This window comes from Galbibacter pacificus, from assembly GCF_029603165.1.
GTDB classification, from domain to species: domain Bacteria; phylum Bacteroidota; class Bacteroidia; order Flavobacteriales; family Flavobacteriaceae; genus Galbibacter; species Galbibacter pacificus.
This window is the reverse complement of the sequence record NZ_JAQSVC010000002.1, coordinates 173,015-288,357: the sequence shown is the minus strand read 5'-3', so window position 1 is coordinate 288,357 and position 115,343 is coordinate 173,015. Positions and strand designations below refer to the sequence as shown.

The 115,343-nt window shown below is 38.5% G+C and carries 84 protein-coding genes, 1 tRNA gene and 4 pseudogenes (2 of these 89 running past the window's edge); 31 read left to right on the top strand and 58 right to left on the bottom strand.

The genetic code is table 11. The features are described from left to right. Positions 1-94, top strand: the 3' portion of a protein-coding gene (locus PSF86_RS05715; protein WP_277899095.1) for a substrate-binding domain-containing protein. 758 nt of this gene lie to the left of the window's left edge; 94 of the gene's 852 nt are visible here — the last part of the coding sequence; its start codon lies off the left edge, out of view; its stop codon occupies positions 92-94. Here the strand turns inward: PSF86_RS05715 and ung are convergent. Then, entirely contained in the window at positions 81-746 is a 666-nt protein-coding gene (gene ung, locus PSF86_RS05710; protein ID WP_277899094.1) for a uracil-DNA glycosylase, read from the bottom strand. The two genes, PSF86_RS05715 and ung, sit on opposite strands and share 14 nt — an antisense overlap. Before the next feature lie 239 nt (positions 747-985). Between ung and PSF86_RS05705 the strand changes: the two genes are divergently transcribed. After that, positions 986-3,157 carry an endonuclease MutS2 gene (locus tag PSF86_RS05705; protein ID WP_277899093.1) on the top strand — a complete coding sequence of 724 codons (2,172 nt, stop codon included), beginning with the start codon at positions 986-988 and terminating at the stop codon, positions 3,155-3,157. 209 nt (positions 3,158-3,366) lie between these two features. Then, positions 3,367-4,248 (top strand): sugar phosphate isomerase/epimerase family protein, encoded by an 882-nt coding sequence (locus PSF86_RS05700; RefSeq protein ID WP_277899092.1) that lies wholly within the window; start codon positions 3,367-3,369, stop codon positions 4,246-4,248. A 91-nt stretch (positions 4,249-4,339) separates the two neighbouring features. Here the strand turns inward: PSF86_RS05700 and PSF86_RS05695 are convergent, their stop codons facing one another. The 7 genes and pseudogenes from PSF86_RS05695 to PSF86_RS05670 form a co-directional block, all read right to left on the bottom strand. Beyond that, positions 4,340-4,483 (bottom strand): hypothetical protein, encoded by a 144-nt coding sequence (locus PSF86_RS05695; protein ID WP_277899091.1) that lies wholly within the window; start codon positions 4,481-4,483, stop codon positions 4,340-4,342. Position 4,484: 1 nt separating this feature from the next. Beyond that, positions 4,485-4,571: pseudogene (locus PSF86_RS17790) on the bottom strand (type II toxin-antitoxin system RelE/ParE family toxin); the annotation flags it as partial. Between the two features lie 6 nt (positions 4,572-4,577). Continuing rightward, positions 4,578-6,869, bottom strand: a complete 2,292-nt coding sequence (gene tamL / locus PSF86_RS05690) for a translocation and assembly module lipoprotein TamL (protein ID WP_435369340.1) — start codon at positions 6,867-6,869, stop codon at positions 4,578-4,580. Positions 6,870-6,953: 84 nt separating this feature from the next. Next, positions 6,954-11,903 carry a translocation/assembly module TamB domain-containing protein gene (locus tag PSF86_RS05685; protein ID WP_277899090.1) on the bottom strand — a complete coding sequence of 1,650 codons (4,950 nt, stop codon included), beginning with the start codon at positions 11,901-11,903 and terminating at the stop codon, positions 6,954-6,956. Positions 11,904-12,079: 176 nt separating this feature from the next. Continuing rightward, positions 12,080-13,963 (bottom strand): OmpA family protein, encoded by a 1,884-nt coding sequence (locus PSF86_RS05680; RefSeq protein ID WP_277899089.1) that lies wholly within the window; start codon positions 13,961-13,963, stop codon positions 12,080-12,082. 100 nt (positions 13,964-14,063) lie between these two features. Continuing rightward, positions 14,064-14,981 (bottom strand): PorP/SprF family type IX secretion system membrane protein, encoded by a 918-nt coding sequence (locus tag PSF86_RS05675; RefSeq protein WP_277899088.1) that lies wholly within the window; start codon positions 14,979-14,981, stop codon positions 14,064-14,066. A gap of 34 nt (positions 14,982-15,015) precedes the next feature. Continuing rightward, positions 15,016-25,908, bottom strand: coding sequence for a PKD domain-containing protein (locus PSF86_RS05670; RefSeq protein ID WP_277899087.1), 10,893 nt, complete (start codon positions 25,906-25,908; stop codon positions 15,016-15,018). A 314-nt stretch (positions 25,909-26,222) separates the two neighbouring features. On the opposite strand from PSF86_RS05670, the gene PSF86_RS05665 reads away from it, so the two are divergent. Then, a complete protein-coding gene (locus tag PSF86_RS05665; RefSeq protein WP_277899086.1) occupies positions 26,223-27,791 on the top strand; it encodes a M28 family metallopeptidase in 1,569 nt (522 codons plus the stop codon). 214 nt (positions 27,792-28,005) lie between these two features. Here the strand turns inward: PSF86_RS05665 and PSF86_RS05660 are convergent. The 4 genes from PSF86_RS05660 to PSF86_RS05645 all read right to left on the bottom strand — a co-directional run bounded on the left by PSF86_RS05660 (position 28,006) and on the right by PSF86_RS05645 (position 33,390). Then, positions 28,006-28,081: transfer RNA gene (locus PSF86_RS05660), tRNA-His, on the bottom strand. Between the two features lie 63 nt (positions 28,082-28,144). After that, positions 28,145-28,861, bottom strand: a complete 717-nt coding sequence (bshB1, locus tag PSF86_RS05655) for a bacillithiol biosynthesis deacetylase BshB1 (RefSeq protein WP_277899085.1) — start codon at positions 28,859-28,861, stop codon at positions 28,145-28,147. A 44-nt stretch (positions 28,862-28,905) separates the two neighbouring features. Next, positions 28,906-30,069 carry a trans-sulfuration enzyme family protein gene (locus PSF86_RS05650; RefSeq protein ID WP_277899084.1) on the bottom strand — a complete coding sequence of 388 codons (1,164 nt, stop codon included), beginning with the start codon at positions 30,067-30,069 and terminating at the stop codon, positions 28,906-28,908. Between the two features lie 117 nt (positions 30,070-30,186). After that, positions 30,187-33,390, bottom strand: coding sequence for a cytochrome c biogenesis protein (locus tag PSF86_RS05645; RefSeq protein WP_277899602.1), 3,204 nt, complete (start codon positions 33,388-33,390; stop codon positions 30,187-30,189). Positions 33,391-33,694: 304 nt separating this feature from the next. Here PSF86_RS05645 and PSF86_RS05640 point away from each other — a divergent pair, with 304 nt between their 5' ends. The 11 genes from PSF86_RS05640 (at position 33,695) to PSF86_RS17845 (ending at position 45,693) form a co-directional block, all read left to right on the top strand. Further along, a complete protein-coding gene (locus tag PSF86_RS05640) occupies positions 33,695-34,462 on the top strand; it encodes a Rossmann-like and DUF2520 domain-containing protein (protein ID WP_277899083.1) in 768 nt (255 codons plus the stop codon). Further along, entirely contained in the window at positions 34,443-34,973 is a 531-nt protein-coding gene (locus PSF86_RS05635) for a KdsC family phosphatase (RefSeq protein WP_277899082.1), read from the top strand. Before PSF86_RS05640 ends, PSF86_RS05635 begins: the two co-directional genes overlap by 20 nt. A gap of 240 nt (positions 34,974-35,213) precedes the next feature. Beyond that, entirely contained in the window at positions 35,214-35,804 is a 591-nt protein-coding gene (locus PSF86_RS05630; RefSeq protein WP_277899081.1) for a Maf family nucleotide pyrophosphatase, read from the top strand. 63 nt (positions 35,805-35,867) lie between these two features. Continuing rightward, entirely contained in the window at positions 35,868-36,791 is a 924-nt protein-coding gene (locus tag PSF86_RS05625; RefSeq protein WP_277899080.1) for a septum formation inhibitor Maf, read from the top strand. Between the two features lie 102 nt (positions 36,792-36,893). Beyond that, positions 36,894-37,337 carry a mechanosensitive ion channel domain-containing protein gene (locus PSF86_RS05620; protein ID WP_338424017.1) on the top strand — a complete coding sequence of 148 codons (444 nt, stop codon included), beginning with the start codon at positions 36,894-36,896 and terminating at the stop codon, positions 37,335-37,337. A gap of 180 nt (positions 37,338-37,517) precedes the next feature. Further along, positions 37,518-39,887 carry a prolyl oligopeptidase family serine peptidase gene (locus PSF86_RS05615; protein ID WP_277899078.1) on the top strand — a complete coding sequence of 790 codons (2,370 nt, stop codon included), beginning with the start codon at positions 37,518-37,520 and terminating at the stop codon, positions 39,885-39,887. A 65-nt stretch (positions 39,888-39,952) separates the two neighbouring features. Next, complete coding sequence (locus tag PSF86_RS05610; RefSeq protein WP_277899077.1) at positions 39,953-42,481, top strand: PIG-L family deacetylase; 2,529 nt, start codon at positions 39,953-39,955, stop codon at positions 42,479-42,481. A 115-nt stretch (positions 42,482-42,596) separates the two neighbouring features. After that, the gene (locus tag PSF86_RS05605; protein WP_277899076.1) at positions 42,597-44,324 is read left to right on the top strand and encodes a sodium:solute symporter family protein; all 1,728 of its coding nucleotides are present in this window, start codon (positions 42,597-42,599) and stop codon (positions 44,322-44,324) included. Then, positions 44,308-45,297 carry a Gfo/Idh/MocA family protein gene (locus PSF86_RS05600; RefSeq protein ID WP_277899075.1) on the top strand — a complete coding sequence of 330 codons (990 nt, stop codon included), beginning with the start codon at positions 44,308-44,310 and terminating at the stop codon, positions 45,295-45,297. Before PSF86_RS05605 ends, PSF86_RS05600 begins: the two co-directional genes overlap by 17 nt. Before the next feature lie 26 nt (positions 45,298-45,323). After that, positions 45,324-45,587, top strand: a complete 264-nt coding sequence (locus PSF86_RS05595; RefSeq protein ID WP_277899074.1) for a hypothetical protein — start codon at positions 45,324-45,326, stop codon at positions 45,585-45,587. A gap of 19 nt (positions 45,588-45,606) precedes the next feature. Continuing rightward, the gene (locus PSF86_RS17845) at positions 45,607-45,693 is read left to right on the top strand and encodes a hypothetical protein (protein WP_407933316.1); all 87 of its coding nucleotides are present in this window, start codon (positions 45,607-45,609) and stop codon (positions 45,691-45,693) included. A gap of 319 nt (positions 45,694-46,012) precedes the next feature. Here PSF86_RS17845 and PSF86_RS05590 read toward each other — a convergent pair whose 3' ends face one another. From PSF86_RS05590 to PSF86_RS05580, 3 genes are all read right to left on the bottom strand, one after another. Continuing rightward, entirely contained in the window at positions 46,013-46,399 is a 387-nt protein-coding gene (locus PSF86_RS05590) for a putative toxin-antitoxin system toxin component, PIN family (RefSeq protein ID WP_277899073.1), read from the bottom strand. Then, positions 46,389-46,601, bottom strand: coding sequence for a hypothetical protein (locus PSF86_RS05585; RefSeq protein WP_277899072.1), 213 nt, complete (start codon positions 46,599-46,601; stop codon positions 46,389-46,391). Before PSF86_RS05585 ends, PSF86_RS05590 begins: the two co-directional genes overlap by 11 nt. 118 nt (positions 46,602-46,719) lie before the next feature. Then, positions 46,720-47,676, bottom strand: coding sequence for a PhoH family protein (locus PSF86_RS05580; protein ID WP_277899071.1), 957 nt, complete (start codon positions 47,674-47,676; stop codon positions 46,720-46,722). A gap of 190 nt (positions 47,677-47,866) precedes the next feature. Here PSF86_RS05580 and PSF86_RS05575 point away from each other — a divergent pair, with 190 nt between their 5' ends. The 4 genes from PSF86_RS05575 (at position 47,867) to dnaN (ending at position 52,378) form a co-directional block, all read left to right on the top strand. Beyond that, entirely contained in the window at positions 47,867-48,694 is an 828-nt protein-coding gene (locus PSF86_RS05575) for an SAM hydrolase/SAM-dependent halogenase family protein (protein ID WP_277899070.1), read from the top strand. Positions 48,695-48,809: 115 nt separating this feature from the next. Then, positions 48,810-49,517 carry a gliding motility-associated ABC transporter permease subunit GldF gene (gldF, locus tag PSF86_RS05570; RefSeq protein WP_277899069.1) on the top strand — a complete coding sequence of 236 codons (708 nt, stop codon included), beginning with the start codon at positions 48,810-48,812 and terminating at the stop codon, positions 49,515-49,517. A 5-nt stretch (positions 49,518-49,522) separates the two neighbouring features. Further along, positions 49,523-51,187 (top strand): gliding motility-associated ABC transporter substrate-binding protein GldG, encoded by a 1,665-nt coding sequence (gene gldG / locus PSF86_RS05565; RefSeq protein WP_277899068.1) that lies wholly within the window; start codon positions 49,523-49,525, stop codon positions 51,185-51,187. Positions 51,188-51,259: 72 nt separating this feature from the next. Next, positions 51,260-52,378 carry a DNA polymerase III subunit beta gene (gene dnaN, locus PSF86_RS05560; RefSeq protein ID WP_277899067.1) on the top strand — a complete coding sequence of 373 codons (1,119 nt, stop codon included), beginning with the start codon at positions 51,260-51,262 and terminating at the stop codon, positions 52,376-52,378. 105 nt (positions 52,379-52,483) lie between these two features. Here the strand turns inward: dnaN and PSF86_RS05555 are convergent, their stop codons facing one another. Next, positions 52,484-52,825, bottom strand: coding sequence for a DUF4870 domain-containing protein (locus PSF86_RS05555; protein ID WP_277899066.1), 342 nt, complete (start codon positions 52,823-52,825; stop codon positions 52,484-52,486). 189 nt (positions 52,826-53,014) lie between these two features. Further along, complete coding sequence (locus PSF86_RS05550; RefSeq protein WP_277899065.1) at positions 53,015-53,509, bottom strand: Dps family protein; 495 nt, start codon at positions 53,507-53,509, stop codon at positions 53,015-53,017. A 159-nt stretch (positions 53,510-53,668) separates the two neighbouring features. On the opposite strand from PSF86_RS05550, the gene mnmE reads away from it, so the two are divergent. The 3 genes from mnmE to PSF86_RS05535 all read left to right on the top strand — a co-directional run bounded on the left by mnmE (position 53,669) and on the right by PSF86_RS05535 (position 56,962). Beyond that, positions 53,669-55,093: a tRNA uridine-5-carboxymethylaminomethyl(34) synthesis GTPase MnmE gene (gene mnmE, locus PSF86_RS05545; RefSeq protein WP_277899064.1), complete on the top strand. Its 1,425-nt coding sequence runs from the start codon at positions 53,669-53,671 to the stop codon at positions 55,091-55,093. A 184-nt stretch (positions 55,094-55,277) separates the two neighbouring features. Next, positions 55,278-56,401 (top strand): IS3 family transposase gene (locus PSF86_RS05540; RefSeq protein ID WP_407933309.1). Its coding sequence is split into 2 segments (ribosomal slippage): positions 55,278-55,530 and positions 55,530-56,401, totalling 1,125 coding nucleotides; the frame shifts between segments, so codons are not numbered across the junction. Next, positions 56,402-56,962, top strand: coding sequence for a porin family protein (locus PSF86_RS05535; protein WP_338424024.1), 561 nt, complete (start codon positions 56,402-56,404; stop codon positions 56,960-56,962). Positions 56,963-57,503: 541 nt separating this feature from the next. On the opposite strand, the gene PSF86_RS05530 is transcribed toward PSF86_RS05535, so the two are convergent. The 31 genes and pseudogenes from PSF86_RS05530 to PSF86_RS05385 all read right to left on the bottom strand — a co-directional run bounded on the left by PSF86_RS05530 (position 57,504) and on the right by PSF86_RS05385 (position 86,559). Then, positions 57,504-58,022, bottom strand: coding sequence for a DUF1772 domain-containing protein (locus tag PSF86_RS05530; protein WP_277899062.1), 519 nt, complete (start codon positions 58,020-58,022; stop codon positions 57,504-57,506). Further along, positions 58,019-58,264, bottom strand: a complete 246-nt coding sequence (locus PSF86_RS05525; RefSeq protein ID WP_277899061.1) for a hypothetical protein — start codon at positions 58,262-58,264, stop codon at positions 58,019-58,021. The genes PSF86_RS05530 and PSF86_RS05525 overlap by 4 nt, the downstream gene beginning before the upstream one ends. A gap of 234 nt (positions 58,265-58,498) precedes the next feature. Continuing rightward, on the bottom strand, positions 58,499-59,158 hold the full coding sequence (locus PSF86_RS05520; protein WP_277899060.1) for a hypothetical protein: 660 nt from the start codon (positions 59,156-59,158) through the stop codon (positions 58,499-58,501). Between the two features lie 37 nt (positions 59,159-59,195). After that, complete coding sequence (locus PSF86_RS05515; RefSeq protein ID WP_277899059.1) at positions 59,196-61,553, bottom strand: TonB-dependent receptor; 2,358 nt, start codon at positions 61,551-61,553, stop codon at positions 59,196-59,198. 5 nt (positions 61,554-61,558) lie between these two features. Further along, positions 61,559-61,792: a hypothetical protein gene (locus PSF86_RS05510; protein WP_277899058.1), complete on the bottom strand. Its 234-nt coding sequence runs from the start codon at positions 61,790-61,792 to the stop codon at positions 61,559-61,561. Between the two features lie 215 nt (positions 61,793-62,007). Then, positions 62,008-62,916 (bottom strand): TolB-like translocation protein, encoded by a 909-nt coding sequence (locus PSF86_RS05505; protein ID WP_277899057.1) that lies wholly within the window; start codon positions 62,914-62,916, stop codon positions 62,008-62,010. A gap of 100 nt (positions 62,917-63,016) precedes the next feature. Continuing rightward, positions 63,017-63,403 (bottom strand): hypothetical protein, encoded by a 387-nt coding sequence (locus PSF86_RS05500; protein ID WP_277899056.1) that lies wholly within the window; start codon positions 63,401-63,403, stop codon positions 63,017-63,019. A 649-nt stretch (positions 63,404-64,052) separates the two neighbouring features. Further along, on the bottom strand, positions 64,053-64,217 hold the full coding sequence (locus PSF86_RS05495; RefSeq protein WP_277899055.1) for a hypothetical protein: 165 nt from the start codon (positions 64,215-64,217) through the stop codon (positions 64,053-64,055). Positions 64,218-64,239: 22 nt separating this feature from the next. Then, on the bottom strand, positions 64,240-64,995 hold the full coding sequence (locus tag PSF86_RS05490) for a hypothetical protein (protein WP_277899054.1): 756 nt from the start codon (positions 64,993-64,995) through the stop codon (positions 64,240-64,242). Between the two features lie 101 nt (positions 64,996-65,096). Then, positions 65,097-66,269, bottom strand: coding sequence for a M23 family metallopeptidase (locus PSF86_RS05485; protein WP_277899053.1), 1,173 nt, complete (start codon positions 66,267-66,269; stop codon positions 65,097-65,099). Positions 66,270-66,325: 56 nt separating this feature from the next. Further along, the gene (locus tag PSF86_RS05480) at positions 66,326-67,150 is read right to left on the bottom strand and encodes a DUF3108 domain-containing protein (protein WP_277899052.1); all 825 of its coding nucleotides are present in this window, start codon (positions 67,148-67,150) and stop codon (positions 66,326-66,328) included. 111 nt (positions 67,151-67,261) lie between these two features. Further along, positions 67,262-67,489 (bottom strand): methyltransferase type 11, encoded by a 228-nt coding sequence (locus tag PSF86_RS05475; RefSeq protein ID WP_277899051.1) that lies wholly within the window; start codon positions 67,487-67,489, stop codon positions 67,262-67,264. A gap of 125 nt (positions 67,490-67,614) precedes the next feature. Then, positions 67,615-67,833: a VOC family protein gene (locus PSF86_RS05470; RefSeq protein WP_277899050.1), complete on the bottom strand. Its 219-nt coding sequence runs from the start codon at positions 67,831-67,833 to the stop codon at positions 67,615-67,617. Positions 67,834-67,872: 39 nt separating this feature from the next. Then, positions 67,873-68,220: pseudogene (locus tag PSF86_RS05465) on the bottom strand (NAD(+)--rifampin ADP-ribosyltransferase). Between the two features lie 399 nt (positions 68,221-68,619). After that, positions 68,620-69,576: a S41 family peptidase gene (locus PSF86_RS05460; RefSeq protein WP_277899049.1), complete on the bottom strand. Its 957-nt coding sequence runs from the start codon at positions 69,574-69,576 to the stop codon at positions 68,620-68,622. Positions 69,577-70,327: 751 nt separating this feature from the next. Next, entirely contained in the window at positions 70,328-70,873 is a 546-nt protein-coding gene (locus PSF86_RS05455) for a dihydrofolate reductase family protein (protein WP_277899048.1), read from the bottom strand. A gap of 22 nt (positions 70,874-70,895) precedes the next feature. Beyond that, entirely contained in the window at positions 70,896-71,765 is an 870-nt protein-coding gene (locus tag PSF86_RS05450) for an MBL fold metallo-hydrolase (RefSeq protein ID WP_277899047.1), read from the bottom strand. Positions 71,766-71,887: 122 nt separating this feature from the next. Beyond that, a complete protein-coding gene (locus PSF86_RS05445; protein WP_277899046.1) occupies positions 71,888-72,844 on the bottom strand; it encodes an alpha/beta fold hydrolase in 957 nt (318 codons plus the stop codon). A gap of 2 nt (positions 72,845-72,846) precedes the next feature. Next, complete coding sequence (locus tag PSF86_RS05440) at positions 72,847-73,656, bottom strand: alpha/beta hydrolase (protein WP_277899045.1); 810 nt, start codon at positions 73,654-73,656, stop codon at positions 72,847-72,849. A 121-nt stretch (positions 73,657-73,777) separates the two neighbouring features. After that, positions 73,778-74,491 carry a LytR/AlgR family response regulator transcription factor gene (locus PSF86_RS05435; protein WP_277899044.1) on the bottom strand — a complete coding sequence of 238 codons (714 nt, stop codon included), beginning with the start codon at positions 74,489-74,491 and terminating at the stop codon, positions 73,778-73,780. After that, a complete protein-coding gene (locus PSF86_RS05430) occupies positions 74,488-75,495 on the bottom strand; it encodes a sensor histidine kinase (protein WP_277899043.1) in 1,008 nt (335 codons plus the stop codon). Before PSF86_RS05430 ends, PSF86_RS05435 begins: the two co-directional genes overlap by 4 nt. A 207-nt stretch (positions 75,496-75,702) precedes the next feature. Further along, entirely contained in the window at positions 75,703-76,194 is a 492-nt protein-coding gene (locus PSF86_RS05425) for a hypothetical protein (RefSeq protein WP_277899042.1), read from the bottom strand. 129 nt (positions 76,195-76,323) lie between these two features. Further along, entirely contained in the window at positions 76,324-76,956 is a 633-nt protein-coding gene (gene msrA / locus PSF86_RS05420) for a peptide-methionine (S)-S-oxide reductase MsrA (protein WP_277899041.1), read from the bottom strand. 146 nt (positions 76,957-77,102) lie between these two features. After that, positions 77,103-78,533 carry a SusD/RagB family nutrient-binding outer membrane lipoprotein gene (locus PSF86_RS05415; RefSeq protein ID WP_277899040.1) on the bottom strand — a complete coding sequence of 477 codons (1,431 nt, stop codon included), beginning with the start codon at positions 78,531-78,533 and terminating at the stop codon, positions 77,103-77,105. Positions 78,534-78,543: 10 nt separating this feature from the next. Then, positions 78,544-81,765, bottom strand: coding sequence for a SusC/RagA family TonB-linked outer membrane protein (locus PSF86_RS05410; RefSeq protein ID WP_277899039.1), 3,222 nt, complete (start codon positions 81,763-81,765; stop codon positions 78,544-78,546). Between the two features lie 873 nt (positions 81,766-82,638). Beyond that, the gene (locus PSF86_RS05405) at positions 82,639-82,908 is read right to left on the bottom strand and encodes a VOC family protein (protein WP_277899038.1); all 270 of its coding nucleotides are present in this window, start codon (positions 82,906-82,908) and stop codon (positions 82,639-82,641) included. Positions 82,909-83,013: 105 nt separating this feature from the next. Then, a pseudogene (locus tag PSF86_RS17840) lies at positions 83,014-83,271 on the bottom strand (hypothetical protein); the annotation flags it as partial. A gap of 49 nt (positions 83,272-83,320) precedes the next feature. Beyond that, positions 83,321-83,869, bottom strand: a complete 549-nt coding sequence (locus PSF86_RS05400) for a DUF6597 domain-containing transcriptional factor (RefSeq protein WP_277899037.1) — start codon at positions 83,867-83,869, stop codon at positions 83,321-83,323. A 194-nt stretch (positions 83,870-84,063) separates the two neighbouring features. Next, a complete protein-coding gene (locus tag PSF86_RS05395; protein WP_277899036.1) occupies positions 84,064-84,489 on the bottom strand; it encodes a VOC family protein in 426 nt (141 codons plus the stop codon). Between the two features lie 80 nt (positions 84,490-84,569). Continuing rightward, positions 84,570-85,346: a helix-turn-helix domain-containing protein gene (locus tag PSF86_RS05390; protein ID WP_277899035.1), complete on the bottom strand. Its 777-nt coding sequence runs from the start codon at positions 85,344-85,346 to the stop codon at positions 84,570-84,572. 115 nt (positions 85,347-85,461) lie between these two features. Further along, positions 85,462-86,559 (bottom strand): helix-turn-helix domain-containing protein, encoded by a 1,098-nt coding sequence (locus PSF86_RS05385; protein ID WP_277899034.1) that lies wholly within the window; start codon positions 86,557-86,559, stop codon positions 85,462-85,464. Between the two features lie 495 nt (positions 86,560-87,054). On the opposite strand from PSF86_RS05385, the gene PSF86_RS05380 reads away from it, so the two are divergent. The 6 genes and pseudogenes from PSF86_RS05380 (at position 87,055) to PSF86_RS05355 (ending at position 90,322) form a co-directional block, all read left to right on the top strand. After that, a complete protein-coding gene (locus tag PSF86_RS05380) occupies positions 87,055-87,375 on the top strand; it encodes an ArsR/SmtB family transcription factor (protein WP_277899033.1) in 321 nt (106 codons plus the stop codon). Beyond that, positions 87,372-87,656, top strand: a complete 285-nt coding sequence (locus PSF86_RS05375; RefSeq protein WP_277899032.1) for an SRPBCC domain-containing protein — start codon at positions 87,372-87,374, stop codon at positions 87,654-87,656. The genes PSF86_RS05380 and PSF86_RS05375 overlap by 4 nt, the downstream gene beginning before the upstream one ends. 223 nt (positions 87,657-87,879) lie before the next feature. After that, positions 87,880-88,377, top strand: a complete 498-nt coding sequence (locus PSF86_RS05370; RefSeq protein WP_277899031.1) for an SRPBCC family protein — start codon at positions 87,880-87,882, stop codon at positions 88,375-88,377. A 46-nt stretch (positions 88,378-88,423) separates the two neighbouring features. Then, a pseudogene (locus PSF86_RS17935) lies at positions 88,424-89,168 on the top strand (Fic family protein); the annotation flags it as partial. 330 nt (positions 89,169-89,498) lie between these two features. Beyond that, the gene (locus tag PSF86_RS05360; RefSeq protein WP_277899030.1) at positions 89,499-90,098 is read left to right on the top strand and encodes an arginase family protein; all 600 of its coding nucleotides are present in this window, start codon (positions 89,499-89,501) and stop codon (positions 90,096-90,098) included. Positions 90,099-90,124: 26 nt separating this feature from the next. Continuing rightward, the gene (locus PSF86_RS05355) at positions 90,125-90,322 is read left to right on the top strand and encodes an arginase family protein (RefSeq protein WP_277899029.1); all 198 of its coding nucleotides are present in this window, start codon (positions 90,125-90,127) and stop codon (positions 90,320-90,322) included. A gap of 774 nt (positions 90,323-91,096) precedes the next feature. On the opposite strand, the gene PSF86_RS05350 is transcribed toward PSF86_RS05355, so the two are convergent. The 3 genes from PSF86_RS05350 to PSF86_RS05340 are packed head-to-tail and all read right to left on the bottom strand — an operon-like array spanning position 91,097 to position 99,172. After that, positions 91,097-93,796 carry a DUF5695 domain-containing protein gene (locus PSF86_RS05350; RefSeq protein ID WP_277899028.1) on the bottom strand — a complete coding sequence of 900 codons (2,700 nt, stop codon included), beginning with the start codon at positions 93,794-93,796 and terminating at the stop codon, positions 91,097-91,099. Between the two features lie 33 nt (positions 93,797-93,829). After that, a complete protein-coding gene (locus PSF86_RS05345; RefSeq protein ID WP_277899027.1) occupies positions 93,830-96,871 on the bottom strand; it encodes a beta-L-arabinofuranosidase domain-containing protein in 3,042 nt (1,013 codons plus the stop codon). 45 nt (positions 96,872-96,916) lie between these two features. Further along, on the bottom strand, positions 96,917-99,172 hold the full coding sequence (locus PSF86_RS05340; protein WP_277899026.1) for a S9 family peptidase: 2,256 nt from the start codon (positions 99,170-99,172) through the stop codon (positions 96,917-96,919). A gap of 243 nt (positions 99,173-99,415) precedes the next feature. Here PSF86_RS05340 and PSF86_RS05335 point away from each other — a divergent pair, with 243 nt between their 5' ends. Further along, positions 99,416-100,258, top strand: a complete 843-nt coding sequence (locus PSF86_RS05335; protein WP_277899025.1) for an AraC family transcriptional regulator — start codon at positions 99,416-99,418, stop codon at positions 100,256-100,258. Between the two features lie 84 nt (positions 100,259-100,342). Here the strand turns inward: PSF86_RS05335 and PSF86_RS05330 are convergent, their stop codons facing one another. Beyond that, positions 100,343-101,941, bottom strand: a complete 1,599-nt coding sequence (locus tag PSF86_RS05330; protein ID WP_277899024.1) for a RagB/SusD family nutrient uptake outer membrane protein — start codon at positions 101,939-101,941, stop codon at positions 100,343-100,345. 11 nt (positions 101,942-101,952) lie between these two features. Next, positions 101,953-104,949, bottom strand: a complete 2,997-nt coding sequence (locus PSF86_RS05325) for a SusC/RagA family TonB-linked outer membrane protein (protein ID WP_277899023.1) — start codon at positions 104,947-104,949, stop codon at positions 101,953-101,955. Between the two features lie 354 nt (positions 104,950-105,303). Between PSF86_RS05325 and PSF86_RS05320 the strand changes: the two genes are divergently transcribed. Next, positions 105,304-106,857, top strand: coding sequence for a M61 family metallopeptidase (locus PSF86_RS05320; RefSeq protein WP_277899022.1), 1,554 nt, complete (start codon positions 105,304-105,306; stop codon positions 106,855-106,857). Between the two features lie 47 nt (positions 106,858-106,904). Here PSF86_RS05320 and PSF86_RS05315 read toward each other — a convergent pair whose 3' ends face one another. Both PSF86_RS05315 and katG read right to left on the bottom strand, forming a co-directional pair. Then, the gene (locus PSF86_RS05315; protein ID WP_277899021.1) at positions 106,905-108,857 is read right to left on the bottom strand and encodes a glycoside hydrolase family 97 protein; all 1,953 of its coding nucleotides are present in this window, start codon (positions 108,855-108,857) and stop codon (positions 106,905-106,907) included. Between the two features lie 355 nt (positions 108,858-109,212). Then, positions 109,213-111,441 (bottom strand): catalase/peroxidase HPI, encoded by a 2,229-nt coding sequence (gene katG / locus PSF86_RS05310; RefSeq protein WP_277899020.1) that lies wholly within the window; start codon positions 111,439-111,441, stop codon positions 109,213-109,215. A 275-nt stretch (positions 111,442-111,716) separates the two neighbouring features. Between katG and PSF86_RS05305 the strand changes: the two genes are divergently transcribed. Then, a complete protein-coding gene (locus PSF86_RS05305; protein WP_277899019.1) occupies positions 111,717-112,850 on the top strand; it encodes a PepSY-associated TM helix domain-containing protein in 1,134 nt (377 codons plus the stop codon). 160 nt (positions 112,851-113,010) lie between these two features. Here the strand turns inward: PSF86_RS05305 and PSF86_RS05300 are convergent, their stop codons facing one another. The 3 genes in view from PSF86_RS05300 to PSF86_RS05290 are tightly spaced (at most 16 nt apart) and all read right to left on the bottom strand, a layout consistent with a single transcriptional unit that may run on beyond the window. Then, a complete protein-coding gene (locus PSF86_RS05300; protein ID WP_277899018.1) occupies positions 113,011-113,457 on the bottom strand; it encodes a Fur family transcriptional regulator in 447 nt (148 codons plus the stop codon). Positions 113,458-113,466: 9 nt separating this feature from the next. After that, a complete protein-coding gene (locus tag PSF86_RS05295; RefSeq protein ID WP_277899017.1) occupies positions 113,467-114,672 on the bottom strand; it encodes an efflux RND transporter periplasmic adaptor subunit in 1,206 nt (401 codons plus the stop codon). A 16-nt stretch (positions 114,673-114,688) separates the two neighbouring features. Next, a protein-coding gene (locus PSF86_RS05290; RefSeq protein WP_277899016.1) for a CusA/CzcA family heavy metal efflux RND transporter crosses the window boundary here: on the bottom strand, positions 114,689-115,343 show its final stretch. It continues 3,731 nt past the right edge of the window; only the last 655 of its 4,386 coding nucleotides appear in the window; its start codon lies beyond the right edge, outside the window; its stop codon occupies positions 114,689-114,691.

Genomic DNA, 115,343 nt, shown 5'->3' with positions numbered 1-115,343 from the left:
GCCCATAACGGTTAAAAATATCCAAGAACAGCTGGTAAAGCTCAATATTATTGAAAAATCGGTTCCCTATTCAGAAATCGTTACCAAATTATAGGCTCCTTTTTGCTGTCCAGTAAAATAGTATTGCATTTGCTAAAATGATTGTTGCCAAACCAATAACCCCTATTGGCACTTAACGGCGATGGATGCCCCGATGTTAGCACATAATGTTTGTTGGTATCTATTAACCTTGTTTTTTGTTTGGCATAGCCGCCCCAAAGCAAAAAAACAACCCCTTGCTTATTGTTCGAAATGGTTTTAATAACGGCATCTGTAAATGTTTCCCAACCTTTTTTCTGGTGGCTCCCGGCCTGATGCGCCCTTACCGTTAATGTTGCATTTAGCAACAAGACCCCTTGTTTTGCCCAAGGCTCAAGGTTCCCACTTTTTGGATACGCCTTGCCAACATCGTTTTCTTGTTCCTTAAAAATATTTATAAGCGATGGCGGGTGTGCAATGCCATCGTTTACGGAAAAACACAGCCCGTTTGCCTGATTCGGCCCATGGTAAGGGTCCTGCCCTATTATAACCACTTTTACTTCATCAAAGGAGCAATAATCAAAAGCAGCAAACACCTGTTTCCCGGGAGGATAGCACGTGTGTGCGGTATACTCTTGCTTTACAAAAGCTGCAAGCTGTTCAAAATAAGGCTTTTCAAATTCATTTTGCAGTTGTGCTTTCCAGCTTTCGGCAATTTCGACATTCATGTGCATCCGTTTTTAAATGTAAATATAGTAGTTTACATTTTTTCAACTTACTTCTTCTATCAGAAATGTTTAGCAGCACTATTATAGATAAAATTTAATTGACTTTTTAAACTTTTTCACCATTCCTTCCTATAACTTAACAACTTCATAACCCGATAGCTTTATAACCTGAGTTCGATTATTATAACTCCAAATTAGTATGTAAATTTGCCTGCTTTAAGTATCGGTTAGGATTAATTATGAATAAAATACACGAAAAAACTTTACAGGACCTGGAATTTTCTAAAGTACTCCAACAAGTATCGGCTTTATGCAGTACGGAAATAGGAAAAGAAAGCGCCTTGAAAATAACTCCGTACAGAAAAAAAGGCGACTTATTGGCTTCATTGGCCTTGACGAACGAATATCTGGCCTCTTTTGATAATGAAAACACCATTCCTAATCATTATTTCGAACCCATTTCAAAAGAAATCCAACTATTGGGAATCGAAAATACCCTTGTGGAAATAGAAGGATTTAGAAAAATTGCTTCCATGTCGGCCACTACAAACAGCCACATTCTTTTTTACAAAAAATTTCATGAATATTATCCAACCTTGCACGAAAAGGCACAAGAGATTGAATATACAAAGGAGATTATTCAAAAAATAGATGAAGTAATAGACCGCTTTGGAGAAATTAAAGACGATGCATCTGATGCCCTGTACAAAATACGAAAGGAAATGGGATCGGTCCGTGCAAAAATCAATCAAAGTTTTGCAGGTGCCTTAAGCACATATTCCTCGGCCGGATTGCTAGACGACATACGGGAAACGGTTATAGACAACCGCCGGGTGCTGGCCGTAAAAGCCATGTACCGAAAACGTGTAAAAGGTGGCATTATGGGAAATTCCAAGACCGGGAGTATTGTATACATTGAGCCTGAAGCCACAAAAGAATACAACCGCGAACTGAACAACCTGGAATACGAAGAGAAAGAAGAAGTTCAAAAAATATTAAAAGAACTTACCAATTTTTTAAGGCCCTACAAACCCCTACTAATTGATTATCAGCTATTTTTAACATTAATAGACACGGTTTCGGCCAAGGCAAAATATGCCAATAAAATGGGCGGCCTATTGCCAAAAATAAATAACGATAAGCGTTTTAACATTATAGATGCCTACCATCCGCTTTTATATTTAACCAACAAAGCCAAAGGGGAAAAAACATATCCGCAGACCATAGAATTGCATCAGGAAAACAGGATTATCGTTATAAGCGGTCCCAATGCAGGTGGTAAAAGTATTACGCTCAAAACAGTTGGCTTATTGCAGGTAATGCTACAAAGTGGTATGCTCGTCCCGGTACACGAACGGAGCGAAATGTGCCTTTTCGACAGAGTCCTTACCGATATTGGCGATAACCAGTCCATAGAAAACCATTTGAGCACATATAGTTACCGTTTAAAAAACATGAATTTTTTCCTTCGGAAATGCAATAGCGAGACCTTATTCTTAATTGATGAATTTGGTACCGGAAGCGATCCCGAACTTGGTGGAGCCCTAGCTGAAACTTTTTTGGAGGTTTTTTATGAGCGGGAAGCCTTTGGCATCATTACAACGCATTATGCAAATCTTAAAATGTTGGCAAACGAGTTACCTCATGCCATTAACGCAAATATGCGATTTGATAGCCGCACGCTGGAACCCGTATTTAAGCTGGTATTGGGCGAGGCCGGAAGCTCCTTTACTTTTGAGGTTGCACAAAAAAACGGTATTCCCTACAGCCTTATTAACCGTGCAAAAAAGAAAATTGAACGCGGAAAAGTACGCTTTGATGCCACCATTGCCAAACTGCAAAAACAACGTAGCAAGATGGAAAAAACTTCTTCGCAGTTAAAAGAGGAGGAAGTAAAAGCACGGGACGAAGCAAAACGTATGGAAGAACTTAATACAAGGCTAAAAACAAAATTGGAAAGTTACCAGCAGTTGTACGACCATAATCAACGGATGATTTATTTGGGAAATAAGGTCAACGATATTGCAGAAACTTATTTTATCGACAAAAAAAGGCGCCCGTTAATCTCAGAATTCCTCCGGATTGTTGAAACTGAAAATTCCAAGCGCAAAAAGGAATCGGCCGCAAAGAAAAAAGCAGCACGTGCCAAGAAAAAAGAAATCGAAGCCGAAGTGCAAAAAGAAGTGAAAATTATCCGCCAGAAAAAGAAAAAGGAGAAAACCGAAAAAAGCAAACAGCCCGAAAAACCAAAACCTGTATTAAAAATTGGCGACCGTGTACGGTTAACCGACAGTAAATCGGTTGGCAGCATCGATTCCATTGAAAAAAACAAGGCCATTGTAAATTATGGCATATTTACCACCAGTATAAGTTTGGACCAACTAGAATTGGTAGAAGCCAAAAAGAAGTAACCACATTCTATTAATTCCAAGAAGTTATACTCTGACTTAAATAAAACTTGGTGTGGAAACCTTTGCTGGGCAATTTCATTTTTTGATTGAAGTATTGATTTTTGTGCAAAAACTTAAATGAATACCAATTATTATAAAAAAATGCTAAAAATCCTATCCAATTTTTCTACATTTGATAGTTATAAATTACTAACTATTTACGCATCACTATGAAATTTACACACTTAAAACGTGCCATAAAAACGTTTATGGCCTTCTCGTTCATTCTATTATCTGCTTGTGGAAACAATGCGTTTCAAGACAAATTTGGCGGTCTTGCACTGTATACCGTAAGAGACGATATGGGAAAAAACACAGAAGTAACTTTAGACTCTGTCGCAAATGCAGGTTACAAATATGTGGAAGCTGCCGGGTACAACAACGGTAAATTCTATAATATGACGCCTGAGGCCTTTAAAAATTTATTAGCTGAAAAAGGTTTAACCCCCATAAGCACACATCAGGGAAGCGCTACTTTGGATAATATCGACCAAGAAATTGCCGATGTTAAAGCTGCTGGGTTTACCTATTTTGTAATCCCTGTTCCGCCAATGGGGCATTTTAAATACAATGCCGAGACAAAAACAATGGGCATGGATCCAGATTTGGATTTTATGGTTAACTTCTTAACTACCGTAGGCAAAAAATGTAAGGAAGCCGGTTTGCAACTATTGTACCATAATCACGATTTTGAATATAAAAAGAATGAAAACGGAATTGTTCCCATTGAGTACTTTTTGGAAAATACCGATCCGGAATACGTGAATTTTCAAATGGATATTTTTTGGGTAACAAAAGCCGGGGCCGATCCCGTAAAATATTTTGAAAAATATCCGGGAAGGTTTAAACTATGGCATGTTAAGGACATGAGCAAAGACGGTAAATTTGCCCCCGTTGGGGAAGGCACCATCGATTTTGGTAAAATCCTGGCCAAAAAAGAACTTTCCGGAATGGAATATTACCTGGTAGAGCAGGATCAAACTTTTTACCATACTCCGTTGGAAGCCATTAAAATAAGCCATAACGGACTTAAAGAGTTTGGATTTGAATAAAAATCGTTTCAAACTCATTTAAATATTAAGAAGGTGTCTAAAAAAATGAAACTTCTTTATCTCACTAATATTTAGTGCTGAAAAAGATATTTTAGACACCTTCTTTTCGTACTCCTTTGAGCATGATCCCAAGCCGGAAAGCAAGAGAATCGGCATCATATTTGTCACGCATTTCAGTTCCTTTCTTTCCGTATTTTTCAATAAGGATATCTTCAAAATTTGTTAAACTATTCATATCAACTATTTTTTTCTTTTAAATATTCTTTTTTTAATTTCTCAGCAAGTTTGATTTCTCTTTTTGGTGTCTTTTGAGTTTTCTTTACAAAACATCAAAAAGGATACCCGAATGCAAAGTTGAGAATAGGATGGCTTAAATCGAAATTATAGCGTTTTTCGTAGGGCTTGTGTATGGGAGCAGCCAGATCGAAACGAATTACAAAACTTTGGATATCCACACGCAATCCAGCGCCCACGCCCACGCCCAGCTCTTTTAAAAACCCGGATGAAATTTCGCCACCGGGTATTGCAGGATTTTCTTTAAGCAACCAAACATTCCCGGCATCGGCAAACAAGGCACCTTTTACATAAGAAAATATTGGAAACCTATATTCCAAATTGGCCTCTAAGCGTATGTCTCCAGTTTGGTCGAGGTACGATCCGCTCGAATCTGTATCGTCGTCATCATTATTATCATCATCAATTCTGTATGTTCCGGGCCCCAATGATCGAATTCTAAAAGCCCTAACGCTAAAAGGGCCTCCAGCATAATATTGCTCCGAATAAGGCATACTGATGGAGTTTCCATAGGCATACCCAATCCCCCCAAAAATACGGGCTACAAGAGCCTGCTCGCTGTCAATTCTATATTGATATCTAAAATCGACATCAGTTTTAACAAATTGAGCATATTCGAGCCCGAATATCTTTTTTTTACCTTCTTCATCTGGTTTCCCGGCCATTAAATTCAGCAGGTTTCCGGCTATTTTAAAATTGGTAGAAAAATAAATGGGGTTCCGTTTTTTGGTATTCGATATTTCGTTGTACACAAAATTATAACTGAGACCCGCTATAAATTTTTGTTCAAAACTGTTCTCTAAAAAAGGATTATCTATTAAAAGCTGGTCAAATTCTTCCGAAGTATTGTACAAACTGCTATAATTAAGCCCAATGGGAATTAATTCATGATATACATACCGATTGGCATTCCATGTATACCCAAAATTGGTAATAAAAGATGTTGATGTATAAAATTCTTCCCTGTTTAGATATTCCACGCCAACGGTAATTTTGGTTTTTGGTACCTCGTAATCAAAGCCAAGGTCAAACTTGAGCGGAAATAAAATACGGGGAAAAATAAGATCGGTCCTAAACCCCAATTGCGTACTGGTAAGGCCAGCATCGTCTGTTCCTCCGGCAATTTGCTTTTCGTACCCAAAGCTTATGGTGGTATTAAATATTTCGCCACCCTTAAATAGGTTCCTGTTGGAATAACTTAGCGCCAAGGCGGGACCAACGTAATTATTCGACTTTGAATTGGCCTGTACCTCTGCCCGCAACGAATGTTTGTTCATTGGCGATAAATATATTTTGGCATCCAATAAACCTAAAGAATCCCCTTCCTGAAACGGTTTTGCATCTTCAAAACGTATGGTGGTGTATTTATATGTGCCTATTTTAGACAAGCGGTTACTTGTGTATTTAGAACGTGTTGGGTTATAATATTGCCCTTTCTCAAACAAAACAAAAGGTGCCAGACGCTTGGGCTTGAAAAAATTGGTGCGCTGTATGTAATCAATTCCATTATAATGAATGGTATCCTTTGGAAGCGAATCGTTGTTCACCGAATAATCGGTGTAGACCTCAACGGAGTTTAACTTATATGGAATTTTTGACTTTCCCGGAACCTCATCCTTCATCTTTAAAAACAAATCGAATTTTTTTTGCTCGTATTGATTGGTGTCGGCTTCAAAAATCAAGAAATCATCATTAAAATTGTAATATCCCTTGTCCTTTAAATAATCGTCTATGCGCTCGCGTTCATCTTTAAGCAAGTCCAGGTCAAACCGTGTTTTTTTATCCAATAAAGTCTCGCTCAGGGAAGTTTGAATACTGTCGTAAATTGCCATACTATCGCTTTCAATAGTATAGGTCTCCAATCGGTATGGCTCGCTAACGCTTACATTATATTTTGCCGTAGCCCTTTTCTTTTTTTTATTTACTTCGGAAGTAATACTGTTTTTGTAAAAACCACGGTTCTCGAGACGGTTGTTGATAAGGTCTTCGGTTTTTTGAACGTCCACATCTGATAAATACACGGGCTCCTCCCCTATTTTTTTATTGAAAAACCTATTGATAAACCCCGGATTTTCCTTTTGAGATTTATAATGTGAAAGCAAACCCCACCGAACCCCCAAAAACTTAGAGTTGGGCTCGGGACGTAACAAGCCGTTTAATTCTTCTTCAATTTCCTTTTTGTCTTTTATTTTTGTTTCGGTCTCCAAATCTATTTCCCCACCGGTATAAAGTGCCTCATCTTCGGGAATGTATTTGTTTACACTGCAAGAAACCCCTAAAAAAATAGCCAAAAAACAGAAAAATAGCTGTATATGCCTTTTGTTTATCCTTTTTATAATGAAACAATAAAGCAATCCTGTTGCAATAAACAATTGCTTAAAATATTTATATGCATGAAAAATCTTTTCCAACTATTCTTTTTTATTTTTTTCTGATTTGGTGCCGCCTTTGTCTTTTATGTCTTCTTCCTTATTTTCCTGCTTGGCCATTTCTTCTTTTATGCTGCGCTCCCAAAGTTCTTTAAACTTATTAAATTCCTTATTGAAGATAAAGGATATTCCGGTAACTATAAGCTCCCCGTCAATAATACTTTCAAATTCGTTCTTGCGGTAGCCCCGCAACCTGAAGCGTCCGTCTTGAGTAATTAAATACTCCAGGCCTACATTCCCGATAACGGGTGCATTTCCATCGGCGCGCTGGCTGCTTCCCTGAATGTCTACTTCGCTTCCTACTTGGACCACCAGCCTGTCGTTAAACAGGCTTTTGCTGGCATTTACGTCTAATTCGGTGACGCCTTGTGGGGACGACGATTGATAATTGGTGTAACTATCTAGTCCAAAGTCAAGCTGAATGCCCGAATTTCCCATTATTTTATCAGAAAAGGTATTAAGCTGGTCCGACAAGACTTCGTTTACATTATCTCTGGCAATCGAAGCCGGCCCGCCTGCACTTCCATCGCTTCCCGAAGTGGGGAAAAACCTGTTTAGTACCAATAACGAGAATACCTGCTTGTTAAGTTCTTCTTCCCTGCCATTTAATTCCTGAATATAGCTATAAACACTACCGCTAAGTGCTCCTTGCTCGTTTTCCGGCATATCCAGCTGAAACGAAAGTTCGGGGGTCAACAGTTCGCCGTCTACGTTTAAGTATACAAGAAATGGCAATTTTTGGCGGTATGCGTTTATTACTTCCTGACTTTGTCCCGTGGTCTGGGTCGTCATCAAGGCAGATGCCGAGGTTTCTACCTTGTAAATAGCCTTGATATCGAGCTGTGCATTGTATGGATCGCCGTTCCATGTAATGGTGCTCCCGGGAGAAATATCAAACTTACGCTTAACAATGTTGTAAAGACTAGCTTCATAATGGCCGTCGGCTACTTCATAAATACCCGAAAGTGTTATTCTTCCGTTGGTTTCCATGATGAAGTTGAAATCCCCTTTCCCGGATATTTGCAGGTTATCGCTGGTTCTTTCATCCACAACAATACGGAAAACCGAGCTTTTATCAACAGCAATTGAAGCATCTATGTTTAAACCCTTTAAAATGGCAATGGCATTTTCCTTTTCGGTTTTACGGGTCAGTATATCGTTTTCATTTTTCTTGTTCACAAAAATTACCACGCCTTCGCGCTCGGTAATGTCCAGTTGAGATTCGGGAACAATAAAGGTAAAAGTAGAACCGTCGTTAATTTTTAAATCTCCTGTAATTTCTGGAGTTTCCAAGTTTCCTTTTATGGCAATATTGGTGTTCAGGCTAACTTTTCCATAAAAAAGGTCGTTATCTTCACGGGTAGAATTAAGTACTCTAAATTTATCGGCTTTTAACGATAAATCAAAGCCCGGATTGGTAATTTCTTCTGTTTCTATGGAGCCGTCGAGGGTAAAAGGATTGTTGGCTTCATCCTTAATTTCTATATTATCCATGTAAAAGCCTGCATTATCAAATGTAACAGACTCATTGTCAATGCTAAAAGACGAATTTAATTGGGTAACCAACATTTCTATTCCTTCAAAATTTAAAGATCCTTTATATATTGGTTCTGCCGTGGTTCCCGTAAGTTTAATATCGCCGGTAATACTGCCTTTGGCATTGGTGATGTCTCCGCTGGAAAAACCTTCAATTGCCTTCATTTTTATATCATTCAAGGCCAAGTCCATATTTAATTGAGCTCCGGTTTTTGCAGCTTTGTATGCCCCTTGTAGATCTAAGTCTATGTTCCCTTCCTTTAGGGCTAAATTAAAATTGTATTCGTTGTAATTAATAGACGAAGCAACCAACGATAACCTTCCCAAAGGTACCGATAATACTTCGAGATCCTGTATTTCCATATCTGCCTGAATTCCGGCATCGGCAAAAGGGTCTTCAATGTTAAAATTGCCTTTCATGATTCCCTTTGCAACGGGTTCTTCGGGATTTAAAATGCTTAAAATTGTATTCAACCTAAAGTTTTCAAACAAAGTCCCAATGGTTTCTTTGTTGTTTTTTGATGTTTTTTTTGATAGACTTACCCGCTGCCCTTGATTGTTTAACACAAAATCTTGTATATCGATGTAATTATTGGCATAGACAATTAAATTGTCCTCTGGAATATTCCAAAATTGCCTGTTTAAAATTAACGCTTTCGGGTCTATGTGCAATTGAAGCGTGTCATTTTTAAAAGAGGCTTCAGAATTTATGTAAGCCAATGTTTCTTCGTTGCTCGTGCTGTTGAAATTAAGTAGCAGTTTTCTATTGTTGAAAGTTCCTTTGAGCAAGGTTTCATCAACCGAAATAGAACCCGAAGCTATTTTTTGCCATCCAAAATCAAATTTTAAACTATCCTGAGCCCCATCCAAGGTAAAATTTAAACTATCAATTTCGCTTTCATTGTATTTCATGTAAGGAGCATTCAAATTAGCTTTCAATAATTTACGGCGTTGATTAAAAGCAATATCCATACTAATAGAATCCAAGGCTTCCAGGCCGGGCAAATATACTTCGCTTAAAATGGGAGTTTGCTTTATGTTTACCTTCATGTTCAATGCAACATTCCCCTTTTTTTGAAGGCTGTCGGTGTATATACTGTCTTTCCAATAACCGTTTATTTGCCGTTTCAAAGCCTCGGCAATTACATCTGGTGCGGCATTTGCTTGCAGTTTTGCCAATAGCATTTTACTATTTACCTCCAAAAAGGTGCTGTCTTGCTTGGCAAGGGCGTTTAAATTTATGTCGCCCATATTGTAAGTTTGGTTTTTATAAACCGTAATTCCATTGGTTATGGCGGCATCCAGAGTAAAGTCTGAAGGATTCCCAACTATATCGGCATTAAGCTTGAAACCGGTGCGCATATCGCTTTTGGTAATGCCCAATTTATAAAGATCGGCTCCCTTTAAATCCAGCAATACATTTATTTTAGAATGTACGCTGTCTAAGTCCATTTTGGTATTCATGTCCAAATCCAAGTTTTCATCACTAAAAATCAAATGTATGTTTCCAGTGCCATTTTTCATTTCGCCGTTAAGTTTTAAGTTGGAAAGGTCGTAACCTGCATAAGTAAGAGAATCGAAATTAGACTCCAGAACGGCATCCAAAGAATTTAAGCTTTTGCCGCTCCCATTGGCCGTTATGTTAATGGACAGCTGACCTATTTTTTCGTTTTGAATTATTTTGGCCAAGTTTAAGTTTTCTGTTTCCAACTTCATATCAAAACCAATGGAGCCTTCATCAAAATATTTGGCGTTTACATCAATATTTCCGTCAGAGGTTTGCAACAAAGCATTTGCGGTAACCGCATTAAAACCGCCGGACAGCATTCCCGTTAAATTTAACGTATCGGGGAGCACCACGCCCAATTCTTCATCGGTAAAAAAAGTATTGATATCTTTCTTTATCGTATTTGCCTTAATAACCGGAATATCGAGCAAAAGGCTATCTGTTTCGGTTACATTTTTTATGTTTCCAGAAAAAGAAATTGCCGTGCTTGGGCCCCATTTTAAATTGGTCTTGGCAATATCCATATTGCCAAGTGTTCCCGTCATGCCCAAAGCCCCGTCTATTTTCTGGGTGGCCAACGAATATATTATCCTGTTTTTTGAAAGTTCCTGCTGAAAGTAATACGCATCCTTTAGGTCCAAATGAAGCATTGGCAGTTGTAGATTGAGCCTTGTAGCTTCAAAATTGTCCATTAACTGATGCATAGAAGCATATTTCATGGCAAATTGGCCTTCAAAATTACTTCTTCCCGTTGCTACTTCTATTTCTTTTAAAGACAAATTCTCATCGGTCATATCCAATTGGAAAGCCGTTTTTAACAATTCAAAACCATTGTGCTCCGTAAAAGAAAGTGTATGAAGGTCCATGCCGGCCTTTGACGGCCGGTAAGAAATAGCTTCGGCCAGAAAATTAAATTTTTTGAGTTGAATATCAGACGGATTAAACCCTTTAACGGTATCTGTTGCCGATTGGGTTACGTAATTTAAACTGTTATTCACCAAGTCTATATTATCAATTTTAATATCCCATTCCGGCCATTTAAATGCATTGTTTTTTTTCTTCTGAAGAGTATCTGTAGTAATTTCTGCCTCAGATTGGTAGGCTATTTGGCTGTTGCTAAGTATAAATTCTTCCAGCAAAAGGGAATTGGTACTTAAATCTAGTTTTGGCATTGTAATGGCCAAATCTCCAATTACAACAGTTGTAGAAATTTTATCGGGTAGAGATTGGTACCTTACCTGTATATTTTTAAACTGAAAATCGTTCAGTTTGATAAAAGGAAACACTGTTGAAGCAGTATCTTCGGTTTTTTCTGCAAAAGGTTTTGTTTGTACATAACTTACATTGGCATTTTCAAATTGAAGCGCATCCACATCGAACTTCATTGCTTCCAAGTCGAAAATGTTTATTTCGGTTTCCAGAAATCCAATATTTATCTTGGAGTCAATGCCCGTAAATTGGTCGTCGTACAGGGCATTGATATTTTTCAATTGAATATTCCCCAATTTTATTTCTGGCGATTGGGAAGTAGTATCAACCGATGCCGTGTCGGCCGGGGAAAATGCATCAGTTATAAAATCGAAATTAAAAGTACCTGCGGAATCCCTTTTAATATTGGCTTTTAAGCCATCCCAATTTACCGATTTTATATTGATTTCGGTTCCCCTTATCAATGGAAGGAATGCAAGCGAGGCTTCCAAATCCTTAGAAAAAACCAATGTATCGCCTTTTTGGTCTTCTACATAAAACCCTTCTAAAGAAATATTCCCACCAAAGGTTATAAACAGCCTGTCTATGGTTACTTTTGTGCCTATTTTATCGGATAAATAAGTAACGGCCTTGCCAACAATTATATTTTGTCCCCAAGGGCTTCTAATAAAAAGAACCAATGCACAAAAAAGTAATAATAATACCGTTAGAATTCTTAGAAGGATCCTTAAAATTCTAGACTTTATAAATTTTTGTTTTTTTGGCATATAAATTCATCCTTACTAAATATAAGGTTCTAAACAAATATACATCGCTTAAAAACATTATGAAAGAGAATTAAAATAACTATAACAGTCTATTTCATTTTAACAATAATAAATTCGGAGCGTCTGTTTACATCGTGTTGTGCTTCGGTACATGGCACATTATTAGCGCATTCGTTCAAGAGTCTTGATTCTCCATAACCAATGGCGCTTTCTATGCGTTCGGGCTCTATTCCACGGGAAAGAATATAATCGCGCGTAGATTTGGCACGCTTGTCGGATAATTGCATGTTGTAGGCATCGTTACCACGGGAGTCGGTATGCGACTCTATTTTAATAACCATGCCGGGGTATTCTTTCATAACGTTTACTATGGTATCCAGCGATTCTATTGCGCGTGGCGTAATGTTCCATTTGTCGAAATCGAAATAAATAAGTCCGATTTTTATTTTTAAATCATCCCCTTCCCTCACAATAAGCTTATGATTTATCTCTAGCGGAACTTCGTTTACAAAATTGGGTTCCAATGAAGTTTCCACACTTTTTTCGGCAGTATCAAAACTTTCCTTTGCAGCTATTACATTGTATGTATGTCCACAATTAACAGGCATATCAAATCGATATTCGCCAACATTGCTCGTTAAGGTACTGTCCAAGACCTTTTCGCCGTCATAAAGTTTAACCGTTACATTTGGTTCTGGGTATTTAGTATCTGAATTTACCACGGTACCCTCTATACTCTGCATGCACTTTTCATCGCTTCGCTGAAAGGAATAAATATCGTCATCGCCAACGCCACCGGGCCTGTTAGACGAAACATACCCCCTTTGTGTATTTTCATCGACCATGTAAGCAAAATCGTCCAGTTGACTGTTAAGTGGGAGTCCCAAATTTTTAGGTTTGGAAAAACCTTCTTCTGTAACGGTTGCCTCAAAAACGTCCAGTCCGCCATACCCCAAATGTCCTTCAGAAGCAAAATACAGCTTCTTGTCGGTAATAAACGGGAACATTTCCCTGCCACTTGTGTTTATATTTTCTCCAAGGTTTCTTGGTTCAGAAAAATTCCCTTCTGAAAGGATATCTACCACATAAATATCCGATCCCCCTATTGTTCCAGGCATATCAGACGTAAAATATAGTTTCTTTCCATCCGGACTTAATGAAGGATGCCCAACCGAATACTCATCACTACTGAAGGGAAGCTCTGTTATATCTTTCCAATTATTGTTTCTAAGTACCGCCCTGTATATTTTTAAATTGTTGGCCCCTTGCGCATCCCTTTTCAACTTACTGTTGGTGTAATTGTTTCTGGTAAAATAAATAGTATCGAATCCTTTTGTAAAGGCCACACTAGCCTCATGGTATTTACTGTTGATGGATTTTGAAAACGAATGAACATTTTTTAGGTCGCCTCCGTTTGAAGTAGTATCGGCAATAAACAGGTTAAGAAAAGGTTGCTCGTTCCAATGGTATTTTCGCGATGTAAACACACTGGAATCCCTTGCAGATGCAAAAACCACATGGTTGCCATAACGAATGGCACCGAAATCGGAAACGGGCGTATTAATGGAAAGCGGGGTTATGTAAAATTGCGGTTGCGTATTTCGTAAAGCGTCTATAAGCTTATCGTTGTTTTTTAGTTGATCGACATTAAATGTAGAATCGTTTAGTTTTTCTGAATAAATCTTCATCAACCCTTTTGCCAAATGATAATCTCCGGTGCCTTCCAGCGACTGTATATACCTAAATGCGTATATGGGTTCAAGTTCGTTTTCATATTTAGAAAACAGTTCTCCATACCATTTTGCCGCATTTTCCATATCCAAATTAAAATAATAGGCATCGCCCAGTCTTTGCAACGTTTCTTTGGAAGTATCGCCTTTTTTTACGGCACTTTCATATTGTTGAGCCGCCCTTTTATACCAAAACCTGTCAAAATTCTTATCGGTATTCCTTTCGTCATCAGTTTGAGCCATAACACTTATACTGAATAAAGAAAAGCATACTAAAATTATGTTGTTGATATATTTCATCTTTCTGTATTTCATTTTATTGTTGGTGAGATATTATGCTGATTTAAAAAAATCTGGGCGACCTTAACTTTTTCTTATTCGATATAAATTCAAACCTTAAAAATATCTCGTGCGTTCCCGAACTGTAATTTTTCAAATTGGTGGTGGTGGCATCGTAGGCATACCCCAAACTTAAGCCGTCGGTAATCTGGATACCAAACAGTGCGCTAAAAGAATCGCCCCAACGGTATGCAGCACCCAATGTCAACCTGTCGTAAAACATAAAATTGGCAGAAAAATCGGCTATTACTGGAGCGGCAGGCACAAATTTCACCATAAACGCGGGCTTGAACTTTACATTGTAGCTCAAATCAAACACCCTTCCACCAATAAAATAGAAATGCATCCGTTCGGTCCCGATTTTTTCTTCAACATTATCATAATGGTCTTCAGCAAAAAAATTGGGCACCGAAAGTCCTATATATGCTTTTTGTGTATGGTAATAAACCCCGGCGCCAATAGTTGGATAAAATCTGTTGATCTCTCCCTGAAAGCTCACGTCCGGGTCCTGATAGTTCCCTTTGCTAAAATCGGCATCAAAAAAACGGCCGCCTCCTTTTAATCCAAACGACAAAAGCTTGTCGTTTTCGTCCAAACGAATGGTATAAGAGAAATTTGCATCAATATACAGTTCGTTGGTGGGACCAAGGGCATCGTTTACAATATTAAGGCCCAAACCTACGTTTTTCCCCACCGGGGAATCTATCCCGAAAGTTTGTGTTTCTGGTGCCCCATCTAAGCCAACCCATTGTGTGCGATATAGGCCAACCATGGACAAATGCCCTCTTGAGCCCGTATAACCCGGGTTTAAACTCATGGTATTGTACATATATTGTGTATACTGCGGATATTGCTGAGCAAACGAAACCGTACTACAGATAAAAGCTACCACAATTATTATATTTCTATATGTATTTCTCATGCGAATGCTGCTTCTTTTTTGCATTTAATTTTTCTTATTTATTGATGTATAACCATCCGGTTTTTGGTTCAGATCCATCACCGAGATCCAAAATGTAATAATAGGTACCTGTCGGTAATACTTTATCGGTAGTTTTTCCATCGGTTGTACCGTCCCAATCGTTATTATAGCCATCTTCGGCATGGACTAAGCTTCCCCAGCGATTGTATACTTCCAACCGGTTATTGGGATATTGCGAGATACAATCGATATGGAAAAATTCGTTTATGTTGTCTCCGTTAGGCGAAAACTCATTGAAAATTGTTAAACAACCGGGATCTATGGTCGCTTCTGCCCTGTCGTTATCGGGGTTTATGTCCATTTGATCGACATAAGCAAGTGAAGCAACGTTTACATAATCGTTTACATCGAGCACCTTAACGGTTATTTGTAAGGTTGCCGAGCTATTTCCTGCAATAGATGGAATGGTCCAAATATCGTTCGCCTCATCATAAATTCCAGAAGAAGGTATATTGCTTACATATTCGTATCCCGCCGGCAAGGCATCTTCTATACCTATATTGGTTGCTTCTGTTGTGCTGTTGTTAGTTGCGGTAACCGTAAAGACCACCTGTTCGCCAATGCTTGGTGTTTCGTTGTCAACTGTTTTTTCCATTCCGATATCAACCGAAAGCGGACCAACAACCACACTTGCTTCATCATCATCGGGGATTCCATCATTAAAATCATCAACATCAAAACCAGTATTCGGGTCACTATCTGGGTCGTCAACATCGCTGGCTGTTATTTCTACCCTGTTGGTAAAATCTTCTACGTTTCCGGTGGGGGCTCCAACCGTTGCGGTAATGTTGAGCGTCTCTGTTTCTCCTTTGGAAATAATATTGTTTAAACGCCAAACACCAGTAGAAGGGTTATAAACTCCCGCAGTGGTAAAATACGATTTGTACGTAAATCCGGCAGGCAACAAATCTGTTACCTCAACTCCGGTTGCATCGCTGTCGCCACTATTTAAAAGATGAATTACAAATTGAACATCATCACCTATATTCGGACTCTCATTGTCAACTTCTTTGGTTATCGATAAATCGGCCAATCCAGAAGGGAACGGGCTCACGGTAGATTGGTCGTCTTCGTCTTCTACATTGTTGTTCGGTGTAGAATCAGAATCGGTTTGATCCAGGGCAACCAATTCGGCTGTATTTGCATATTGACCACTTTCTAAAACAGTAGCGGTAATCTCCAGAGTAACCAAATCGTTTTCTGCTAAACTACCAATATTCCAACCTCCCGTAACTTCATCATACGTTCCGGCTATAGTTACTGCACTAACAAACTCGTACCCCGACGGAAGCAAGTCGTTTACAACTACCCCTGTAGCATCACTCGGGCCATTATTCAAGGTTACAATGGTAAATACAATTTCATCGCCTGTTTGTGGTTCCTGGATATTGACCGTTTTTTCAACTTCAATATCAACGGTAACACGTGGCAAGGTTTGTGCCTGGTCTTGATCGTCTTCATCGGCATCGCCATTGGCAGGGGTAGAATCGGCATCCGTTTCGTTGACAGCGGTTACCTCGGCAATGTTTACATAAGTTCCCGTAGAATTAACACTTACCGTAATATTCATAATCATAGATGTCCCGCTGGTTAATGTGCCCACATCCCAAATTCCGGTCGTAGAATCGTATAGGCCTGCGCTATCGTCAGACACATACGTATATCCATCCGGTATCAAATCGGTTACCTGAACTCCGGTTGCAGTACTTGGACCGGCATTTTCTATGGTTAATGTGAATATAATTTCATCACCCGTATCGGGGCGTAAAACATTCACTTCCTTTTCTACGGAAAGGTCTATTACCGAAGCCGGGGTTACCAATACTTCGGCATAATCATCTTCTGAAGTATCTCCATTATTCGGTGTAGAATCGGGGTCGGTATTATCAGAAGCCGTTATTTCTGAAGTATTTAAATATTCATTTGCAGTTCCAGCTGAAGCATTTACACTTGCCACAATGGTAAGTGTTTGGCTACCACCCGAAAGTATTGGGGTGCTTATATCCCAAACGCCCGTTCCGGAATTGTAAGTCCCGTTGGTGGCAGTACTTCCAATATATGTAAACCCAACAGGCAAAACATCGGTAACGCTAACGCCTGTTGCAATTCCAGGGCCTTGATTTTCAACCGTTAAAATAAACTGGATATTATCTCCAACATTCGGAGTTGAATTTCCAACTGTTTTGGTTAGCATTAAATCGGCATTATCTACCGGAGTTATTATTACGGTAGATTGATCATCTTCGGCTTCAACCCCATTGCCGGGCGTAGAATCAGGATCGGACGCATCGGCGGCTATTAACTCGGCCGTATTTGTATAATTTCCAAGAGCCCTTACACGTGCTGTAATTGTTAAGGTAACAGTAGCACCATTGGCAAGGTTGTCTATGTTCCATGTTCCCACCGCATCATCATAATCCCCAACGGAAGCACTTGCGCTTACAAAACTCAGTCCAGAAGGAAGGATATCCCTTACGCTTACCCCAGTAGCATCGCTAATATTAGCCCCACCATTTGGATTGTTATAAACTGTTATTGTATAATTTATCTCATCGCCTATTCCCGGGGTATCGTCGTCTACGGTTTTTACAACTTCAATATCGGTAGGCATACGCGGAACAACAGCCATTTGGGCAAAATCGTCTCCTGTTCCATCGGCAGGTTGAGAATCAACATCTTGTTGGTCGGCAGCAGTTACTTCAGCAGTATTTAAATAAGTCCCCGCTGTATTTACCGTTACATTAAGTTGAAGGAAAACCGTTTCCCCGGCCCCAAGACTTGGCAAGCTCCATATTCCGGTGCCATCGGTATATGTACCATCGCCCGAAGAAGAAACAAAGGTATATCCATCTGGAAGAAGATCTGTAACTTCAACATTGGTTGCTTCATTGGGTCCATCGTTGGTCAAGGCCAAGCTGAATGTAATTTCTTCGCCAACATCTGGCAATAACTTACTTACCAATTTATTTAAGGAAAGGTCGATTAATGTATTTGGAGTTACTTCAGCATCATCAGAATTATTTGTTGTATCGGGATCGGTTTGATCCGCAGCGGTAATCTCGGCTGTATTCAGATAGTCACCAGTGGCATTTACCCTAGCTACAATTATTCCATTGACCGTGGCTCCTACCGGGATATCTTGACCTATAGACCAAACACCCGTTGTTCCATTAAAAGTTCCCGGACCGTTGGCCCCTACAAATGTGTAACCGCTGGGCAGTAAGTCGGTTACCTCTACCCCACTGGCTATAGCCGGCCCGTTGTTGGTAATAGTAACCGTAAAACTTACCAGTGCGCCCACATCTTGTGTGGTAACATTCACCGATTTTGTCAATGCCAGATCTGCCGGGAATTGAGGAGTTACTACAATGGTAGCATAATCATCTTCTGTATCATCATTATTTGATGGTTCAGAATCTAAATCAGGTTGATCTTGATCTGTTACTTGTGCTGTATTTGCATAATTTCCGGTAGCGTTAACTGTGACAACTATATTTAAAGTCTCTGTTCCTCCGGCTGCCAAATCTCCAATTACCCAAGAACCAGAATTTTCTGTATATGTTCCTGTTGAGGCATTGGCACTAACAAATGTATAACCTGTGCTTAATTTATCGGAAACTACCACACTTGTTGCACCAACTATTGTTTCGGGCGGATTATTATCGTTATTTGTTATTGTTACCGTAAAAGTTACATTCTCTCCTACAACTGGAGTTAAATTGTCTACAGCTTTAGTTACTTCTAAATCGACCAATGTTGGGTTGGGTGTTATTTGCACTTCTGCTTGATCGTCTTCACTATCATCGGCATTGTTTGGTGTAGAATCGGTATCTTCTTCATCAGCGCTAAAAACTTCGGCAATGTTTAAATAATCTGCCGTTGGAAGTGGGTCTTCATACAATAAAACTTCGGCAGTTATTTCAATAGTTGAAGTTGCGCCTAACGGAATACTTCCCACGGTCCAAATACCTGTTGTTTCATCGTAAGCACCACCGCTATTATCTGAAACATATTCCAAACCAGCCGGTAATAAATCTTTTACTTCAACATTGGTAGCATCGCTTGGGCCATCGTTGGTAACATTTAAGGTGAAAATAACATCATCGCCTATGTTCGGAGTAAGATTATCAACACTTTTTGTTAAAGAAAGGTCTATTAACGGAATCGGGGTTACAGATGCTTCGGCATAATCGTCTTCATCTATATCTCCATTTGCGGGCGTGGAATCTGCATCTGGAAAGTCTGATGCTGTTACTTCAGCTGTATTCAAATAATCGCCCGTTACATTAACCGTTGCTTCAATTTGTAAAGTTTCCGTTTTATTAACGCCCAAATTATTAGAAAGCGTCCAAACTCCGGTTCCATCATCATATGTTCCATCTGTCGTTGTAGCATTCACAAAAGTATATCCCGAAGGAAGTATATCGGTAATTTCTACACCGGGCGCTGTTGTAACACCTTCATTTAAAATTGTTAAGGTAAAAATTACATCAGTATTTACTTCCGGGTCGGGAATATTAACTGTTTTTGATAGGTTTAAATCAACCAATGGCTCTACGGAAGGATTCACTTGATCTTGATCGTCTTCAGTTGGATCGTTATTGGAAGGCGTGGAATCGATATCATTTTCATTTAAACCCGTTACTTGTGCAATATTGATATATTGTTCTGGATCGGGATTTGCTATTACATTAACGGTTATTGTCAAAGTTTCACTTTGTCCTGCGATTAAATTTCCTATATCCCAAGCACCATTACCTGTATTATATGTTCCTACACTTGGATTGGTTCCTGTAATTGTATACCCAGCTCTAACCAAATCTGTTACAACCACCCCCGTAGCATCGTTTGTACTTGTATTTGCTGCTGTTATGGTAAATGTTATTGTAGATCCCGGGTTTGCAATACCGGTAGGACTGTATTCTTTGGTAACTTCAATATCTACAAAAGTACCTGCCAATGTTACATTTACAAGTGCTTGGTCGTCTTCTGTTGGTTTGTTATTGTTCGGCGTAGAGTCGGGATCAAATTGGTCACTGGCCGTTATCTGTACGGTATTGGTATGATCCAGCAAACCTCCCATTCCAGAGTTTACCGTAGCCGTATAATTTAAGGTTAATGTTCCTCCACTTGCAATAGATTGATTTAGCCAAGTTGCCGTATTCCCGCTAGCTGTTCCTCCAGTTACTGTTTCCAGAGTGTAACCTACCGGTAATACGTCTACTATTTCAACTCCAGTGGCATTGCTCGATCCATCATTGGTTACCACAACGGTAAAAGTTACTATATCACCTACTTCAGGGTTATTGTCATTTACATCTTTTGTAATGCTTAAATCGGCTGCCTGTGGCGTTACAAGGGCATTGTCTTCATCATCTTCACTTTGGTCGCCATCATCGTTATTTGGTGTACTATCGCTATCTACTTGATCCATAGCGGTAATTTGCGCTGTGTTTAAATATTCGTTCACAGTTCCTTGCGGAGCTAAAACTTCTGCCGTAAACGAACCGCTAACCGTTCCTCCTGCCGGTACCGTAAAGCCTGTCCAAGTAACCGTTTTCCCTATAAACGAAGCATTGGCATCTACCGAAACAATATTGAACCCATTGGGTACATAATCCTGTACGGCAACATTGGTGGCATCGGTAGTGCTTTCATTGGTAACGGATAAATTGAAAGTAACGGTTTCTCCTATGTTCGGACTGGCGTTGCTTACCGTTTTAGAAAGTGATAAGTCGGTTTGTGTAATGGGCACGGTCAATTCTGTTTCGTCATCATCGGCAATACCATCGTTTAGGTCGTCTACATCCGTGCTCGAATTTGGATCACTGTCGGGATCGTTGTTACTCGAATTTGTTATTTCGGCTACGTTGGTATAATTTGTACCTGTAGTGTTTGGCGTTGCCCTGTACAACAATGCTTGTGTGTAGCCACTATTTAATGAAATATTACTCCATGTTATAGAGTTATCTCCTGTATTGTAAATTCCACCATTGGAAGCAGAACCTGTTACAAATGTATAACCATCGGGAATGGTATCTTTTACGCTAATTTCTGATGCACTTCCGGAACCATTATTTAATAAGTCCAAACGGAAAGTTACTTCTTCTCCAATATTGGCTTCAGAAACATTGGCAGATTTTGTCAATTCTAAATCAGCCGATTCTACTGTAACTGTTACACTATCCTCATCATCATCGGTTATACCATCACTTAAATCGTCTGTATCAAATCCAGTTGCAGAGTCGCTGTCTGGATCTATTTGATCTGAGGCTGTTATTAAAGCCCTATTTTCATAATCTCCTGTTTTATTTACAGTTGCTTGAAATTGTAAAGTTAATGTCTCGCCCAAAGCGACTTCAAGATCTTCCCAAAGTATTGCTAAATTTCCTGAATAGTAAACACCTCCATTTGTTATAGTATTTGGCACCAAAGTATATCCGTTAGGAATTAAATCTCCTACTGAAACCCCTGTTGCATCAGAAGTTCCAGAAACATTATTATTAAAAACATCTATCGTAAAAGTAACAACATCTCCCGGAGAAGCTGTGCCCGGGGAAACAGATTTGGTCAATTCCAAGTCGGCACTTCCAATTATATCCACTCTAACAACATCTGAAGAACTGGCACAAACTCCATTGGTAATTGTCCAGGTAAAATAATAAGTTCCTTTTGTAAGATTTGCAACAGAAGACGAAGGGTTTCCTGGATTTGTAAATACAGCTACTGTTGGACCTTCTAACATAGACCATAATCCTACACCAACTGTTGGCGAATTTGCTGCCATTATTAAAGGTGTAAACTCTGCTATCGTTTGGTTAGGTCCTGCATCTGCAGTTGTTGGGCTGTTATATACTGTAATTGTCATGGTGTCTTGATCGCTACACCCACCCTTTTCGGTAGTCCACATCAATTCATATTCACCGGCAATCAAATCCAAAACAGACGTATTAGCATTGTTTACATTTCCAAAGGTGGGGGTATTAGGACCACTTACTACTGTCCATGTTCCTACAGTAGTATCATCTGTGGGTATATCGCCTGCATCGAGTATAGTTGTTGTACTTGTAGCCGGAGCTATTAAACATATTTCTTGGTCATCACCTGCATCGGCTACAATGGGAGGATCGTCTGTAAATGTTATGTCCACAGTATCTTCTGTCGGCGCACAATTTGAAGGAGCATGGAAAGGCCCTGTAACCACTGTCCATTTTAATGTATAAGTACCTAATGCAGTTATGTTTGATATGGTTGTTGTTGGAGAATTCGGACTATCAATTATTGCATCACCTCCTGAAGGATCTGACTCGAAACTCCATTCTCCAACCCCTGCCGTTGGTGCTACAGCATTCATTTGAGCAGTTAGTATACAAGCATTTGATTGATTGGGACCGGCATCTGCCTGCGATGGTGATGGAAAAACTGTTAATCGAACAACATCTGATTCTGTTGTACAATTTCCAGCACTAAAGTTCCATTCAAGTATATAAAATCCAGGCACGTCTAGTCCTGTTATGGATGTATTGGGTATAGATGGATCGGTAATTGTAGCAACTCCCCCTTCAGGTTGAAAAGCAATTCGCCATTCTGCGGTAACACCACTTGGTGGTAGGTTTGCTCCTAAAATATAGGTGTTGGTAGGTATTAAATCACCTTGACACAAATTTTGATCATCTCCTGCAATAGGTGAATAAGCCGGAGGTCCTGTATTAACAACTGTCATATCATCTGAAGTAACACATCCCGGTGTGTCTGTAGTAAACCTAAATACATAATCAGTACCGGGTTCTATCTGAGCATTGGCAATGTAACTATTTTCGGGACTCTGAACAATAACAGCATTACTTCCTGTTGTTGATACTTGTGTCCATGTTCCAGTTGATCCCTCTTCGGCCTTTAAAAACACATTGGTAGCATTACATAGGTTTTGATCGGCGCCTGCATTGGCTGGTGTCCCTATAGTAACTTGAACTTCATCACTACTTTCTTCGCAATTAGGGTCTCTTTTTATAGACCATATAAATGTATATGTTCCGGTTATTAGTCCAGTTACAGTTGTATTTGGGTCTGTAGGATCTGTTATTGTAGGTGTATTTGTAGCCCCTTCTCCAATGATCCATGTTCCAGTTTCTGTATCACCATCATAAGCATTGGCGGCTAATGTTACTGTATTACTTCCGTTACAAATAGACTGATCGGGACCTGCATCGGCTTGTGTAGGAGGTAGACCAACATTTAATTCTACTTGATCTGAAGCCAAAGAACATTCTCCGGCACTTACCGTCCATTCAAAAATATAAGTTCCTGAATAAGTAAAAGTAATATCGGTTGTGGGATTAGTTGAATCGGCAATGGTATACCCTCCGGGCCCTACTACTTGTGTCCACTCCCCTTCGCCATTTGAGGAGGATGCAGCCATAGTAAAAGTACTTGCACAAGATGTTTGGTCGGGGCCGGCATCAGCGGTCGCTTCACCATCAATCACTATTAGCACATCATCTTCAGTAGGAATACACCCTCCAATTCTCGGACTTATTATCCATGTAAAAGTATATTCCCCATCATTGGAAATGGCTACTGTAGTGTTAGGGTCGGTAGCATCTGCAAATGTTGGTCCAGCAGGCGATACCGTCCATAGCCCTGTTTCCCTTAGTATTTCAGGTGTATTTCCTTCTAAAGAAATTTCAGAGGTACCGGAAGAATAACATCTATCAGGTCCGGCATCTGCTTGTGTTGGACCTGCTGTATCAGATGTGGTTATTTGTACTTCATCACTTCCTGTAGTAGTACAGTCTGAAGCAGAGTTTTCTACTGTCCATAATAATGTATAGGTAGTATTATTATCGTCAAAACCTGTTGCAATGGTATTTGGATCATTTACATTTTCAAAAACTATGGTTTGCGGGGCTGCATCGGCAACCTGAGTCCATGTTCCGGTTTGTCCATCCAATGGTGTCGCTGCTTCCATCTGTACTTCAATTCCTGTACATATACCTGTTTGATCGGGTCCTGCGTCTACGTCATCATCTATAATTTCATCAGAAACAGTTACTGTAACATCCGATTGCACAGAAGTATCAGAATTACAAACACCACCAGCAGTATTAACAGTATAACGAAAAACATAGATTCCGGGTATTAACCCTGTTACCCCGGTTATTCGTTGAAAGGGATTGACAATATTTGCTTGATTAGGTCCTATAAGTTGTGTCCATACCGATTTACCAGAATCTACATTATTCCCCGTAAGCTCTGTAAATACTACACCACAGGCCAATACTTGATTGGTTCCTCCATTTGCTGGTGTTGGTGCCTTAGAAATGGTTATATTTAATTGATCGGTAGCAATATCACATTCAGAAAGTATATCGCCGGTAACCCTTCTTCTAAAAGAGACTTTATATGTTCCTGATTGTTCGAAAGTCAGTTCTAATGGTGATGAGTTTGGAAAACTTTGATAGTCGGATGGGTATGAATACGCTAAGGGAGGACCACTTATAATACTATATTCGTTTACTCCTTCGCCGGTAGTAGAAAATGGAATACTGATAACTTCTTGACCACATTCACCTATAATATCCATTCCATTATTTACATCAATAGATAAATTATTATCGCTATAACTTACTGTTACATTGGTTGCTGTTGAACAGCCTGTAGTTTCATTTATTATTGTGTAGTTAAATTGATACGTATTGTTATATGATAAACCTGTTACTGCTGTGGTAGGACTCGTAGGATTGGTAATAGTGGCAGGCGGACCACTTGTTTGCCTCCATAGCACTGTTTCGCCGGCATAATCAGGTTCGTTACCTATCAAAGTGGTTTGTGTTACACTTGGGTCACAAAACACCTGATTTCTGTTTTGTACTGTTGCTTGGGTCACATCCTGAGAAGCTCCATCTACAGTTACAGTAACTGTATCTGATCCATTTACACATGGCCCCGAAACAGTCCATCGGAAAACATACGTTCCTTCAAACAAACCTGTAACTTGAGTATTATTATCGTTCGGGCTTACAATTGTGGGTTCTCGTGTACCACTTACAAACGTCCATGTTCCTTGTTGCCCTCCGGTGCCATTTCCTGCAAAACTTCCATTTAATGTAGTAGATTGTGATACTGTATAACAACTATTTAATACTTGATCGGGTCCTGCATCTACCGGCTCAACACCCCCATAATTTGTTATGGTAATTTCATCATAGGTTTCGCAACGTACCCCAAGTGCATATTCAGGTCCGGTTATTGTCCATCGTAAAGTAGTAGTTCCCGCCGATCCTTGGGCTAAACTTAATGCCGTATTTGGTGCAGTAGCGTTATTAATAGTAACGCCTGCTCCATTATTCCCAACAATACTCCACGTACCGGTTTCTCCCGGGTTTGCTGGAGTGTTTCCTGTAATTATTACACCTCCTGAATTATCCGGACATGAAGTTACATCTGTTCCGGCATTAGCTATAGTGATTTCTTCAACAGAAATATTAACTGTTTGAGAAACTGTAACACCATCTCCACAAATAGCAGACAGCTGAAATGTATATGTGTTTCCACCCAACATTCCGGTTATTACAGTTTCCATATCATTTGGATCGCCAATATTAACTGCCGGTCCGGCTATTTGGCTCCATACAGTAGATGAACTTATATCTCCCGAGGAAGAACCAGATAAATTATATGAAGTAACATCTCCACATATAGTTTCGTCTATACCTGCATTGACACTACAGTTTTGAGAATGAATATTGTAAATCCCCATAAATAGAAAGAACAGCAACCATAGTTTTTTCTTCAAATATGAAAGAATTGCAAAAAATGACGTACCCGCCTTTATACCCATAAACAAAGAAGCGTTGTTTTCAGCCATGTAAATTCAAGTTGATTGGTTAATCAATTTTAATTTCGGCAGGGGGAATAAAAATGTATATTTATTGGGGGATACTAATGTAAATTTATGAAAAAAAAAATCTTTTCCCCATAGAAATAAGGAAATGAAACTTTATTTACTTAGAAAAAAATGTGCAACATAAGCACAAACCATCTATCTTTCAGTTATAAACAAGAAATAATAAAAAGAGATTTTTTTTAAATTTTAACAAGTAATTATGCCCTTTCTTTAAATTTATATCGGATAGTCACCTTATATTTGAAAAATTCAACGCTAAACAATAATTTAAAAACATGAAAAAAATTTTATTCGCAGGGTTATTCTTTGCGGTTGCCTGTAATAGTGCACAACAAAACGTTAGCGCTACTGCAGAAAGCACTACAAAAGAATTAGACCGTGTTGGTTATGCCAATACCATTACCGAAGGTGAGCTCAAAGAACATCTTTACACATATGCCTCTGATGAATTTGAAGGAAGGGAAACCGGGGAGCCCGGACAAAAAAAGGCAGTAGAATACCTTAAAAAGCAATACGAAGACCTTGGAATCCCGGCCGCAAAGGGTGGCGATGATTACTTTCAAACTGTACCGCTAGTAATAAACGGCATTCCTACCGGAGATATTAAAATAGGAGAAAACGATTACACCCTGGGTGATGGCATTATAACATTTTCTGCTGTGCCGAATAAAACTTTCGGTATTGTTTATGCGGGCTATGGAATCGATACTGGTAATTATTCGGATTATGAAAACATAGACGTAAGCGGAAAATATGTGCTTGTTAAAATAGGCGAACCCAAAAATGATGATGGAAAATACACGGTTAGCGGAACTACAGAACCAAGTGTTTGGTCCAACTGGAGGGAAACATTGGCAAAACGGGTAGCTATAGCCATGGACAAAGGTGCCGAAGGGATAATTTATTACGATAATGCATTTTTTGACAGGGTTTCACGGAGGTACCAACATTATTCTGAAGCCGGGACAGGCGGACAAATGGTTCTGAAAAGCGATAAAAAAGAATTGTCGACCCTGTTTGTCAATAAAGAAATGGCTTCAAAATTATATCCCGAAATCGATACCGACGAAACCGCCAAACCCATAGACCAAAAAATTACGCTCAACCTTACCAGCACTTCAAAAGATGTTAACTCTGAAAATGTAGTTGCCTATATTAAAGGAAAGAGCAAACCAAACGAATATGTGGTCGTGTCTGCCCATTTGGATCATGTTGGAATGGATGCAGACGGAAATGTTTTTAATGGTGCCGATGATGACGGAAGCGGTACCGTTGCCGTTTTGGAAATTGCAGAAGCGTTTAAAAAAGCCGTAGACGATGGAAACGGGCCCAAAAGGTCTATTGTTTTTCTTCATGTAACCGGTGAAGAAAAAGGCCTTTTCGGATCGGAATATTATACCGATCATCCCATTTTTCCATTAGAAAATACCGTTGCCGACCTAAATATCGATATGATTGGCCGTATCGACCCTAAAAGGGATGGCAATAGAAACTATGTATATTTAATAGGCTCTGATAAATTGAGTACCGAACTCCATGAGCTTTCTGAAGAAGTAAATAATAAGTACGCACATATTGAGTTGGATTATACTTATAACGACGATAATGACCCGAACCGTTTTTATTACAGAAGCGATCATTACAATTTTGCAAAGCACAATGTTCCAATTATATTCTATTTTAATGGGACACATGCCGATTACCATAAAATGACGGATACCCCGGATAAAATTAATTACGATTTATTGACCAACAGGACCAAATTGGTTTTTCAAACCGCTTGGGAAGTTGCCAATAGGCCGAAAAGAATTGTTGTTGATAAGGCAGAACCCATAGAAAAATAACAAAAAAACTATTTATAGAAGAAGTGCTTTTTCAATAAAATGGAAAAGCACTTTTTTATTTCAAAAGAGGCAGTCATATCGACCGCAGGGAGATATCTCATCCCCCAAAATCCATCAGACAAAAAAGACCAGAGTTTTGGGATTAGCTTGAATAAAAATACATCCCAGAAAAGATACAAAAAAAAGCCCCTTTTTCAAGGAGCTTTGTATTTTTGGGTGGAAGACCGGTTTCGAACCGGCGACCTCTAGAACCACAATCTAGCGCTCTAACCAGCTGAGCTACAACCACCGTTTAATTGCGGATGCAAATGTAATCGATTTTGTTTCTTTTGCAAAGAAAAAAATAATCTTTTTTAAATCAAATTATCTAACTCGTTCACCCCCAATAATCTTTCAACCGTAAATCCCTCAGCATGGTCTACATTTATTAACCTACCAAGGTCTCTGGCCCTATAATCCAGACTGTCAAAAAAGTTTTTGCTGGTTATGGGCGTTTCGGGTTCCTTGCTGTTTGGATCAAAAAATTGTGAGGAATATGCCTGTATGGCCGTTATTTTTTTATCGATAAAACCACTAACGTTTACAACAAAATCGGGTTCGATATTCTTCCATTGAATGTAATGATATACATACTTTGGACGCCATTTTTCCTGCTTTTCTCCATCAATGGAAGTTTCAATCTTTAACAAACCGCTTAAAAAGCAGGCATCGCTTACCAATTTGCTTGCCCTTCCATGGTCTATATGCCTATCGTCTATGGAATTGCAGAGTACAATTTCGGGCTTGTATTTTCTTATCATTTTAATTACTTCCAGTTGATGCTGCTTGTCGTTTAGAAAGAAACCATCGGCAAAGCCCAAGTTTTCACGCGTTTTTACACCTAATATCTTGGCAGCTTTTGCCGCTTCCATGGCTCTTATTTCGGCAGATCCACGCGTACCTAATTCTCCTTGTGTCAAATCTATTATCCCAACTGTTTTTCCAAGTGTAATCTCTTTGGCAAGGGTAGCTCCACAGCCCAGTTCAACATCATCTGGATGTGCTCCAAATGCAAGTATATCTAGTTTCATGTATTCTATCAGTTATTTTATTTCGTCCTTCAAAAATACATCAATTATATTTGTTTTGCCCTTACTTTTGAGATTGCCTGTTCAAAGTCGGCTATCAGATCCCTTTTGTCTTCTATCCCAACCGACAACCTAAGCAACCTATCGCTTATTCCCTGCGTTTTTCTTTCTTCTTCTGAAAGCAGGGCATGCGAAGTCCTGACCGAAACAGATATCGTGCTTTCTACCCCGGCAAGGCTCATGGAAGGTTTTATCAAGGACAGAGAAGTTAAAAAATGGTCCATATCGATGCCCGGTTGTAATTCCAGCGAAAGCATCCCGCCATACCCTTTCATTTGGGTACTGGCCAATTCATGACCGGGATGCGATTTTAGGCCCGGGTAATACACTTTTGATACAGCCTCGTTTTTACTAAAATATTTAGCTAGTTTTCTTGCATTTCTGTTTTGCGCCTTTACCCTTAATCCCAACGTTTTGATACTCCGTTCCAATAACCAAACAGTATAATCGCTTAAATTACCCCCGAGGTTTATGCCCAAGGAGGCTATTTTTTCTATATGTTCCTTTTTAGCGCAAACCGCACCGGCCAAAATATCGCTGTGACCACCCAAATATTTGGTGGCACTGTGCGCTACAATGTCTATTCCGTAAGCTATTGGGTTTTGGTTTACCGGAGAGGCAAAGGTGTTGTCTATTACAGAAATTATATTGTTTGCCCTTGCGAGCGCTGCCACCATTTTTATATCGGTGATATGCAAAAGCGGATTGGAAGGCGTTTCTATAAAAATAAGTTTGGTATTTTCTTTTATGGCCGCTTCAAAATCTTTCTTTTCAAGCCCTTTTGTAAAAGAATATTCAATTCCGAACCTTTTAAATTCATTCACTACAAAATTATGGGTTCCTCCATATAATGCTTTTTGCAAAACCACGTGATCTCCATGTTGTAAAAATGCCAATACGGAAGTACAAATGGCCGCCATCCCGCTACTAAAAATCAATGCCGCTTCGGCATGTTCCAAGGCGGCCAACTTTCTTGTCAATGCTTGTTGGTTGGGCGTATTAAAGTAGCGTGGATATCTTTTTTCGTCCACGCCTTCAAAATTGTATGAAGTAGCCGGATAAATAGGCGAAACAGCACCTTTAAATTGCCTGTCCGCTACTTCGCCAACATGCGTACAAATGGTGTTTAATTTTAAATTTTCTGGGTTCATAATGTAAATGGTTGTATGGTTCAAAATTCAATATAAAAAGACAAAAGCTTCAACTTACTAAGTTAAAGCTTTTGTTATATTTTTTATATGTAATGTTAATCTTATCAGTAAAGAATGTTATGCTTTTTTATAATGCTTTTTATACCTCCAGTAACTTATGCTCCCCAAAACAAGGACAAAAACAACCGAATAATAAATAAAATTAGGGGTTATTACTTTATCTCCGCTTGCATAAGAATGCAACCCAGACAAGTAAAAATTTACCCCGAAATAAGTCATCATAATGCTGGCATAGGCAACAATGCTTGCAAAATTAAAACTCCACCTGCCGCGAAGCCCGGGTACCAAACGCATATGAATAACAAAAGCGTAGACCATAACGCTAATGAGCGCCCAAGTTTCTTTTGGATCCCAGCCCCAATAGCGCCCCCAACTTTCATTTGCCCATTGTCCGCCCAAAAAGGTTCCAATAGCCAGCATAACAATTCCAACGGTTAAAGCAAGTTCGTTTATAATGGTTAGTTCTTGAATTACCAAATCCATTTTTACTTTATTCTTTTTGGAGGTAAAAACCATAAGGAACAAGGTAACAATACCAAGGATCATCCCTAAGGTAAACGGCCCGTAACTTCCCACAATAACCGCTACATGGATCATGAGCCAATAACTGTCCAAAACAGGTTGTAAATTGGCAATTGCCGGGTCTAGCCAGTTTAAATGTGCCCCAAAAAGTATAATAGCCGTTACAAAAGCGGTAGACGCAACCGTAAGCCCGCTTTTTCTGGCAAACAACAAGCCCAGCCCCATGGTGCTCCATGCTACATAAAGTACACTTTCGTAAGCATCGCTCCAAGGAGCATGGCCGCTTATGTACCACCGGGTAATAAGCCCCAATGTATGCAACCCAAAAAGTATAAAAATACCAATGCTGCATACTTTTATTAACGAGCGCAGTACTTTGTTGTTCTGGAAAAGCTGTACAATTATTAAAGTAAACATCAAGAAACCAAACAGCATGTACCATTTAAGCAGTTCTTGAAATATATTTATTTTATTATACCAAATCTCGGCTTTAACCTTTGTGTCTGAAGGCATTACCTCTTCACCATAATTTTTTTGATTTTGTTTGAAAGCTTCCAGTATTTTATCGGCTTGGGTATAATCTCCGGTAGCTTTGGCCTGTTGTAAAGCCATTACATAAAAAGAAAGCGACCTGTTAACGAAATTTGCATATAAGGAATCTTTTATTTCAAACTTCTCCTTTTGAAGCTCTGCCGAAGCTATCCACTTATGGTTTTCGTCATCCGGCAACGGATAAATGCGAAGGATATCGCCGCCCAAAGCTTGGTTTAACAACCCAAGTTTTAAGTCGAAGTTCCTAAAGTCTTTTTGAAACTGATTTGGGACATTGGTAGCATATGCTTGTTCCAGATATGGTGAAAGTTTGTAATTTGTTCCTTCAAAAAAATCGACAGCCTTTACATATTTTTGTCCTTTGGGAACATTTATAACCGTTCGTATACTATCATTTTTCCAGGTAACGTGTATAAAATCTACATTATACCACAACGGAGGGTTTTGCAACATGGAAAGCAACACTTGGTTGGCATCCATGCCCTTAAACGTTTCAGAAGTATGGAGCTTTCTCATTAATTCGGAAGCAAAGGTATTAATTGGTTTCATACGTCCTTTGCTATCCTGCATTACCAACGACCCAAATTTGGCCGCATGCGCTTTATCTACCACCGTTGTGGCCAAAATAGAATCTATTTGATGCTGTGTTGGAGCCGCCACGTGCTCATGTTCCTCCTCGGTTACCTGTTGGTCTTCGGGATGCTCCATAGTACCGTGCATTGGTATGTTTTGGGACATTCCGCCAAAAACTGTAAACAAAATTGCTACCGCAGTTAAAGATGCCTTTTTTGCTTTTACTTTTTCCAGCATATCTCCTAAACTTCTAAAACGGGTTTTACCAAAGAACATAATGCCCATAAGTCCTGCATACAGCAAAAAGTAGCCCAAATAGGTAATTCTTGTTCCCCATTGGTCGTGGTTTACAGATAAAATGGTTCCTCTTTCGTCGGGATCAAACCCTGACTGGAAGAAACGGTAGCCTTTATGGTCCAGAATATGGTTCATATAAATATCGTAATCAAAAGAACGTTCATCTTCCACGGTAACTTTGCTCATAAACGAAGAATATCCTTTTTCGGTTCCGGGATATTTTTCAGCAATAAAATCATTCAACTTAATACTAAAGGGCAATTCCTTTTTAATGGATCCAAAAGACAAATGAAAATCGAGTCCGCCCACTTTTACAGTCTTGGGATCGTTTAAATGTCCCGTTCCGCCCAACAGTTTTACTTGTTTGGTCTCTCCGTTGGAAGTAATATCCAGGATAAGTGCATCTTGTTGTTCTTTAGTTTTTGTTTTGGTTTCTACAACGCCATATTTCCCTTTCACCACGGGGTCTGGAAACACAAACTGCATTCCAGCCACATTGTATAGGGACCGGTACATTAGCTGTTGAAGGCTGTCTTGGACGACCGTTCCCCGAAATTGATCGGCCATGCGCATAAACGTTCCCTCAAAAGGAGATTGGATGGAGCTTACAGAATCGTTTATGGTGATATTGACAGCTCCTTCTGTTGGTTTGTTAAAAGCAAACAATATATTGTGAATGCTGGATACTTCGCCTTTCTTTAAATAATGATCATGCCTGCTCCCGCCCCCGGCTTCAACTATTTTTAGGTAATCGTCACCGTTTTCGTCTTCAATTAACCCTTCTTCTGCTCCTTCAATAAAACCGGCATAAGCTATGGTAAAAGGCTGTCCGTTAAAATCGGATTTCCATGGCAAGGAAGATTTTAAAGCTTTTTTGGTAACCATAATCTCATCTTGTAGGGCTTTACGCCTGGGTTCGCCGTTAATCTCCCCATCTACAAATGCCGAAACATATTTTTTTTGGGTCAGAATATAATCAACCGAAGTGTCTTCGCGAATGGGCATTGCCCCTTCATAACCAATATAGCGGGTAACAAAAGCCCCAAGGATAATAAATATGAAAGATATATGCAGCAATAAAACGGGCCACTGCTCTTTTCTAAAAAGACGGTAACGCTTTATATTCCCGAGGAAGTTTACCATAAAAAAGAGCATGATAAGCTCGAACCACCAGGTATTGTATATCCAAATTTTTGAGGTTTCGGTATTGTACCAGTTTTCTATAAAGGTACCAAAGGCCATAGCGGTTGCAAAAAGAACAAAAAGAATGGCCATTAAACGGGTAGAAAATATAATTTTCTTTAGGGAATCTAACATCAGTATCGTTGAATTTACCAATTGAATTTCAGTTGGCAAAAATAAGGCGTTTTTATCATTTAAAACGTTAAATTGGGATATTAATTCTTAAGGGATCACGATGACTGGCGACAAGTTTTTAGTTTTTGGTTTCTGGTTTTTGGTTTTTGGTTTCAAGGAGCAAGAACCTTGAACCGTATATCAGCTTGAATTGCACATTGTAAACAAGAAAGCAATTCGGTTGTATGGCAGTTCAACAATAAGCGGCAATAACTTTTAACTGTATAACCCTATATAAATCATCTTCATTCCGTAATTTAGCGTCATGTTAAAAGTTGTTTTATTAGGAGGGGGAAATATTGCATACCATTTGTTTACGGCCTTTGGTAAGTTATCGTCTGTAAACTTGATACAATGTTACAACAGGAACATCCATTCTATTGAGGAGTTTGGAAAGTTTACCCAAATTACCGATGATATCAATAGTCTTGAAAAAGCCGATATTTATATCATCGCCGTTACAGATGATGCCATTGGCCAGGTTTCGGACATGCTCCCGTTTTCGGACAACTTTGTGGTACATACCTCGGGCAATGTTTCCATGTATTCAATGAACGCTAAAAACCGGCGTGGCGTTTTATATCCTTTACAAACATTTTCAAAAGAAAAGCTGGTGGATTTTGGCACTTTGCCTATTTGTATTGAAGCTGAAGATGAAAAAGATTTTAATTTTTTAAAGGCGTTTTCATCAGAATTATCCACACATGTTTACGAGATAAATTCAGAACAGCGCAAAGTAATCCACTTAGCAGCCGTATTTGTAAATAATTTTGTAAACCACCTCTATTATATTGGCCATGAACTCTGCGAAAAAAACAATGTCCCTTTTAATATTTTACACCCGCTTATTGAGGAAACCACTCATAAAATCATGGATCTCGCTCCAAAAGAAGCACAAACCGGACCCGCAAAAAGAAACGACCAAAGTACTATTAATGCACATCTAGAACAATTGCCAAACAAAAATTACAAAGAAATATACAAACTGTTAACAGCATCTATACAAAACACTTATGGAAGAAAAAAACTATAAAGAATACCTACAGGACATTACTACTTTTATTTTTGACGTTGATGGTGTTTTAACCGACGGAACCATTGCAATTACCACCGATGGACAAATGCTCAGGAACATGAACATAAAAGATGGCTATGCCATGAAAACGGCCCTAAACAAAGGATATAACATATGTATTATTTCGGGCGGTAACAACGAAGGCGTACGCACGCGTTTACGGGGCCTTGGCATTACAGACATTCATTTGGGCATAAGCGATAAGGTTGCCGCACTGGATGAATATTTTGATATCTATAATATTAAGCCCGAAAATGCCCTGTATATGGGCGACGACATCCCCGATTACCATGTCATGAAAATGGTGGGAATGCCTTGCTGTCCCAATGATGCAGTGGCCGAAATAAAGGAAATCTCTAAATATGTTTCGCACAAACAAGGTGGGAAAGGTTGTGTAAGGGATGTAATCGAGCAGGTTTTAAAAGTACAAGGAAAATGGAAAGATAATTTTGATGCGAAATATGATTAAGGATAAATGGTGTTGATAGTTGATAGTTGATAGTTGATAGTTGATAGTTGATAGTTGATAGTGAATTATACTAATTATTAGTTGAACTCTAAACTCTGAACTTGAAAAACCCCTTTCCCCTTTAACTCATTAACTCATTGACTTATGAATAATATGCGACTTCTCCTTCGTCGGAGTGACTAGAAAAAACAAGCAACTTCAGCAGCAAAAGGCGAATGGAAAACAAACAACAAAGAAAAAATGCTTATAAACAAAAAACTTAAAGACTACCACATAATCCTTGCTTCGGGATCGCCCAGGAGGCAAAAATTCTTTAAAGATTTAGGATTGGATTTTGAAATCCGACTTAAAAAAGTAGACGAAGTTTACCCGGAACGTTTGTATAAATTTGAAATCCCGGACTATCTGGCGCAATTAAAAGCCCTACCCCATAAAGAAGGGTTAAAAGAAAACGATATATTAATAACTTCCGATACCATTGTCTGGCATAACAACCAAGCGCTGGGAAAACCCAAAAGCAAGGACGAGGCCACAGCCATGCTTACTTCGCAATCGGGCACCATGCACGAAGTTATAACCTCGGTATGTTTTACCACTACCAAGCTTGAAAAAACCGTTAACCATACTACAAAAGTCTATTTTAAACAGCTTACCGACGAAGAAATAGAATATTACGTAACCCATTACCAGCCATACGATAAGGCAGGCGCATACGGAATTCAGGAATGGATCGGGCAAATAGGTATTGAAAAAATAGAAGGTTCTTACTTTAACGTGGTTGGCCTCCCCGTTTTTGAAGTATACAAAACACTTAACAGCTTAATTGATTAATTTTTTTTAAATTCAGCTTATAGAACATTATTTTATTTAATTAACGTAAATATTTTGTATATTATGGAAATTACTCTAAATATGAAATTTACAAAATATATATTCGTTAGCTTTGTTACCCTTATAGTTATAAGTTTTATTTATTGGAAATTTACTAATTACGAAAAAGGCAGGATCCACTATACAACTTCTGAAGAATTTAACGATTATTGGTACTCCGGTGAAGCCGAAATTACTTCTTATCAACTTTTGCAGGCAAGGTACGGGGAACTGCGCCAGGGAAAAGCAACCTTAATTTATGTTACCGAACCTTTTTTAAAGGAAAAACAAGTAAAGCCAAACAACCCCAATAAGCGGGGCATTACCGTTTTAAAACTAAATACCAGTAAAAATTTTGTAACCGGTATTTACCCATACCACATTATGAACAGTACTTTTTACCCCCTGTCGTATCAGGGGCATGCCATTAAAATAGCCACCAGCGTTACAGAATGGTGCGGGCAGGCATATACACAGCTTAACAACCGTAATCTTTTTGAAATTACGTCACATTCTTATTTTGAAAACGAAGCCGATGCCACTTATACCCTGCCAAAAAATATTCTGGAAGACGAAATCTGGGCGCAAATTCGCGTTGCCCCCGATAAATTGCCCATTGGAGAGCAACAGATTATTCCCTCATTGGCTTACCTTAGGCTCAAACATATAGAAACAAAAGCATTTACGGCCATGTGCAAGGTTGAAAAAAATAAAAAAAGTACCACATATTCAATACATTATCCCGATCTGGAAAGAACACTTGCCATTACATTCCAATCGGCTTTTCCATATGCAATAGAGGAATGGGAAGAATCTTACAAAAGTGGTTTTGGAAAAGAGGCGAAAATCATTACTTCATCAGCAAAAAAAATTAAGACAATTAGAACGGCTTATTGGGAGAAAAATGCAACATCTGATGTATCTTTGCGGGACACATTAGGACTGTAATTTTTTATGACAACATATTTATCAATATTTAGAGAAGAGATTTTACGTTCTCTTATCGCCATTTTTTTATTGCTCCTTATTAGATTTATTCTTTTTAAAACCGTGAAAAAAGTCGGCAAGCTTGGAGACATCGACAGGAATCGGACGCTACTTATCCTTAAATTTTTTAATATTTTCCTGTTTTTCATCTTTGTTGTGGTTATAAGTTTGTTATGGGGTGTCGATTTTAAAGACTTGGGCTTGTTCTTCTCCTCTGCTTTTGCAGTAATCGGGGTTGCCTTTTTTGCCTCGTGGTCTATTTTAAGCAATATTACAGCCGGAATTATTCTATTCTTTTCCTTCCCCTTTAAAATTGGGGACCGCATACGTATTCAGGATAAAGATTTTCCTACGGAAGCCATTATAGAAGATATCAAGACTTTTCATATACATTTGCGTACCGAAGATGGCGAATTAATTACATACCCCAACAGTTTAATGCTACAAAAAGGGGTGGCCGTTATCGAGAAACACCTTAAAGAAGACGACGGAGTGCATTCGGTATAGCCGCAATCCTACAAAAATATGGTTCGGCAGGTCATTAACCGCTAACGCATAAACGGTCACATATCTTATTTCTTGCATGCCTTTTTTACAAGCTTGCAGGTACGAACTTGTTTGCTTTAAAACCTATATTTTTTCAATGTTTATTTATATTTGAAGTCTATTCGCAATAAACCAACTTATATGCAGCTTAAAACATGTACCCAACTGTTTGTTCTTTTATGTATTAGTTCCAGTTTTGCACAAAAAAACAATCAATCAGCATTAACCATTAAACAGATTATGCAAGGCGATGACTTTGTTGGCCACCTTCCTTCAAATGTACACTGGTCCGTAGATGGAAAAACAATATATTTCGATTGGAACCCCGAAAAAACATATAGTGATTCTCTTTACATGTACGGCCTTGCTTCAGAAAAAATAGAACAAGTAGGTTTTGAAACCGAATACTACCTTCCATCAACAAATGGAAACATCAACCATGAAAAAGACAAAAAGATATATGCCAAACACGGTGATATTTTTTTAATGGATATCCCTTCAAAAAAAATCACGCAAATTACTAATACCGAAGCTATTGAAAGTAGTGCACATTTTACGGGAAACGAGCATAAAATTGCATATGTAAAAAACAAAAACCTTTACACTTGGGATATAAACACCGGGGAAACAAAACAAATAACTATTTTTAAAGACAAGGAAGAGCAAGAAAAAGAAAGAGATACCAAAGACGAATGGCTCTATCAAGACCAACTGGCACTGTTTGACGTATTACGGGAACGCAAAGCAAAAAAAGACCTTCGGGAACGATTAAACAAACGGGAAGATGCCAAAAGTCCATTACCTATATATTTGGAAGGAAAGTCCGTTTACAATCAACATATAAGTCCGAATGAAGATTACGTAACCTATTTAACCGTTAAGGAAAAAGACAACAAAGGCACGATTGTGCCCCATTATGTAACCGAGTCCGGCTATACGGAAGACCAGCATGCACGTGATAAAGTAGGCAACATCCCCGACGAATATGTATTATATGTATATGATATAGAAAACAGAAAGACATACCCCGTTCAACTGGAAAATCTGGAAGGACTTGACTACCTTCCCGAATACACTAAAGATTATCCCGGCAAAGAATATAAAAACAATAGTAGAATTGGCTATATAAGCGGGCCTATTTGGAACGAAGACGGCACCAAAGCTGTGTTGGACATTAATTCCAACGACTACAAAGACCGATGGATTGTTTTACTGAACATTAAAGAAGGTACCGTTACCAATCTTGACCATCAGCACAATAAAGCCTGGATTGCCGGGCCGGGCATAGGGGGCTATCGCGGGGGCGAACTTGGTTGGATGCCCAATGGCAAGAGCATTTGGTTTCAATCGGAAAAAACAGGCTATTCGCACCTGTATACCCTTAATACCGAAAACAAAAAGTTAGACGCACTTACTTCTGGTAAATTTGAAATTTACAACCCTAGTATTTCCAATGATAAAAAATCCTGGTATTTTACGGCCAATAAAACACATCCCGGAGACAGGCAATTTTATAGCATGCCCATCAATGGTGGGGAAATGGAGCAACTTACCAATATGACCGGAAATAACGATGTTGTACTCTCCCCCGATGAAAAGCAAATGGCAATAAGCTATTCGTATTCCAACAAACCTACCGAGCTTTATTTACAACCAAACCCTAAGTATAAAAGAAATGCAAAAACTATAAGAATAACTCATTCTACTACAGAAGATTTTAATAAATATGCATGGAAAGAACCAGCATACATAACCTTTAAGGCAAAAGATGGTGCCAATGTGCATGCCCGTTTGTACCAACCCAAAGAAAATGTAAAGAACAAAGCAGCCATTATATTTGTACACGGAGCCGGATATTTACAAAATGCCCACAAATGGTGGAGTCTATACTTCCGTGAGTATATGTTTCATAACCTACTGGTTGATAACGGGTATACGGTACTGGATATTGACTACCGTGGCAGCGCAGGATACGGTAGCAAGTGGCGCACGGGCATATACAGGCATATGGGAGGAAAAGATTTGAGCGACCAGGTGGATGGCGCCCGGTACATGATAAACAATCTCGGTATAAACAAAGACAAAATAGGGATTTACGGAGGCTCTTATGGCGGGTTTATAACCCTTATGGCCATGTTTAACGAGGCAGATAATTTTAAGGCCGGAGCTGCCATACGTTCGGTGGGAGATTGGGCAGCATACAACCACGGTTATACTGCACGTATTTTAAATACCCCAGCAACCGATAGCCTTGCCTATAGAAGAAGCTCCCCTATTTATTATGCCGATGGCCTAAAAGGCGATTTGTTAATTCTTCATGGAATAGTAGACGACAATGTTCATTTTCAAGATATGGTACGCCTATCGCAACGTTTAATAGAACTTGGAAAAAATAATTGGGAAATGGCCGTTTACCCTGTTGAAAAACATGGTTTTGTAGAGCCCACCAGTTGGACAGATGAATATACACGTATATTCAACCTTTTTAACGAAAGTTTATTAAAAAAGTAAAAAATAGCAGGCCGCAAACTACCAACATTTATTTTTATATTTGAAAAACTCCTAAAACTGAACGCATGCAAAGAATATTATCCTTTCTTATCGGATTGGCAATTACATTTTCCATAAATGCACAAAAACCTAAAACCTATACATCTTCAAACATATATGAAGCCGTACAGAAACTCAATTTTTTAGGAACTGCTTTATACATTGCTGCGCACCCAGACGATGAGAACACAAGGCTAATTTCATACCTTTCCAACGAAGTAAAGGCCAGAACGGCCTATTTATCGCTTACACGTGGCGATGGAGGTCAAAATTTAATTGGCCCGGAACTGCGCGAACTTTTAGGTGTTTTAAGAACAGAAGAACTCTTGGCAGCAAGAAATATAGATGGAGGGCAGCAGTTTTTTTCAAGGGCAAACGATTTTGGTTTTTCCAAACACCCCGAAGAAACACTGGAAATATGGAACAAAAAAGAAGTACTGGCCGATGTTGTTTGGGTAATTAGAAATTTTAAACCCGATGTAATAATCAACCGATTCGACCACAGGACACCGGGCACTACACATGGGCACCATACCTCCTCGGCAATGTTGAGCTTTGAGGCCTTTGATATGGCCGGAAACCCCAATGAGTACCCCGAACAGTTAAAATACACAGCAACGTGGCAACCCGAAAGGCTTTTCTTTAACACCTCATGGTGGTTTTACGGGAGTCCTGAAAATTTTGAAAAGGCCAACAAAACTAAATTACTCCATGTAGATATTGGTACCTATTACCCTACCTTGGGCATGAGCAATAACGAGATTGCCTCTATTGCCAGGAGCCAACATTTAAGCCAAGGGTTTGGTGGTATTTCTTCCCGCGGAAGTGAACAAGAATATTTAGAATATTTAAAAGGAAGTTTCCCAAATGATGAAAATAATATTTTTAGCGGTATCAATACAACCTGGGGCCGTGTAAAAGGTGGCGAGGCCATTGCCGAAATTCTGCTGGATGTACAAAACCATTTTAATTTTAAAAATCCTTCCGAGCATGTTCCCCAATTGGTAAAGGCCTATCAACTTATAAATAATTTAGAAGATGAATACTGGCGGAAGGTAAAATTAGAGGAAATTAAAAAAATTATTAAAGCCTGTAGCGGACTTTTCTTGGAAGCCACAGTCAATCAAGCTTCAGCCGTTCCCGGGGAAACCATCGATGTACGGGCTTCAACAATAAACAGGTCGGATATAGAGATGAAGCTGAAAAGCATTAAAACAACCCCAACCAATGAAACAAACAATTACAACAAAACATTGGCCAACAATCAAGAAACAAGCTCGGGCATAGCTGTAACGATTCCTCAAAACGGTCCATATACCGCTCCATACTGGCTAAAGGAAGAAGGTACTTTGGGAATGTACAAAGCGCCACAGGAATTAAGGGGAAAACCGGAAACCCCACGATTGGTAAAAGCCTATTTTAACATTGATATAGGCGGCGTTGAAATTCCTTTTGAAGAAGACATTGTTTACAAATATTCTAAACCGGATAAAGGAGAAATTTATCAACCGTTCCAAATTCTTCCTCCGGTTACGGCTTCAGTGGCCAATAAAGTTGCAATTTTTTCAAACAACGAGAGCAAGCAAATTTCGGTTACCATAACGGCCGGAAAAGACAATATCTCCGGGCCACTTCACTTAAAACACAATGGCGGTTGGAACGTTTCTCCGGAAAGCATCAACTTTAACATAGCCAATAAAGGAGACACCAAGACAATTCATTTTAAAATTACACCGCCCGACAATGAAGATGAAGAAACCATGACACCTGTTATTAAAGTCAATGGTAAAGATTATAACAAAGCGCTCGTTACCATAGCATACGACCATATTCCAACACAATCGGTATTGCTTCCCGATAGTTTTAAAGTAGTGAGGTTGAATATTAAAAAAGTAGGAGAAAACATAGCTTATATAGCTGGTGCCGGGGATGCGGTTCCCGAAAGTTTACGGCAGATAGGCTACAATGTTACCGTTATTCAACCCGAAAACATAAACAGTGCCTATTTAAAAAATTTCGATGCTGTCGTGGTAGGCATCCGTGCATATAACATTCACGAATCGCTAAAATTTAAGCAACCCATTCTTTTAGACTATGTAAAAAACGGGGGCAACCTTGTTGTTCAATACAATACCGCCGGAAGAGGTGGCTTGAACATAGATAATTTGGCACCTTATTTGTTGGAACTATCTCGAGACCGTGTTACGGACGAAAATGCCGAAGTAACCTTTAACGCACCTTCAAATGCATTGTTGAATACTCCCAACAAAATTACCCAAAACGATTTTAACGGCTGGGTGCAGGAAAGAGGACTTTATTTTCCCGATAAATGGGGAAAGGAATTTACGTCTGTTCTTTCCATGCACGACAAAGGGGAAAGCAAAAAAGACGGAAGCCTTTTAATAGCACCATATGGAAAAGGTTATTATATTTACACGGGTTTGAGTTTTTTTAGGGAACTCCCAGCCGGTGTCCCGGGAGCATATAAAATCTTTGCCAATATGCTCTCGGTAGGTAAAACAGCTAAAAATGATGCCAATTATATAAAAGGGTGATAACATGTTGAACAAGTTTGTTTGGAAAAGGGAATACACTATTGTATTGATACTAAATGCAATATACATTTTTGTATTTTACCTTATTATGATTTCTAATAAGTAAATAGCATTTATGGAAGTAATCGATTGGATCGTTCTCGCTAGCACTTTGCTATTTATTGTTGGTTATGGTTACTGGAGAACCAAGGGCAGTAAAGATGTAAGCGATTATATTCTTGCCGGGAAAGAAGCCAAATGGTATACGGTAGGTTTATCGGTTATGGCCACACAAGCCAGTGCCATTACTTTTCTCTCCACGCCAGGGCAAGCATTCCACGACGGTATGGGCTTTGTTCAGTTTTATTTCGGTTTACCGTTGGCTATGGTTATTATCTGCATTGTTTTTGTTCCTATTTACCATAAATTAAAAGTTTACACAGCTTATGAATTCCTTGAGAACAGGTTTGATATTAAAACGCGTTCTTTGGCCGCTATCTTATTTCTTATCCAACGGGGCCTTGCGGCGGGAATTACCATCTATGCCCCTTCCATTATCCTGTCGGCAGTATTGGGGATCGAGGTAAAAACCTTAAATATCATTATTGGGATTTTGGTAATTATCTACACTGTTTCTGGGGGGACCAAAGCAGTTAGCGTAACACAAAAACAACAAATGTTTGTTATTATGACGGGGATGTTCATTGCCTTTTATTTGGTAATGAGCTATTTGCCAAACGACATTACCTTCAGCAAAGCATTAAAAATTGCCGGCGCCAACGATAAACTAAACATTCTCGATTTTTCTTTAAACCCTAAAAGCAGGTATACTTTTTGGAGCGGAATTACGGGCGGGCTTTTTTTGGCATTGGCTTATTTTGGAACAGACCAAAGTCAGGTGCAACGCTATTTATCGGGTAAATCGGTTCGGGAAAGCCAACTGGGGCTTATTTTTAATGGGCTGTTAAAAGTTCCCATGCAATTTTTTATCCTCTTGGTAGGCGTAATGGTTTTTGTTTTTTATCAATACAACCATTCGCCTTTAAATTTTAACCCTGTTGCAGTTGAAGCTGTGGAGCAATCGGTGTATGCCGATGAATACCACGAACTGGAAAGAGAGCACAAAGCATTGGAAAAAGACAAAAAAATGGCCCAGGAACACTTTTCTGCCGTTTTGGACGTAAAAGACTATCATTTAATAGTTTCAGCAAAAAAACAGATACAGGAAATCAATAAAAAAGAAAGGGAAAGCCGTGAAGAAGCCAGGGCCCTTATTCAAAAGGTAGACAAAGATCTGGAAACAAACGACAAAGACTATGTTTTTATCCATTTTATATTGAACAATATTCCAACAGGATTGATGGGACTCCTCTTTGCCGTTATTTTCTCGGCGGCCATGTCGTCTACTGCTTCCGAACTGAATGCCTTGGGAACCATTACCACTATTGACCTTTTTAGAAGAAGACAGAAAAAAGAAAGAACAGAGAAATATTATTTAAGCGCATCGCGCTGGTTTACATTGGCTTGGGGTATTATTGCTATTTTGTTTGCCAATTTTGCATCGCTTTTGGACAATTTAATCCAACTTGTAAATATTATCGGTTCTATTTTCTACGGAAATGTGCTGGGCATATTCTTTATTGCATTTTTTATAAAATTTATTCGGGGAAATGCCGTTTTTATCTCTGCAATTATTACGCAAATAGCCGTTATACTTATATATTATTTTGCCATTCACCGTTATGCCCCCGGACAGGAAAAACTTGGGTATTTATGGCTAAACTTTATAGGTTGCGCCATGGTGATAGCAATTGCCATTATTTTTGAAGCTATAAACAGAACAACCAATGTTATTAAAAAATAAAAAGATAAAATGGGGAATCTTGGCCCCCGGACACATTGCCAAAAAATTTGCTCATGACCTAAAAGCCGTAAAAGATGCCACATTGTATGCCGTTGCTTCCCGGGACCTAAACCGGGCCGAAGAATTTAAAGAGGAATTTGGTGCCAAAAAAGCATATGGAAACTATATGGATCTTATAACCGATCCAAAAGTGGACGCCATTTATATTGCCACCCCACATACCTTCCATAAAACCTACACCATTGATTGCCTAAAAAACAAAAAGGCCGTTCTTTGCGAAAAACCTTTAGCATTAAATAGTGCCGATGTGGCGTTAATGATACAAACAGCCAAAAATGAAGAAGTCCTGCTCATGGAAGCTTTATGGACCTATTTTTTACCACATTACCAATATGTACTCAATTTTTTAAAGGAAGGGCATTACGGAGCTGTAAAATCACTAGAAGCCGATTTCGGGTTTTATCCGGAATTTAATGCATCGTCAAGGTTGTTCAATAAGCAATTGGGCGGAGGGAGCCTGTTGGATATTGGCATATACCCTATTTTTGCAGCACTTTCAATTCTAGGTGTTCCAGATACCATCAATGCTAGTTGTACCTATTTTGAAACCGGTGCCGATTCTTCCTGCGATATGGTCTTTGGTTATAAAAACAGAGCAGAAGCCAAGCTTTCTTCAACCCTTTTAAAGAAAACCAATACCGAAGCGGTTATTTTATGCGAAAAAGGGACCGTCCATATCCAAACACAGTTTCACAAGCCTACATCGGTTGTTTTTACAGATGCTAACGGAAATAGAAAGACCAAAAATTTTGAGGTCGCCACACACGGTTATAATTACGAAGCAGCACATTTTAACGATTTGCTGCACAAAGGAAAAACAGAAAGCCCTATAATGACTTTTAAATTTAGCCAACAACTTATGGAAACCATGGACAAGGTAAAAGAAGTAATTGGATTGAGTTATTATGAGTAAATCGGGGTTCGGTTTAATTTATTAGGATGGAAATAATTGGTGCATCAATTAATGACAATGAAATACTTACCGAATTGGTCATTAAATCTAAATTGCATTGGGGATATTCAAAAAAAGAAATGGATTCGTGTGAAAACGAGCTCACCATCACTGCTGAATATCTCAAGAGAAATAATGCTTATAAACTTATAGACAACCGCAAATTAATTGTTTTTTTTGCTTATATAATAAGAAATAACAAGAAAGTCGAACTCGATTTTTTCTTCATTTTCCCCAGAATATATTGGTAAAGGATATGGTTCTATACTCATGAAATATTTTTTAAATAAAATAGCACAATTAAACTACGAGAAAGCCTTTTTAATTGCCGACCCCAATGCCACGAATTTTATTTAAAATCTGGTTTTAAAATCATTGATTACAAGGAAAGCTCCATAAAAAACAGGTTACTCCCTGTCATGGAAAAAATAATAAAATAAATATGATATCAACCTCAAAAGGGATTGAAAGATTTTTCATCAATAGTTCTTCTAAAATAGGCTAGATTAGACTCCACTCGACCTGACGGGGTAATTTGCAACGGTTTTGTGTATGAGCAGTTGGGGATTTCTTAACTTAACTTTTCAGTTTTGCACTGACCTTTGTTTTCATATTCGTACTTTCGTTTTATCATTTTCCCCAAATTGCTTGTATACGCTGTTGTGCCATGTACTTATTATTCAGTTCGTTCAATAAATTCAGAGAAAGTCAGGATTTTTGTATTCTCAATTTTTTTTATAATCAATAAGTCTTTTTTTGAATCAACCGATAAGTTTAGTAAAAAATTATCTTTCTCATCTCGACAGATTTCAATATCAGACTTGACCTTTACCAATTCTCCATATAGGTCAAAATATTCGAGAATTTTTTCAATATCTTTTTTAGAGAAGTATTTTTTAAATTTCGATCGGCTAATAATATCAATAAATTCTTCGAGCAATTCGTTGGAAAAAATCAATACGATTTTTCTGCTTTTAATCAGTTTATCAATTTGACTGAATTTTTTGGAAATCAGAAAGTTAATCCAAAGATTTGTATCAAGGATTACTTTCTCATTTTTCATATCGTGATTTTCTCACTTGCTCAACTTCTTTTGTTATTTCATCTAACGAAATTTCGTCATTAGATTTCGCTCTTATTTTTTTTAATAAAGTCGAGAAGTCCGATTTATACTTTTCTTTACTGATTTTAATCAAATTTAAATCTGCTAATTTTTTTAGAAGCTTCGCTTTTGGATTTATTATGTCAATTCGGATAGTTTCCATATTTTTTAATTTTCTATAAATCTACTGAATTATATTCAAATCACGAATTTTTGTCAGTATGTGGTACAACTACTAAACATCAACTATAAATACATTGAAACTTACGTTAATTTATCTCTTAGGAGTTATTGTGTTCTATACTTTTATAAGAAGCGATAATCTCTTTTACCAGTCGGTGACGGATTACATCCTTATCGTCCAAATATAAAATGCCAATACCTTTAATATCCTTTAGCACCAAAATGGCTTCTTTTAATCCAGAGGTAATCCTACGCGGCAGATCGATTTGCCCGGGGTCTCCGGTAATCATAAATTTGGCATTTTTTCCCATACGGGTTAAAAACATCTTCATTTGGGCATGTGTGGTATTCTGTGCCTCGTCCAAAATAACAAAAGCATTGTCGAGCGTTCGGCCGCGCATAAAAGCCATTGGCGCAATTTGTATAATGCCCGTTTCTATATAATTCTGTAGTTTTTCGGGCGGTATCATATCGCGCAGGGCATCGTATAAAGGTTGCATGTATGGGTCGAGCTTTTCTTTTAAATCCCCGGGCAAAAAACCAAGGTTCTCCCCTGCTTCAACTGCTGGGCGGGTTAAAATAATGCGCCTTACCTGTTTTTCCTTTAAGGCTTTTACCGCCAGAGCAACCCCGGTATATGTTTTTCCGGTACCCGCCGGGCCAATGGCAAAAACCATATCGTTTTTTTTCATAAGTTCTACCAAACGCTGCTGATTGGCCGTCTGCGCCTTGATTAAACGTCCATTTGCGCCATGTACCAGTACTTCTCCGTTTATTTTGGCGTCTATTTCGTCCTGTCCGCCATCACTTGTAAGAATACGCTCTATTGTATTTTCATCCAGCTTATTGTATTTCCCGAAGTGCGTAACAAGCATATCCAGCCGTTTATCAAACTCTTCGAGCAGTTCTTCCTCGCCATATGCCTTTATCTTATTGCCCCGGGCTACAATTTTAAGCTTTGGATAATACTTCTTTAAAAGCTCTATGTTGATGTTCTGGGTTCCAAAAAATTCCTTCGGATTGATTTCGGTGAGTTCTATTATAAGTTCGTTCAAAAGCTAATTTTTAAGTGAGTGATTTATCTTGATATACACGTATAAAAAGTACGTATTAAAATGGAAAAATCTATTACTTTTTAGTAGGTTTGTGCTAAACAAATACACAAACCTTAATTTGTTACCATTTCTAACAAACTTAAGCAAAAAAACACTTTCTTAAATTAAAAAAATATCAACATTTTAATAAATGGCTATAATTACATTAACTACAGATTTTGGTGAGCGGGATCACTTTGTAGGTGCCATTAAAGGTTTTATCCTTAGCGAAATAGATAATGCCACGATTGTTGATATCTCTCATCTGGTTAGCCCATTTAACATTATGGAGGCGGCTTATATTTTAAAAAACGCCTATAAAACCTTCCCTAAGGGAAGTATTCATATTATTGGGGTCGACTCCGAGCTAACGCCCATTAACAAGCATATGGCCGTGCTTATTGACGGGCATTATTTTATTGGCGCCGATAACGGAATTTTATCTTTCCTTGCCAGTGAGATAAACCCCGAAAAAATGGTGGAAATAAATATTCACGACCGCATTGAAAGTGTTTTTCCCGTGCTGGACGTCTTTGTAAAGGTTGCAGGCCATATTTCTCGTGGCGGCACCTTGGAAGTTATAGGGAAATCCATTACAAAGCTGAAAATGCTAAAAGACCTCTCCCCCATTATCAATAACGAAGAAACCCAAATTACGGGCAGCGTGATATATGTAGACAATTACGGAAATGTAATTACCAACATTCCCATGCAATTGTTTGAAAGGTATAAAAGAGGTAGGAATTTTGAATTATGGGCACGCAACCATAAATTCACCGAAATATACAGGAAATATAGTGAAGCCGTAAATTTCGACAAGGAAAACCCCAATAACAAAGATGGCGAAAAATTAGCTATTTTTAACTCGGCAAATTTAATAGAGCTTGCCATCTATAGAAGCAATTTAGATACGGTGGGAGGTGCTTCAACTTTATTGGGCCTAAAATATAGGGATACGGTAACCGTTAATTTTACGTAAAGTTAATGGTTAATGGTTAATGGTTAATGGTTAATGGTTAATGGTTAATGGTTAATGGTTAAATGTAAAAGAATAACGCTGAACAACAAACAATAAACAATGAGCAACGAAATAAATGACAGCAATAATTAAGAGGGAAATCAGCAGTTTTTTTTCATCGCCCATAGCCTATTTGGTTATAGGCCTGTTTTTGGTGCTTAACGGTTTGTTTCTGTGGGTTTTTAAAGGCGATTTTAATATAATTGAAAGTGGTTTTGCAGATATGAATCCGTTTTTTCAACTAGCGCCATGGATTCTTTTGTTTTTAATTCCGGCAGTTACCATGAAAAGTTTTTCTGAAGAAAAAAAAGCGGGAACGTTGGAATTGTTGCTCACACGCCCCATAAGCAAAACACAAATTGTTATGGGGAAATTTATTGGCACATACCTGCTCGTTGTTATTGCCTTGGTGCCAACATTACTTTATGTGCTTACCATCTGGAACCTGGCCGATCCCGTGGGCAATATAGACATGGGAAGCATAGCAGGTTCTTACTTTGGACTTTTATTTTTAATTGCGAGCTACACCGCCATTGGCATTTTTATGTCTTCTCTTACCGACAACCAAATAGTGGCTTTTATTGCGGCCGTACTGGTTTGTTTTTTGTTTTTTTATGGTTTTTCTGGATTTTCGGGGCTGGGCAATCTTTCGTTTATGGAGAAATTCAGTTTAAAATATCATTTTGATAGCATTGGAAGGGGTGTAATAGACTTTCGGGACGTAATTTACTTCGTGAGCATTTCGTTCTTCTTTTTAGTAGTAACCATTTTTAAATTGAAGTAATTATTTTGATTTCAACTAAAAAAAACAGCGGAAAAATTATCTTAATAATTCTAGTTCTCCTCGGAATTAATTTCCTGGCATCATTTATGGTTTTGCGGTGGGACCTAACAAAAAATAAACGCTACACCTTATCTGAAGCATCAAAGCAAACCGTAGAAAGTGTTGATGAAGCAATAATTATAGATGTTTTGCTTAATGGCGATATGCCACCGGAATTTAAGCGTCTACAAACAGAAACAAAACAGCTGCTGGAAGAATTTACGGCAGTTAACAACCATATCCGGATAAATTTTGTAAATCCAATGGATACCGGTGCCCCCAAAGAACAAACAATCCAATCGTTGCAAGAATTGGGCCTTACCCCGGTCACGGTAACCATTGAAGAAGGAAACAGCATGTCCCGCGAACTTATATTTCCCTGGGCTTTGGTAAACATGGGCAAAAAAACCGTAAAGGTATCGCTCCTTCAAAATAAATTGGGTACCAATAGCGAACAGCGCATCAACAATTCGGTGCAACAACTGGAATATACATTTGCCGATGCCTTTAAGCAATTAACCATTCAGCAAAAAAAGAAAATAGCAATATTAAAGGGCAATAACGAAATGCCCGACAAATATTTGGTAGACTATTTAATAAGTCTCCGTAATTATTACCAATTGGGTCAATTTAACCTAGACTCGCTTAAAAACCAGCCCCAGAAAGTACTGGAAAACCTTAATCGTTTTGATGCTGCCATTATTGCCAAGCCTACCGAAGCGTTTACCGATAACGAGAAATATATTTTAGACCAATATGTCATGAATGGCGGGAAGACCCTGTGGTTGCTCGATGCCGTTGTAGCCGATCTGGACAGCCTTCAAAATGAAAAATTTACATCGTTTGCCATTCCCCGTAACCTTGGGTTGGACGCTATGCTCTTTCGCTATGGTGTACGTATTAACAAATCGCTGGTCCAAGACCTTATTTCAACACCGGTAACGGTTACCAACGAAAATGGGGATATTCCCATAAACTGGTTTTACTCGCCAATGGTGGCACCGCCAAACAATCACCCCATAAACAAAAGCCTAAATGTAGTAAAGTTGGAATTTGCCAGCCCGATAGATACTTTGCCCAATGATATTAAAAAGACAATACTTTTAAAAAGTTCTCCGCAATCTAAAGTGGTCGGGGTTCCTACAATGTACAGCCTGGATGAATTTGACACGCAACAGCACATAGAAACTTTTAACGACGGAAACAAAGCCTTAGGCGTTCTTCTCGAAGGAAAATTTGTTTCGGCATTTAAAAACAGGGTCAAACCTTTTAAACTTGCCCAGAACAGAGATGCTGATGCCAAAGAAAATAAAATAATCGTAATCTCGGATGGCGATATTGCAAACTACAATTATGTAAACAAAAAGCCATTAATTAACGGTGTGGATAAATGGACCAAACAAGTTTACGGAAATAAAGAATTCCTGCTAAATAGCATAAACTACCTTTTGGACGACAACGGACTTATAAACATTCGGTCCAAGGAGATTGCCCTCGCTTTTTTGAACAAACAAAAAACCCACGAACAAAAAACCTTCTGGAAGGCTATAAACATTGGTGTTCCCATAGTTTTAATCCTTTTGTTTGGTGTTGTTTTCTATTATTTTAAAAGGAAAAAATACACGGTTTAAATGTTGATAAGTTATTTTCTGTAAAAAAATCAATTAAGATATCTTTGTAAGTGTTAGAAAATTGAGAATTCAATGAAATTTATAGTATCAAGTTCATATTTATTAAAACAACTTCAAGTATTGGGCGGCGTTATTAACAATAGCAACACACTGCCTATTCTTGATAATTTTTTATTTGAATTAAACAACAATAAACTTACCGTTTCGGCATCCGATCTGGAAACTACTATGAGCGCAGTCCTGGAAGTAGACTCAGAATCTGAAGGGAACGTTGCGGTTCCTGCAAAATTGTTGCTGGACACCTTAAAAACATTTCCCGAGCAGCCGCTTACATTTGTAATAGAAAACAACAATACTATTGAAATAAGCTCCAACCACGGTAAATATGCCCTGGCATATGCAGACGGGGCCGAGTTTCCCAATTCGGTAGAATTGGCAGATGCCAGCTCGACCACCATTCTTGGGGATATTTTGGCTACGGCCATCAGCAAGACTATTTTTGCATCGGGTAACGACGACCTCCGTCCGGTAATGAGCGGGATTTTCTTTCAATTTTCTCCGGAAAACCTAACATTTGTAGCAACCGATGCCCATAAATTGGTAAAATACCAACGTAATGACGTTACAGCATCACAAGTTGCTGAATTTATCATGCCAAAAAAGCCGTTAAATCTTTTAAAAGGAATCCTGGCAGGAAGTGAAAGCGATGTTACAATTGATTATAACGAAAGTAACGCCAAGTTTACTTTTGATAACATAGAATTGGTTTGTAGGCTAATTGATGGAAAATACCCTAATTACGAAGCGGTAATCCCGAAGGAAAACCCAAACAAGTTAACCATAGACCGTTCTCAATTTTTTGGTTCGGTAAGGAGGGTTTCCATTTTCTCAAACAAGACCACGCACCAAATACGGCTAAAAATTGCCGGGGCCGAATTGAATATTTCGGCAGAAGATATAGATTACAGCAATAAGGCAGAAGAACGTTTAACTTGCGATTATCAAGGTGACGATATGGAAATTGGTTTTAATTCCAGGTTCCTGAACGAAATGTTGAACAACTTAGCTTCAGACAATGTTTCGCTTGAAATGAGCCTGCCTAACAGAGCCGGAATTTTAACCCCCGTTGATGGGCTGGACGAAGGCGAACATGTTACCATGCTCGTAATGCCGGTAATGCTTAACAATTAAGCCTAGAAAAGCAACTAACTAATTATATATTTATAAACCCCGTCTAAATTGTGTGTTAATTTAGAACGGGGTTTTTATATTTTATGTCCTTTCCTTCTTTCTTTGCTATTTTAAAATAGACAGACTAAGTGGGTAATTTGCTTCTTGCCCATTGGAAACACGGATGGCATTCACTATTGGAAAAACAAAAGCCATAATACCGATAACTATCAATGCCAATATCCCGAAGCCAAAAAACAATATAAGCGGAATGCTTAAAACCGAATAGATAAGGATACTTAATTGAAAGTTAATAATAGATTTTCCATGATGGTCCATGTCTATTACGTTTTCCTTATTAACGAGCCATAAAATCAACGGAACGATAAGTCCGCCGAACCCGGTAACATAATCTAATAACTGACTTAAATGTGTAAAGACTAATAATTGGTTGTCTGATCTTTGCATAACTGATTTCTTGATTGATGGTTTATACAAATAAGACGAACCAATTGTAGTTTTGTTACAAAAAATAATGTATTCTCCCCACCATACTATAAAAGAAAAAAGACCCATAACTTGATTAATTTTTCAATTTATGAGTCTTTTTGTATGTATTTCAATCCGCCTAAAACGGGATCGGTATATTATTTATGACTAAGAAGATTTTTTAACTCCCTCGCTTGTTTTCATCCTCCATGCATCCAACATCCAAGAAGTTTTTTCAAGTTCCCTTATGTATGCACCTATTAAATCTATGGTACCTTCGTCGTCTCCTGCTTCGGCAGTTTTAACCACTTTGCGCATTTGTTTAAGGATGGTTCCATGATCTTTCAATAAAATTTCGATCATTTCAATATCGGTCTTATCACTACTGGATTCTTTTAAATTTGAAATCTCAAGGTATTTCGATAAGTTACTAACCGGTTGGTGCCTTAATGTCAAGATGCGCTCTGCAATTTCATCTACCTTAAGTTTGGCATCGTTGTATAGTTCTTCAAATTTTTCGTGCAGATCGAAAAAGTTTTTTCCAAAAATATTCCAGTGAAAATTTCTTAATTTTTGGTAATACACATGATAATCTGATAATAAAACATTCAGTTCAAAAACTGTTTTTTCGGTTTTACCGTTATCTAAATCTAAATAGCTCATTCTTTTTTTGATTTTTAATTTATATCCTAAATATACAAAAATGCTGGCCGAAAAAGGGCTTTTTAACAAGGTTTAACTCTCAATGTTAAGCATATTAATAAGTATATATTTACAATCCATCTTACTTTAAGTATTTGTATTTTTGTTCAAAATAAATGTATGAAGCTTCAGGACACAATTTTAGCATTGGCTACCCCGGCCGGTGCAGGCGCCATTGCAGTAATTAGGATCTCGGGAAAAGATGCCATTGACATAACAACTCCTTTTTTTAAATCGGTAAGCGGGAAAAAGCTTTCCGAACAAAAATCGCATACCATACATTTAGGCCATATTATCGAAGCTAAAAAAACGCTTGACGAAGTACTGGTCTCTATTTTTAAGGGGCCAAACTCGTATACAGGCGAAAATGTAATCGAGATTTCATGCCACGGCTCGCCTTTTATACAGCAGGAAATATTACAGTTATTTTTAAGGAACGGATGCAGGATGGCCAATGCAGGCGAATTTACCTTGCGCGCCTTTTTAAACGGCAAATTGGATTTAAGCCAGGCCGAAGCAGTTGCCGATTTGATTGCCTCAGACAATGAGGCAAGCCACCAAATAGCCATGCAGCAAATGCGGGGAGGGTTTAGCGGCGAAATAAAAAAATTACGGGAAGAACTCCTCAACTTTGCCTCCTTGATTGAGCTGGAACTCGATTTTGCCGAAGAAGATGTAGAATTTGCAAACCGAACCGAATTTAAAGCCCTCTTGGATAAAATACAGCTTGTGTTAAAACGCCTGATAGATTCTTTTGCCGTGGGGAATGTAATTAAAAACGGAATCCCGGTGGCGATAGTCGGGGAGCCCAACGTGGGGAAATCTACCCTGTTAAATGCCCTGCTCAACGAAGAACGTGCCATTGTAAGCGATATTGCCGGGACAACAAGAGATACCATTGAAGACGAGATAAGTATTGGCGGCATTGGGTTTCGCTTTATAGACACCGCAGGGATCAGGGACACCAAAGATGTGGTCGAGACCATTGGAATTAAAAAAACATTTGAAAAAATAGAACAATCGCAAGTAGTTGTATACTTAATAGACAGCTTAAAACTTGCCCAGGACAAATCTGAAATAAAAAACATCCGGGTTGAGCTTGAAAAAATAAAGAACAAATTCCCGCAAAAGCCATTGGTGATCATTGCCAATAAAACAGACCAAATACCCGATACGTTAAAACAATTTATTGAAAGTGAAATAAACGACATTCCCGGCCATAACGATAAAACAAAAGCTTTGCTCCTAGCTGCCAAGACCGGTTTGGGCGTAGAAGAACTAAAAACCATCCTCCTAAACTTTGTAAATACCGGAGCATTAAGGAACAATGAGACCATTATTACCAATTCCCGGCATTACGACTCTCTACTGAAGGCTTTACAGGAAATAGACAAAGTCCAAGAAGGCGTTGCCCATGAAATTTCCAGCGACCTTTTGGCAATAGACATCCGTCAGGCAATCTATCATTTTGGCGAGATAACGGGCGAAATTACAACCGATGATTTATTAGGAAATATTTTTGCTAATTTCTGTATCGGGAAATAGACAGAGATTTTATTTGATTCCATTCATCACTAAAACATTGTAAATCAAATGATTGTTGATAACTTATTAAATCTTATTTTCTCTTAATATAGCTATTTTTTGACCTCCTCCCATTAAATCGGACTGATAAAAACTAGAGTATTTCTGGCAAATAAATGTTTAACTTTAAATAAATTATTTGCTTATGAAACGATCAAAATATACCGAGTCGCAGATTGTATTTGCGATAAAACAGGTTGAGACTGGAACACGTCTTTCTGAGGTCTGTCGCAAGATGGGAATCAGCGAGGCTACCTTTTACAATTGGAAGAAAAAATACGGTGGTCTGGGTGTCTCTGAACTGAGAAGGCTTAAAAACTTGGAGGAGGAGAATGCGCAGCTTAAAAAGCTTGTAGCTGATTTAAGTCTTGACAAGCAGATTCTTCAGGACGTACTTAAAAAAAAGTTCTGAGGCCGTCTCGAAAACGGGAGATGGTCAGCAATATTCGTATGGAATATAATATTTCCATCAACCGTTGTGTACGCCTAATATTGCTGCACAAAAGCGTTTTTTATTGTACACCCAAAGAACGTGGAGATGAATTGCTGCGTATGAGAATGAAAGAAATAGCAGCAACACGGGTACGCTATGGGTTTTGGAGGATCTATATCTTGCTTCGCCGGGAAGGCTTTATGGATAATCATAAACGCGTTTATAGAGTGTATTGCGAAGAAGGTTTAAACCTCAGATCTAAGAGACCTAAAAGAAGTCGGTGTGCAGCCCATAGACAGCCTGCTCTTGGTAATGCCTCTAGTTTACATGAGTGCTGGAGTATGGATTTTGTGACAGATCAACTCTACGACGGAAGCCGTTTCAGGGCCTTAACTGTAGTAGATAATTATAGTCGTAAATGTTTAGCTATATATGCAGGAAAATCCCTTAAAGGAAGTGATGTTGTTGGGGTGATGGATAATTTAGTTACTAGTGCAAGAGTTTATCCTAAACGTATAAAGGTAGATAATAGAAGTGAATTTATCAGTAAAGTATTGGATAAATGGGCTTATGAAAACAATGTTGAATTATACTTCTCAAGACCCGGAAAACCTACTGATAATCCATTTATAGAAAGCTTCAATGAATCTTTCAGAGATGAATGTTTAAATACAAACTGGTTCTTCTCTTGGGAAGATGCTCAAGAAAAGTTCGATATTTGGAGGGAAGACTATAACGGGTTTAGACCACACAGCTCATTGGGTGACATGTCACCCAATGAGTACATTGAAATCAATGAAAATAGCCCAGATTCTCTAGTTATGACCAGTACCTAAATATGGGAGGAGGTCATATGCACCACATTTTTTATAAGTTTTTCTAGTCATGCACAATTTCATCTTGGAGCAAAAGCAGGTGCCAATTTAACTAAATTGGATGGTCAGTCCTTTAACGATAAATTTGAACTTGGATATCAATTGGGAGGATTTGTTTACTATAACCTGAACGACTTTTTAGGTTTACAAATGGAAGTTTTTTTTAACCAAACCAACACAGAGATTGCTGATAGTTATTCGGATATAATCGATCAATCCTTTGAAAATGATAAAAAACTAAATTATGTGAGTGTACCTCTTTTACTCAGACTTAATACAGATGGACTTTTAACCATTAGTGCAGGACCACAATTTAGCTTTATGATGAATGAAAATGTTTTAAATAATGGTAAAAAATTATTTAAGGACTCTGATTTTGCAGCGATAGTTGGAGCAGAATTAAATTTGTTTCCCATAATAATTTACGGTCGATATACTTGGGGTTTTGCAGATATTAGTGATTTCGGAGGGGATGTGAAAAGCCAGCAAATCCAATTAGGAGTAGCTTTTCGGTTTTTTTAGTCATCAAGATAGTTTCTCCATTCGTATAAAATATTGATTGAACATCATCTCTTTAATCTCTATAAATTTGCTGGTATTTTTTTTTGAAATCATTAGCTAATCTATATAATCTTTTTTCCAACAATTCCTTTTGAATGGATTGAAGCCTTCTAACTCTTTTTATCCTTCCTATCGCAAAGGCAGCAATATACTCTCCCTCTTTAACCACAACTAGCTTGCACTTCCCTAATTTGTATATGAAGCCTTTTACATATCGGTCTCCCATAAGAAAAGTAGGGCATTTGGTAAGCGATGACCTTTCCGGAGAGCCACAAAAGCCAAATCAAAACATTTGGCGGTTTCACAAATACGCCCGAACTTTGGTTTAAGTACTATTCTACCCTATTTTTTATACATTTTTGGCCATAGCAGTTTCCGTTACGCTTGACACGATTCCTTTTCATTCCGTTTCTCCTATAATCTTCATATACAAATTTTATAGTTTAGAGAGATTTTGCTTTACACTTATTGGAGGAAATTGTTCAGTTGAAAACCTTTGTTATCAAATATTGATATTAAACTGCCTGATTTTATAATAGGAGTCAAGGCCCTTGAATGAAAATAAAATTCCCGTTAATCCGAGAAACGATCGAAGCCAATTCATGTTCTGCCATTCTACCAACACCTTTTTTATTTGATCCATATGCTGTTCGATTGGTTTTGATGTAAATAAAATTAGGTCGCGAGGAACAAAGTAAAAAATAGTTAAGGCAAAAATAATAGCATAAAATAAAAAGGAAATTACAAAATAATAACGAAGACGAATTGAATCTTTCCAAAACAACACGATTGTAAGCGAAATCAATAATTGATTTATTGGGGCAATAATCTGAAAAAAATTTCTTGGGTCGACGATTTTATAATAATCCCTCGCAGTTTGGATGGAGGTAGGCAAATCTCCGCCCCAACTTTTGGAATCAACTATTGTATTATAAATTGTTACCATAAAAAGCCCAGATGCAAAAATTATGGATAGGTAGAGGACTGTTACTTTAACATTGACAAATTTTTTCGTTTTCATGACATCATTTTTTTATATGTTGCAATTATGGTTAAAATAAGGGCAAGGAATTGCAGGACATTCCGGACCATCGGGGAACGGTACCAGAAGTTTACCCTTCCAATCAATTCATCGGTCTTTGAGACATCCACGGAGATATTCATAAAAGCAATAACTTCCCATGGAAAATAGGCTGCTTTGGAAATGATGATTACTGGGTAGGCGACCCCTGTAATAATAAGATAATTTTTTGCTTCAACCAAACACAAATTGGTAATTAACGACACAAAAAATAACAACTGTACGGGGATCCAAAACTTTTTATAAGCCTTGGCCTGTTGGCGGATTACTTCAAATGAAGCGGATGGATCTGCAAACTAATCGGGCATGTTATAGTTAGTAATACTCATAGATTCCAAAGATTACGATGATCAGCAACATGACGGTCGCTACTACTAAGAAATAATTTGAAGTTATAGTTTTCATTGTATTTTTTATTAGTGCTTATCGTACGCCTTTAAAATTGCCTCGCATTCTGATTTTCCCCAATGGGGGTCGGTATTGGAATCGGGCTCCTTGTCCAGTAGTTCCAAAGCGGTTTGCGCCAGCTCTTTTCCTTTCTCTTTGTCGCCACCCCACATTTTGGGGGTATAGAACTTTACCCAGGCATCCAAATAGGTAGCCCTAGGATTTTCGGGATAAAGTTTTTCTGCCATGTCCTGGAACTTTTGCGATATAGGACCGAATTTTCTTCCGTTGACCATTGGATTTATGAATACCTTGGCCCGGTTCATCATGGAGGTTACCACATAGACTTCGGATAAAGCTTTTTTCTGGGTGGACGCATCCAGAAATGATTCCGCCTTTTTGATCTGTTGTTCGGACAGTTTGGCGAAGGGTTCTATTTTATCCGGATTCTCCTGATAGAGCCAACCGATCTTTGCATTGCAGAATGCAGCATAGTAAGAAGCTTTCCAATCCGCTTTTGGCGAATTAGCCAACCTTATGAAATCATTGGCCAATATCTGGTATTCATCCACGGATTTGGCCCTGTCCAACTTTACTACTCTTTCCGCAAGCTGTTGACCATAATCTTGTGAAAATGTGATGAACTGTGCAAATGCAACGGCTACGAATGTTAAAATGATCTTTTTCATGATTATTGAATTTTAAAAGGTTACTAAATATTTCTATCTATAGATTATTGTCAATAAAATCTTGGGTCCTGTCAATACCAAAGGTTATGAAGATTCCGCCAAAGAACGATCGTGGAGCGGGTAAGGTTGTGGGTACCTTGTTTGTTCCATCTGCACTGTAGTCATACCCAAAAACCTGTTTGATTCCCAAAACATTGTTTACACCAAAGGCAATGACTGTAAAATCTTTGTGTTTCCAATTTTTGAATAGGGAGGTCATATAGGAAATGCTCAGGTTTAATGAGTGGTACGATTTTGCCGTGCCTTGGTCCAAAATCTCGGTGGCATCCGTACCGTGGGTGTAGCCGAAGTTGTAATAAGGCCTTCCGGTAGCGAAATAATAGGCCGCATTGACACTCGTATTGATGCCTTCAAAAAACCGTTTTGCAACCACGGAGGCCGTATGTGGCGTACTAAACTCCGGATGTAGGGAAGTCGGATAGTCCAGATAGTTTCGTTTGGTATCCAAATAGGTATACGAAATCCAGTAATCCAGACCCCTGATGGTCTTTTTATCGCGGTAAAATAGTTCAATGCCTTTGGCATACCCTTCCCCGTTATTGAACAGTTTGGGTACGGTTTTTATCAGATCGTTGTATTTTTTGTAGAATACCTCTGCACGGAACCATCGCATGTTTGCCTTACGGGTGTAATTAAGGATGTAGTGGGATGCCTTGGTGTATTCCAATTTCTTATAATCATCCAATGAAACATCGTATTCGATTCCATTATTCCTGCTCATAAGCAGTTCCCCATAATCCGGTTTTTGGTAGAATAGGCCATATGCCAGGTTTACCTGTCCACCATTGTTGAACCGATAAGCCAGACTTACACGTGGAGCAAAGTTTGAAATATCCAACAGCGATGAACGTTCGTAACGTACCCCGGCACGGGCAGCAATGTTCGGTGCGATGGAAATATCGGCCTCGGCAAACGCCGCCGTTTCATTGCCGCTTAGGGAGGTCAGGGTGTCGTTGGTGCTGTATTTGTTGTTTTCATAAAATAGCTCCGCACCGAGTTTCAAGGAATGGTTGCCTAAGAATCGGGTAACAACGGCCTTGGTATTGGCAAAATTGGTCTTGGTGGTTAAGTTTGTGTTTTTATGTGCGTAGGGTTCCCCAGTAAGGAATACCTGTTCGTTGTCATGGTTCAACAACTTTCGGGTCATGATATCGTTATTATAATTGTATGTAGTCCCCAAATCTATTTTCCAATCCTCGTTAAAAAATTCGCGATAGCTTAGGTTGCCATACCCATTTTTTCCCTCTACCTGAAAGCTTGATTTTAGGTTGGGATCATCAATGTCAAGGTTGCGAAAACCGATGTTGTTGTAATTGACGACACCATAGAATTTCAATAGTCCCGTTTCGCTGGTTTTTATCCTAAAATTCCCATCCGCGGTTGCGTATTCGGGCCCGTGGAAATAATCAGGTTTTTGTTCGATGATATCCGAATACCATGCAAGGTTCACATAACGTGCACTGGCCCCATAGCTGGACTTGTTGTTCTTGGCCAAATGATCAAAACCGGCCGTGCCGACAATGGGCGAAATACCGATGAGGGCGGAAGATTTTTCGGGTAGGTCCATACTTTCCAAGATGAGGGCCCCGCTAAGCGCATCGCCGTACAGGGCGGAATATCCACCTGAACTAAAGGTAATGCCCTTAAAGAGGAAGGGAGAGAGCCTTGCCGGCTGAATGATTCCAGGTACGGAAGAGAAATTGGGGTTTTTAAACAGGGTACCGTCGATAAACTGTTTCGCTTCGTCTCCGGACCCCCCACGGATAAATAGGCCTTCCTGTTCGCCAACCTGTTGGGCTCCGGGCAGGGCTTTTATGGCGTTTGCAACATCCCCATTGCTCCCTGCAGTCGTAACCACATCGATTCGGTTCATATGAGTGCCTTTGGCCTTATCGCCAGCCGCAAAACTACCGGCAGATAAAATAACTTCGCCTAATTGGGAGGCATCGATCTTTAAAACAATATCAAGTTTTATTGGCGATTTGTCCAAATCGATTTCGGATTCATAATTTTGATATCCCATGGAGGACACGACCAACTTTTTTATTCCTCTTTCGGAAGTATCAAAGGAAAATATTCCCAAGGTATCGGTCGATGCCCCGTTCATTGTTCCTTCCAAATACACGTTGGCAAAGGAGACGGGAATACCGTTATTCTCATGTACCTTGCCCTCGACAGTCGCTTGCGAATTTGCCCCTACTGTGGAGAGGAAAAGAACTCCCAATAATAAATTTTGTTTTGTAATTACAGTTTGTATCCCAGACTTCATTGACAAATAAATAGTTCGTAAAATTCCGTTTGCCTTTTTAAGATATACTGCGCTTGTTACCTTCATGTTCTTTAATTTTTAGGGTTGACATGCATTCTTCTTTTTTGCTTCCTGATCCAGTTCTTTATGATATAGCCCTTCCACATATAAAGCCCGGATAGTACCAATAGTGGAAAGATTACAAACCTTACAATAATTGTTGGAATTTGATTTTCCGATATGGGTCCGTAGATGTATCCAATGATCGGAATACCTAAAATGATATGGAGCCACCGAATAAGTTTTCGTTCAGTAGAAGCTTTCATTGTCTTTACATTTTTTTAATATCCCAAAACTATAGGTAAAACGCTTAGACAATTCCGGAAATAGACATATCCTTAAAGTGTAGCGATGAAAATGCGAAAAGTGTCGACTTTGCCATTTAAAATCTGAGGCTATATGCTGACATAAGGTTAAATGACTGTTAGTTCAGTATTATTTAATAAGATGTGTATAATAGCTTGTTGTATGGTTAACAGACCTAATGTAAATGGATAGCTAATTTATCGGGAAGAGCTCCCACACCTACCCATTTTACATCCCTTTCACTGCTATAAAAAAAGTATTTACCATCGGGAGTCACATAAGGACAAAAATCATAAGAAGAGGTGTTTATATTTGTTCCTAAATTTTTAGCAGGCTTCCAAGTTCCATCATCCCTTTTTATGGAATAATACAGGTCTGCGCTACCTCTTGAGTCTTTCCTGTCGACTGAGGTAAAGATGATGGCTTTTTCATCCGAGCTTATATAAGGGTCGTGTTCCCTTTCCGGAGCATTGATAGCAGAACCAAGGTTTATTGGTGTCGTATAATGTCCATCTTTTAATTCGCTCATGTAGATATCATGGTTACCATATCCACCAGACCTGTTGGAAGCAAAATATAGGTTTCCTTTGGTACCAAAGGAAATATAAAATTCGGTACTATCTGAATTCACTGTATTTTCAAGTCTTGGGTCAGACCAGTTTCCGTCAGCTGAAGGTGAAACGTACCAGATATTAAAATCGTGGATGGTGTCATTATCGTGGATAGGGCGATCGGATATAAAATACAACGACCCATTGAGTGCAAAAACAGGATCGGCTTCAGAATAAGGTCCTTTACTAAAACCTGCCATATAAAAAGGAGACCAGTTTCCATCCTTATATTCCGTTAAATAAATATCTGAAATTCCATTAGCGGAACGGGAGAAATAAAATGTTTTCCCATCCCGGGAAAAGGCTGCGTTAAAATCAAGTCTGTCACTGGATACAATCCCCGGTAAAAACCGTAAAGCGGTAGATGACGGATATGGTGCAGGATAATTAATAACCGGGGCAACAACTTTATTTGTTTTGTTACCACATCCCATAATTATAATTAAAAAGAAAATAAAGTAAGTCGTTTTCATAGTTACAGTTTCACATTTTGTATTAATATTGATTCCTATATGGATTGGCCTTGTAGATACTTCTTTCGTTCTTCATCTTGTTAAAAATTGTCAGAAGTTTTTACTGTCCTTCAATTATAATTACTCTATTTTTGAAGATGCTGTCGTAACTGTCTTTAGGGTTCGGCATCCCTTCCGTCCAATGGTTTTGGAACAGTTCATACAACAAAGCAATTTTCGGCATCAGTCCCATCCGGCAACGTAATGGCTTCGGTTTTATGCTTAAAACGCGCGAAAAAACCGTTTTTAATGCCAGGTCTTTATCCGACGAAAGGTTTAAGGTGTCCAAATACTCTATTATTGGGCTTACGTCAGCTTTTAGTCCCATAGCGGAAACCATTTTGTTGTCAATACTATCGGTTTCTTTTGATTGTGGGTAGCACATATAAACCACACTTAATAAAATCGTAGTTAAAAATAGTTCGGTCTTGTTTTTAAATAGGTCCATAATATTGTTTTAAAATGTTATTTGCCATAGACATGGTGTTTTTGACTACTGTATCAACCCCTTCCAATCTTTTGGAGATCCACGGCAAGGCCCCACAATGCTGCTAAACACTTTCTCTAGGCCATAACGGAAACCAATGCTCCCCCTGAAATGAATGTTCAGTTCAATAATTTTAATAAAATCCCCACTCCCCAATTACCTTCAAAAAATAGTTGCCATGCTTTTTTATATTTTCCAGTATGGTTGATTGGATAGGAAGCGGGACAAAAATAGAATAACCATGGTACCCGCCCAGTTAATAAAAGGAATAAGTACCAGCCACCTTACTTCACAAGATAAACCTCGAAAAGTATCGCTATAATTATCGAATATTTTTCTCATTTACCTGCAAGCATGAAATTATTTAATCGCATCAGACATAAACTATTCTTCCCTATCGATGATAAAGCTGTTCTACAATTTAACGAAGCCAACTTTAGGATAATATTCCATAGCAGTGGTACGGACAGTAAAAGCATCATGGATTGCTTACCAAGTTTATCCTTTGTCAAATGAATGAGTTTTTTGCTGATTCCTTTTTCCTTATGATCTTCATGTACTGCCAAATAACAGCTCCATAACCAATCGGTGATTGATCGGGAAATACCTATCAATTTTTATCATGCCATGAAGTTACAATTAAATTTGAGTTTTGGTATATGGTGGCCATCCTTCCCTCATCATCAACCGGGCGGGGTAACCCACAATTCCTATATAGGTCGATCACTTGTTTTACATCTGGCTTTCTTGAATAACTATATACTATGTTTTTCATGTTTTTTAATCCCAATATGGTATTAATCTTCCGGATAAAGGCTCAGGTCGGGCATATACTTCCACATCTCTGATTGATTCAATGTCACTGATTCAGTGTACAGTCGCCATAGTTTATCCGGCATATGTTTTTGGGTGAAAATATTGACAACCCTTTCCATTTGTTCCATTCTATCGATGCACACATAAAGTTGGTAATTCTGCACCCCATCTCCTGAAACCGTTTTCATCCAGACAAATGGGATATCCCTTAAAAAGAATTCAAGGTAGCGTTTAAAGGACATCAAGAATTCATTGAATGTTCCTTCTTTAGGAATGGACACTTCAATGTTATGCACCTGAAGTATGTTGGATTTGTACCGGCCTCCTTTTGAATTACTATATTCCGATAAAACCATTCGATAGTTACCTGATGGGGTTTCAACATAAGGTATCCAATGGATATTGTTCAATTTACCATTTAACGCTCCATTTATCTTCCAATTGTCAAAATCCACCCAAGAGTGGTCTGGTGTTGCATCAATAAACCGGCCACGCCTTTCTCCGTTTATCACATACCATCCTATCCATGACCAATCATCCCCTTGGGCTTCATGCCATTCCAAATCCCTCTTATAACCGGCATTGAATGCACCTTTCATTCCAATACCATCCTTAATCTTGTACTCGTAAAAGGCAAATACATTATCTTGGCCTCTACTGTCAATTTCCTGCGCCAAAGTCATCAGTGGTACCAGTAAAAAAACATTCCAAATTATCCTCATTCTAAATTCTTTCATTAATTGATCAATTTTTATTGTTGTTAAAATATAATTAGTACTTCCCATAAAATAGATCAAACCTGACTTTAAGATAACTTATAAACCGGTTTTTACTTTTGTTATTCAAATTTGATAACAGTATTGGGGGCAGGACGGTCGTTTTTGAGAATGGAATCACTTAACTTTTTCACATAATCCCATGGTACTTTCCCAAAGTCGTCAAAGTCATTGTAAACACCCAAAACGGTATATTCTTCGAATTCGAAGGGGACACCTTCCGCACCCAAAGGAGAGTTGGCATTGGCAACATGAAAATGTAAATGAGGACCGGTTGCCTGTCCGGTAAATCCCAAAGATGCAATAACATCCCCCTTTTTAACTTTTTGGCCCGTTTTTACGCGGATGCTTCCGAATTTAAGATGTTCATAAAACACATAATTTCCATTGCCAATATCCAGGGCAATATAATTACCGGTAGCATTTGAGGCATTGTGTTTTGGATGTTGGTCTATATATTTACTATCCCTAAAACCTGTTTCTATAGCTGCTACTTCCCCATCGGAAACCGCCAAAACATCTGCGTTGTAGCCATACCAATCGGTTACTTTATTTCTATCACTCACTGCGGTTTTGCCATCATTATCCAATTTCATAAAATCGATGGCAAAGCGTCCCGGTATTCTCGCCTTTTCGTTTACTGCATATATTACCCTACGGTGCCCCCGTTGCCACTTGGGGTCGTAAATCGCTGCCCAAGGGCCACTTTTTAATGGTGCCCCTAAAACAATTGGGCCTCTATTTGAAAAATCTGCTTTAGCACCGGAGATGGTATAACTTTTACCTTCAAAAGAAAATGTGAGCCGATGTTCAGCTTCTATATTATTTTCAGAAGGCATTTCATATTCCAAATACAATACACTTGTACTTCCCGGTAAAAACAAGTACTTGTTTTTCTCCTTTGAAACACCTTGACCTGAAAGCCTGTCACCTAGATTCACTCCTGTACTTGTGTATAACGCTACTGATTTGTCAATGCTTATGACCTCTAACTTGTTAAGTTGAATGATATTTTTTGAAAAATTAGTCAGGTATAATTCATAGTATACGGTAGATTTCCCATTAATGGTCACCGCAGGACTAATGAACGGGATATCCATATCGATTGCGGTCACGTTTTTTTGGCCTAAAGTAGTTTCTAAACCCAATATTAAACCAAGAAATAACCATACAATAGAAATTAAATATTTCCTTTCATCAATCGTTCTGCACCGTTTTATATATAATGAATTCATTTAAACTTTTCCTTTTTTACTTCCTTGTTTTCCATGCAGATATAATAGCAATTGATCTACTGAATTGGCATTTCTATAGGCATCGATGGCAATTTGATTTTATGCCGTATAACTCCATCCCAATTATCCTCCTCCTTGATGAATTCATGTGTTTTTTTACTGATCCAAAATGTTTGGGAAAACTTTTTTCCATTTCCATTAATACCCGACCTGTTCAGTACCCAACAGTCTATTGTCTTACCATCATAGGAACTAACCCGTTCTTCGCCTGTTACATTATAGATGTTGTATTTGGGAGGTTGCTGCCCGGCATCGTAAAAATTAATGGCAAACACTTTGTCTGGTCCTAATGGCAGCATTTCAAAAGTTTCAATGTCCATGTGCCAGTTAAGCACGGGCTCATTGAAATCTAGTTTAAAGCCTAGTTCCACGGCATTGTTTGGAACGCTATCACTCCTAACAATCCTCCTATCTTCCCAATTATAAGCATGGGTTTTGTTTTTTATAGTTGCTTTTTTATAGATCGGTGCAAAGTCTGACATACGGTTTATGGAATAATATTCACGATAACTTGTAGTGTCTTCTCCTGTCCAAACTTCTTTGGTCACAAATACGTTTTCTCCATTTCGTTCTTCAATCTGTGTATTTCGTTTCCACAACCAGAAAGAAAATGACTTGGGTTTGTTAGGGAATTGCGTGTAAATAATATATTCCCTAAGCCCCGGTTTCAGGTTTTTTATTTGCAATACACCGGTGGCCGGAAGCTTTATGGTATCGTATTGAGCGTTTCCTTCTGAGGCCATTAAGTGAAAACAGATGAGTATCATAATCTGAATGAAACCCAAGTTTTTAATGCGTTTGGCTATGTTTATGTTTTTCATATTTTTAATTAGATTAAAACGTTTTAAAGATTAGCTCCTTTAGCTAATTAACATTCTATTTTACTGTTTATAGTTTATATACTGAATAATCCAATACCATAAAAACCAGGTTTAATCTGGCAATACCCTTGCCGTTAGCCCCAAATTCTTTACAATTTTTAAAACTGTCCTGATGTCTATTTGCCCATTGTGGCTTTCCACACGAAGGATGTTGTCACAATCCTCCAGATCAAAATTGATTTGATAGCTCGGGCATCTATTTTTGAGCCGCCTCAAAAGCTTATCGGCCTGTTTTTTTGTCCTGATATTGGTGCTGAAAACCTCTATCGTATTATTCAAGATTAAATACCATATTTTATCTTACAACAAAATTAAGAGCCAGGTTTTCATATGGGTTACAATCCATAAACTGTAACCCGTTTTAAGGATATTATAACCTTTTTAATCTCAATGAATTCACTGTTTTATTTTTCACTTGTCAATATAATCGGTGAAAGTTCAAGCCGACTATGACCGTCGGGAGTAACCATCATGGCAATTTCAACACATTGGTTTCCTAGTCCGGTAACCTGCCCGGCCCAGTTTCCCTCGACCATAGTCCGCCCCTCAAGTGTAAGTCCAAGCTCTTCAAAAAAAGTAATGCCCTCATCGAGTGGTTCTACCACGATGCCCATATTGTCCATTCGGATTAATGCATTTTTTTTCATTGTTCTTCTGAAATATTAATTAATGATTTTTCCGTTGTTATTTGCCAACTTTTCCTTCCATCTTTCAATTTCCTCTGGTGTTTGCTTTACCCAATCCCCCACTTCTCCTACGATCTTTAACGGTGCTTGGGAGCGGTATGAACGTGTCGGATTGCCCGGGAATTTTTTGTCCGTAACATTGGGGGGCATTTTCAAAATTACCTGTTGGTTCAACCACATAAACACATTTCCGCCCATCTCCTTTAGCTAATGCGGCAGCAAGACCTGCTCCATTCACCGAGGCGGTGAAATAAATGTGATTCATTTTGAGTTCAGGTTTGTAATTGGAGCTGCCCCTGGTGTCAGCAAATCACCAACCTGCAAATCTGCTTTTGTCCCATGATAGAAGGGCCCTTTGTCAGATGGTTTGTACTTAAACGAAGTTGCTAAATCATAATTCTTTTTTGCCTTGTCGGGGAGGTCCATTTCTTCATAGCATTTGGCAATGTTCAAATACAAGGAAGGGAATGCGCTCTTAACAGTATCGTCATTTATTTTTGAAGCATACTGCAAAGAGGTCTCTAACCATTTTAATTTGTCAGAAACATTTTTTTGATGTGGGGCAACATAATAGGCAACAGTAAATTTTTCAAAGTTGTTTGTCGCCTCCTTCCAGGCCTGGAGAAAAAGTTTGCTCGCTCCTTCCGGATTGCCTTTTCCCTCCATGTCCATCCCCTGAAGGCAAAGCTTAACAATATTGTTTTTCGGGTTAAATTCCATTTTCTATTTATTTTTCATTATACCTTCAATCAATTCAATGACTCTATCAACGGAAATATTCCGTTCTGTATAATAATCGGGTACGACTCCTTTTATTTCCCAATTTGATTTGGTTTTTGCATTAACAGGTGCCATTGCCGATATGGAAATCTTAAAGTTGTATGGCAGTGCGTATAGTTTGCTCATATAGGCACCGCCCGCACTTTTTTCCCCTATAACGGTCGCCTTTTCAAAGGCTTGGGCTGTGTAAGCAAAATATTCGGCAGCGGATGCTGTACCCCTGTCTATTATTATAAATAACGGCGTATCCACTCTCAATTTACCATACACCAAGTCCGACGTATAGGTGGTCATAGCCCCTTCTTCCGTATTCGATGAGTAGGTTGTGGATAGTAGGGTTGGTGGCCCATCAAAATAATGGTTTAAAATATATAACATGATTCCAGGATAGCCACCTACATTGCCCCTGATATCAATAATAAGTTTATTGGTATTCTCTACAAGTTTCATTGCAGCGACAGCGGTTTGCATTGACCGTTTCGGGTGCATAAATTTTGTGATCTTTATGTATCCGACATTATTTTCCAAAATTTGTACAGTCTCGAAACCATAATTTTTTTTGATTTCGGCATCCTTTTCCAATTCTTCCCAACTTTTATCGGTATCCCTTTCTTTAGTGAGGACATACATATGTCCATCGCTGCTGATTTTTCTCAAATCTTTGGATAATTTAGCGGCCAACGTATCCGGATTTTCATAGCTCAAATATTTCTCGGACTCCGTTAGTTTTTGAAAATCCTGAGCGATCTGTTTTCCCTTATCCTTAAACACATAGTGTTTTGATATCAATTCAGGGATAAGATCCGTTATCTCTTTAATCTGTTTTTCACTTAGGTGCTGGGCTGATGAAAAATTCATCAAAAATATGATCAGCAGTATTGATAATAGACCTTGTTTCATTGTTCTTCAGTTTTAGCTTGTGCACAAATACTTATCTGGCTTGCAACAAAAAATGGTCAATAAGTTGAATGACTAAGCCGCTATTTTATTGTTATGTATATCTAATTCAAATTCTTTAATGGTTTTATTTCCTAAAAAAGAATATCTTCTTTTATTCAACAAGCTTTTTCAATCCGTCTATAATTACAGTCCCATTTTCAGTTCAATGTTTTGCTTTTTCTTCATCATTATTGGATTGTATGATGGTCAATTCCGCTCCTCTTTTTACTTGCCTCACTTGATAGGTGAGAAGCAGGTAGTTTTCCGGTTTGTCCTCTAACCCAACTGCTCAAATAACTGTAGCTTAGTTTCTCATTTGGGATAAATTCCAAAACCACACCTTTATCCACATAAGTCTGTCCTTCATATTTACCTGTCCAAAGAATTTAGCTACCTACTTCCCAAAATTGTTTCTTTATTTGAGCCAAAAAAATATTGCCTTACCATTTCAGGATTGCTTAAAGTGTCCCAAACTTTTTCTAAAGGTGCTTTGATTGTTGTCTGATACTTTGCTTGATAACTTATTTGCATAATTAGATGTTTACTTTTTTGTTTTGTTATTCACACAATAGGCACAAGGACTAATATTTATCTTAATAATTGTCCTGAGGACGGGTTAAGCAAGGGGCTTTAGTGCCTGGTCAAAAGCCAAGGATATCGATATTAAAAAAATAATGAAACAGATTATATGTCCAACGGATTTCATAACGATTCATTTTATGTATTTTAAAACGACACCGCTTGTCGAAAGCTGATCTGCAGAAGCAAGAGATAAATTTTTGTATGAGGCACCTTTTCTGAATAGAGGTCGCCCGCTTCCTGAAATAACAGGTGCAATCACAATGAGGTATTCGTCAAAGAGGTCATCATTAATAAAAGTCTCAGAGAGATTAGCACTACCGAACACATACATATCCTTTCCATCCTGCTCCTTAAGTTTTTGGATTTCAGCGGAAACATTTTCTTTTATCAGGGTAGTATTGTTCCAGGTTGCCGATTCCAGTGTTTTTGAGATGACCACTTTGGGTATTTTGTTCATCAGGTCGGCTATTTCCCCTTTCGCCTTTGTCCAATGGGCTGCCATACCTTCATAAGTTACACGGCCAAAAACAAGGTAGTCTGCGGAATGTAATTGTTCAATGCTCAGTGTTTCAAGTTCCTGTCCCCAAATTGCATCATGAAAGGGAAAGTCCCAGTTTTGGTCCCCTTCAAAATAACCGTCAAGGGTTATGATATCCCACATGATTAGTTTTCTCATTTTTTATATATATTTTTAGATTTCATTCAAGACTATTATAGATATATCCAACCAAACTATTTGAATCATTACTGTGCTTCACGTTATATTCTGAAGTTAGTGACATGGCCTGTGTTTCTTCCAAGGTCTTGCCATCGTCTTTGGCTTTTCGGACCCGTTCACGTATAGTCACTAGCATTTCCCGATAATTTTTAAGTATGCCTTTATCGGTTACTTTTCCGTGGCCCGGAATGATTTTAGTATCATCGTTTACGATAAACAATGCATGGTCGAGTCCTTCAATTACACCATTTATGGAACCTCCGGAGTTGATATCGATAAATGGATATCTGCCGTTAAAAAAGACATCTCCCATGTGTATAACGTTTTCAAAAGGAAAATAAATGAATGAATCCGTGTCCGTATGTGCTTTGTGCACATGCATGATCATAATTTCGGTATTCCTGTCCAAATGCATCGTCATATTATCCGAATAGGTAATTTGTGGAAGCGCCATATCTGGGACTGCTTCCTGAACCCTACCTCCACCTTGATCCTGTTTGACACTCATTCTCTTAAAAACATTGTCATGGGCAACGATGACAGCCCCTTGTTTGGCCATGTTTTCATTTCCGCCGGTATGGTCGCCGTGCCAGTGGCTATTGATCAGATATTTTACCGGTTGATCGGTGATGGTCTTGATTTCTGCCAATATTTTGGGCGTAAGCTCAGCAAATTGGTCGTCGATCATATAGACACCGTTGTCGGTCACCGCCAGTCCGATATTTCCGCCCCCTCCGTACAGGACATAGACATGATCTGATATTTTTTCTGAAGTGATAGTGACATCCTGTGCCGTAAGGCTGTTCCCTATGATGGTAAAAATGAAGATTAAGGATTTGATAGATTTCATTATGTTGATTATTAATAAAATTTATTTTTTTGTAATCGAATCGATGTGTGTTCTCCCTAAGGCAACGACTTCCACATCCTTTAAAGGGTATTTTAGAAATGTAATTAAAATCATTAGTTATTTCAATTCGATGAATAATGTGATAGTAACCATGTATTAATGCTCCTAAAAATCCCAGGAATAAATTTATTGGACAAATCGTGCCCCAACCCTTTAACAATAATCAATTTGGATTGTGGAATAGCTTCATGAAGGCTTCTGGCTTCTTCAACCGGGATTAAGGGATCTTTACCCCCATGTAATACTAAAGTGGGCACTTTCAATTTGGAAAGAGCCGACCTGCGGTCACAATAATCTCCAATTGTTATGGCGGCAACTTGTCGCTCTGTGCCTTCCGGATACCAGCACCGTTGGATACGGGCTTTTGCTTTTTTTAGCAGGACACCTTCTTTATCCGTACTTCCTAATACTTTATAGATAGCTACCATATGGCCGGCAAGTGAATCAGGGTCATCAGTTGCAGGCGGGGGTGCACTTAGTGCTTGTATTATTTTTGGATCACTAGGCAGACGTGCTGGATTGCCCGTCGTGGAAGCAATACATATTAAGGCCTCTACATAATCTGGATTGTTTATAGCAATAATCTGGGCGATAGCTCCCCCCATTGAGATTCCGCATATAATGGCTTTTTCTATCTTTAAATAATCCATAAGCCCTGTTACATCTTTGGACATATCTGATATGGAATATGGCAAAGTCGCCCCCGAACATTTTCCTATATAGGGCATTATTTTTTCCCAATTTGGTTTACCCAAACTATCAAATTTTGAAGATAACCCGCTGTCCCGATTGTCAAAACGTATCACAAAATAACCGTTTTCCACAAGTTGATTGCAAAATTCTTTAGGCCAATCGGACATGCAGGCACCAGTACCATTTATTAAAATAATGGGTTGTTGATCACTTTCCCCTAAAGTTTCATAGGCTATCTTTAGACCGTTGATTGATGCATATTTTGTTTGTCCGATACTTATAGCTGTATAGAAAACCAATACTGCTGTTAATAGATTCGATTTCATATTTATATAGTGTTTATTATTCCCTCTCTCAATACACCGCATAAGTATTTAGTTATCAACTTATTGAAACCTATTATCATCTCATCAGGAATATCATGTGAAACGTCTTTGTAAACATGAAGGTTTACATCGTAATTATTATCTTTTAATAGTTGAAAATATTGCTTTACTCTTTCAATTGGCACAATATTGTTTTCTATACCATGAAAGATTTCTATTCTTGCCAGGGATTTTTGTGTTGGTTTGATCTGTGGTTTAATTATTCGGTTGTCCAATGTGGTAAATAATGGGCAAGAAAGACTAATAAGGTTGTTACACCTGACACCAATCACATAAGCTAGGTCTTCCCCCTGACTTGCACCAATGATTACTGGCTTCTTACCAGGTTTATACTTTGATATAATAGACTTAATGAATTTACTTCGCTTTTCACCTTCAGTTAAAAGCAATTCCATTTTTTCATCCTTAGGTAGTGTATAATAACTATTCGGTATAATTCTAAAAAATGAAAAATATCCTTGATAACTCGGGTATTGCCCTTGTACCAATATAAGCCTGACCGGAAAATCAAAACCTGTTAAAAACTTACTGAATTCATTGGGAGTAGAGCCTTTCCAATGCAGGCCTATTATAATGGGGATCCTTGTGTCGGATAAATCAGTATTCACTACGATGTGCTTGAATTTATATCCAATTAACTCATCTAGTATTTGGTTTTCAATTGTAGACTGAGCAGATACGCTGCTATGGAATAAAATAAAAAACAACATCATTATTCCAACTGATAATAAGAGACTCTTTATTTTTCCCATTCTGTTATTTTAATTTATGGTATCTTGTAATTATTCAATTATTTCGCTCACTAACAAATTTGCATGTTCGCATATTTCTAATTGTAACACTTTATAAATTGTAACCTACTTTAACAATACTTTAATGTTTTCCACCACCCAAAATCTTAGTTACATTTTCTTTGTGTGATTCACCTATGGGGATTCCCTGATGACCAATTAACACAAAATCCCTTTTTATGGATGTTACCTTTGGCACGCATACGATATAGGATTTGTGGATACGGACAAATAGCTCAGCTGGTAGTTTTTCGATGATTGCCTTTAGGCTCATTCGGGTGATAACCGGCCTTTCCGAAGTGTCCAGGTGGATTTTAATGTAATCTTTCATCCCTTCTACAAAACGTATATCATCAACAATAATCTTTACAAGGCTATACTCAACGTTTACAAAAAAATGAGGCGGTTCCACCATGGATTGATTAGCTTTTGCTTGGCGTAAATCATATAAGGATTTAGCTTTGTTACAAGCCTTTATAAAGCGTTCCAGGGCAACCGGTTTTATTAAGTAATCAACTACATCCAGAGCAAAACCATCCAGAGCATATTGCTCATACGCAGTGACAAGTATTACCATTGGCGGCTCCGTCAAGGTTTTTAAGAATTGCAGTCCGTTTAGACCGGGCATCTGGATATCCAGAAAAATCAGGTCCACCTCTTCGTATTGAAGTACCTCTGCAGCTTCATAGGTGTTTTTGCACCGGGCTATAAGTTGCAGGTAAGGTGCGCGCCGGATGTTATCCACTAAAAGGTCTAGTGACAATTTCTCATCATCTATGGCCAAACAACGTATCATGATAGCAGTAATTTAAGGTGAATATTGAATATTCCATTATGGTCCGATATAGTAAGTCGGTACCGGTTGGGATAAAGTAATTTTAAACGGGCCTGTACATTGACAAGACCAATACCTGAATCCCTATCCTTTGATTCCCCCTTTTCTGTGCTGAATTTGTTCTTTACCGAAAACAATAGGTTTTGCCCTTCTGCCTTTAGGTCAATATAAATAAAAGGTTGCTTTGTTAGGGCAACCCCATGTTTAAAAGCATTTTCCACAAAAGGGATCAATAACATCGGTTCAATGGTAAGGTCGTCCTCCTGAATGTGCATTTCAGCCCTAACCTCTACATCTTCATCAAAGCGTATTTTTTGCAACTCTATGTAACTTTTCAAATAATCGATTTCCCGATGCAAGTGTACTTTTTGTGTATCGGATTCGTATAGCATGTACCGTATCAGGTCAGCAAGCCGAATAAGGGAAGGTTCGAGCAGGTCTGACTTATGACGTGCCATGGATACCATATTGTTCAACACATTAAAGATAAAATGCGGACTTATCTGCGATCTCAGGAATTTAAGCTCAGAGGTAAGTTGTTCGGCTTGTTTTTCTTTTAGCACTTTCTCGTAGTTAATTCGGTCCAATACCACTTTGTAGATAATACTCACCACTATGGACAAAAGGTTGGGGAATCCCAAAAGGGCATCCATGTCCTCTGTAACGGTCGTTCCGGGAAAAACGATCTTTAGGATGAAATGTTTTAGGGAAAATGCAAAAACAATTAATAGCACCAAGGAAATAATATATAACCACCAATGCCTCCGGCTCACCAATTTGGGGTATAAAAAGTAGGCATTGAAATAAAAGATTCCCAAATGGATGAATCCTGCAATCAGGTTAAACGACATTGGAAAAAAATTATGATAGACCCCCGGTATAATCAACGGCAAGCTAAGGATCATACCCCAAATGATAATATGGAATGTTATGGTTAAACTATCTGAATTTTTTAATAAGTGCATATCATTGGCTTCAAACAACATTTAAAATTATAGCTTTTCAACTATTGAACCGGGATGTTTCGGCATTAACTGTAATTGTGTCTACCAAACAGTAAATTTTAGCGACCAAACCATATTTACCTCTTTTGCCTTTTTCCCTTATGAAGAATTCTACAATATACTCTCTTGGCAATGAAATTTAGATAGCTGTTAAAAATTATTGTGAAGCTACCTTACATTTTTGTTGTATATCAAAGAGATTGGAAGCCCCATACATAATATTAAGATAACCATACCGATAATGTCCTGTACATGGGTATTATTGAGGTCAGCGGTATTGCTAAGCGGAAGAACAATAAGGTTCATAACGCACCATATAACTAGGCCATAGACTATCCCTATGAAATAGATATTGGCCTTGTGTAGGCGTAGCTCTAATTTAGGATAAAAATAAAAGAACAGTGTTGTCCATAAAAAAGCTATCAAATAATGAAAAAGGCCACCCATATAAATCATGAAGCTCCCCCTTTCAAATGCAGCCTGGCCAAATACTCCACTGGCTATAAACCTGAAAATCCTTGAAACATGCTCACCCCCTTGCGCCAAAAAGTTAAACATGGCGGCCGTAATGTCAGCTGTACCCGCCACTAATGTGGTGATCCCTATTTTTTTAAAAGACAATCTTAAATCCCTTATTTTAATCCGGTTGATTTGGTTCATGATAATTTTAATCTTAACCCACTTACCATAAAACCACTTGACAACAAAGGGTGTCAGAGTTATCAATAGTACTGGCTCTCGGCAAATGGCATCATGTCAATGATTAAGGTTTTAGTCCGTTGCAAACAGCTATTTGTTTATTGAAAGTGTATCATGTGCTTGCTCAATTTTTTTATAATCTTTTATCAACAAAGCGGGGCAAGTTTGCCTGAATTGTTGTATCCTTGGTATGGAAACTTCACGGATATAAGAATGGTCAGGATTGCGCTCTTCAAAATCCTGATGGTAATCATCAGCGGGCCAAAATTTTTTGAACAATACAATTTCGGCCGCGATTTCAGCATTCAGTTTTTTGGCCCATTCAGTCTTTTTTGTTTCGGCTATCTTTTTTTCAGCAGTATTCCGATAGAAAATAATAGACCGGTACCTTATTCCAAGGTCAGGTCCTTGGCTATTGATCTGAGTTGGATTTTGTGAGCTAAAATAGACCTCTATTAACTCGGAAAAGCTGACCACTTTTGGGTCGTAGATCACTTCTACGGTCTCTGCGTGGTCGCCTATATCATCCCCGTTAGGCCTTTTAGTCCCTCCGGAATAACCGGAAACCACCTCTTTTACCCCAACCACGCTCTCATAAATAGCTTCTACACACCAAAAACAACCGCTGGCAAAATAAGCTTTGGCCATACCATTATGTTCAGGAACGTTTGCGGATTTACATGAAACTAAAATCAAAATCGATATGTAAAATAATACTTTCATTTTTTTGTTTTTTAAAGGTCCTTTAATAAGGAATATAAGGGCAACAAATATAAGTTGCCCTTACCATCTTTTCAATTATAAACCCTCATCCAAGTTTTATAATGAAAAGACCAACTCAAATTAAACATCATATATCTAACTAACTTCTAATTCATATCCCAAAAAAGTTTGGTGGTCTGTGCATCGCCCCCTATAGCCGTAGATGCAGCTTCCCAATTAACCTCATTTAGGTTTTGCTCGTTCACAGGATACGTATATCTTGTGGGAACAGGATTACCGGTATTGACAGGTAGGTTAAACGCCGGCGTGTCAAATTTCCTCCAAACCGTCCAGCCTTCGAAGCCCCGGTTGTACATGGCCAGCCAAAATTGATTACCTATCTTTTCCCTCCAATCTCCAGGCGCAGTATCGTAAGCCACATCAGGGTTTGCCAAATAAGTTGCTACGTCAGGAATGCCCCAGTATTCAAAAGATGCGGTAATCCCATTGTTGTAATGTTCTTCAGCCGTACCTCCAACAGACCAACCCCTTGCAGCAGCTTCGGCAAGGTAGAACGAAACTTCAGCATAATCTATTAAACATGCGGGTGTCGTAAACTCATGCATGATATCCCCGATGTGTGTGTAATCTGAAAAAGTGTTACTGTCTCCATAGGGGCCACCCACATATACGCCTACACCCAAATTGTCGTCAAAATAGGCACTACGTCTTGGATCGTTTAAATTGTTCATAAAATCTACAGTGGTATTGGCGACAATAAAGTCGGTCCTCCCTGACTGGACCAATGACAACCATACGGGATTAGGGTTTGAAGCACTTAAATAGACAAACGATGCGTTGTCTGCATTAGAACCAAAAACACCAGTACTATAAGCACTTTCAACAACCGTCTGGGCTAAAGATGGATTGACGTCAGCCAAACGGATGCCCAACCTCAATTTTAATGAAGTAGCAAATCTTTGCCATGCTGTCAAATCACCTTCATAAAGGTTATCTATGCTAAATCCAGTCCCGCTGCTCAAATCAGATATAGCAACGTCAATTCGAGCCAATAAATCCCCATAAATATCAGCAGCAGCATCATAAACAGGCAATGGGATTTCCTTGGGTTTAAAGGCTTCGGAATATGGGATGTTTCCATAAGTATCCACAAGTTGTTGCCAAGCGTATATCGATAATACCTCGGCCTGTGCTATCCTGGCTGCTTTATCGGCTTCAGTCAGGTTGGGGTCTGTATCGGCCATAACAATTTCTTTAGCCGTTGTTAAATCCAACAATACATCCCGGTACATCTCTGACCAATGAGCTTGTGGTATATTCCTGTTTGTTAAATTATAATTGGCTTCATCAATGTATGTGGTTTCCGTCCAGTATTGAGCCAACAACCTATAAACATTGAAGTTTACACTTGTATTCGTCATTTGGTCCACTAAACTTTTTGTAGCAGCGTTAAATAAAAAATCTGCTTCAACCTCAGTAGGGTTTTTTGGATCTGTATTATAGTCCTCAAGCTTGTCATCACTCATGCACGATGACAAGAGGATCAGGGAAAAAACGGTTATAAATATTTTTTTCATAATAATTTTTTTAGAACTGTAATTTTAAGTTTACTCCTATTTCTTTGATGGATGGGTATACACCGGAATGGTAGCCTTGAACATTCCCGGCGCCTAAACCGGCTTCAGGGTCAGCATAAGGGACATCTTTGTCGATTATCCAAAGGTTTTTACCTATCACTGAAAAAGAAGCATTGGTAAATGGTGTCCTGTCAAGGACTTTTTCTCCAAAGTTGTAGGTTAAACTAGCTTCCCTAAGTTTTACAAAACCGGCATCGTAAACATGCTGTTTATTGGCTGCTCTTTGATAACCCCACGGGTTTGCATACCATCCTGCATAAGCCCTTACATTATTAGGGGAACCATCTTCCTTCACTCCGGGCAAAATTACACCACCGCTGTCAGCTCCATCTGTTACCGGATCCCTTACCGGGTTGCCAAGGTCATTGGTCCCTGCAGTAAAATCGTACAGTCCTGTGGCATATCCGTACCAGGTATCAAGTGAGAATAAATCACCGCCTTTTTGGATATCTATTAAGAAACTTAGGTTAAAATTTTTATAGTTAAAACTGTTGGAAATCCCAGCGGTCCAATCTGGATTAATGTCCCCAATAACTTCATTGTTGGTTGCTGTTGTTAAATAATAACCATTGGCACCTACTATAGGTTGCCCATTCTCGTGGTATACCAAATCGGTGCCCCTAATAGTTCCATAAGGTTGTCCCGGTGTGGCATTTATGGAAACTCCCCCTTGAAATGAACCCAATTCTAAGTTGTCAATACCGTTGAGCAATTCAACGACCATGCTTTCATTCTTGGCCCAGTTAAGGTCTATGTTCCAAGAAAAATCCGACATCTTCAATGGTATAACATTAAATTGCACTTCCCAGCCTTTATTTTCAATGGTTCCCGCATTCAACAACGAGGCTAAATAACCGGTGCTGTTGGAAATTGGGACTGCTGTAATTTGATTTATGTTTTTAGCATTGTAATAAGAAACATCAAAACCCAAACGGCGGTTAGCAAATTGCATTTCCAGGCCAACTTCCCAGTTTTCTTGCTGTTCCGGAAGCAGGTTAAGATTTTTTAATGTACTGTTGTGACTTGCCATCCCGCCATTAAATGGCGGGATTACTATATCATAAGTGTCGAAGACATTATATGGACTGGTATCGTTCCCCACTTTACCATAATTGCCCCTTAGTTTACCAAAGGATAACCAATTCGCTTCAATCAATTGAGAAAAAAGCAAAGATCCCGTTACAGACCAGTAATCATAAGTGTTGTTTTGTTTGGGAAGTGAAGATGACCTATCCCTTCTGTAGGTACCCTCTATATATGCAAAGTCATCATAGCCCAAACTAGCCTGCACATAAGCTCCGTCCACTATTTTGGCAGCCTCATATTCTGCTGTTACTATTGGCCCTACACTATTGGCAAGTGAATAAATATCTGCTACCAGTAAGCCACTGCTGGTAGTTCCCGTAAGTGTGTTCCAATCATTTCTTCTCAGGTTAAATCCAAGTGTCCCGGCAAAATCCAATTTATCACTTAGCTCCTTGTTCACATTGAAAATCAAATCGTAATTGTACTCGGAGATATTTCTGTTTCTCCTGGTATATTGAGGTAAGTTTGAACTTCCTACATTAGTTCTTTCTTCCTGTATTTCGGCATAAGTATCATATGTAAAACGTCCCATTACCGATAACCAATCAGTTAATTCGTAATTCAATACTACATTCCCATAAAACCTGTTCCGGGTATCGGTTTCGTAGTTTTCATAAAATGTCCAGTAAGGGTTATCCGAATAGATGGGAACAGGGTTATCATATGTACGAATGTTCCATGTAGTATTAAGTCCGGTTTGGAAATAAGTTCTCTTTTGTTCAGCAAGATCTACATTGGTTTGAAACCATTGCCTAAATTGCTGCATGACATTATTGGCATCATAACCCGTTCCGTAACGACCCTTACCATCTGTTTTGGTAAAATTGAATAAAGTGGAAACGGATAATCTATCAGTAAAATCGTGAGACCCATTAAAATTTATGGAGTTTCTTTTAATTTGACTATTGGGCAGGTTCCCTTCCTGTATCATATTGGTGAACCCCAATCTAAAAGTATTTTTTTCAGTACCACCATCTAAAGATATAGAGTTGACCGTTGTCGCTGAAGTTTTCCAAACATAATTTGGGTCATTGGCCCCGGCCACCCATGGGCTTGCTTGTTGATAAGTATCCAATTCAGGGAATGCAGAATCCCATTGATAAATCATTAGGCCAGAGTTAAAAGCTGCTCCATACGACGCATCTTCAGTAAATGGTGTAGTGAGATCCTCAACACCATCACCATCTACATCGTAAAGCCCAAAGTAACCGTCAGGACTATCATAAAATGGTCCATATCCGGCACCATACTTTTTTTGGTATACAGGAAGTGTTTCCTTATCTGCACTACCGACCATAAGGCTGGAATTAATTGTCACACCAATACCTTTCCCCTTTCGTCCTTTTTTGGTGGTGATCATAATAACCCCGTTGGCCGCCCTTGAACCATAAAGTGCAGAGGCGGCTGCCCCTTTAAGTACATTAATAGATTCGATATCATCTGGGTTAATATCCGAAGCGGCATTCCCGTAATCATATCCCCCCTGTCCCATCATTTGGGTACCTGAATTAGGGGTGTCGTTGTTGACCGGTACACCGTCTATTACAAATAAAGCCTGATTGTTTCCTGAAATAGAGCTATTACCTCTGATAACTACATTGGTCGAACCTCCAAGCGTCCCTGATGATTTGATGTCCAGACCAGCGACTTTACCAGAGAGGGAATTAACAAAGTTTTGACTCTGTACTTTAGAGACGGCTTCTCCATCAACTTCCTGTGTTGCATATCCCAAAGTTTTCTTCTCCCTTGAAATGCCCAGTGCCGTTACCACAACTTCGTCCAAGGCCTGGGCATCTTCTTCCATTTGTACATTCACCACATCAGAAAAGCCAACCGTACGTTCAACGGCTTTTAGCCCCACGTAAGTGAAGGATAGGATATCCACGGGATTTACTTCAAGGGTATAATTACCATCAAAATCCGTTTGAGTCCCGGTCGAAGTCCCTTTAATCAGAATATTCACCCCGGGCAATGGAACACCCCCACCGTCCGTAACAGTGCCGGAAACTGTTTTTTTTTGAGCATAACTTGATGCTATTCCACACATCAGAAATGCTATTAAAATTAAATAGTTCTTTACTTTCATAAATGTTTGAGATTAGATTATTTGATTAGAATCATGAAAATGAAAGGCAGAAGGGTTGTCCTATGTGAGTGCTAATTCAAAAAAATCAAACAATGAGAACAAAGTTATTGGGAACCCAAAAGTTGTCTTCTTATCTGAAAAGAAAAACCCTGAACTGCCTTACCTTTCAAAGTTGTGTTACAAAAAAACACAAGAATAAAAACATTGCTGTTAAGTCTTATAAAGTGCAACGTTACATATCATCAGATGAAACATGCAGATAGGATCTTCATAATGAACAGTAGATTTAAAAACTTTTATCCATATCAAATCTAGGCAACCGATATAACCACATAAAATAGCCCCCCTGATTGCATTTTATATATTGAATGTGGTCACTTCAAATTAAGTAGTGATAAGAATAAATTGGATGTAGAACCCTTGGACATTTGATTTGAAAATATTATCCTAAGATTGTAGTAGGATATGTAGTGTTCAATTATTTAATGGGGAGAAAAGTGTAGTGCTTGCTGGATTATTGTCTATCGGTCCAGCATAAAAAGTAATAGCAACTTAAAAGCATTTCACTTTCAAACCGCCACTAAGCTTACTTACTTGTTTAGACTTTTCGATAACCTTGAAACCCGCTAACTCTTTTATAAAATGTTAGTTACAGCAGCCGCTATTCTTCAATCCATAAAGAAGTGTTTCCTTCTTAATTAAAATAGACGGCGAATCTTTAATTAATGATATACTTATACGGTTCAAATAGTTCTATCAGGTTGCCTGAAGGATCCGCCAACAGAATTTGTGCGCCACCCTTACCTTTTATCATCTCATTTCTGAATGGAGTGTTCATTGCCTCCAGTTCTTTGATCTTCTGCTCAAGATCATCTAACCGTATCTGAATTCGATTCTATCCTCCGGGTGCAGGTACTGAACCATCTGAGAGTGCTTGGCTTGTCCTGCCCCTCCCTGTCCGGGTATGTTCAACAGCAAATAAAGGCTGCCTGACTCGAGCATGGCAAAGCTGTTATCAAGGGAGTGCATTTTTACAGTGAACCCAAGAAATTGTGTGTAAAAATCAATGCTCTCTTCCACATCATTGACTATATATCTGATGTACACTTTGTTTTGTTCCGGTGTTTTGATTACTTCTTTCATAGTGTTTGGATTTTTTGCGACGAAGTATTGCCAAAACCAAATGTAGTTAGAAGTAAAGTCAGTACAATTATGTTTCTCTTTTTTTCATATGGCTAAGATAGTTTGTTAAGCTCTTAGGAAATTGTACATATGCGACATTTTAAACCAGAGATTCAGTAGTCGCCATATAGTCTGTACGGCAGGCGTATTTGAAGTATTTTTTTGGTGAATATCCCGAGAATTCCTGAAATCACAAATAGAATGGGATTGGTCATAATATCCATTTTCGTATGCAATTTCAGTCAATGACTTTGTGGTGTCTGTATTATTTTTGATAATATTTCCAAATCTTGCAATATTCAAGAATACCTGTGGGCTAAAACCGGAAAACTCCCTAAACTTTCTCTCAAATTGTCTCCGAGAGAGGTTACAATCACTTGCTAACCTCTTCTATCGAACAGGGATAATTTTTATTAATAGTATCCCTGATTGTGTTAAGGATGTTTGAATATTCCGCTCTAACATGAACCATGCGTTTAATCAGAAACTCTGATACCAATTGTACACGTATAGCGTTATCTGATTCCAATATTACTTTTTCCTCCAGGATTTCCCCTTCCTTTCCATAAAGGGTTTTGAGTTTTGAACTTTGGTCGCTTATTTCAGGTGTTGGCAACTGGAAGAGCTGTGAGATCGTATAGGAATAGAGGCTCACTCTGAATATTCCAAAATCCTGGGCAACAATAAATTGCCCAAAGGATCGTTTCTGCCTATAAACACCGGATCGGAAACATTTCTGTTCATTGTTGTCTATGATGTGCTTGAAAATTCCTTTATAGTAGAATATAAATTCTGGGCAACTTTCCGCCAATGCCCCATATACAAAGGGTTCTTCCTTTGTAAAATTGCCTTCTAGAACCCAAAAATGCTTCACAAAACCAGCAATGGCCTTTGGAGCCCGGATCATATCAAACTTAAGCATGTATCGGATAGGTTTTAATATTCATTCAATTTCACTTTTTATTTGCGATTATTGTTGCTAATGACTTTGTGTATGTGGAGTTGCGGATTTCCCACACCAGCTTTTTGGTTTACAATATAGTTTAATTTAAATAAAAAGCGATTCGGGTCAACACCCAAACTGCTATTGCTTAAACACTGGTTTTATTCGTTATTTTATGCATTCTCCAATGTTTTAATGTCAAACTTTTTCATTTTCATATACGCTTCCATTACATTTTTTGCCTTTTCAGGATTGCTTAAAAGTTTAGGTAAAATCGTTGGCACAATTTGCCAAGACATACCAAATTTGTCTTTTAACCAACCGCAGTCCCCTTCTTTTCCACCGTCAGAAGTTAACTCTTTCCAATAATGGTCTATTTCTTTTTGTGTTTCGCAGTCAATCACAAACGATACCGCTTCGTTGAACTTAAATTCCGCCCCTCCATTAAGTCCCATAAATTTTTTACCGTTCAATTCAAAAGTAACGACCATTTGGTTGTCTGCTGTAATTTTTGAATTCTTAAAGATTGAACAATAAAATTGTGCCGCTTCTTGTGCTTGTCCGTCAAACCATAAACAAGGATAAATTTGATTTTCCATTTTTTTTGATTTTTAAATGATTAATTACAGTACAAATTTAGAAGGCAGGTAAAATTTAAAATAGAACGAAACCGACAAAATCAGGTATCGGAAGGGTCATCAAAATTCAAATAGTCCTTTGGGGTAATATTCGTGAATTCTTTAAACGCACGATTGAAATGGCTCTGGTCAGAATAACCGTTGTCAAAGGCAATATCAAAGATATTTTCAAATTGCTTTTTTTGTAATTGTCTGAAAGCTGAACTAAACTGGCCTATTCTGCGAAATTGATTTGGGGGAATCCCAATATTTTTATTAAACATTCTTTGAAAAGTCCTTCCCGTTACATAGAGTTCGTCCTGCACATTCTTTAAAGTGTCTTGGTTTGGGTTCTTTAAGATTTGCTGGGTAGCAAATCTTATTAATTGTGTTTCCGTTTTAACTTTTTTGATAAGGCTAAAGATATAATCATCTATTAAACCCAACATATTTTCTGTTGATTCAGCGTTCAATAATTGCTCTTGCAAATCTTTGGCTTTAGACGATTCCATTAAATTGAGGTCAATAGGATTGTCTGTCAATTCTTTTGCAGATATACCAAATAATGCAAATAAAGAAAAAGGTTTAAAAAAGTAGGCGATTAGTGTGAAGTTATCCCTGATTGTAAGTGTTTCGGGAATTACGGTTTGACCAAACAAAGTCAAGTTGTTTGAGCTCCCGTTTAATTCTCCTTTTGTTGTTTGAAAAAGAAGGGTAGGCGTTCCATTAGCAAATAAAGGTAAAACGAATGGATTGGTAACTTGAAAATTTTCAATAACAAGTATATTCTGAACATAGTCAGATGTTTTCTTGTTTGGTATCGGGTTTTTAATTTTCAACTTCTCTTTCGTTTGTGTACTCGATTTTTTTCAGCTTGCTGGCAACTTCACATAATAAAGTAGGGATAGAGCAATGACAATCAATAAAATATTATGATTGAATACCCCATAGGGATCATGAAGCCTGGTAGTGCTCCCTGAATTTGGTCGGGGGGACACCTTCGCTCTTTTTAAAGGCCCTGTAAAAAGATATGCGGTTATTAAAACCACATTGAAATGCTATATCCTCAATATTGAGATTCTTTCCCTCTTTTAACATGCCCTTTGCTTCATCAACCCTGTACAGGTTGATGAATTCATAAAAGTTCCGGTCGAAATGCTCATTGATCAATTGAGAAGCATGGTGTCTCGATATGTTCATTATGGAAGCCAGTTCATCTAAATTCAGGTTGGGGTTCAAATAAGGCTTTTCGGATTTCATCAACTCTTTTAACTGGATCTTTAATTCCTTGGCAAACTGTGTGGGCAAACCAGAAGTTTCATATTTAGCAAATGGTATGACCTTACCAATAGGCGTACCGTTAAATACTTCCGGTTGAATAATACAAAAGTATGAAGCAGCACCGATAAAGAACACCATGGCATAGGATATGAGGTAATCATATTCCTTGGTCATTGTTCCAAAATAAATTATGATAAAATACACCACAAAGGATAACCCAAACAATATAAAGTTCAGGTTAATGGTTTTGAGCCATATCCTCAGATCAAAGTCCTCCTTATATGCTTTTACAAATTTCCAATAGGTGAAAATGCCGTATGCTATGACCAAAAGGGCCAGTAAATACCCAAAATAAGGGATTTCAATTATGGCTTGATCAATTTGTCCATTCTGTTTAAGGTATAATTTCCTTTCAAGGGGAAGAAAGATAAAAGCTCCATAGCTTACAAATACACAAATTACCGGTATAAAATGATATACATCCCTTATAGTGATCTTTTTGCCGCTTACTACATTCCTGACATAAAAGTAAAATATAGGTCCAAACAAGGCAAAAGGAATCTCGAAGGTAAATGTAATGGCGGTCTTTATCGTGTCACTATAGCCCGACCAGTACATGATAACATAATAGATCCCATAACCGAACATAAACAAAAAAATAGCGAACAACCTATTGGCATAGGAATAGCCCCTGTTTTTGATAAATAAAAAGATTCCCAAAAGAACCGATTGAAATGAAAAAAACAATAATAATATCTCCCAAATTGTCATTTTACAACTTTTAAATCCTTTAAAATTACTAATTACAACCCATATATTCCTGAAAATAAACAGGGTTAATGATTAAGCAAACCTGTTTTATTTTGTTAGAAGTGGCAAAATAAACATAGTCAGTTGGTTAATTTGGTTACATATTATAATATGTAACATTAAACCTTTATCACTAGCCTTACATTTGACAAATATCCAGTCGGTGAATATTCATTATAAAACACAACCGCCCATGAAAGTAGAGTACCCCTTCATTTTTATATATGTGTTAAATTTTGAATTTAAAATTTAATTATCCATTATTGGAATGAACATGTGGTTGAGGGCAATGTAAGATGACAACCGAACAGATTATGACTAACTAAATAGTGAACGAACCAAACCCACACACCACGTATATTTACAACGTACTGATTTTTTTTTTGGAAAAATTTTAAGAAACCAAAAGGTTGCGTATTATTACAACTGATTAGTTGCTTAAAATAGATAAGAATAATGAAACGAGACATCTTTCAAGCTATAGCAGACCCAACAAGAAGAGCAATACTTGTATTTATTGCCACCCAAGCGTTAACGCCCAATGCTTTAGCGGACGAATTTGACATGACCCGTCAGGCGGTTTCCAAACATATCAAGATCCTGAATGAATGTGAACTGTTGGAACAAAAAAAAATCGGCAGGGAAGTCTACTATCAACTTAAAGTCGGTAGAATGAAAGAAGTGGACAAATGGTTAGAACAATTCCGAAAAATATGGGAAGCCCGATTTGACCAACTTGACAATATATTATCAACGATTAAAAAACAGAAAAAATGAATAGCAATCCCCTATTCGATTTTTCCGTAAATAAGGAAAATAAAGCCATTCACATAAAACGTGAATTTGATGCCACCCATGAATTAGTTTGGAAAGCGTGGACAACAGCCAAACTGCTTGACCAATGGTGTGCTCCAAAACCTTACAGAACGGAAACAAAAACGCTGGATTTCCGTGAAGGTGGCTTCTGGCATTACGCTATAGTGAGCTCGGAAGGGAAAGACATTGGAGCCGGTATGATTACAAGAAAATTGAATTCCAAAAAATCATTACGGAATTGAGGGCCTTTAGCGATGAAAATGGAATGGTCATTCCGGAATTCCCACGTTCTGAATGCACGCTCACCTTCAATGTGACAAAAGGCAAAACACACGTAACGGTAACCGAGAAATACGGAAGCCCCAAAATGTTTGAAAAAATGGCAACAATCAGTCACAAAAAGGGCTTTTCACCACATCTTAAAAATTTGGACCATTTATTACTAACACTAAAAAACAAGAATATATGAAAAAAACATTATTATTTGACTTCACAGTCAACAAAGAAAACAACACGGTGAATGTAAAACGCGCATTTAACGCTGACCGTGAATTGGTATGGGAAGCGTGGACAAATCCCGAAATCCTTGATCAATGGTGGGCACCAAAACCGTTTCAATCCAAAACAAAAATTATGGACTTCAAAGTTAGCGGCCGTAGATTTTATGCAATGGTAAGTCCCGAAGGACAAGAACAGTGGGCAATTCAGAAATATACTTCCATTGATCCAAAAACCAATTTCAAATTTTTGAATGCTTTTGCAGACAAAGATGAAAATCCTGATTTGCCGGGCTCTGATTGGGATTTGACTTTTAGTGAACTAAGCGGAACTACAACCGTACATATCTCTATTTATAACGAATCCCGGGAGCGAATGGAAAACATGATCGCAATGGGCTTCAAAGAAGGGTTTACAATGACCTTAAATGAACTTGACACATTATTATCAACACTGAAAAAATGAAAAAAATGAGCAACCGAAATGTCATAGTAGAACGTGTTTTTGACGCTACCTTTTGGCAGATGTAAACAATGTATCTATTAAAGTTGCGAAATATAAAGGCCTAGATCGGGGAGACCTCTTGAAAACAATGAATATGGATATTGTTGGCTCATTAATTCCACAAAAAGTGTACTGGATAAAATTGCTGTAGAAAACACAGCTTTTGTGACCATTACATCAAAAGAGCGTATTGATCGAAAACTATGGAATCCTGTAGCCATTCGGGAGGCCATATATAATGCGATAGTACATAATGATTATACTCGTGAAATACCACCTAAGTTTGAAATATTTGACGATAGGATTGAAATAACATCTGCCGGTTCCTTACCGGACGGACTTAGCAAAGAAGATTTTTTTTGAAGGCGTTTCTATGCCGAGGAATAAGGAGCTAATGCGTATATACAGGGATTTGGATTTGGTAGGGCAACTAGGCTCTGGCGTTCCACGGATTTTAAAGAGCTACGGAAAGGAATATTTCCGGTTTATGGACAACTTTACCAGAATGACTTTTCCTGTTTCAGAAGGGGCAACCCCCAAGTCAAAAGCCTATTGAAAGGTGTTACTGGGGAGCATAATAGACAGGAATTACAAAATTGTTCAACCTATCGGATAGGAAAATACTTTAGGCAAAATTATTTACAGCCAGTGCTTGAGCAGGATTAATCGAAAAGACAATCCCGGACAAGCCAAAAAGCAGTAAACAAGAATATGGGTTAACGGAAAAGGGAAAGCAATTTCAATCTAATTAGAAGTACAGGTAAAAGTAATTCGGGTGAGATTTGCGATAGTCTTTGTTCATAAGTAGCTTATAAACAATAAATGAAAAAGATATTACCGGCTTAAAAAAACAGTACTTATTTTTTTTTCTCATTTGTACCTTACACCCTGTTATCCCCTGTAAAATAAGGAAAGTTACACATTGTATCGGCAAATAAGTCTTACTTTTATTGTAGCGTAAACGGTTTCCACAAACCAATTCAAATTTAAAAGCTATTTATAATGAAAAGTAACAAAATCAACATTATAGAATTCCCTTCAAACTTAGACCTTAAAAAAGAACTTTAGATGTCGAGCCGGGCGTGAAAGTGCTTCCCGAATGGTTAAAAAAACATCGTTTCCCCGAGCTTGTCAAACCATGTAATACCTATAAATTACCACCGCCCGAATATATCATGGACCTAGACACTACACTGCAAATGATGAACGTGGACAAGGTGGTTGCATATGCCAAGGAACAGGCTATATTACTTGCCAATGTAATTAAGGACACTCATTTTCTAATTGTTCTCGGGGGCGATTGCAGTATTTTAATAGGCAATGCCATTGCGCTGAAGCAAACCGGTAATTATGGTCTCTTTTTTCTTGATGGACATACCGACTATATTCCTTCCGAGCTTTCCCAGACTGCTGCAATTGCGGGAATGGACCTTGCTATAGTAACCGGGTTTGCACATGAAAAGCTGACCAATATTTATAACCTTGCTCCTTATTTAGATAAAAGCAACGTATTTTGTGTGGGCAACCGGGAGTACGGCCCCGATTATGTACAACCCATTTTGGAGTCCGGAATACCTTATTGCGACTTGGATAGGCTTCGTGCTAACGGACAAAAAAATACTGCGGAACTCTTTATTGACTTAGTTGAAAAAACAATCATGATGGCTTTTTTGTTCACTTAGACCTGGATATTTTAAACGATACCATCATGCCTGCCGTTGACAGTAGGCAACAGAATGGGCTTTCTTATAGCGAACTTTCTGCATTATTGGTGCCCTTGCTCCAACATACAAAGGCTGTTGGTATAGAATTTACCATTCTTGACCCTAATCTGGACAAGGACGGAAAATATACCTCCGATTTTGCAAACAATTTTATGGCCATATTGAACACTGCAAGACGCTAAAGCCATACTGCCTGCCAAGACCACACCATAAAACCGATTGCCAAGGGTTATTGGCAGTAATTGGTTCCTGCTTTGTAACGGTAAGGGCATGATTTTACAGTGGCAACACTTCCTTTTTTATACCCCTGTATTACTTTGTATGTTACTATGGCTTCTTGACCATTTGTATGTGTTATTTTATTTTTGCAAGACCTATTTTACTACTTTCTCCTATTACTTTGGGTTATTCACGTTCTACTTTGATGCTTGCACTTCGTACTTTGGTCTTTGAGGTAAGTACTTTCTCGCATATTCATAACACTTAACTATTTGCAGAAAATATTTCCATAGATGTTTTCTATACTACGAGGCTTGTAATAGATACTACTCTATGATAAATGTTTATTTTGATAGGTAAAAGCTATAATTTATCACTTATAATGCATATTTCTATTGTTGAAATGAATATTTCTTCACTTTGATTTTCTACTTTGATTGATGTAATTGATATATTTTGAAGAATAAATACATATTTTTTCTTACTTATGGTGCGTTTGTTCAGCAGGTTTTTTTGGTTTAAATAAGTCTTCTGGATGGTTTATTTCCTGGCTGTATTATTGAGTATAAATAGCTGTTTATTGCGCCTACATTTCCATATGCTATTTCCTCCTACATGGTTTTAGTTACCTATTGGTTTTCTATTGCATACGGATATATATCTGCTTGGCCCCAAAAACTATTTTATAGGGATGGTACTTCTTTTTATAATGGAAAAATTACAATGCCCTGTAGCTTTTATAATTGTATTTCTATGGGTTGTATGCTATTTTTTAGGGGAATTAAAAAGGCTCCTTTATCTTTTTTAAATGGTAATTCAATTTTTTTGTTGGTCCTTATGTATGCATTGGGCGTATACTCGTTTTTAGGGTTTAAATAGAGTATTACCCTTCTTTTTTCTTCATTATAAATTACTTTATCCATGCTTCCAGCATCCAATGTTATCAGCAATGCTTCTGGTGCTATAAAAACTTTGTTCCTTGCTGCCGTTGTAAGGCTCATTTCAACTTGTTTCTTTTCAGCTTTTATATTCCCTCCAAAAGAAACCCATCCAAAATTGGCTGTTTTGGTTAAATAGGAAGCCGAATTGACCGCATAGCCAAAAAACCCGGAGCCATAGTCGCCCGATAGATAATCTATTGCTAATGTTTGTGGAAACGAATGAAAAGCTGCCGGACCAAAACCGTCTTCTGTAATATTTGCTATGCCTCCCATTAACCCACCGTACCCAACTTTTAACAGGTAAAAATCGTTTGGCGAGTTTTGGTATGCTTTTAGTACGGGAATGGCGTTTAATGCCGACCCGTAATGGTGTATTTGGCGTTCTACCCTAGATAGTTTCCCGCCGTAGAGAAAGTCCCAATAACGCCGTGCATTTCCATTATAAGCCCAATGTGGCATGGTGGGCATATAGGCCAGTATTGCATTTAATGTAACATTGGCTTTGCCGGCATATCCAAAATAATCTGACCACATAAAGACTTCTTCCTGCCCTGTGGAATCCCATGGCATTTCGCTCCCAAATGGATAGTTTAACGATTTCCAATGATCGGCGCGTGCTTTCATTTTTTGTTCCAAGTCCAGGGCAAGTTCGTCCAGCCCTTCATGTTGTAGGTCTTTTAAAACGCAAAGAAACACGGTTCCTTCCATTTGTCCGAACTGTGCATAGTACGGTGCCAGTTTTGTCATGGCAATTGCGGTATGGTATGCCTGCTTTAAATACCAATTCCAAGGTTTCTCTGTAACCAGTTTGGTATGGTATCTTGCCAAGCGGTACATAACCCAGTAAGCCGCGGTTACATGGGGGTAGTTGTAAGACCTCCCGGGGTCGTTGGCATGCTTATGGTTCCAGGCGGCCCAGGTTTTATAGTTAACCGTATCGTTATATGTATTCTTTGGCATGCTGTCGGGCTGGTAATAAAACATACTTTTTTTAACGCCATACTTATTTTTACCGTCGGCATATTGTATACCGCCCCAAAGTGTTTTATGTACAAAGCCTGAAAGCTTTTCTATTTCGTCTTTATCGGGTTGTGCATACTGCTTCATCATGGCTGCCAGCCAACTTCCTGCCCCTCCTTCATCGCTCAGGCCTGCTATCCATGCACGGCTGTCTTGTGCTACTTGTTGTTTTGCTTCATAGTCGTAAGAAATTACAGATGGAGCGCGGTTAAAGGGATCTTTCTCATTATCGAACCATTGTTTGGTGGTTAAAAAATTTCCCAGGTTGGCTATTACTTCTGCTTCGGGCTTGATTATTTTATAATTGATTGTTTGCTGCTTTCCGTCTTTATACTCGATAACAATACGGGCACGCCCCCATTGTTGTCCTTCTACCATGTACTCTACGTAGCCGTTTTTCAATGTTTCTTTTTTACGAATTGAAACTGCTCCTTCTGGCTTTATCGTTATTTTTTTTACTTCCGAAGGACTTTTTACAAACAGGCGTCCGTCTACATCCTGCGGTAGTACATATCCAGGAATACCAACGGCTACCGGCATTTTATTTTTTAATACTGTTTGCTGGATTTCCCTAATATTTTTTGCCAGCACGAATTTTATGGCAAAATCTCTTTTTTCTCCCGGTTGCAACACGGTAGATGTGGGCGTGTTCCATTGTTTAACGCCCTTCCATTGGGTTTCTGCATAGGCTTTGCTCAATGGCATCCATTCATGGAAACCTTCAAAAACGATACTTCTTCGAGTTGGGTCGTTCAACAAGGGCCTATAGGCCTGAAAAGGCATGTTTTCTTGGGGAAGTACAAGTAATGCCGTACCTTTTCCGTTTAAATGCTTTACCTCCAAATACCCTGCGTCCATGCCTATATAGGGGTCGAAGAACACATTGTCTGCATGTGCTTCGTCCAGCGATTTTCCTTCCAATATATTATTGAAAACCATAGGAATGCCCAATGCTCCTATTTCCACGCTTTCTTTTCCGGGATTTGTCAATACAAACCGCAATACCAAGTCTCCGTTATCATTTTCGTAATAACGTTTTATGCTTAACGGAATGTCTTTTGGGAAGGTGTTTGCCATGTCTGAAGCTGCCAAAATATTTCCTTCGGAAGAAATTTGGCTTACCGGCTTTCTTGTATATGCCGATGAATAATCTTTCCATTGACCTTGGCCCGTTTTGAGCATTAAATTGATATCGCCCAGGTGGTATAGGCTGTCTTTATCCCTAATTTTTAACCGTTCCCCGGGTGTAAAGTTAAATGTGGTATCTTCTGCGGGAGCCAATCCGGCCACTGTTTGTGATGCCTTTACCAATTTTAAATGAAACTGGGCAGTTTTTACTTCAACAAAACCTTTTTCGACCCCCAAAGTGGAAGGCCTGCCGGTAATGTTATCCCAATACTCTTGAGAGTGCCCTTTAAAAGCAAGCACCATGAATAGTATAAGAATAAGGCTTTTTTGTAACCGTTGGTTTATCATTGTTTTGTGGCTTAGGTGGTTAACTTTATAGTTTTATTGCTCTTTTAGGGAAACATCCAAATATACCGAGTAACGGCCATAGGTTTCGTAGAAAGGTTTGTAAAGAACTCCGTCTATGGTAAATTCCAGTTTTTCTGGATTTCCTTTAATGGCTTTGCCCATTTCTTCTACATTAAAAGTTACTTTACGCCATGCTGTACGGGGTTCTGTTTCTTGGGCCGCGAGCAAAACGGGTCCGTAAAACAAACTGGCAATATTTTGTTGGTCCATTACCGGTTCTAAATGAAACTGGAACGGCATGCGCAACTCGACGGTATCTCCATCCTTCCACTTGCGGTTTATGGAAAGATAGGTTCCCGGTACTGCCCGAACCTTTTCTTGTTTTCCGTTTATCTTAACAAAAAAGCCTTTGGTAGCCCAATGTGGCACACGGACATTTAAAGCAAAGCTTCCGTTGCCCTTTATTGTCAACTTGGTAAAATCTTCTTTTGGAAAGGCAGTTGTTTGTTGCACGGTTATGCTCTTTTCTGTCCATTTTAAAGTGGAAGGAACATACAGGTTAACGTATAAAGCATTGTTGTCTTTGTTTTTAAAGTAAATTGAATTTTGAAGTTTTGTACTGCTTTCAAGGGCTGTGCCGTTGCAGCACGTAAACCCGGTCATGTTGGGGTTTCCAAAGTGCTTTACCGAGCCTGGCCTTAACGGAACATGGTATGTATTGGCAGGCGTGTTTTTTGCTACCGAAGCAAGGATGTGGTTATAGAGTCCGCGTTCGTAATAATCCATTAATTCTCCACGCTGGTCGAAAAGGAACAGGTTTCTAGTTAATTTAAGCATGTTGTACGTGGCACAAGTTTCGTTTTGTCCACCTGCCGAGAACCCATTTTGGTATAGGGTGGCCGGCTGGTTTGTAAAGCATTCGGCATTTGCCGGGTTGCGGGCGCCTGCCACACCACCGATGCTGTACATATAGTCGTTTGTGGTTTTATACCAAAAGTTATCGGCCACCCGATAGTATTCTGGGGCATGCGAATCGCGGTACATTTCAAGCGCCCCCATTATTTGTGGGATGTGCTGGTTGGCATGCAGGCCACGAAAAGTATCGACGTTTTTGGCCAATCCATGAGAATGCCCTGCATTGCCATAAAATACTTTGATATTGTCGAACAATTGAGCCGTTTTTAAATAATTATCGTCTTTTGTTATTCTGTACAAACGTGCCATGGCCTCGTTCATCCCTCCAAATTCCCCTGCTATGTATCTGTTCCACATGCTAATAAGGGTACTGGTTGGGAGTTTGCTCAATCTGGCATAGACCCAGTCTCCCATTCCCTTGGCTATCTCTAAAGCCTTTTCGTTGTTGCTTACTTCGTAAACATCCATCAACCCGGCAATGATTTTGTGCAGCGTATAATAGGGTGCCCATACTTGAGTATCCTGCCCACCATAGGTAGCCCCGTTCTCCAACATAATAAATTGGTCGGGCGGATAAGCACTGATAAAGCCTTTTCCCCAATTCCAGTAATCGGTACGGATACCGTTTATGCTTAAATTGGAATTATAGTCTGTTTTTCCCGGACCCGGTGGCACCGCTGTTGGATCTACTACATGCTTGCCCCCTGTTGTTTTAGGGTTGCCGGACATTTGCGATAATTGGTACAAGGTATTTACCATATACTGCATTTTATTGGCAAAGTTTTGCTGTAACTCTTTATTGTACCCCGTACTTGCGTATGCTTGGGCAATGGCCGTTAAATAATGCCCGGTTGCATGCCCGCGCAGTTTTGTTTCTTGAGAATCCCATACGCCCAATGGCTCTGCTCCTTTTGGTTGTTCCTGCCCAAAGGCATTACGGAACATGTACAAAAAGGCGTCTGGATTGGTATTGGCCAAAGTATTTATAAACTTGTCCCTGTTTTCAATAAATTTTGTGCTATGTCCATGAAGATCGGCATTTAATGTAACCTGATTTAAGTTAAAAGCCGCTAGTGTACGTTTTGGTGTGGCAAGATTTCCTGCTTCTTTTACCGTTACAATGGCTTTGGGCGTTATGGCGGTTCCTGCAATATGCCCTGTTACCGTATATTTACCTGCTTTTAGTACTTTATTGTTGTCTTTGGGTGCCGGCCAAAGAACCCGTGCCCTTTGTTCTTGAATCCCGTCTTGATAAACGGCCTTTACATAACGTGGTAACCTTGGAAGATACCCTACCGTGGTTTCTACTTGAATATCTGGGACAGCGGTTATGTACTTATTGTATAGTTGTGGGGTATCTTTGGAAAAAACCGGAAGGTTGTCTTCGGGCTCTTTCCGTTCGTTTACAACGGTTTCTTCGTTGTGTAGGGCGTTGTTGTAAATTCTTTCAGCTTGTTGTTGGCTTAAAGGGATGCGGTACACCCTAAAATCATACAATTTTGCTTCTAAAAGGGACTCCCCAATGTAAAGTGTGTTCTTTTTGGCCGAATTGCTATTGAAAACCTCTTGTAACTCTAGCGCTATGGTATTGGTTTGGCCGACCAATTTCCCATTGACATAGGTGCGCAAGGATTTTGAAGGGGTATCTAAAACTATGGCAATATGGTACCATTTATTAATCTCCAAGGCCGGAGAATTGGTTTTGTATTTTTTTCCAGTTGAAGTAGTAATTTCGGTTAAAAAACCATTTTCGTTGTTGGTTCCAACAGGTGCAACAAGAAAATGCGCGTTTTTATGGTTTACAAAATTAAAAAAGTATTGCTCTTTTTGGTCGGAATTTAAGTAAACCCAACCTGCAACACTGATTGACTCTTCGGCAGATACTACTTCTCCGGGAATTGAAACATATGCTTTATCTGCTAAAGAAAGTACGGTTCCAAACTTTTCATCATCAACAAAGGCATGCTTTTCTCCATGTATTTCACCATGTAGATTGTTACGGGACCAATCTTTTGCATTGCCGTTAAAAACATAACGGGCAATCAATCCTGTTTCTCCAATACCATCCAGTATCTGGTCTCCGCTTTGGGCTTTTGTTATGGTTGTATTGAACACACAACTGCATAACAGCAAGTAAAATAGTAACTTATATGGTTTCATAATGTTAGCTTGGTTTTCTTTAATTCTTTATAAATGGTTTCATTTTTATTCTTCGTTTGCATATACCTTGTCCCAAGAAGGTGGTTTTACGTCCAAGAGTTTTTCTACAAAAAAGTCTTTTCGTTTTTTATCGCCAAATGTACCTCCTGCGGAATGAGACATTCCCGGAACGACCACCAGCTGGAAGTCTTTTCCGGCTTTTATCAATGCATTTGCAAACTGATAGGTAGATGCGGGGTCTACATTATCGTCTACTTCACCTACAATCAACATTAAATCGCCTTGCATCTTTGAAGCGTTTTCAATATTGGAACATGCTGCATATTGTGGTCCTATTGGGTAACCCATCCATTGTTCGTTCCACCATATTTTATCCATTCGGTTATCGTGACAACCACAAGAAGCTACGGCTACATCGTAAAAATCGGAGTTAAACACCAATGCTCCCCCAGCGCTTTGCCCTCCGGCAGAAGTTCCTCTAATTCCAACCTTATCGATATCCATATACGGGTATTTTTTGGCTGCTGCTTGCATCCATAGTTTTCTATCGGGGAAGCCAGCATCTTTAAGGTTTTTCCAACAAACATCCTGGAAGGCTTTCGATCGGTTAGAGGTCCCCATGCCGTCTATCTGTACCATGATAAACCCTAACTCTGCCAATGGCGACATGGACCAATAGTAACTTTGAAAGCTTTTTGGCACAAAAGAATCGTGTGGTCCTGCATAAATGTATTCAATAATGGGGTATTTTTTTGACGGGTCGAAATTTGTAGGCCGGACGATGATACCCCAAATGTCTGTTTTGCCATCCCTGCCTTTAGCGTTAAAAACTTCGGGGTACTTCCATCCCGTTGCCAAAAGCTTGGATATGTCTGCCCTTTCCAATTCTTTGATCAACTCCCCGTTTTTGTCTTTCAGCAAGGTTATTGGCGGTGCATCGACCCTTGAATATTGGTCTATGTAATAACTGTTCTTTGTTGAAAAGTATACTTTATGGTTGCCATTTTCGGTAGTGAAACGTTTAAAGTTCCTGCCATCAAAATCTATTCTACAATAATGTTCGAAATACGGATCCTGGTCTTTGTCCAAGCCGCTTGCAATAAAATAGATTTGTTTTTCTTCATCGTCTACCTTTACAACTTCGCGAACGGGCCAGTTCCCTTTGGTAATCTGCCTTATTAGCTTGCCGGTCTTTCCATTGTATAAGTATAAATGGTTCCACCCATCTCTTTCGGAAGCCCAGATAATCTGTTCGCCATTATTTACATCGTATCTGTATTTTTTCCCGCTGTAATCAATAAAAGTTGGGCTTTTTTCATCTACTAAAACCTTCACGTTTCCAGTATTGGCATCAATGTTTATTATACTGTAGCGTTGGTGACCGCGCTCATTGTATTCGAAAGTAAAGGCACTGCTGTCTTTACGCCATGTTATGTTTCCTAAATGGAATTGCTGCTGAAATAAATCGGTAGGGATATATAAATGTTTGCCATTTTCCACATGAAATAATTGCGGGCTCTTAAAAGCCACCTGATCGCCGGGTTTTAAATAATCCCTGGATTGTAGTTTTGGCTGTAATTGGTCTTTGGGACTTGACTCGACAAAATAAATTTTATGGTCTTCTGCCGGGCGCAATTTATAGGCCATGATTTTTTTACTATCGGGCGCCCATTTTATTTGCCATGAATAGTAATACCCTTTAGACCCATCAAAGCTGAGCTGCTTTTCTTCTTTTGTATCGAGGTTTTGCACGTATACGTTATAATTTTTAATAAATGCGGTATACTTTTTATCAGGAGAAATTACCGGCTCCCCTTTTCGTTCATCATCCCTTTCGCCCCAATAACGGTTGGTGGCTTTCCTTTCAAGTTTCTTTATGATTGTTAATTTATAATTGGCAAGGTTGCAGGAAAGTTCTAAACTATCTGTTTTAAAATTAAGTTGGTCTTCTTTAAATTTTAAGTCATGTATATTGATAGCACCTGGTTGAATAGTATCTTTATTTAAAACAGAAAGACTTTTTGCCAATTTTGTATGATCGAAGGCCAGTTCTTGTCTATTTTTTGAGGCGTTTACCTTTATATACTCATCTCCTTTTTCTGTTTTGTTGACATACCAAAATAGATTGTCATCTTGCCAATGAAAATCTGTTGGCGCATTATATACTTTATCCCTAAACAGCGTATCTACAGCCACAGATCTTTTATAATCGGCAATTGATCCTTGGGCATTTGTCCAAAAAGATGTAAAAAGTGTTATTATAACACATATTTTGCGGGCACAAGTTTTTATTGTATACATAAGCATAAAACTATGCATAAAATGCATAAGAAGTTTGAAGAATATTAGCAAAAAGTCATACTATCTTAACCGTTGAAACTCTAATTGTAAGTTTGATGAGGTATTCTGGTATTATAATTTTGAACATATAAATGCTTTTTTTCTACATCTGAGTCAATAATTAACCATTATCAATAGTATATTACCCAAATATGACATATGATTCCTTTTTTTGATTAATATTGTTTTAAATACAACCTATAAATGAAAGTCCTCCCGTTTAAGATACCAAAACCCGAGCAAGAAGCATTGGTATACCAAGAAGACCATGAAGTGGTTTTTTACGACCAATTGCACCAACATGAAGAAATCCAGATTAGCTTTATTTTAAAAGGTAGCGGGACTTTGGTTGTTGGAGATTCTATTAACACCTACCATAAAAACGATATTTTGGTTATTGGGGGCAATGTTCCGCATGTATTTAAAAGTGATGTTGAAGCCTCTGACATGTCTATTATGTACACGCTATTTTTTACCAAAAACGCTTTTGGAAAGGAGTTTTTCCATATTAGCGACATGGAGACTGCAAAAGATTTTTTTACAAACGCAGCATACGGCATGAAAATTTCGGAGGATCATAAAAAGATTGTCAAAATCTTCAAAAAATTACAATACCAGAGTAAAATAGAGCGCATTGCCTCTCTTTTAAAAATAATAAACCAAATTATAGCCATTGAGCACGCTCCACTTTCTTCTTTTATATACGGAAAAAAATATACCGACGACGAAGGAAAGCGTATGCGTGCCGTTTTTGAACATGCCATGGAAAACTACCACAACCAAATAACCTTAGAAGAAGTGGCCGATAAGGCCAATATGACCAAAAATGCGTTTTGTAGGTATTTTAAAAAGCGTACCAATAAAACCTTTTTTCAGTTTTTAATTGAAATACGTATTGAAAACGCCTGTAAACTTCTTTTTAGGAACAAAGAAATGTCTATTGCCACTGTTTCTGAGCTTTGTGGTTTTCAGAACATTACAAACTTTAACAGAAAATTTAAAGAACTTAAAGGTATAACGCCTTCTCAATACAGAACCCAATATTAAACGTTTATTTAATGCAAAAAGACGGATGAAACATCCGCCTTTTGGAGTGAAAAATCTACTTAAACTAACTCAATTATTATAAAATTAATATCCCGGGTTTTGTTTTAGGTTTGAATTGGTATTTAATTCTTCCAGACCTATAGGAAAAATAATGGTATGATCGCCTTGCGGTGTATGGTTGTACCAGTTCTTGGTTTGAAATACCCCAAAACGGATTAAGTCGGTTCTTCGGTGTGCCTCGGCAGCAAATTCCCAGCCCAGCTCATCTAGAAAACGACCGTATTGCACCGGCGATTGATTGCCCGGGGCATCAATGCTTCCATCTTCTGCCAAGGTTCCGTATTCTACTGTGGTATTGCCTTCCAGTTCTGCACCCGTTACATTGGCATCAGCCGGACTGTTGAAAGAACGCATGCGTACATCTGTTACAATTTGAGCGGCTTCCCCACTTTGCCCGGTTCTCAACAAACTTTCGGCTTTCATCATTAATACTTCGGTGTAACGTAAAAAAGGAAAGTCATTATTAAGTGCGCCTGTGGCTCCCGGTTCAATTTCGTATTTGCCACAACGGAAACCATCGGTAAAATCGCAATTGAATATACTAGGCATTTCCTTCACCAAGGTCATAACCACGCTACCATCTGTAGCGTTTAGCTGGTCGCCCATTAGCCAAGTGTCTGCCAATCTATTATCGGTAGCTTCATAACTATCAATAAATTGCGGGTTACAACTGGAGCCGCCCCATGGTTGGGCTTCCATATCGAACACCAAACGATGATCTGGCAACAGCATCTTCATATGTGCACTCCATTCCTGCGCATATATTTGATCGTAAGGAACTGCAAAAACCATTTCGGGGTTTCCTTCATTTTGGGCACTAAATATATCTCGGTAATTATCTGAAAGTGTGAATTCCTGACTGTTAATTATTTCATTGCAGGCTGCAATACATTTTTCCCATTGCGGCGTTCCGGTATAGACTTCGGCATTTAAATATACTTTTGCCAATACGTGATAAGCCGCCCATTTTGTCATACGTCCATATGTAGAGCCGTCAACGGTTTCTGTTAACGAAGGAATGATTTCTGTTAGCTCGGATACAATAAAATCGTACACTTCCTGACGTGTGTTCTGTGTTGGAATTTCGTCGCTATAACTAGCAATAATGGGCACGTTGCCATGAGTATCTATCAACATAGAATAATACAAAGCCCTTAAAGCCCTCATTTCTGCAATAATGCTAGCTGCCTGTTCTTCTGAAACGGGCAGGTTTCCAGATTCTATCTGTAAAATTACCCTATTGGCACTATTGATACCATTAAAACAAGTAATCCATGTATTTCTGGGCTGCCATTGGGTATTATCCCATTGATGGAAGTGCATACGTTTATATGTTCCGCCATCGTCCCAACCGTTGGGTCTTGTGGGGGTTACAATCATATCGGCAGGTTCTTCCTGAACATCAAAATATCCTTGCCAACCCATAATAAATCTTAATGGCGTATAAGCCGAAGCCATTACTGCAACGATATCGGAGTCGGCCGGAACAAAAGAATCTTCGGTAACTTCTGAAAATACTTCTTCATCTAAATTGGTGCACCCTATAGTTGTACAAGAAACGATTAGTGCAAGAGCCAAAAATTTTATGATAGAAGGAGTTAAATAACTTGTTATATTTTTCATCGTTTTAAATTTTATAATGTGAAATTAATTCCTAGTGTAAAGGTTCTTGTAGAAGGATATTTGTCCCGCTCGTCGTTGCCTGGTGCAAGTCCATCCCTATTCACTTCTGGGTCTATCCCCTTGTATTTGGTAAAAGTAGCAAGGTTGAGTCCCGAAAAGTAGATCCGGAAACTATCGGTAAATTTAAGTGCATCCTTTGGCAAGGTATACCCCAGGGTAACATTGTCTATTTTTAAAAAATCGCCGTCTTCCACATAATAGCTTACATACCGCTGTACATCGTTTAAAACAGCTTTTCCGTATACTTCATCAAAAGCAGAATCCAGTACATTGTAGCTCACTGTTGGGTTTTCGTAGAACATGCGGGAGAAGTTCAGGATTTGATAATCCATTGCCCCGCGTAAATTAATGTTGAAGTCCCAGTTTTTATACCTTACTGTATTGTTCCAACTGTAATAAGCGGTTGGAAGCCCGTTTCCTAAAACCTGTCTGTCTTCGGTAGTAGCCTCGGTGGCTGGGATAATGTCGCCTTCGGGAGTTTCAATAAGGAAAATTCCCTCATCCGTGATGTCCACACTTTTTAAACCGAAGAAATTCCCGATAGGCTCTCCTTCTTTTACCCGGTGTGTTTCAATTTGAATGGGCTCTCCGGTATATCCTTGATCAAAGAAATCGTTGGTTAGCTGAAATTCATCATTAGACAACGAAATAACTTCGTTTGTGTTTTTTGAATAAGTAAAATTGGCGGTCCATGTAAAATTTTCCGTTTGGAACGGTATTACGTTCAGCAAAACTTCCAAACCAGAGTTTTCCAGCTCGGCAACATTTGCAGCTATGGTTCCGTAAAAATATGGAGGTGTTGGTACGCTATAATCATACAAGGCGCCTTCTGTCCTTCTTCTATAATAATCGATAGCACCGCTTATACGGCTATTTAAAAAGCCAAAATCCAGCCCGAAGTTGAGTTCTTTTTTCTTTTCCCACCGTAAGTTCGGGTTGGCGTTTCTAGAAGGCACCAACTCACGTATCCAGTTTCCGTTGTTTAAAAAGTAATCGCCATAAGTTAGCCCACTTAAAGATTGGTAATTTTCTCCTGCATTAATCCCGGTAATACCGTAACCTGCACGAAGTTTTAAATTGTCTACCCAGTCAACATTTTCCATGAAAGCCTCTTGGTCTATGCGCCATCCGGCGGAAATTCCCGGGAAATTCCCCCATTTATTGTCTTCTCCAAAACGGGAAGAACCTTCGTGGCGTAAACTGGCAAGCAACAAATAACGATCATCATAATTATAAGTTACCCGCCCAAAGAAAGCGATTAATTTATCTGAATATTTATCGCTTCCCATTCCGGCTTCACCAAGTTGCAAGCCTTGTCCGGAACCAATATTGTTATAGGTAAAACCATCTGTTGGGAAACGCCTGTTGGTTGCCCAAAAGCCTTCGGTTACATTATCTTCATAATTGTACCCAGCCAAACCTGTTACGGTATGCTTGCCAAAAGTTTGTTTATAATCGAGCGTTAATTGCCCGTAATTTCCCCTATAATCATTTGTGCCCCTTGATGCAAAACCGTCTTGTGCATATTTTACAGTAGAAACATGGTTTTTGGTTTGATAAAAACCACGGATGTTCGAGTTCCCTTTTCGTGTATAAAGTCCTTTTAAGGTGAGGTTATCATTAAAATCGTAACTCATGCTAAAATCGAAACGTACATTTCTATAACGGTTCTCCCCAATGGTTTCTTCAATATAGCCTACAGGATTATCGTAAAAATAAACATCCCTTTCGTACCAATTTCCATTTTCGTCATAAATTGGTTCGGTGGGATTGCGTATAATGGCCTGTCTGTATATGTAAGGATCGAAACTGGTGCCATCGCCAAGGGCATTGTATACCTGTTCACTGGCGATCATGGCTATATTTGTTTTCAATTTATTATCGAACATGGCATGGTTAACACTAATCCGACCCGTGTATTTCTCTGTTTCAGATTTAAGAAATATTCCTTCCAAATCACGGTAATTTATAGAAGCTGTAATATTGGTAGCATCGTTCCCTCCTCTAAAAATCACGTTATGTACCTGGCTAAGTGCATCTCTGGTAATTTCATCGAGCCAATCGGTATCAGATCCAAAATCTTGCAGGTTTGCCCCCACAAAACTATAGCCTTCGGCATACTTTTGCCGTAATTCATCGGCATCAAGAAAATCCATCTGCCTTGCTATAGTAGACAAAGAAGAATACCCATTGTATTCTATGGTAGGTTTGGCATTGTAATTCCCTTTTTTGGTGGTAATGATAATAACGCCATTGGTTCCCCTTGTACCGTATATTGCAGTAGCAGAACCATCTTTTAAAACATCAATAGACTCAATATCTTCCGGGGCTACAGTGCTTAAGCTCCCAGGAACGCCATCTACCAAAACTAGCGGATCGGTACCCCCGGTAAGCGATGAAATACCCCTTAATTTTACCTGAGACCCTTGTGTTGGGTCTCCGGAAGGCGCAGAAATGGTCAATCCGGCAACTTTACCCTGAATAAGTTGTGCGGCATCTTTTACGTTCCCCTGTACAAAATCTTCAGATTTTACCGTTGCAACAGCGCTGGTTACATCGGCCTTTTTCTGGGTACCATAACCTATGACCACCACTTCGTCCAGTTCCTGTAAATTATCTTTTAAAATAATATCGAGTGAAGTTTTATTTCCAATTGGGGCTTCATAAGTTTCAAAACCAATATATGACACCACAATGGTTGAATTGGCAGCACTTACATTTAGTTGAAAATTCCCATCAAAATCGGTTACAACCCCGTTTGAAGTATTTTTTTCTGAAACCGATGCCCCAGCTATGGGAATCCCGTTTTCGTCTCTTACAATTCCCTTTATATTTTGTTGTGAAAAAGAAGAAAAAGAGGTCAAAAAGAAAGCCAGTACGTAAAGCAATTTGTATTTGTTAAAATTACTTCCATGTATAGCTCCAATGGATGAATTGGTTTGTTCCATAATTAATAATTTTACTGGTTAAATTGTTAGTTTTTAAATAGATAAAACAACCTATGTGATGTACATAAACTGCTTTTTCTTATTACGTGTTAGTTTAACACTTGTAAAATTATGACTATAAATGTTAAAGAATATTTAAATATTAGCATATACTAATACTATATTATCTAATACTTAAAGAAAGACATGTAAAATAGAAGAAAATACATTAATATATATTAAAAAAAAGAAATATCTCAAAGTAAAAAATAAGCTGATAATATTTTATTAGCATTGGTTAATATTGACCGTGTTTTATATAAACCCAAACATTATATTTACAATTTCCGGCACACTTAAACCAATTTACATTAAATGAAGAAACCTTATTACCTCCTGATATTCCTTACAATTATTGCAAATAATTTAAGCGCTCAAAAAGGCAATATCTTAATTAATTATACGGTATCCATAATAGACCCTGAGCATCATACATTCCAAATGGAACTTGAGTTAAAGGGTCTTGACAAAGATACCATACAACTTAAAATACCAAATTGGACACCGGGTTATTATCAATTTAAAGATTACGCATCGACCATAGAAAACATAAGTGCGGAGCGTAAAGATGGAACTGCCATTCTAGTTGAAAAAATCAACAAAAATACTTGGCAGATCATTAAAAAAGTACAGGATGCTATTTATATAAAATACAATGTAAAAGCCGAAAAACAGTTTGTTGTCGATAGCTTTATGGATGCTACGCATGCATATATAATACCTGCAAACAATTTTTTGTACCCCGAAGGCTATTTAAACAATGAAGTACAAATAAATATCAACCGTGGAGAATCTATAAAATGGCACAACATTGCTACGGGCCTTACATTGGTAAACTCTAAAACAAGTACATACCGTGCAAAAAATTTCGATTTTTTATATGATTGTCCAATTTTAATTGGTAATCTAGACGAATTGCCTTCATTTGAAGTAAAAGGAATTCCCCATAAATTTATAGGTTACAAACTTGGCGATTTTGATGGTGCAGATTTGATGAATAGGCTACAAAAAATAATTGAAGCCGCCGTGGACATTTTTGATGATATTCCGTACAATCAATATACTTTTATCGGGATTGGGCCCGGTCGGGGTGGAATAGAGCACTTAAACACTACTACTGTAAGTTTTGACGGAAACCAGCTTACATCGGAAGAAAGCATTAACCGTACCTTAAATTTCTTGGCACATGAATATTTCCACCATTACAATGCAAAAAGAATTAGACCATTCGAACTGGGCCCGTTTGATTACGAAAATGGCAGTAAAACAAACCAGTTATGGATAGCCGAAGGCTTGACCGTTTACTATGAATATATAATATCGAAAAAATCGGGAATTATAGATAAACAAATATTTTTCAACGACTTAGAATCACATATCAATGCAGTGGAAAGTAATCCCGGACGGAAACATCAATCTTTGGCTCAGGCCAGTTTTAATACATGGAAAGATGGCCCATTTGGAAACTTAAAAGATGAAAAAGGTAAAACCATTTCTTATTACGACAAAGGCCCCATTGTTGGGCTTTTCTTGGACTTTGCAATTAGAAACGCTACCCATAACGAGAAATCCCTTAACGATGTAATGAAAACATTGTATTGGAAATACTACAAAGAACTTAATAGGGGCTTTACCGAAGCAGAATTTCAAACTGTATGCGAAACCATTGCCGGGGTCTCACTAGCAAAAGAATTTGAATATGTTTATACCACCAAGGAATTGGACTATAACAAATATTTAAACTATGCCGGCCTAAAAATTGAAAAATCCAGTGATGCAAATGGTAAGGTCGCACTTTATAGGATCAAGGAAATAAAACAACCGTCAGCGCTTCAGAAAAAAATACAAGGTGCATGGTTGCAACAATAACCATACACCTTCTGTTTTGTCTATTTTATTTTTATACCGAAAACCAATTATTCAGGCGAGATAACCCCTATCCAACCACCCCCAGAATGCATGGAAATATCCAATCCGTCGGTTGATGAGATTGTTTGTTTTTTAACCGAATAGTCTTTGGCAACTTTATCAGAATTTATGCCATCTTCAAACCAAACAATGTTGTATTTCTTTTTTGAATCTAAAAAGGACATGTCTATTTTAAAGTCGCGCGGGGTTTCATCGGTTAGTCCGGCCACATACCAGGTGTCTTTATTCTTTCTGGCCAAGACTAAATAGTCTGAAATTTTTGCTTCGATCACCTTTGTATCTTCCCATGTGGTTGGTATTCTGGATATAAACCCGGTACTTTCTGGATTGTTGTAATAATTGGACGGGCTGTCTGCCAGCATTTGCAAAGGGGCCTCGAACATTACATATAGGGCCATTTGGTGGGCACGGGTACCCAATGTCATTGGCCTGTTAAAGCGAACGGCATAATTATCTTGATGTGCATTGTCCATACCACCTGGCGTATAATCCATTATCCCGGCAGTCATTCTTGTAAAGGGAAGGGTTAGGTCGTGCTCTGGTGTAATTTTATCGGTCCATTTATTATTTTCCAATCCTTTTACGGCTTCATAATTAATTATGTTCGGGTAAGCCCTGCGCATGCCCGATGGCTTCATTCCTCCATGATAATCTACTAGTAAATGGTGCTCGGCAGCCGTTTTGGCCAAACGCTCGTAAAAATTTGTTACGTATTGGTCGGCTCTTTGTATAAAATCGACCTTTACCCCTTTTATCCCCCATTTTTCGTACTGGGTTAAAAGGGCTTCCATATTGCTGTCTAAAGGCCGCCATAGGCTCCAAAGTATAATGCCCACATTTTTTTTCTTGGCATAAGCCGTTAAAGATTCCATGTCTATATCCGGGTTGGGCTCCATTACATTTAAAGTAGATTTAGACCATCCTTCGTCCAATATTATGTACTCCAAACCAAATTCAGCGGCAAAATCTATGTAATATTTATAGGTCTGTGTATTTAAACCACTTTTAAAGGGCACATTGTAAACATTGTTTGCATTCCACCAGTCCCATGCTACTTTTCCGGGTTTTATCCATGTAGTATCTTTTATTTTTAAAGGTGATGCCAACTGGTAGACCAAATTATTTTCTACTATTTGCTTGTCGTTTTCCGAAATCATAAACAAACGCCAAGGAAAAGTCCTTGCCCCGGAAGTTTTTGCAATATATGGAGCCGCTTCTTTTATTTTCTCCAACCGGTCCTGATCTTCTTTTAGTGGTTCGGTGCTTAAAACATAGTTGGGAAACAAGCTTTTAAATCCTTTTTCTGATTTTTCTAAAAACAGGTTTGGGTAATCGTATAAATCTGCCTCTGTTATGGATACACTCTCGCCCCGTTTATTGGTGAAAAGTGTTGGTAGTGCCGCAATTGTTTTAGGTTTTATTTCTGAAACTTGTGTTTTTGTGTAGTAATTTTCAAAATGCGAAATCAATTGTTTTTCTTCAGGTAAATAGCATTGATAATCTGACGGGAAAGAAACATCTATGCCTTCGTCCATTACTTCATCATTGCCTTTAAGTTTGGAAACAAAACGGTATGCTACACCATTGTTGTATGCCCGGACCTCAAAATTAAAATCATCGTAATTTAAGGTAAGTAAGTTATAATGATCCGTAATCCTGCTGGATTTGGTAGGCACAATGGCAGTAATTTCATTGCTGATTTCTTCAACGTTACTATCGTTAGGCTCTTTACCCTGTCCAAAAGTTTTTCCGGAAGCAAACTTCATTTTCGGACTAATATTTTCAACCAAAACATTTCCGTTAAGGTAAATCTTTAAATTAAGGCCTTTCTCGTGTGTTACAGCTACTTTAATGTGGGTGTTTGGGGAACTGAGGTTCTGCTGGGCAGCGACTGAACCTATAAAAAGCCACCCAAAAAGGCAGCATAAAAGTGTTTTCATTATAATTATAAGTTTTAAGTGTGGTTATTGGCTGGCTAAATTTATTAATTTTAAAATTAAACATTCAATATTTGCATTGGTTTATATTTTTCATACCATGCCTCATGCTATACCCCACGACAAACAATTGTTGATTATCAGTTTATTAAATATTTTGAAAATATTTTAATAAGCTACATAATCTGTACGCACAAAAAAGAGGCTGTCTAAAAAGCTGTAAACCCTGATGTCATGCTGAGCCTGTCGAAGCATAATTCGCTGAATGTCAACAAGTATTCGACAAGCTCAGACTGACAAAACAAGTTTAAATAGGGCTTTTTAGACAGCTACCTTTTCATAATTGTTTTTTAATAAATTACTTTGTTAAATCAAAGCGGTCAAGGTTCATAACCTTGTTCCAAACAGCTACAAAATCGTTTACAAACTCTTTTTCGGCGTCCGAACTTCCATAAACTTCGGCCAAGGCACGAAATTCGGAATTAGAACCAAAAATAAGATCGGCCCGTGTAGCGGTCCATTTTAATTCCCCCGTTTTTCGGTCACGTCCTTCAAACACTTCTTCATTATCTTCCGAAATTTTCTCCCAAACCGTACCCATATCTAGCAGATTTACAAAAAAATCGTTAGTCAATGCTCCCTGACGTTGGGTAAACACACCGTGTTTAGAATGGTCGAAATTAGTATCGAGAACCCTCATTCCGGCAAGTAAAACCGTAGCTTCCGGAGCTGATAAGGTTAAAAGCTGAGCCTTATCTACCAACAATTCTTCTGTTGATACTGAAAATTTAGTCCTGCGGTAATTACGAAATGCATCTGCATAAGGTTCCAAATATTCAAAAGCTTCTACGTCTGTCTGTTCTTGTGATGCATCCATACGCCCCGGCGTAAATGATACTGTAACATCGTGCCCACCATTTGCGGCAGCCTGCTCCACTCCTACGCATCCTGCCAGGACAATAAGATCGGCCAAAGATATTTTTTTGTCACCGCTATTAAATTCTTTCTGAATTTTCTCGAGTTCTCCCAACACTTTGGCCAATTGCGATGGATTGTTAACTTCCCAATCTTTTTGAGGCATTAAACGTATACGCGCACCGTTTGCACCACCGCGCTTGTCGGAACCACGAAAAGTAGAAGCCGATGCCCATGCGGTAGACACCAATTGTGGAACGGTTAATCCCGTGGCCAGTATTTTAGTTTTTAAACCGGCTATGTCAAGGTCGTTTACCAATTTATGGTCAACTTCGGGAATTGGGTCTTGCCATAAAAGTTCTTCCGTAGGCACTTCCGGGCCAAGGTATCTTGCTTTTGGCCCCATGTCTCGGTGCGTTAATTTATACCATGCGTGGGCAAAAGCATCGGCAAACTCGTCTGGATTTTCATAAAATCGTCTGGATATCTTTTCGTATTCTGGATCAAACCGTAATGACAAGTCGGTAGTCAACATGGTAGGCAAGTGTTTTTTTGTTGAGTCGAAGGCATCGGGTATTATAGCCTCTGCATCCTTGGCAACCCATTGTTTGGCTCCGGCCGGGCTTTTTGTTAATTCCCATTCGTAACCAAAAAGGTTTTCAAAAAAATTATTGCTCCATTTGGTCGGGGTTTTTGTCCAGGTCACTTCGGGGCCTCCGGTAATGGCATGAGCACCAACCCCGGTCTCAAAACTGTTTTTCCATCCAAAACCCTGAGCTTCAATAGGGGCCGCTTCCGGTTCGGCACCTACATAATCGGCAGGGCTTGCAGCACCGTGGGTCTTTCCAAAAGAGTGCCCTCCAGCAATTAATGCTACGGTTTCTTCATCGTTCATTGCCATCCGTTTAAATGTTTCGCGAATATCTTTTGCTGCCGATACTGGATCTCCATTTCCATTAGGTCCTTCTGGATCTACATAAATTAACCCCATAACCACGGCCGCAAGCGGGTCTTCTAAATCCCTTTCACCAGAATAACGTTTATCTTCGAGCCACGTTGTTTCAGACCCCCAATATACATCTTCATCTGGTTCCCACACATCCATACGGCCTCCGGCATAACCAAAAGTTTTGAATCCCATTGATTCCAATGCAACGTTTCCGGCCAGCACCATCAAGTCTGCCCAAGAAATCTTTTTACCGTACTTTTGTTTAATTGGCCAAAGCAACCGTCGTGCTTTATCAAGACTGGCATTATCGGGCCAGCTATTTAACGGGGCATAGCGTTGTTGCCCAGAGCCTGCGCCTCCTCGGCCGTCACCAATTCTATAAGTCCCCGCACTATGCCATGCCATACGAATGAACAAGCCTCCATAATGGCCAAAATCAGCAGGCCACCAATCTTGGGAGTCTGTCATTAAATCATTTAAATCTTTCTTTAGGGCCTTGAAGTCAAGTTTAGCAAACTCTTTTGCGTAATCAAAATCGTCTCCCATTGGATTTGACAGCGGAGAATGTTGCCGCAATACATTCAATTTCAATCTATTGGGCCACCAATCTTGATTGCCTGTTCCTCCACCGGCAGAAAATTTTGGAGCACTGCCCAAAAAAGGACATTTACCTTCGCTTTTTGAACCATGGGATAAGTTATTCCCGGATGTTTTGTTTTCCATTTTAAAGATTTAGATTTTAGAATTTATAATACTTTACACATAAAGATACATAATGCTATTCTATAGGTTGGTTAGTTTTCGATAGATTAAAATTATAGCATAATAATTATTATTTCTTTTAACCCTGTATAATTTACGGAATAATTATCAAGCTGCAAAAATCAATTTTCACCATATATTTATTTGTTCGTAAACTAAAAATATCTTCATGTTTCTTTTCATTAATTTATGCTATTCCGTTTATATTTGCTCATTCGTTCATACTTAAAAACAACGTGGCAAAAAAGAAGAAAAGTTTATTTAGAAAATTTAATGACCAGATACATCTTTGGCTTGGGCTAATTTCTGGTATTGTGGTTTTTATTGTTAGTATTACCGGTTGTTTTTATGTGTTTGAAAGGGAAATAAAAAATGCTATGGAACCTTGGCGGACCGTAAAAGCTCAAAATAAGCCTTTTGTGCCCCCAAGCTTATTATTGGATACTGCCAACATATACATGCCGCACATAAAACCTACTGGTTTGACCTACGGCAGCAAAAAAGGAGCAGCAGCTGTTGGTTACAGTTATTTTAAAGATGACAAACAATACTTCTCGGTAGTATTTTTAAATCCATATACAGGAGCCTTTATAAAAAAGCAACAGCCTATTGGCGGGAATGAATTTAATTTTTTTCAATTTATTATTGACGGGCATCGTTCTTTATGGTTGCCATATACTATTGGAAGGCCCATTGTTGGCATTTGTACATTGATATTTGTAATTCTTCTATTTACCGGATTAATAATGTGGTGGCCAAAAAAGTGGAACAAAACTAATTTGAATAACAGTTTTAAGGTAAAATGGAACGCTAAATTTAAACGCCTTAATTACGACTTGCACAATGTTGTGGGATTCTATGCTCTTGTTTTTTCCTTTATATTGGCAGTAACCGGTTTGGTATGGAGTTTTGAATGGTTTGGGAATTCCCTGTATTACATTACTTCTGGTGGGGAAGTCAAATTGGAACACAGTCACCCACATTCTGATATTTCTAAAGCTCATTTATATTCTAATGATAGTATTTCCGCGCTCAATAGGGCTTGGTATATGGTAATTTCTCAAGAAAGCAATATGCAGGGAATGTATTTGTCCCCAACCCCTGAAGATAAAGATGATGCCATAGAAATTATAGTATATCAAGATTCCAAGACATATTATAATAGAAGCGAATATTATTTTGATCAATACTCATTAAAACCATACCGTGTTAAGGGTGACCGCTATGAAGAAGCAAGTTTTGCCGACCGTTTATCCATGCTTAATTATGATATCCATATAGGCGCCGTTTTAGGCCTCCCCGGAAAAATTTTAGCCTTTTTTATAAGTTTAATATGTTTGTTTGGGAGGGATGTACTTACATTGCCATAAAAAAATGATATTCTGTAAAAAGATACATAAATATAAGAATTTTTTCCTTGCATTATCTATTTTATTAAAAGCCCAAAATTAGAACGGCTTCTAATTAGATAACATGACATTTGTCATATATTAAAAACAAAGAAAGTATACGGAAGGGAAACAAAAGGTATTAATTGTCTTTATTACAATCTTCACAAATCCCTTTTGCCATAAGGCTTAAATCCAATACTTTATAATTATTTGGAAGAGCTACTTTTGGTATTTTATGGTCGGTAAGGCAAAAAGTTTTTTGGCATGAGGTACAATAAAAATGTAAATGCATATCGCTATGGTGCTCATCGTCGCAATCATTATCGCACAATGCATATTTAACAATCCCGCTCCCTTCTTCAATGCCATGGACAACGCCTTTTTTCTCAAAGGTCTTTACGGTCCTGTATATTGTGGTCCTGTCTACCGGAATGGAAAGGGACTCATCGGTAAGAAAAGCTGTTTCAATATCGGTCAGGGAGATGGCCTGCTGTTTCTCTTGCAATAAATTATAGACCAACAACCGCATAGCTGTTGGTCTAATTTTTTTGTTTTTTAATTTATTTTCAATATTCGCTGTATCCATATTTTATCATTAATGGCTATGAGAGGTACTCCCCTTTTTCATTTCTGCAATCAAGTCAAAAGCCCTATTGTAGCTAAATTTTGTTCCGCCGGGTATGGAGTCTGCCAAATGTATTTCGGTCCATCCGTCAAACGATATTCCTGTTTCTACTTCCACGGGAGTGAACTTCCATATTTCCTTGCCGTTTTCTTCGGCCTTTTCACCCATAAAGATAATGGATTTATTCTCATTTTCTACAATAGCGGCCTCGGGAAGTGCATAGGCTGTTTCTTCACCGGTTTGTATGCGTCCATTTATGTACATTCCCGGTATTAGGTTTTCTCCTTTGTTTTCAATCTCTGCATGTACGTGCACTGCCTTGGGTGATGTTTCAAATTGTTTTCCAATGGACCGTATTTCACCTTTTAAGTGTTTTCCGGGAATGGACTGCACCGTAAAATCAATTGGCTGGCCTTCTTTAACCTGAAATACATCTTTTTCAAAAACCATTAAATCGGCATGCACATGGTCGTTATCTACTATAGAAAATAGTTCGTCTTGCGGGTTTACATATTGGCCTAAATTTACACCAACCTCTTCTACATACCCCTTGATTGGTGCTACAATGGAAACTGCATCAACAATGGTCCCATTTTTTATTTTATCGGGGGAAACGTTTAAATGGCGTAGTTGCGACTCGTACCCTTTTGATAGTCCAAGTGCCGATTGATAAGCCGCCTGGCTTCTTTGTATTTCCTTGCCGGAGCTCACACCTGCATCGTACAGCCGCTTTTGCCGATCGTATTCCTGTTCCTTAAAAACCATATCGTTATATGCTTCTATATATGCCGTTTGCAAATTGATAATATTGGGGTGAGAAACCCAAGCCAATACCTGCCCCTTTTCAACTTGGTCGCCTTCTATTACATTAATACGTTGCACGTTTACGCCCAAAGAAGCGGTTACCGTTGCCTCATATTGGGGCGGTACTTCCAGTTTTCCGTTAGCTTCAACATATTTTGGGATAGGACGTTTTTCCAAGCTTCCAAGCTCAATTCCGAGTTGGGCAATTTGTTCTTTGGAGAGTTCAAGCACATTTTCTTCTTCATGCCCTTCCCCTGCTTCATAGGCTTCTTCTTCTTGATGGCTTTCTTCGGTTTTTTCCTTATTTCCGCATGACGTAAAAAAGGCTAAAAACAATGCTGCACCTATTACTATATATCTATTATTTTTCATCTGTTTATCTTTATTTTTATTCTGAATCTTTTAAATAGTACTCCAATTGACTTTTACTTGAAAGGTAATTTCCAAAAACGTTCCAAGAATCCACTTCAATTTTAATGGCATCGCGTATATTCTGAAGAAAACTTACATAATCGGCCGCACCTTCCTTATACGAAACAATGCTTCCCTTTTGTTGTTCCTTGGCCAAGGGCAATGCGGTATCTTTATAATAAAACCAGGTTTCCTGCCATTTTAGGTATTCTTGTAGCACACTTTGGTATTGGGTAGTGAATTCCAGTTTATTTTGAAGGAGTTTTTGGCGGGCAATATCTTCTTGAATTGCGGCCTGTTGCCTTTTCCCGTACACTGCCCCCGAAAGCAAAGGAACTTGTAACCCTACCTGAAATTGATAGAATCCCGAGTTTCCCTGAATTTCCTGCCAAGTGTATTGGCCTTGCAATTTTGGCAAAAAAGCGGAAGTCTGTACTCCTTTTTGTGCCGATGCAACTGCTACTTCCTTGGTCGATGCTTCCATTACGGGATGCGCGTCCAACGAAATCTGCATGTTTGGCAATGGTATGCTAAGCGACTCGGGAACGTTGTCTGGAACTGTATACAGCGTATCGCTTACCAACCACATATTTAATCGTTTAAGCGAAATAACATAATCCCTATATGCTTTT

Excerpts from the sequence above, each read along its gene's own strand:
- PSF86_RS05300 (WP_277899018.1), bottom strand. The coding sequence starts at position 113,457 with ATGGATACAGCGAATATTGAAAATAAATTAAAAAACAAAAAAATTAGA.
- PSF86_RS05605 (WP_277899076.1), top strand. The coding sequence starts at position 42,597 with ATGGAAGTAATCGATTGGATCGTTCTCGCTAGCACTTTGCTATTTATT.
- msrA (WP_277899041.1), bottom strand. The coding sequence starts at position 76,956 with ATGAAAGTATTATTTTACATATCGATTTTGATTTTAGTTTCATGTAAA.
- PSF86_RS05630 (WP_277899081.1), top strand. The coding sequence starts at position 35,214 with ATGCTTATAAACAAAAAACTTAAAGACTACCACATAATCCTTGCTTCG.
- PSF86_RS05490 (WP_277899054.1), bottom strand. The coding sequence starts at position 64,995 with ATGAAAGAATTTAGAATGAGGATAATTTGGAATGTTTTTTTACTGGTA.
- PSF86_RS05645 (WP_277899602.1), bottom strand. The coding sequence starts at position 33,390 with ATGTTAGATTCCCTAAAGAAAATTATATTTTCTACCCGTTTAATGGCC.
- PSF86_RS05350 (WP_277899028.1), bottom strand. The coding sequence starts at position 93,796 with ATGATAAACCAACGGTTACAAAAAAGCCTTATTCTTATACTATTCATG.
- PSF86_RS05440 (WP_277899045.1), bottom strand. The coding sequence starts at position 73,656 with ATGGGAAAAATAAAGAGTCTCTTATTATCAGTTGGAATAATGATGTTG.
- PSF86_RS05520 (WP_277899060.1), bottom strand. The coding sequence starts at position 59,158 with ATGAAAAAGATCATTTTAACATTCGTAGCCGTTGCATTTGCACAGTTC.
- PSF86_RS05705 (WP_277899093.1), top strand. The coding sequence starts at position 986 with ATGAATAAAATACACGAAAAAACTTTACAGGACCTGGAATTTTCTAAA.
- PSF86_RS05315 (WP_277899021.1), bottom strand. The coding sequence starts at position 108,857 with ATGAAAACACTTTTATGCTGCCTTTTTGGGTGGCTTTTTATAGGTTCA.
- PSF86_RS05510 (WP_277899058.1), bottom strand. The coding sequence starts at position 61,792 with ATGAAAGCTTCTACTGAACGAAAACTTATTCGGTGGCTCCATATCATT.
- PSF86_RS05480 (WP_277899052.1), bottom strand. The coding sequence starts at position 67,150 with ATGAAAAACATAAACATAGCCAAACGCATTAAAAACTTGGGTTTCATT.
- PSF86_RS05380 (WP_277899033.1), top strand. The coding sequence starts at position 87,055 with ATGAAACGAGACATCTTTCAAGCTATAGCAGACCCAACAAGAAGAGCA.
- PSF86_RS05625 (WP_277899080.1), top strand. The coding sequence starts at position 35,868 with ATGGAAATTACTCTAAATATGAAATTTACAAAATATATATTCGTTAGC.
- PSF86_RS05450 (WP_277899047.1), bottom strand. The coding sequence starts at position 71,765 with ATGAAATCTATCAAATCCTTAATCTTCATTTTTACCATCATAGGGAAC.
- PSF86_RS17845 (WP_407933316.1), top strand. The coding sequence starts at position 45,607 with ATGAAATATTTTTTAAATAAAATAGCACAATTAAACTACGAGAAAGCC.
- PSF86_RS05295 (WP_277899017.1), bottom strand. The coding sequence starts at position 114,672 with ATGAAAAATAATAGATATATAGTAATAGGTGCAGCATTGTTTTTAGCC.
- PSF86_RS05505 (WP_277899057.1), bottom strand. The coding sequence starts at position 62,916 with ATGAAAACGACTTACTTTATTTTCTTTTTAATTATAATTATGGGATGT.
- PSF86_RS05650 (WP_277899084.1), bottom strand. The coding sequence starts at position 30,069 with ATGAACCCAGAAAATTTAAAATTAAACACCATTTGTACGCATGTTGGC.
- PSF86_RS05700 (WP_277899092.1), top strand. The coding sequence starts at position 3,367 with ATGAAATTTACACACTTAAAACGTGCCATAAAAACGTTTATGGCCTTC.
- PSF86_RS05595 (WP_277899074.1), top strand. The coding sequence starts at position 45,324 with ATGGAAATAATTGGTGCATCAATTAATGACAATGAAATACTTACCGAA.
- PSF86_RS05495 (WP_277899055.1), bottom strand. The coding sequence starts at position 64,217 with ATGAAAAACATAGTATATAGTTATTCAAGAAAGCCAGATGTAAAACAA.
- PSF86_RS05385 (WP_277899034.1), bottom strand. The coding sequence starts at position 86,559 with ATGACAATTTGGGAGATATTATTATTGTTTTTTTCATTTCAATCGGTT.
- PSF86_RS05335 (WP_277899025.1), top strand. The coding sequence starts at position 99,416 with ATGAAAGTCCTCCCGTTTAAGATACCAAAACCCGAGCAAGAAGCATTG.
- PSF86_RS05555 (WP_277899066.1), bottom strand. The coding sequence starts at position 52,825 with ATGCAAAGATCAGACAACCAATTATTAGTCTTTACACATTTAAGTCAG.
- bshB1 (WP_277899085.1), bottom strand. The coding sequence starts at position 28,861 with ATGAAACTAGATATACTTGCATTTGGAGCACATCCAGATGATGTTGAA.
- PSF86_RS05370 (WP_277899031.1), top strand. The coding sequence starts at position 87,880 with ATGAAAAAAACATTATTATTTGACTTCACAGTCAACAAAGAAAACAAC.
- PSF86_RS05375 (WP_277899032.1), top strand. The coding sequence starts at position 87,372 with ATGAATAGCAATCCCCTATTCGATTTTTCCGTAAATAAGGAAAATAAA.
- PSF86_RS05320 (WP_277899022.1), top strand. The coding sequence starts at position 105,304 with ATGAAGAAACCTTATTACCTCCTGATATTCCTTACAATTATTGCAAAT.
- PSF86_RS05430 (WP_277899043.1), bottom strand. The coding sequence starts at position 75,495 with ATGCACTTATTAAAAAATTCAGATAGTTTAACCATAACATTCCATATT.
- PSF86_RS05615 (WP_277899078.1), top strand. The coding sequence starts at position 37,518 with ATGCAGCTTAAAACATGTACCCAACTGTTTGTTCTTTTATGTATTAGT.
- PSF86_RS05330 (WP_277899024.1), bottom strand. The coding sequence starts at position 101,941 with ATGAAAAATATAACAAGTTATTTAACTCCTTCTATCATAAAATTTTTG.
- PSF86_RS05695 (WP_277899091.1), bottom strand. The coding sequence starts at position 4,483 with ATGAATAGTTTAACAAATTTTGAAGATATCCTTATTGAAAAATACGGA.
- PSF86_RS05590 (WP_277899073.1), bottom strand. The coding sequence starts at position 46,399 with ATGAAAAATGAGAAAGTAATCCTTGATACAAATCTTTGGATTAACTTT.
- PSF86_RS05640 (WP_277899083.1), top strand. The coding sequence starts at position 33,695 with ATGTTAAAAGTTGTTTTATTAGGAGGGGGAAATATTGCATACCATTTG.
- PSF86_RS05355 (WP_277899029.1), top strand. The coding sequence starts at position 90,125 with ATGCCTGCCGTTGACAGTAGGCAACAGAATGGGCTTTCTTATAGCGAA.
- PSF86_RS05415 (WP_277899040.1), bottom strand. The coding sequence starts at position 78,533 with ATGAAAAAAATATTTATAACCGTTTTTTCCCTGATCCTCTTGTCATCG.
- PSF86_RS05485 (WP_277899053.1), bottom strand. The coding sequence starts at position 66,269 with ATGAATTCATTATATATAAAACGGTGCAGAACGATTGATGAAAGGAAA.
- PSF86_RS05325 (WP_277899023.1), bottom strand. The coding sequence starts at position 104,949 with ATGGAACAAACCAATTCATCCATTGGAGCTATACATGGAAGTAATTTT.
- PSF86_RS05610 (WP_277899077.1), top strand. The coding sequence starts at position 39,953 with ATGCAAAGAATATTATCCTTTCTTATCGGATTGGCAATTACATTTTCC.
- PSF86_RS05395 (WP_277899036.1), bottom strand. The coding sequence starts at position 84,489 with ATGGAAAATCAAATTTATCCTTGTTTATGGTTTGACGGACAAGCACAA.
- PSF86_RS05445 (WP_277899046.1), bottom strand. The coding sequence starts at position 72,844 with ATGAAATCGAATCTATTAACAGCAGTATTGGTTTTCTATACAGCTATA.
- PSF86_RS05410 (WP_277899039.1), bottom strand. The coding sequence starts at position 81,765 with ATGAAAGTAAAGAACTATTTAATTTTAATAGCATTTCTGATGTGTGGA.
- mnmE (WP_277899064.1), top strand. The coding sequence starts at position 53,669 with ATGAAGCTTCAGGACACAATTTTAGCATTGGCTACCCCGGCCGGTGCA.
- PSF86_RS05435 (WP_277899044.1), bottom strand. The coding sequence starts at position 74,491 with ATGATACGTTGTTTGGCCATAGATGATGAGAAATTGTCACTAGACCTT.
- PSF86_RS05680 (WP_277899089.1), bottom strand. The coding sequence starts at position 13,963 with ATGGCTCAAACTGATGACGAAAGGAATACCGATAAGAATTTTGACAGG.
- PSF86_RS05500 (WP_277899056.1), bottom strand. The coding sequence starts at position 63,403 with ATGGACCTATTTAAAAACAAGACCGAACTATTTTTAACTACGATTTTA.
- PSF86_RS05455 (WP_277899048.1), bottom strand. The coding sequence starts at position 70,873 with ATGAGAAAACTAATCATGTGGGATATCATAACCCTTGACGGTTATTTT.
- PSF86_RS05405 (WP_277899038.1), bottom strand. The coding sequence starts at position 82,908 with ATGAAAGAAGTAATCAAAACACCGGAACAAAACAAAGTGTACATCAGA.
- PSF86_RS05460 (WP_277899049.1), bottom strand. The coding sequence starts at position 69,576 with ATGAAACAAGGTCTATTATCAATACTGCTGATCATATTTTTGATGAAT.
- PSF86_RS05340 (WP_277899026.1), bottom strand. The coding sequence starts at position 99,172 with ATGTATACAATAAAAACTTGTGCCCGCAAAATATGTGTTATAATAACA.
- PSF86_RS05585 (WP_277899072.1), bottom strand. The coding sequence starts at position 46,601 with ATGGAAACTATCCGAATTGACATAATAAATCCAAAAGCGAAGCTTCTA.
- PSF86_RS05635 (WP_277899082.1), top strand. The coding sequence starts at position 34,443 with ATGGAAGAAAAAAACTATAAAGAATACCTACAGGACATTACTACTTTT.
- PSF86_RS05600 (WP_277899075.1), top strand. The coding sequence starts at position 44,308 with ATGTTATTAAAAAATAAAAAGATAAAATGGGGAATCTTGGCCCCCGGA.
- PSF86_RS05550 (WP_277899065.1), bottom strand. The coding sequence starts at position 53,509 with ATGAGCTATTTAGATTTAGATAACGGTAAAACCGAAAAAACAGTTTTT.
- PSF86_RS05665 (WP_277899086.1), top strand. The coding sequence starts at position 26,223 with ATGAAAAAAATTTTATTCGCAGGGTTATTCTTTGCGGTTGCCTGTAAT.
- katG (WP_277899020.1), bottom strand. The coding sequence starts at position 111,441 with ATGGAAAACAAAACATCCGGGAATAACTTATCCCATGGTTCAAAAAGC.
- PSF86_RS05345 (WP_277899027.1), bottom strand. The coding sequence starts at position 96,871 with ATGAAACCATATAAGTTACTATTTTACTTGCTGTTATGCAGTTGTGTG.
- PSF86_RS05470 (WP_277899050.1), bottom strand. The coding sequence starts at position 67,833 with ATGGACAATATGGGCATCGTGGTAGAACCACTCGATGAGGGCATTACT.
- PSF86_RS05675 (WP_277899088.1), bottom strand. The coding sequence starts at position 14,981 with ATGAGAAATACATATAGAAATATAATAATTGTGGTAGCTTTTATCTGT.
- PSF86_RS05425 (WP_277899042.1), bottom strand. The coding sequence starts at position 76,194 with ATGAACCAAATCAACCGGATTAAAATAAGGGATTTAAGATTGTCTTTT.
- PSF86_RS05670 (WP_277899087.1), bottom strand. The coding sequence starts at position 25,908 with ATGGCTGAAAACAACGCTTCTTTGTTTATGGGTATAAAGGCGGGTACG.
- gldF (WP_277899069.1), top strand. The coding sequence starts at position 48,810 with ATGACAGCAATAATTAAGAGGGAAATCAGCAGTTTTTTTTCATCGCCC.
- dnaN (WP_277899067.1), top strand. The coding sequence starts at position 51,260 with ATGAAATTTATAGTATCAAGTTCATATTTATTAAAACAACTTCAAGTA.
- PSF86_RS05515 (WP_277899059.1), bottom strand. The coding sequence starts at position 61,553 with ATGAAGGTAACAAGCGCAGTATATCTTAAAAAGGCAAACGGAATTTTA.
- PSF86_RS05400 (WP_277899037.1), bottom strand. The coding sequence starts at position 83,869 with ATGCTTAAGTTTGATATGATCCGGGCTCCAAAGGCCATTGCTGGTTTT.
- PSF86_RS05530 (WP_277899062.1), bottom strand. The coding sequence starts at position 58,022 with ATGAAAACGAAAAAATTTGTCAATGTTAAAGTAACAGTCCTCTACCTA.
- PSF86_RS05575 (WP_277899070.1), top strand. The coding sequence starts at position 47,867 with ATGGCTATAATTACATTAACTACAGATTTTGGTGAGCGGGATCACTTT.
- ung (WP_277899094.1), bottom strand. The coding sequence starts at position 746 with ATGAATGTCGAAATTGCCGAAAGCTGGAAAGCACAACTGCAAAATGAA.